Consider the following 113,945-nt stretch of genomic DNA (forward strand, 5'->3'; position numbering starts at 1 on the left):
AAAAGGTAACTGCCATCAAGATAGATCCTTATATCAATATTGATGCAGGTACCATGAGTCCTTTCCAGCACGGTGAAGTTTATGTGCTGAAAGACGGTGGTGAAGTAGATCTCGATCTGGGCAACTACGAACGGTATCTTGACACTGAACTGACATGGGACCATAACCTGACTACCGGTAAGATATACCAGTCTGTTATTGAAAAGGAGAGAAGGGGTGAATATCTTGGTAAGACAGTGCAGATCATTCCTCATATTACCAATGAAATAAAGGCCCGTATCCGCAGGGTTGCAGCCAAAAGTGGTGCTGATATCTGTCTGATTGAAGTCGGCGGGACGGTGGGTGACATTGAAAGTATGCCGTTCCTTGAAGCGGTGAGGCAGATGCACAGGGAGGAAGCCGAGGATGACATTATTTTCCTTCATGTAACCCTGGTTCCCATTGATGCCCAGGGAGACCAGAAAACAAAACCCACACAACACTCGGTCAAAGATCTGCGCCAGCTTGGTCTATCTCCGGATGTGATTGTCGCGCGATGTAAAAATCCTCTGCATGAAAGTACCCGTGCTAAAGTGTCCCTCTTCTGTGATGTTCCAAAGGAAGCCGTAGTAAGTGCCCATGATTCAAATGATATTTATGATGTCCCACTCCTGCTGGAAGAACAGGGACTTACAGGGTACATGATGCAAAGACTCGATCTGGTCACAACACAGCAAGACCATTCCTGGGAAGATATGGTCAAAAGAATGAATTCTGCGACCGGGGATGTCAGGCTTGCAATTGTTGGAAAATATACCAATCTTGAGGATTCCTATCTAAGTATAAGGGAATCCCTTAAACATGCAGCAATTGAAGTTGGATGCAAGGTAAGGACCGACTGGGTAAGTTCGGAATCCTTTGATGAAGACCCCGCGGCAATCAATACACTTCAGCAGTATGATGGTGTGCTTGTTCCTGGTGGTTTCGGGGAACGGGGTGTAGAAGGCAAGATCCAGGCGGTAAAGTTTGCCCGGGAAAATGATATTCCTTTCCTGGGGCTGTGTCTTGGTATGCAATTGTGTGTTATTGAGTTTGCACGGAATGTAGCGGGTATGGAAAATGCCAACAGTGCCGAATTCGATGAAAACACTCCTTATCCGGTAATTGACCTTTTGCCGGAACAGGAGAATATAGTAAATATGGGTGCCACAATGAGGCTTGGGGATTATGAGGCCATTCTCACAAAGGGTTCACTGGCAGAAAAAATCTATGGAACCGATACCATAGTCGAGCGCCATCGTCACCGGTATGAGGTAAATCCCAACTTTGTAGATAGGCTGGAAGAGAAGGGAATGGTATTTTCAGGGAAGAATCGCAATCGTATGGAAATAGCCGAAATACCTTCCCATAGTTTCTTTTTTGCTTCCCAGTTCCATCCTGAATTTCGCTCAAGACCCGGCAGGCCCTCTCCTCCTTTCAGGGCCTTTGTGGAAGCAATGTTTAAGAGAAAATAATTAACTCATATCTGCGGGTTCTGCTTTCATGTATTCCCTGAGGACAGTTGTTGCATAACTTCCCTTGGGCAGACAGAACTCCAGTGTAACTTTTTTCTTCCCTTCATTTAATTCGTCGTCAGCAATTGTGTAAGCCGGTTTGACATTCAACAGTATTTCCCTGCGCCTGCCCTTTGAGGTGATACGAGGAATCTCGGGAATATGGAAATCGTTCTGTTCAAAACCTGTCTGATGGAGTATTTCTTTTTCTATATTGCCCGGTGAGCTGTCCGTAAATTCGGTGGATGTGCCGACCAGCGGGGCCGTCACAAAAGCCCTGCCCCTGCGAATCAGATTATTTATTCCTTTTACCTTGGAGGATGTTACAGTTTCAAGCCGGGAGGTATCTGGCAGTCCCTGCTTATTCTTGAAGCACACAATATCACCTTCGACTGCTTCATTGAGGGGCAGTTTTCCCCGGATCCGTCTGCAGATTATCCGATTATAGATATATGACTGGCAGGCATGGACAAACATATTCCGCATGTTGGAACTCAATTCGCCGAATGCTCCGGCAAAGTCATCCGGATTATTCACAAGATAGTGCATCATTGCCCTTTCGTAGCGCAACTGAACCGGATATTCTTTCAGGCTTTCGATATAGTTGCGCTCCTTATAGAAACGGTCGCGTACAAGCTTTGTTTTCTCGTGCTCATCTGGAAAACTCAAACCAATATAATCTATTGCAGCTTTTTCAATATCTCCCCTTACTATTGATTCGCCCACAAGATGGGTGATGGGACGACGTGAGCCAAATCTCTGAATCCCGAAAAAGTTGGGTACTCCATCAAGTTTATTTATTGTGGAAGTGATATTCAGGAGTCTGTTATCAAGTTTTTCCTGTGGCAGGTCGATATCCCGGACAATGATTTTGAATTTATTTCCCACGAGGTCTCCCAAACCCACATCTTTGTTGGAGCGGCCCAGGACTTTCAGATCCACATCCTTAAGTTTTATTCTTTCAACGTCTTCTGTTTCAAGATCGTATATACTTATACGCTGGATGGTAAGTGCCCTTTTGTCCTTGGTACCGGCAAAACCAAACCTTTTGGAACTTATTCCCAGAATTCGGGACATATCCCTTATCAGGTGGTGGGTTTCCCAGTTTTTTTTCGTAAGTTCAAGAATCAGGTATTTTCCTTCCTTGCCTTCCTCCCTACCCGTGACTTCCTCAACAACAAAATCTTCACTAATTTGTTTTAACTTTCCGCCGATACCTTCTGTTTCCGTTACATAAAGGTCGATACCGGTTTGTTTTTCTATATCAGGCACTTGCATGGATAATCCTCATCTTGCGGCAATATCTATTACTGTTACATTTGTATTCCTGGTGTATGTCCAGCCGTTTTCTGTGGGAGCAGTTTCCACCGGCAGGCTTCCTGCATACATGCCTGCGGTCGGATCAAGAAGTAACCAGCAACCGTATTTATCGGTTGCATAATATACGGGCACGCACCCATAGTATTGCTCTATGGCCCCTGAGATACGATCGATGTCTTCATCTGTTCCGATGTAAACTGCCGCATAGGCATGTGTATCGGTCAGGTATATCCGGGATGTGCCCCCGATTGCTTCCACCAGGGAAGCCATTGTGATGGCGTAATCATCACAGTCTCCTGCCCCGATTTCCAGGGTCTCACCCGGGCCGACCCAGTAATCCGATCCCCGGGGATCGCTGATATAATCCACATCTTCTATCAAATTATCATACAGGGCACATACCTGGTGAATATTGTATTTGCCGGGGTACTCTTTTGCTGCTTTTGCAGCTTTGCTTCTGACCTGTGGGTCGGATGAATTGACAAGGGAGTTTATCTTATCGAAAAGATATGCCGGGTTGTAACTATATTGTGGATTTACTTCTGTAGCAGCAGCTCGGGTTTCGATTTCAATTGCGTCAAAATACTGCATCCCGTAATCGTGCCATTTACCTGATTCGGAAATTGCCATTATCTTTATGAAAGGCTCTGGTTTTATTGTCGTTTTGTCGGGTACGTCAAAACAGGCATATCCCAGTTCTTTTTCTTCTTTTGGGGGTATCAGGTATCCGCTTTCAAAATCGTATATGCCGTTTCCACTTGCCGGCCGGATGCCGTATCCATATACGTAAATTTCATTATTTCCCGTATTTGTGATGGTCATTGTGAGCATACCGGTATTTTTCCGGAAGGGTTCACCATAACTGTAAGCACTTGATATGCTGTAGCCGGGGGGCAGTATCTGACTTTGGGTGGGTTTATCGTCATATTCTGGATCAAGAACGTGTACTTGTGGGTATGTCAGGGTTTGGGTATCGGGTTCATAGGCAGTTTCCATACTTCTGTCATTGGAGATGGGAATGCTTTCTTGCAGAAGTTCCGGATTCTGGCCGCCGATATAGATCAGTATGCCAATCAGGGCTATCAGTAAAATGAAACCCTTTGTCCTCATTGTACCATCCTTTAAAGCAACTTCAGGGAACCGGTGATACGTTCTATGTCTTCATTTGTTGCGGGCCCTATGCCAAGAGCAGTGACAGTGCCCGGTTTAATCTCGGTCAGGCCGGCATCCTGTATCAGGGCGGTGGGAAGGTTCTGTGCCCGGGCGATTTCCCTTAACTCATAAAGGTCCCTTTCGGCAGGCACTTTGAGTACTACTTTTTTCTGTCCTTCAGCTTTCCATTTTGAATATATTTTGGAATCTGCCTTCTCGGATGCTGATACTGCAGCATGGGCCACCTGTACCGCAAGTTTGCCCTTTGATAGTTTCAGGTCCTGTCGGATCACAATACATTGTTTGCAGGTAAACATTTTAATGTCCTCTTTAGGAAATCAGGTCAGAGCCTTTCCATAAGGTGGTCTATTATCTTCTCTGCCGGATTTATCCCCCATGTTCTATAAATACCTGCCCCGGAAGGAGTTGCATTTACTTCCAGCACCATGTTACCGTCTTTTCCTTCGATCAGGTCAACTCCTGCATATTCGGCCCCTATTTTTTCACATGTGCGGATACACAGTTCTTCCTGTTCTTTTTCCAGCATACATTTTTCAGTATTTCCACCCTGGCTAAGATTGTTTAACCATCCCTTTTCCGCTTTCCTGTAGATAGCTCCGATTACTTCATCCCCCACAACAAAAGCACGTATGTCCCTGCCGGGATTTGCTATATATTTCTGGATGTATAACATCCCCCTTTCATTCATCATCCTGCTTACAAATCCCCTTACCGGTGTATCATCCATATTTCCATCTGGATAGATTATCTGTCCGTTCTTGATCCTGTATATTCCCATTCCTTTATACCCGAATACAGGCTTGATAATGGCGTCTTCAAATGATGCCAGGGTATTCATGGCACTTTCTGTATCCTGGACGCCTTTTGTGGGAGGTACCGGTATATTTGCTTCTGCCAGAAGGTATGTAGCATGATATTTGTTTGCAGCATTCTGGATTGATGCCGGTGAATTGATAACAGGTATCCCACAGCTTTCCAACTGGCGTAAAATATCAAACCTGAAAATGACTCCATCTCCATTGCCTCCGCCGGCATCCCTTGCAACGATGGCATCAAGGTCCTGCAGGTTTATGTCACCTGCGTGATAGGTTATGTTTGTCCCGATGGTCACTTCTGCATCGGCAAGATTAATCGGTATGGGGGTAATGCGGTTGTTGGATGTGGCTTCTATTAGAGATTTTGTGGTCCAGTCTTCAGGATCGGTAATGAGTATTCCTATGTTTTTCATCTGGATTTAATGTAATCCTGATCGGATAATTATGTTTTTGTCCCATGATTGGAAATATTAGTAAAAAATGGCATATCTTTAATCAGACATGCCCGATATCAGTATTTCCTGAAATTTCCGTGTTTGTGGTGCACAGGTCCTCTGTGCTTAATTTATGGACATCATCGTTGCCCGTCAACCGGGCAAAATCCTTCATTTCCTCCGTTGAAACTCTCAGGAAATGCTCCAGTTTTTTGGCGGAATATTCGATCTTCAGTCTCTTTCGAAGCTCCGGATTCTGGGTGGTAACCCCCACCGGACACTGTCCGGTGTCACACAAACGGTATTGCTGGCATGCACATGCCATCAGGGCTGCAGTGCCTATCGCTATGGCATCGGCTCCCATTGCAAGTGCCTTTGCAAAATCAGAGGAAACCCTCAGGCCACCTGTGATAACCAGTGAGATGTCCTTTATGTTCCTGTCATCCAGAAATTTCCTGGCCCTGTACAGGGCGAATAGGGTAGGCATTGACGTTGCCTGTTTGACAAACTTTTTTGCAGCTGCGGTTGCTCCGGGTCGCCCGTCGATTGTAATAAAATCAGGGTCTGCATGGATTGCAACCTCAAGATCTGCTTCAATATTGCCTGCCGCTATCTTGATACCGATTGGTTTGCCCCCGGATTTTTCCCTGAGCCAGGAAACCTTGTTCTTGAGATCATCCTTGTTCTTAATGTCCTCGTAGCGGGACGGAGATATAACATCCACCCCCTGTGGAAATCCCCTTGCCTTTGCAATCTCAGGAGTTACTTTCTCAGCCGGCAATTGTCCTCCCATTCCGGGTTTTACTGACTGGCCTATCTTTATTTCTATGGCATCCACTTTTTGCAGGTTCTCATCAGTGACACTGTACCTGTTGGGTACGTATTCGAATATGTATTTGTGTGCCTTTTCAAAAGATTCCTGCAAAATTCCGCCTTCTCCCGAGCACATGGCAGTTCCCAAAGCAGCACTTCCGGTTGCCAGGGAGATCTTAACCTCCCGTGAGAGTGCTCCGTATGACATATGGGTAATGTAAAGAGGTGTGTCTATCATTAGGGGTCGTTTTGCTTTTGGACCGATTGTTGTACCTGTGGTAACTGCCTCGTCATGGTTTAAAGGAAAATTTGCAAGTTGTGCACCTTTTATTAGTATATCATCCCAGGAGACCACGTCCATTTTTGTTCTCATGGGTTCGATTACGGATTCACCTGTGACGGATATTTGATGAATATCTGACATATGGCTTTCCAGTTCGTCGGATTCCCTTTTCCACTCCCCCAGATATCCACCCAGCTCCTTATCGAGGGTGGTTATTGACATTCTGCTTTTTGTACCACAGTAGGGACAGGTTACAACTTCATCTACATGGGTCTCAGCCTTCTCCTCTTTTACGGGTTTTAAGTGAGTCTTATTCGCTTTACAGATAGGACATTCCCAGTCATCAGGGAAATCCTCAGGTTTCGTATCCGGCCTGATATCGGTAAGTGAATTTCCTCTATCGTCGTCGTACTCAAAAACATTACAGATCTCACATCGGTATTTGGACATTGTATCACAGTTTGGTATCTCACTTTTGTTTTCCGGGAGGGATTCGCGGAGATATGCAGGTGCAATGTGGACATATATAAAATTACAATATATTTTCCCTGACGTAATGCACGGAATATGTATGCTCAAAAAAAGATATTATGGAAGGATTACTTCCCAAGCTGTTCCTTCTCGGATCCTCTGGTACAGTAATAGCCGTTAGTAAGTCCCATCTCCTCTGTTACCGGACATCCTCCGCAAATACAGCCACTCTCTTCATTAATGCAGCCACTCTTTCCGATTGTTGAAAAGCAATATCCTCCCTTTTCCCCGCATTCGACCCATGAGGGACAGCTAGGGCATATGCACATGGACATTACCATTTCTTTCTTTTGTTCCATTTCCTCAAGACTCATTTCTTCTGCCATTTATTTCACTCCCTGTTATATTTTATAATAATAGATGTATGATCTATGTCTCTTATTTATCTAACCGTTGCCTCTGAAAAATGTATAACAAATTAAATTATCATACCCCACTTTCATCGAATTGGTCATATATTTTGTTCATCTGATCACTATTTGTGACTACCACTAATTCGTCTTCCTTCTCAATTTTGGGATCTTTTCCTGCCAGAATAAAATTTGACTCTCTGTAGAGGCCCACAAATGCGCTTTCTGAGGGGAGGGGGAGTTCTGAAAGATGCTTTCCAGCAGTTTTATCACCTACGATAATACTGATGAAACGTACATTGGAACGTACAAGATTACTTAGTTCCATTGTATCCACGCCTCTTAGCACATCCGATATTATCATGGAAGAAGTGTTCGAAGGATTAATGATATGCCGGAATCCCAGTTTCCTTGCCACTGCCATGAACTGCTCTTCATTTGTTTTGACAATTATTTTGGCATTATTGGAACTTCTGGCTATCAAGCCTATCAGGATATTGTTCTGGTCGTTATCTGTACAGGCGACAACTGCATCAGCTTCCTCGATTTCTGCTTTCTCAAGTATCTCGGGCTTGGTTCCTTCGGCATTGATGATTGTACAATCAAATGACTCTGCAAGTTCTTTGGCATGTTCAGCATTCCTTTCTATCAAGATGATTTCGTATCCCTGGTCTATCAGGTTCTTGGCTAGATGTTGTCCCAGTGCCCCACCGCCTACTATTATGACTCTCATTCATATTACTCCTTATCTTGCTCTCTGTATCCAGGTTCTTGGCATAAACAATATTAGTATTGGTATGATTTCAATCCTTCCAAGAAGCATGTCAAAACACAGTACAAGTTTAAGGACTGAAGGCATCGTTGCATCTGTCACCCCTGCAGAAAGACCGACTGTACCAAGTGCACTTGAAACCTCAAATATGGCATTTTCGGTACCAATGCCATGAAGCATTAGGATATATGTTGAAACAATAACGATGACCACATAAAGGGCCACGAAAACGGTTATCTGGTACAGTTCATCATTTTCTATAACGCGGTCTCTGATCCTGAATGGTGTTACCGTTTCTTTGGGCAGAAAGAAGCGCAGGAATACAAACCGGATAAGCCCCGCAAGCACAATCAGCCTGAATATCTTGATTCCGCCAGCTGTGGAACCTATGCTTCCTCCTATCCACATAAGACCGCTTAGGACTGCCTTTGATGAATCGGGCAAAACCGACATGTCAAGGGTTGAAAAACCTGCTGTTGTAAGGGCAGATATGACCTGAAAGGCGATTTCAGTAGTCCCCAGCTGTATTCCAGGGTCTTGCAAAATAGAAAAAGCGAAGATAAGAGTCCCTATACCCGCAATGATGAAAAAAGACCTGAGTTCAAGGTTTTCTGCTATTTTTTTGGGATTTTTGAGGGCCTCTGGGTACAGTTCAAAATTGATTGCTCCCATTATACATGCTATGGCGATAGTCAGTGGAACAAGAATATGCCCGAATTCCCCGACACTGCCTGGTCTTGTGGAAAAGCCACCTGTTGAGACACTACTCAGGCCGTGTGCTGTCGCGTCAAACAGGGACATACCACTCAGCAGGAGAATGGCTATTGCAATAACCGTTATTACCACATAGATTTTCCCAAGCAGGCGTGTGGTTGAAACCACGGTTGGTTTTATCGTTTTTTCACCGGAATATGCTTTGTATATCCTGAAAGCAGAGGCTCCGGGGTTGACAAATATCGAGAGGGCGATCAGTATGATGCCTATACCACCTACCCATTGGGACCATGCCCGGCTAAACAGGAAAACAGGTCCTGCATCAGTGGGGGCCACACTGAGCCCTGTGGTGGTGGTTGCGGAAACGCTTTCAAAGAATGCATCAATAAAAGGCATACCTGTTGTAAGGGACATTGGTATGGATGAAACGAAAGATATAAGCGGGAATGCGAGGGCTGCAAGTACAATGGCATCCTTTGTTTCCAGTTCATAGTCCGGGAGTGCCTTATAGATTGCAAACCCCAACATTCCTGTTATGATCGCCGTGAGTGCATAATAGCAGGCAGATGAAGAATCACCCAGCAGTAATGCCGCTCCCACTGGCACGGTTAAGACTAAGGCAAATATCATCAACAGGGAACCTATATATTTGACTACAGCATAGGCGTTGATTGGGGATACCAACTCATACATAGCATATAATATGAAGTTAAGTTTATATTTGTATTCTACTTTAGGCTGCTTTTGGATTTCTAATCACAATATTTTGTTGCAATCGAATCATCCGTTGTCCTCTATACTCTCCCCCACAATACCGTTCTGTTCCATCCAGCATGCAGTTAGGTCGGCCGCCCTTTCCACAGCATCCACTATTACGCTGTCAGCAGTTGCGATAACTCCAAGGTGGCCTGCCTGTTTGAGGTCGAAATCCACATTTTTTGATGTCGTGACGGCTGTTTTGAACAGGTATTTCGCTGCTCTCTTACGGATGAATTGTGCAAGTTTGCCACTGTTGCTCATCTGGCTGTCAAGAAGGATTGTTGCAGAATTCACTCCCAGTACCGAGAGTGTGGTCAGCATCTCATCAACAGCCTGATAGGTTGTAGCTGTATTGGTGTGGTTCTTGAAAATCCCCCGGGTGTCACGCAGGAATCCATCGTCTGCAAACCATACTGTCTCGTTCTGGATTACACTTTCCATGGTTATCAGTACATTGTATCCGTCTATGAAGATATCATACCCCTTCAGTCGTGAGCATGTGAGCCTTCTATTACTGCGTCTGGCTGCGGTCTCCGGGTCAAATACAAGCCTTGTAAGGATGTGCCTGTCTTCCTCTGCCAGACGGTAATGGTTGCTGACAAACCTGATTACACCTTTTCTCCTGTATCCCCTATAGAGAAGATACCTTATGTCGGCTGCAGGTTCTTTTAGTTTATTTTTGAATCTTTCTACTGATGTGATACCTGCGGCAGTCATACCTGAAAATCTCTTCCGATAAGTTTTATACATGTCGGCAACCACCCTTTAATGGTGATTTTTTGGAAATACTCTGGCTTGATCAGGATGACGTGAAATCCTTGCTGGATATGCCTTCAGCCCTGGAGGCAGTGGAAATGGCTTTTGCCCAGCACGGAAGGAATAAGGTACAGATGCCACCTAAATCTTATCTTTATTTTACCGAACATAATGGTGATCTACGCACAATGCCTGCTTTTCTGGAGGAAGAGGATGTTGCAGGTGTCAAGGTCGTAAATGTCCATCCTGAAAACCGTAAAGTAGGCCTGCCTACTGTAATGGCGACGGTTATACTCAATTCCACATCCACCGGTGCACCTCTTGCCATGATGGATGGTACATACCTCACAGATATACGCACCGGGGCTGCAGGAGGTGTGGCAGCCCGCTATCTTGCACGTGAAAACAGCAGTGTCGTGGGGATGGTGGGAGCGGGCAATCAGGCCAGGACACAATTAGAGGCTATATCGAACGTTTTCGATCTTGAACAGGTATATGTATTCGATCTGGATACTTCAAGAGCGGAGGATTTCAAAGAAGGAATGGAATCAGTTGCATGCTGTGACATAACAGTAGTTGATAGTATCCAGAAAGCCTGCGATGCAGACATCCTGATAACCACTACTCCTTCAAGAAAGCCGATAATCAAAGCACAATGGTTACCGGAGGGGCTGCACATCAATGCTATCGGGGCTGACGCCAGGGGCAAGGAAGAGCTGGATCCCAACATTCTCCAGAAAGCAAGGGTTGTGGTCGATGATATGGCACAGGCCACCCATTCCGGGGAAGTGAATGTCCCTCTTTCTGAGGGTTACATCCGACAGGAAGATATCTTCGCCCAACTGGGTCAGATAGTTGCCGGTCTGCATGAGGGTCGTGAATCGGACAGTCAGGTCACGGTTTTCGATTCAACTGGACTTGCGATACAGGATATTGTGACCGCCAATCTGGTTTATAAAAAGGCAAAAAATAAAGGTATAGGTTCGAAGGCAAAATTGTTCTGATTATTCCTGGTAAGGGCAGATGGCCACTCAACTTCTGCCCCTTATGGTCTTAAATCCGCCGACCCTTTCCTCACATATTTGGCGATGTCGTTCTTCTTCCTGTGCGATTCTTTCCATTTGTTTGGTGAACTCGTTACTCTTTTCTTTTCTGCCGAAAAATTCCTGCAGAACATTCTGGTTTATAGATGCTATTTTTTTATAATCACTGTGGGCAAGGATTTCGTATTTTCTTATTTTTTGGAACATTTCCGGACCATCCATACCTTCAAAATCAAAATGTTTAATAGGCACTCCCAGGGGAGGTTCTTTCGGTATGGCTATATCGGCTATTTCCATCCAATATTCCACAATCAATCTATGCCTTTCTGAGTCATTGGATAGTATTTGTAGGGCCTCACTTTCCGCTCCTTCCAGTTCAAGTTCTGATTCCCAGAGTATGAGCTGTTCCAGCTGGGATTCCATCCAATACATCTTCTTTAATTTTGACTGAAGCATCTTTTCACTGAAATATTCTGACATTTTATCACCTATTGAATTAACAATATGGTTTTCGTAGAATTCAGGTCTCTATTTGAAATATATTATATAATATATAAAAACTTCGTGATACTATTTTTCCTGAAATTGTTTACAATTACAGAACGTTATTATTATTTTCTGTTTTCAATTAACTCGGGATAGCTATAAATAATACTCCGGGAGTACTGGAGGAATACCGGTGTATATTAATGAAAGCGGTTTGTTTACTCAGCAGTGGATTGGATTCTGTCGCATCCCTTGCGATAGCGTCTGGAAAATATGATGTACAGCTTGGTCTTACCTTTGATTATGGACAGCTGGCTGCGGATGCAGAGATTGGCCTTTCCCGGCAGATATGTGACTATTACGGCATTCAACACCGTGTCATTTCGCTGGACTGGATGAAGGATATTACTACAACGTCCCTGGTAAACCGTCAGGGAGATGTACCGGATATGGCCGAGGCAGACCTCGGGAATGCTAAAGTTACTTCTGAATCTGCCGCAAAAGTCTGGGTTCCCAACAGGAATGGATTGATGGCAAATGTTGCTGCCGCCTTTGCCGAAGCCATGGGTTGTGACTATATTATTGCCGGTTTCAATGCCGAGGAAGCTGCCACTTTCCCGGACAATTCCCCGGAATTCGTGGACTGTATCAACAGGGCCCTTTCTTACTCCACTCTCAATGGAGTACGACTGATATCTCCTGTGCTTGAAATGGATAAGGTGTCCATTGTAAAGGAAGCAGTGCGGGCAAGGGCTCCGTTGGTTTTAAGCTGGAGCTGCTACCAGGGAGAAGAAAAACCCTGTGGATTATGTGAAAGCTGTGTCAGGCGGGCACGGGCTTTCCGGGAAGCAGGCATCAAGGATCCGGCAGTGGAGGATATATAATGGGAATTGAAGCGCATATAATGGATGAGACTTATAATTATGACGGCAGCCAGATATCCTCTCTCTGGGCCTACCAGGTGTTCGGGATACAGGCAGATTCTGTGGTAGCATTCCGGGGACAATGTGATGTGCAAATAGCACACATGATAGACCTTGAGGACAGAAGGGAAAACGAATCCATTGTATCTGCGGACATGCTTCATTTCATCATTGAGCATTTTGATTCTACCGACCTGAAATTAATCTACAGCAGGCAGCGGCTTTTCACAGCTCTTGTTGCTGAAACTCTTTCCTCTATGGGAATCATGACTAACAGGGAGGGGGATGATCTTTTTGCCAACGGGAAAAAACTGACGGTATCCATTGCAAGCACCTCTGCGGTCTCACAGAAGATACATTTTGGCATCAACGTATGCCATGATTTTTATGGGAATCTGGAAGAATGTGGTATTGCTGCAGAAAAAGCCCGGCACTTGCTGGAAGCTATCACAGACAGGTACATCAAAGAGATGGAGGATGTCGAAGGAGATCTTCGAAAATCCCGACCCCTGGATGTGGTTTAAGTGGAAAGAAAGCCCGTGTCCGAGATATTCTGTGCGGTACAGGGGGAGGGTCCTTATGTAGGGGTGCGGCAGGCCTTTGTCAGATTTGTTGGGTGTAATCTGGATTGCTCTTACTGTGATACTCCTCTGGATGAGCCGGATTATTGTCTTTTTGAAAAAGTGCCGGGAAGCGGTGAATTTGAAAAACTCTCACCCCTGCTTTGCACTTCAGATATCGAAGATAGTATCAGGTCATTTGCTAATCTTCACTCGGTATCCCTGACAGGCGGGGAGCCTCTTTTACATGCAGAATTCATCAGGGATCTGGATCTGCCTGCACCTGTTTATCTTGAAACTAACATGACCCTGCCGGAAAAGGCAGCGATTGTGAAGGACTCGGTGGATTATGTGGCCGGAGATGTGAAATTACCCGAAGAATTTGAAGGGAGTAATTTTGATGAACACATCGAACACACATACCAGTGTTTCCGCACCCTTCGCAGCACTCAGCACAGGGATTGTTTCTGTAAAATTGTAGTAACTTCTTCAACTAAACCGGCTGATGTGATGGATATTGTAGAGCAGATCTCCGATTACATAAGCTGTGTGATACTGCAGCCGGTCACACAGCACAAAAAGGCTACAAATATACAGACAATACTTTCCCTGCAGGAAAATTTACTCAAAAGCAAAAACACTCTAATAATCCCGCAGACTCACAAACTGTGGGGGTGCCTATAATGACAAAAATGAAACTTGGAGTAGAGGAATATATTGACAGTGCCCATCATCTGCCCGGGCATGAAAGTTGTGGTATAGTTCATGGTCATACCTATAAGGTGGAAGTTGTCCTTGAAGGAGAAAAAAAGCCATCCGGTATGGTCATTGATTTCTATGACGTAAAACAGACCGTTCGGTCTACTTTGAAAGAATATGATCATTGCATGCTCAATGATATAATGGAGTATCCAAGTTCGGAAAATCTCTGTGAACATATCTATAACAGGCTATCTCAGCAGCTGGATTTCCCTCTCTCTGTGAAGGTCTGGGAAGGACACGGCAAGTGGTGCCAGTTAAGCGGAATCAACTGACTGAGATTCCAAAACCTATATCTAGATGTGACTCAATAGCAACATAAGATTTGTCTAGAGTGGAGGAAATATTTTGGCCACAGAGAGCGGAAAGGACCCTGAAGAATGTCTGCCGGAAGAAGACCGGGACTCGATAAAGAGACTTATTGCCCAGCATCCCTGCTATAACAAGGATGCACAACATAAATTTGGAAGGATTCATCTGTCGGTGGCTCCTAAATGCAATATTAAATGTAAATACTGTGAACGTAAATATGATTGCGTAAATGAAAGTCGACCCGGGGTTACAAGTGAAGTTTTAACTCCACAACAGGCCCTTGAAAAAACACAAAAGGTATTGAAAGAATATCCCTTCATTAAAGTTGTGGGTATCGCCGGTCCGGGTGATCCTCTTGCAAATGATGAAACCTTTGAGACTTTCAAACTTATAAAACAACATTTCCCGGATGTCACTCTCTGCCTGAGTACTAATGGTCTGGCTCTGCCTGCCAGGATACAGGATGTCCTGGATTCCGGTGTTTCCACATTAACTGTTACTTTGAATGCCATTGACCCTGAAATAGGGGCAAAAATTGTAGATCATGTAAATTATAACGGTAAAACCTACCGGGGTGTTGAAGGAGCCAGCATTCTTCTTGAAAACCAGCTTGAAGGTATTCGCAAGGCCGTGGAAGCAGGACTGGTTGTCAAGATAAACACGGTGCTTGTTCCGGGTATCAATGAGGACCATATTATCGAGATTGCACAGAAACTCAATGACATGGGTGTGTATATCATGAACGTTATGCCTCTTATCTGTCAGGCTGATTTTGCTGACTGGACTGCTCCTACTCCACAACAACGCAAAGCTGTACAGGATTCCTGCGAACCATATGTTCAACAAATGCGCCACTGTCGCCAGTGTCGGTCCGATGCTTATGGTCTTCTGGGCAAAGACCTTTCTCAAATGAGCGAACAACGTCGCAATATGGTTAAAGTCGATGCTCTTAAAAAGGCCGAATCCGCCAAAACGAAAACTTCTGGTGACACGCCAGAATAAATGTGGAGACTTTCAATTGGATGTACATACCCTTGCCCAGAAACTGCATGATTTTGAGGGTGTATCCCGCAAAGCACCTATCGCAGACATTGCACGTATGTTCGATGACGTGAGGGAAAGTTATGGGGGTACTGTCGTTGATATGGGTGATGACGCTGCAATAATTGATATTGGTGGCGATGAAGTCATCCTGTTTGCTGCTGATGGGATATGGGGCAGGATCACAGAAGCAAGTCCGTGGTGGACGGGTTATACTTCTGTTGTTGTAAATATTAACGATATATCTGCTATGGGGGCACAGCCGCTTGCCATGGTAAATGTGATGTCTTCTTCTCACAAGGATGTATGTGACGGTATGCTGCAGGGTATGAAAGACGGGGTGAGAAAATTTGGTGTGCCTATGGTCGGAGGCCATCTGCATCCTGACACACCGTACAATTCACTATCAGTGTCCATTATAGGGATCGCAAAGAAGGATTGTGTAATCCGCAGTGACACCGCCTGTGTGGGTGATACAGTTATTGTCGGCTATGATATGGATGGCCGGGTGGGGAAGAATTCCCCTTATAGCTGGGATACGACTTCTTTCAAGGATTCTGAAACCGTTCGCTCCCGGTTCATGATAATGCAAAATATCGGCGAAAAACATCTTGTAACTGCCGGCAAGGACATCAGTAATCCGGGTACAATAGGTACCCTGGGAATGCTTTGTGAGACAAGTATGGTGGGTGCAGAGGTGAATCTGGAGCAGATACCCAAACCCCCCGATGTTGCCCTGGACCAGTGGCTGATGATTTATCCCGCAACCGGTTACATTGTGACTGCAAAAACGGAAAATGTCGATGAATGCCTGAATGCATTCGAAGAAGTGGGTATCACTGCTGCAGTCATCGGGAAAATTGATGATAGTTGTTGTGTGAAAGTAACCGATGGCGAAGATTCAGCAGATGTTTTTGATTTCAGTAAAGATTTAATAACGGGGATAAAAGAGTAATTTCATTCGGATCCCACGTAGGCTTTCAATTCATCAAAAAGATACTGTTCTGCTGCCTGGACGGCTTCAAGTTCTCCTCTGAGTACTATAACTCCTCTCTCATCACATTCAACAATGTTTACACCGATCTTTCTCTCAAGGGGTTCAAGATCAAATTCTTCAACAAGATCATAGACCAGGTATGAAGGAGTACCCGGAGGGATTACGAGGTCATACAGGCCTTCGATTTCAGCTCCCATCTCATCTTCCTTTTTCTCCTTGCTCAGTTTAAGGTCTTCGAGGGTCAGTTTTTTTACCATAAGTTCACCCGTAACGTATATCTTGAGGCTAAATTGGTTTTTCTGGTATTATAATTTGTCCATGGTTACAGAAGGAATTCGATTTTAGAAAGTTTGATATACTTCAAGATTTATTGTTATTGGTGGGAATATATAATGCGACTTATTAATATGGGGTTAAAGGGAGAACAGGTACGTCTGGACTTTTTTGGCTGTAACCTTAAATGTCCCTATTGTATTCATATCAGGCAACCCTTTGAGGAATACAGTATAGACGAAGTTGCTGATTTTGTCAGCAATTCAGCTGTAAAGAAGGTTTTTATCGGAGGAGCCGAACCCACTCTCCAGAAGGAGTTAATCCCATTGATTGAGCGGTTGCATTCAATGGGTATGGAGATTATTCTAAAGTCGGATGGCATGAAACCCGAAGTACTGGAGCAATCTCTTCGGTTTGTAAAAGGGTTTGTTCTGGAATTGAAGGCACCACTTGAAGATACGGCTGCAATTGAGGAACTTACGGGGCTTTCCTCCAAAAGGGTAGAACAATATGTTGCAAACCTCAAAACATCGATAGATATTGCTAAAACCAGATGGTTGCGACTCTGGGTTCGTGTAATTCCCGGTTATGTTACTGAAGAATCCGTGAAGAGGATGTTGCCTGTTATGGAAGGAGCTTGTGAGGTACTTCTTTATCAATTCTTAAGCAATCCCGATTTTGATCTTCCTTTTGCAGGATACACCTCGCCTGTGCCTGCATGGGAGGATATGGAAAGCCTTGCCAATATTGTTGTAGAAAAGGTGCCCCGTGTAATAATTGTGGGAGAAAAAGGGCGTAAGATAATTGTTAAGGAGTAATTTTTACAATCAGGTAATGAGCAAGGTATCGTAAAAAAAGCAGATTGGTGGTATGGTGGTGGTACGATATGAAAGCTGCTTTTCAGCCTTGCTCATTACAAATTGCTCTATGATATGAAGGTATTTAAATATTTTTCTTATATGTGAATGATTATATCTTATTTATTTGTTTTTTATGCGGTTCAAATTCAGATAATTTTCTTAGACCAAAACATTTATCCATGTCTGCCGGTATGTAATTAATCGATTGACATGCAGGAATACAAATTAAAACGTGGTCATTCCCCTGATATTGAACGTATCTATGAAGCGCTTGAGGAATGTTTCCCTTCCGATATATCAAGGCAAGGAGATAAATTAGTTACTTCATACGGTGTTATGAAGGAACTTTCTGTGTGGCTGAACGGCAAAAAACTTGCAGTTGACACGAATTCTGAAGCTGAAGGCGTCTCTGATGAGGTCATTCTTGATACCAACAAGAGGTTTCGCGATTTTCTCTATAAGGCTACTGGTTACACTGCCAAGGAACGAGTTAAGAACGCCAAAAAGGCAGTTTCCAAATAATAGGATCATACGTGTTTGTCAATCGCGACTTTCTCAAGGATCTCAAGACTTTTGAGATTCCCACATGCCTGCGTGTCTGTGCAGGCACCGATGGTTCTGTAACCTTCCTGCTGGAGATTATGACACGCCACGAAGTTGAGGTAATTACCGAGGATCAACATCTAGTTAAAGCCGATGAGGAAATGGCCAGGCTTTTGGATGTGGATGTTGGCGAAGAAGTGAATCATCGCACCGTGCGATTGGTGGCGGATGGTGTCCCTTATGTTCATGCGGTTTCCCTCTCTCCGATTGGCCGTATGCCAGAAGAGGTTCGCAGGGATATGATGCGTGCCGATATACCCATTGGTAAGATTCTGCGTAATTACGGCATGGAAACCCGCAGGGACTTTGACACTATACAGATGGAGACTGACGGTTCTCTTTTTGGCAGTCGTGAATATCTCTCAAGGACCTATCGTATTGTGCATCACAATGATGCGCTCATGTGGATCAAAGAACGCTTCCCTGCAGATGGTCGCTGGTTGCTCTGAACCGAATCCGGAAAACCGAAAACTTATTATGGTATCACTCCTATTGAGGGGTCGCAGTCAAGAAAAGCGTGCCTCGGTGGCTTAGGGGTGTAGTGCGTCCTTGGTAAGGACGAGGTCGCGGGTTCGAATCCCGCCCGAGGCTTTCTATTTTCAGACCAATATTCATTTTGACATATTGTCCACTGAGATTTTTATGGATATATCAAATTCATAATATACTTCTACATGATAATCTTTTTTTGAGCATGCTCAATTATATATCCATTGTCTCCCAAGCTTTTAGACGTACATAATTTGTGGGAGGTGAATGGAAATGGTAAAATGTGGAGTTTGTGGTGGTGATGCACCAAGACAACCAAATGTCACAGAAGATGGGAAATGTGACCTTTGTGGAAAGAAGTTTGTTCTTGAAGAAGAAAAGAAGCAGAAGGACTGAATGGGATATAAGTTCTTGGACTTATATTTTTAAGAATAAACCCACATGAATCAGGGAAAGCAAGAATGCCAAAAAGGATTGAGGGTTAAGTTTACTTCCCTGATTCATTGCTCATTTACTTAGATCTCATTTCATCAAATCCTTTTTCACCCGGATAAGCAAGTTGAATATGTATGACTTTTTGGTTTCACTCTTATAAAGAATCAGATTGATTCATTTGGTGACTGTGATGTTATATTTTGTTAGATCAAAGTGTTGCGGAGGGATAGTTGCATTCTTTAATCTATCTCTTACTTCATTGTATATCGATTCGGCTTTATTACTTAGAAATAAGTTTTGGAATATTTCAAAACCATCGTCCTCTTTTGGATTGAGCAGACCTGTATAATTGAATTTGTCAAAGAGGTAGTTTATAAGACCTTCCAGATTCTTCAGCGTCCTTCAGGATACAAGGAAACCTCTGCCCCACTGCTCTATCAGGTCAAGTTCCCTGAAAACTCTGGCAATAACACGATTCCTGATCCTTGATACACTCTGCTTGACATCTAGAAGATGGGATAATTAGCTGAATGTTAATTTGATGCAAAATACCACAAAAAATATAGTTGATAATGGTTGCATATTATTGATTGCTATGTCTGATGAGGATCTGAAGAAAAGAAAAGAGGAATGGCTTGCCAAAGTCAGAAAAGAAGGTAAACTCAACCGCAACCCAACTGAAGATCACAGCACCGGGCTAAAAACACTTCAGAATAACATCCGCAGAAGAATACTATCTCTTTTACTGGAATCCCCCATGAGTTTAGAGAATTTGCAAAATGAAATGGAACTGAACAAAATGGAGGCCAAGTTCCATATAGGAATGTTAGAAAATGCCCTTTACGTTGAGAAAGAGGAAAGGAACGGAATAATCGTATATTGTGCTTCTCCCCGGGCAGAAGCATATATGGAAAATGTAAAAAGTGGAGGACATAAATGACTATTTCTATGGATGACAAAGAGTCGAACTGGGAAAAGGATTTCTCAAACTTAAAGGATACCATCATGCAGGATGGTGCTATCGATAATAAAACTAAAAAACTGCTGGCTCTTGCAAGTGCTGTGGCGGTGGGATGTGATGAATGTGTATCCCATCACAAAAAATTTGCTCGCAATGCAGGTTTAAAAGATTCCGAAATCGAAGAAGCAATTTTAGTAGCATCACTGATTCGTATGGGATCAGGACTGCGACATGTTGACTAAAAAGGAAAAATAAATTAAGACTATTTTATACAGAAAGGTATTCTAAAGAGGGGGGACTTATAGTTCCCCTAATGCATTTATCGGATTTTTGGGAGCTCTAAATGGAAAACTAGTATGAGTGAAAATCATATATTATTGCCCTGATCTTCCACTCGAAAACATCTCAAATTTGTAATTTATGAAGGAATTTGTTGTAATAATTCTACATAATACAATCTTCAGCAAACATTCTCGCCTAAGTGCCTTCCCCTTTACAGGCATACCCATGTTTTCCATACTCTACTATCATCTACGATGCGTAGCATCGTATGTACGTATACATCTAGCAACTGTAAAAAGATTAGGAAATAATCGCAGGACAAAAATTGATTATGGGTCATTTGGCCTGCAGGTACTTTGAGAAACAAGGACGTCACTATTCTTAAATCATATAATATCAAGTATATTCATGAGATAATACTCAACGATGTAACGCAGCATTCATTTACGTTAAAGTTGATGATTCTACCATTAGAAATTCGGGAATTTGCAAAGAATTCTAATTCAAAAATTGCCAGGTGCAGAATATTCCAATTAAATATCAATCAGGATGTATCATGCAAAAGAGTAAATTGATTCCTGTTCTTGTAATTGTCTTTCTGTCCCTCTCCTTTATGGGTTGCACAGAAGGAGTAAACACAACCGGGCAAATTCCAGAGGATCAAACATTGGTAGATGATGCTTCAACACCGGATTCACCGGAAACTGATGCCAAAGTGTACAATGCAACCCTGAAGAAAACTGCGATACTGGATATTGATAATGGTTATTCCCTGAAGGTACTGGAGATAAACCGAAAGGACGGCTATTCTACCTTATCTTTTAGGAAAGATGGCTATGAATATGGTACTAAAAAGATATTTACCGGCCGCAGTTATGATGTATGGGACCCTGAGGATCAGTTCATAATTTATTCAATCGAACTTGACAGTATATACGGTAACAGTTTTGTCATCGACTTATCATACACTTTGAAACCGGAAATATATCTGTATGTGGATTTTCCTGGCCCGGACAGTGAACGGAAACCAACGGTCAGAATTGAAAAAGATTCAATCACCAGGAATTATGTATGGGAATACGACGACAGGCAATTCCAGCTCCAGGCCAGATATGACAAAGAAGCTTATGAATTATATTCGCAGAGAACCCGTTATCGTGATTGGGTGCATTTTGTAAATGACCCTTATGATGATGCATTCATATCCCAGATTACATTGCAAATGGAAAATCTGGCAGAAGAAGCAGGTTATGGCCGGGAGGAGATTCCTTACATAACCATGCTTTTTGTCCAGTCCCTTCCTTATGTCAGTGACAGTGTTTCTGCAGGGTATGATGAATATCCCAGATTCCCTTTTGAAACAATGTACCACGGAGGCGGGGATTGTGAAGATTCATCTATCCTGCTTGCAGCACTTTTGTATGACATGGGATATGGCGTGTCGCTGATTGAATTGCCCGGCCACATGGCTGTGGGGGTAAAGGGCAGCGATGACCTTCCCGGAAGCTATTATGATTATTCGGGAACGAAATATTTCTACCTTGAAACAACAGATTCAGGCTGGGAAGTGGGCCGGATTCCCACCGTATACAGGAATACCGAGGTCCGGATAATTCCTATTACTGACGGCTATCCAGAAATTGTAATTGACTTTGCAGGCAGCGGAAGACATGATTCCCGGTTTTCCTATATTGATCTTGATATCGAGGTAGAGAATGTCGGTTCTGAAAAAGCTAAAGATGTTATTATTTATACTGGCCTCGAAGCCACGCAGGAAGGTATGGTCTGGGATCAGGTTGCAAGTGACCAGATCTCCGAAATTGATGTGGATGAAGCAGTCTCTTATAAGATTTCGAACCTGAAGGTTCCTGTGGGAGAGACTTATCGGATTGGAATCCGGGTTGTGGGATCAAATACCGGCGCTGAATATGTCTACAGTGACTGGCATGTTTCCTGAAATAGTGATGTGCCTACTGTGGTACAAAAAAGATGTTCTAATGAAAGCATTGGATGTTTGGAAATCAGTAAAATATTATGGTGGGCCTAACCGGATTCGAACCGGTGATCGCTCGGTTATGAGCCGAGCGCTCTAACCAGACTAAGCTATAGGCCCATAAAAAATGATGAAAGGAGCGCCGCCAACAGGGCTCGAACCTGTGACATTCTGGTTAACAGCCAGACACTCTACCAACTGAGTTATGGCGGCACTTTGCATGCGACTTGTCGCGAGCGCTTCTAATGCATTAATCTGATTTAAACTTTTTGTCTGGCGCCGGCAAAAAGGGGGTACATCAGAGGATTTTACAGGTAACCCCCATACTTACCATAGATTGGAATGGATGCACCACAGTATTCACATTTGTTGTCCTCTGTCAGATGACTTTCTTCCACATCAAAAACACCCCTGCCTATAATCATATTGCCACAGGAAGGACAGAACGTATGCTCATATTTAGAGGACAAAACATTGCCCAGATATACATATTCCAGTCCTTCCTCAGTTGCGATTTCATGGGCCAGGTCGAGAGTCTCAATAGGAGTTGGAGAAACATTCTGGAGTTTATAGTATGGATGAAAACGTGTGAAATGAACCGGTGTTTCTTTACCCAGGTTTTCCACTACCCATCTGGAAACATCCCTCAATTCATCACTTGAATCATTGAATGTAGGAATTACCAGATACACCACCTCTACATGCATTCCCAGTTCACGGGCCAATTTGGCTGAATCGAGAACGGGTTGCAAATGTGCAGAAGAAAGTTCATGATAGAACTTTTCTGTAAATGCCTTGATATCGACCCTGAAAGCATCCAGGTAAGGAGATATATGCTTCAATGCCTCCGGTGTGATATAGCCATTTGTCACATAAACCGTAGCAAGGCCTGCTTCTTTAGCAAGTTTTGCACTGTCATAGGTATATTCATACCATATAGTAGGCTCATTATAGGTCCAGGCAATACTTTTGCAACCTGCTGCAAGGGCTCTATCGATTGCCTGCTCAGGGGTGATCTCCACCGATTGTGCTTCATCCAGGTTGACCTGCGAAATGGTCCAGTTCTGGCAATGTTTACAGCGGAAATTACAGCCAATAGTCCCGAGTGAATAGGAGTAAGTGCCCGGATAGAAATGGAATAAGGGTTTCTTTTCAATCGGATCAACAGCTTCACTTGAAACCGTATTATAAATCAGGCTATACAGCTTTCCTTCCTTATTCTGTCGCACCTTGCAAAAACCGGTTTTGCCTTCTGCTATGCGACACCTGTGATTACATAAATTGCAACGTACCTTTTTATCCTCAAGTTGTTCATAGAACATAGCTTCTTTTAACAAACTTATACCCCTCTTTAACTGGGTATTTTGAATGATAAAAAACTATCTGCCAATAGATTAGAATGTTCCAACCTTTGCATCAACTGTTGCCTTGTGAAGATAAAAATCGATTCTGCTACCTGATGGGTTCAAATCGAAGATTACATAATCGTCTCCTTGATCAACATTGTAATCCCCGGAATAAGCAAGATCGGCATTTTTAGCAGAGTCGTTGAGATATTTAGCCCATGCTGAAGGATAACTGGTATTCATAGAAATTGTAAGGTTGGTAAGTGATTCATTTTTAGTTGGAGTAAACTCTTCTACCCAATCATCACCTGTAAGTTTAACCTCTTCAATACCGTTGCTGGTAATCACTACCCTATCCCCGGCAATTTCCATTAAAGTCAAATCAACTAATAGGGTTCCAGATTGGTTTTTTATTGAAATGGACGGATCCAGTTTCATAAGAGATCTTTCCCTTTGCGAAACGATTACAGCCCCGTTTTCATAGGCAAAGCTTTGGTCAACGTAATAACCATTATTTGAAGCATAACCAATAGTGCCAAGATCATATGAGCCAAGTGATATGAAAGAGCCTGTAGAATTTATTCCCGTAATATCCATATTGTAAATACCATCATTCACCGAAATTATGCCACTTGATTTGGTGGGGCCCACAATGGGAATATCTCCTCCTCCCATCTTAATGGGTATGCTTAAAGAAACAGTACTATTTTCATCAATGGAACTGGCAAGTGAAAGCATATCAGCCCGGGCCTTTAACTGGGAAATGTCATCATAGACATCATCCATATGGGCTTTTTCAGCATCTGCTTTCCATTCAGGTATGTAATGAGCGTTAAAGACAGCCAGCACCGTCACAAAAAGACCCAGCAAAAGGACAAATGAAACTACTGTTGACACTGCAGATTCGGATTCGAATAACTGTTTTACTGAGTTCATATAGTTCCATTGCTCCTGCTTACATGTAAACCTGTTTTCAGATGAATTGTGTAAATGTGATATAAGCTATCAATACCAGGAACAGTGAATGTTTCACGCCCGCTAAAACGCTGCCTGATCCCATCTTCCCGGCAACCAGCCCGGAACACACGCCCTGTATAAGACAAGCATGGAAGAAAAGCAATATATAAGCTTCCATGTCAAATTGAATATTCATAGGCATGCCTGCCACTGCATCTCCTGCAGAAGAGGGTACTGCCGGAAGGAAATAGGCAGCAAGCACATAAACGATGAAAAGAAACACCAGAAATGCGATATATACTATGAATACATATACTGTCATTTCAGCTGAACGTTCTTTTTTGAGCTGGTTCTGCATCTCGGCTTCTGATGCAGCGATGTTGAGTACACTGATAACATCGCTTGTTGATTCGCTGGCCCGTATGATAAAAGTAATAATTCGACTGTTAAATTCAGTCCTGACCCTGTATTCAAACTTTTTGAGAACTTCCTCAAGATTGCCACCCCAGGAAAGATGGGAAGCCATTCTTTTGATTTCTGTATTCAATACACCGATTTTTGAACGTGAAACCAGGGATATTGCGCTGGAGAGGTTAATTCCTGCTTCATTGATACTTGCAAGTTTTTTTAAGAACTCGGGCATTTCACTTTCAACTTTTGAAACCCATCTTCTCTTTGATTCATAAAATACAATAAAAGGAACACTTATGATGAAAAATGAAAACACAATGTAATCATCGATTGCAGCAGCTGCTTCTACATTAATATAACCTAAACTGATACTTGAAAAATCGAGTGATGACAATATGGTCAGGTTTTCCCGTATACCATATGAAATGCAAATCAGACCTGCAGGAATACTTAATATAAGAGAATAATGAGGTTTACTGGTCAACCACTTAAAAGGATTGCTAACCTTTTCAATAATATTATATATCCTGTAATTCCAGGAAATTTTCTTCAACATTTTTTCATCGATAGTTGAATATTCATTAATCCTGACATTGTCAAATTCATTGAGAATTTGCTGTGAAGTTTGAATGCTTCTCCCTTCTAGATTATCCGATATTGTGGATAAGAAAACTATGAATAAAAGTGTGCCTATCGGTATTAGGACATAAACTAAAGTGTACAGTACGTCTAATGAATTCGATCCCATAAAGCCCAATACGATAAGTATTGTTATGAGAAAAACAGGACCCACTACGAATACTGTAATATAAACTTCCGCAAGTATTGCGAGCGTTTCAAGGAAAGTCTTTTGCTCCCTGCTTGCAAGAATACGATATTGTTCACTTTTATTTTTGAGATATGAAGTAACATCTCCGCCACTTGAAATAATTGAGAGCATACCATCCAGGAAATTCTTATATTTTTCAGAGGGAGAATTGTCATTTGCATTTTTCAGTGCTGTGAGCATGTCATAGCCAAAGTATTCCATATCCCTGACTATATATCCAAATTCATCTGCAGCTACTCCATAAATATGCCTCTGCTGGCTTAAGGATTTAAATATATCAAAAAGGCTCATCCCCCCGCCTTTGCTCAATGCGTACAGGTATGCTACAGCATGGGTTAGCGATTGGTCAAGGTAAGCCTTGCGAGTACTTGCCCAGAGAAGGGGGAGTTTCATCTGGATATTAAAGAGAATCGTGGAAAATAACAGGGCCATAATCAAGGATGCTAGAATAGCAATTAGTCGCATATCATCGATGATGGATATATCAAGAATCTTGAAAAGACGCGATGCAATAAAATAAAATATAATACCTGTGACGAAAAAAGAAAGTAGTGAATAGAAATATCCAGTTGAGATATACTGATCTGCAGGAATAGCAAAACGTGCACTTTTCAGGGAATGATCTAATTTATGATACTCATTTTTTTTTTGGAATGAATGTTTGCCGAATAACCTGTATGCAATATCCTGAAAAGGTATCATCAAAAATCACCTTTCTTGCTGCAACAGGTCTATAAGAGTATCATTTTCAATTGCATCCAGTACGATTTCAGGAGACGTTGCATAGGTTTTCACCAGTAGTGAAATACTGATATAATCTCTGATATCATGATCCAGAAGATATTCAAGGATCATATGTCGATTGTGCGTTTCTTCCTGCAATTTTTTGGGAGACCAACCTTTCTTCTGCACGATGAGTTTTAATACATTGGATTGGCCATTGTGGTAAAATTCATCTTTGGTAGAATCCCACTGGTATAATTCATTGATTCTTATATCTCCACTCTTTGGATCAATTCCTGTAAATTCAACCAGGTTATCCAGTCTGCGTACCCTTTTATCATCCAGGTATACCTGTCTTTGTATACAGAGGATGTCAAGAGATTGGAGCATTACATGAGGTACATTGATAGGTTCATTTTCAAGTCTGTTAACCACTGTTTGTACATCACCTGCATGCATCGTGGAATAGGTTGTATGCCCGGTTGAAAGGGCCTGGAAAAGTGTAAGGGCTTCCTTGCCTCTGACTTCTCCTACAATCAGGTTTTCTGGTCTCTGGCGGAGAGCAGATTTGAGAAGGTCGTACATTGAAACTTCTCCCGCTCCACTTCTGCTTATAGAATCCCTGGTAACACCTGCTATCCAGTTGTCATGGTACATCATTATTTCTCTGGTATCCTCGATGGAAACTATTTTGGAAAGCGGTGGTATGAACAATGAGATCGCGTTGAGCATTGTGGTTTTACCCGAAGCCGTTCCTCCTGCAAAAATGGCACTGAAACCGTTTTCAATTGCCAGCCAGAAGTATACCATCATTTCCAGATTGCAAGTTCCGAAATTGATAAGATCTACAGGAGTAATCGGGTCTCCCCTGAACTTACGTACATTAAAAGAACTACCCCTGGTTGTGATTTCCTTGCCCAGGGTAGCCTGCAGTCTCGATCCATCGTTAAGAGTGGCATCAACAAGCGGTTCACTTACTGAGATATGTTTCCCCGATCGCTGGCAGAGGGTGATCACAAAAGAGTTAAGTTTGTCTTCAGTGTACGAAATATTTGTTTCAATATTCAGATATTTTCGGTGGTAAAGATATATGGGAATATCTACCCCATCACATGAAATATCTTCAATATCAGAATCCATCATGAGAGGATTAATTTTTCCAAATCCCAGAAAATTACGTCTCAGGTAATAAAGAATTCTGTATTTAGAAGCAACATCCAGTGGAATATGGTAACGTTTGAAAAGAGAAAGTGCCTTTGAAACAAGGATAATATCCCTATCTGAATCGGCACAAGTTGTTTCATCGATTGTGAGAATGTCTTTCAGATCGCTATAGGTGCGCTCCAGAATATCTTTCTCATACACAGAAAGCGAAGGTTCCACAACCTCATAACGGTATATACCCAGTCTTTTGAGAATACTTACGAATACATAGGGTTCATCAACCCAATAGCGTTCAATTTCCTCATATCTTTCTGGAATCTCAAAATCTACCAGATCACCATGGATATCAGGCTCATAAGCAGGTAGTGTTTCAGGGTGGCCTTTCCAAAACTGTAATTTATCAAGAAAAGACCTGTTATATAGGCATGCCTGATTATAATCTTCTATCCCATGCGCCAAATCTTTCATACCATTCTCCTTGAAAGAATAAAGTATAACTCAGGTTACTATAGGGAGAATAATATATATATAAATTTTCACAAAAATAATGGTCAGTATTCTCTACTGACCATATAATCGGCAATTTCAACCAGTGTTTCTTTTGCCGGAGAATCTTCGAGCAAATTAAGTTTGTTCTTACCATCCTCAAGATAGCTATCAGCCATTTCCCTGACATAGGCAAGGGTTCCTGATTCTTCCAGTTTTGCGACTGCACTGTCGATTTCATCCTGGGTTGCATCCACTTTACCAAAGCATTCCAGTTCAACGCCATTATTCAGGGCATGAAGTGCAATAAGGGTCTTTTTACCTTCTCTCAGATCACTACCTCTTGATTTACCCAGTATTTCCTCCGGAGTAACCAGGTCGATCACATCATCATGTATCTGAAAACTTATACCTGTAAGGCGGCCGAATTCATACATTGCATCAGCAACTTCATCGGATGCCCCTCCAAGGATGGCACCCACCTTGGCAGCAGCACCATAAAGCACAGAAGTTTTGTTTTCTATCATTTCCAGATATTCAGCCACATCCACAATATCCCTTTTTTCGAAATCAACATCCAGCCATTGTCCTTCACAGATTTCGGTACAGGTACGGGACAATAAAGCCACACACTTGAGTAATTTTTGTGGATCGGCATCCATTTTTGAAATGATTTCAAAGGCACGGGAATAAAGGGTATCACCGGCCAGAATTGCGCCTGCAGTACCCCATTTTACATGAAGTGCCGGCATTCCGCGGCGAATATCATCCCTGTCCATAATGTCGTCGTGTATAAGTGTGAAATTATGGATCAGTTCAAGGGCAACGGCAGCAGGAAGCACGGAATCAGAATCACCACCTACTGCTTCAGCGGAAAGCATGAGGACTGCCGGACGAAGTCTTTTCCCTCCAGCATCCGGAAGGTACCGTGTTGCACGGTACAATTCCTCCGGATGGTCGATGGGCAGGAATTCCTGTATAGATTCATCGACCAGGGTACTGCGTTTTTTTAATTCATCAATTAAATCCATATTATCCCAACCAATTATAATTGAAGGTTTAGTCTTCAATATATAATTCTTCTCCGTTTCTCAATAGATGAAGTGTGTGACCGAGTTCATAGCCTGCATCTTCAGCCATTTCAATATAGGCGCTGTGCATATCGATGTTGCCGTGTGCAGGAATTACATTTTCAGGGTTGACGAGTCTTATTAATTCCCAGTGGTCTTCACGGTATGCATGTCCGGAAACATGGACATTGTCATACAGACGTGCTCCTTTCATTTTGAGTTTTGTCTCAAGAGCATACCTGTTTGCCTGTGTCATCGGGGTAGGGATCGTGTTTGCTGAGAAAATTACCTTATCTCCGGATTCTATCTTATAGGCAGTATCACCATTGGCAACCCGGGAAAGAATTGCACCTGGTTCACCCTGGTGGCCTGTAACGATTGGGAGGTATTTGTCCTTACCTTTCTCCATGATCTTCTTGAATGCCCTGTCAATATCTTTCCGGTTACCGTATATTTCTGTTTTCTTCGGAAGTTCGATGTATCCCAGTTCACGGGCAGTATTCACGTACCTGTCCATAGAGCGTCCAAGCAGGATCGGGGTCCTCTTCATTTCTGTCGCAAACTGCATTATGGAATTCAGACGGGCAATATGGGATGCAAAAGTGGTTATTATCATTCCAACATCGGATTCTTCAGTTCCAAGCAATACATCACGAACCATATCATGGGCTATTCTTTCGGAAGGGGTTTTACCTGCACGTGTCGCATTTGTACTTTCGGCGATCATGGCCACAACACCTTCCTTGCCAAGTTCCCTTAACCTGTCAAATGCCGGAGGTTCTCCGAGGGTGGGTGTACGATCGAGTTTAAAATCGCATGCATACAAGATGGCACCCCTGGGAGTGTGGACTGCAACAAATACCGCATCTATGATACTGTGCTGGGTCCTTATCATTTCGATTGATACATCATCATTAACCTGATATGTCCCTCCGGCCTTTACGGATATTATCCTGTTCTTCACACCAAATTTGCGTTCAGAATCAATTTGATGTTGTATCAGGGCAGAGGTGTACGGCGTTCCGATTATTGGAGCTGCATATCTGTGTGCCAGTTTTGAGATAGCACCGATGTGATCAAGGTGGCCGTGTGTACAAACAATTGCACATACATTCCCGTCAATCTCTTTCATTATTGTGTCGTCAGGGATAGCACCCATCTCAATTAACTCAAGAGAATGCATTTTATCAATTTCTACATCTTCATGGATTTGCACCCTATCAAGACGTAGTCCCATGTCAATTATGATGATCTTGTCATCAACTCTTATGGCAGTCATGTTACGGCCCATCTCATTGTAACCGCCTACTGCAACAATCCCTAGTTCTGTCATATATAGTCCTCTTTAATGATTTTCAAATTCTTAATTTAATGATCTTGATCTTGTAATAATCTCAAAGTAATTTAGAATGTAATTCAATATCGCGGATGTCAAAGCCGCGCTGGTCCAGGTATTCGAGGGTCTCACCCTGAAGCACCACGGACGATGATGTCCGCAGGCTTTCAATATCAGGACAGCCACAGAGGAACATTGCAACTTTCAGTTCCTCAAACATTAATTCAAGACGTTGTTTTACAGAATCTCCTTTTTTAAGGGCCGGAGCTACGAAAGGCAGGGCTGCACTGGCCAGGTTTGCTCCAAGTGCAAGGGATTTGGCAATGTCAAGTCCAGTACGTACACCACCTGTAGCTATGAGGGGAAGGGATACACGACATTCAATCAGGGAAGGGATAGTCGGAATCCCGAAATCCCAGAAAAGTTCTCCTAGATGGCCGGAAATACGATCTCCTCTCTGTTTGGCACGATAAACTTCCACACCGGCCCAGCTGGTCCCGCCGGCGCCGCCTACATCTATAGCCGCTACTCCAGCTTCTTTCAAAAGCAGGGCATCTTCCCGGGAAATACCTGCCCCGGTTTCTTTTACTATAATTGGTACATCGATTGAACATATTTCTTCGATTGCGTCAATACATCCGGTGGCGTCCCTGTCACCTTCGGGTTGAATTGCTTCCTGAAGGAAATTCAGGTGTACAGCGAGGGCATCAGCGTCAAGCATTTCAACAAGTTTTTCTGCACCTTCTATACCGTATTCCTTGACCTGGGCCGCTCCAATGTTACCATAAACAAAAGCATTGGGAGCCTTGTCCCTTACTACGCTGAATGATTCTTCCTGAATCGGATCTTCTATGGCAGCTCTCTGGCTTCCTACGCCGATTCCAATACCGGTTTCTTCGGCGGCTTCTGCAAGTGCTGCGTTTACCGGTGTAGTATCGGGGTGGCCGCCTGTAATAGAGGCTATCATGAAAGGTGCATCCAGTTTTTTTCCCAGAAAACTTGTGGAAATGTCCACTGAATCCATGTCCATTTCCGGAAGTGCACGGTGGACAAGTTTCACGTCCTCAAATCCTGGTCCGGTTTTTCTGGATTCAACCTGTTGCTGGGCACAAAGTTGCATATGTTCTAGTTTTCTGCTGGAAGTACTCATAAAAATCCCAATTATTCAAGCCTTGTCTTTAATTGCAGTACCTATCATTTCCCCTCTCAGAAAACTCATTACATTGCCGCCCGCATTGGCATTGAAGATGTAAGAAGGTACTTTTGTTTGCCTGGACATCTCAAGCATCTCTTTTACCTTGCCCAGCATTCCGCCGGTTACATCGGTATTCTCCGAACCTCCAATATGCCTACTGGCAACTTCAAAATTATCCGGAGTAATTAGTGGAATGGGATGGCCATGTTCATCAAGTACACCATCTTCTGCACTTCCCACGCCTATCCTGTATGCATTGAGTTTTGAAGCAAGATAAGGAACGATCTGGTCCCCGGAGATTACTGAAGAACCTTTTATCTTGTCCATCACAACATCTCCATGAAGTACCGGTGTGATTCCTTTTTCAAGCATTATTTGCAGTGCAGGGAGGAATGATTCGGATATGCGCCCGTTCTTTGCTACAAAACATCCCATAGGATGTACTCCTACTGCATTAACATTCCTTTGTGCAAGGGCATTTACAAACGATTCATTTAACGAGGCGACCGATCGGTGGGTGGCCGCAGAGCCTTCCGCGGAAAATTTGTCTGCAAGGGCGTACCTTTGTGCCTGGGGATGGCCGAATGAACCGGCGCCGTGTACGATAATAAGGCGACCTTCAAAGAAAGAAATTTCACGGGCTATTCGTATTATAGCTTTTTCTTTGGCTACTCCTTCATCACTGCTCTTGTCCGTGATGACACTACCGCCGATTTTCAATACGGTAATATCGCTAGTTTTCTCATTCATTATCAAAATCCACCCTTACACCTGAATCAGTAACTCCTGTTATGATTGGAATTCCGCCGGCATTTTTGATCTCTCTGGAAATGGCATCAATATTCTCATTATCTGCAAGGGCAAGCATACATCCACCGCCTCCTGCTCCGGTAATCTTGGCACCAAACGCACCGGCTGCTCTGCTTGAGTGGATAAGTCTGGAAAGTTCATCACAACCCACACCGATTGCTTCAAGCAAACCCTGATTTACATCCATAAGCTCCCCGAGTGCCCTGTAATCCTCATTTTCCAGAAGACCTTCTCCTCTCAAAGACGTTTTTCCTATAGTAGAAAGAATGGGGGTGATAATTTCCGGATATATACTTTTAAGAGATGCGACTTTCGCTACAAGTTGTCCTGTGGAGGAAAATACATTGGTGTTACCTATTATCAGGTTACATAGAGGATTTTTCAGATGTCGCCGCTTAGGTACTTCAATGGTTCCTCCCATTGTAGAAACATAGGTGTCCGTAGCACTTGCAGCTCCCTGTATTTCTTTTTCAATCGAGTGTCCAAAGGATGCTATGGATTCTTTATCCATTCCAAGTTTTAAAAGGTTGTTAAAAGCACAAATCGTTGCCACAACCACCGCAGCAGAGGAGCCAAGCCCCGAGCCAACGGGGATATCCGATTCAATGGATATTGATACTCCTCTACATGGTGATTTTTTTCTTATTTTTTCCACCACGGCAGATACATAGGGATGAATTTCATAATCAATACCTGTAGTTCCAAGGGATGACTTGATCACAATATTTTCTGAATATTCAATATTCACCCTGGTACGCATATTTACAGCACAGCAAATAGCCGACTCATTATAAACGACAGCGTGTTCCCCAAAAAGGTACACCTTTGCCGGTGCTGAACAGGTTATCATATGAATTCTTTTTCCCTTTACTGGATCATTTCACAATTATGGCTGCATATCCAACAACTGCTGAATAATCCCCGGTCATATCTCCGCTTGTAGCATATTTCAATAATTCTGCAGTCTTTGCTCCCATATATTCTGCTGCAGTATACATTGCTACAATGGGCCCATATCCACACGCAGTTGCGGAAAGTTCTTCACGTCTGCGGTTAAATTCCCCAACATCCATATTTACCAGTGCATCTATCAGATACATATCTGTCTCTTTTGCGGTTTCATGTGGCTGGTAATGGGTGAAGTCACTTGATGCTATAAACACCACTTTCTTCCCGGTTTTCTCCGCAGCTTTTGCAACTTCCAAACCGACTTCCCGGGCAGTATCTATATCCTGCAAACCCATGCAGATTGGCAATATCTTGAAAGAATTGCCAAAACGATACTGCAGGAAAGGCAACTGGACCTCGATTGAATGTTCGTACATATGGGCAACTTCATCCATGTCGATTATTGATCCTGCAAGCATTTCTCCCATTTTTTCATCGGCTTGGACATCTCCCAGGGGAGTGGACCAGCTTTGAGTTGATAGTGCCACTGCAGATCCATAGCCCGTATGATTGGGACCGAATATTACATAGGTGTCTGCCTTTGGCAACTTAGCATAGGCATAAGCCGCCACCGGGCCTGAAAACATGTATCCTGCATGAGGAACAACTATACCATATGCATCTTCGCTGACCAATTCCAAATCCTTGAAACAATGGCTCAGCTCTTTCTTAAGGGGTTTGATACCCAGAGGATAGAACTGGCCTGCTACTGTTGGCTGTCTCATAATAATACCCCTCTTATGGTTAGGAGGGAATAATTATATAAGTAATATGGATGGGAGCAAGTTACTCCCGGAATTAACCGGGAGATTTACAGACCTGCTTCGAAATCTTCCATGGTATAATTGAATGGAATGTCCTTTTCTTTTGAGATTTCCCTTGCAAGAAGCCAGTATATGAGGGAAAGTGCTTTACGTCCCTTATTGTTTGTCGGAATTACCATATCAACATTTGATATCATGTTATTGGTATCACAAAGTCCTATAACGGGAATTCCGATGTTGACAGCTTCTTTGATTACCTGGGCATCCCCTGCAGGATCGGTAACCATTATTGCATCGGGCTCGAAGAATCCTTCAATTGAAGGATTGGTTAAGGTACCCGGGATAAAACGTCCTACCATTGACTTTGCTCCAATTGCTTTGGAGAACATTTTGGCAGGGAACTGGCCGTACTGCCTTGCGGATACGACCAGTATTTTTGCAGGATCGTATTTTGAAAGGAAGTGAGAGACCTGTCTTATTCTGCTATCTGTAGCCTGTATATCCAGAACATAAAGCCCATCTGTACGCACACGATATACGAATTTCATCATATCCTGTGTCTTCTGCTGGGTACCGATGTGTACTCCGGATGCAAGATACTCGTCTATCGGAACAAGGGAAGTTGAATCTGGTGCAGGACCTTCCGGATCAGCTGCTTCTGTTGTTTCCTCTTTTGTATTTTCGACATTTGGAGTCTCTGTTTCTACAGGAGCCTCCTCCACCTTTTGTTCAACCTGTTCATCTAATGTTTCTTCAATAACCTGATCTTCTTCCATAAAGTTCACCTCATGATGAAATATCTCTCTTTACTGTAATAGGGATGACACCCATTTCAAATTCAAACTTAGCGATTTGTAAGGAATCATTGCTGTCGATATCAATCAGCACAGGAGCTTCCATTGAAATCTGTAGGGACCTGGCTCCAATGATCCTCGCACGTTCATACTTTGTAAATTTCTCATTGCTCAATTAATCACCCTGGCAGAAGTTACAATAGGATGGATGACGTGGAATTTACTGGATCTAGAAAAGTCCATTTATCAATATTAATCGGAATATATAGGGTATTCGGAGTCCCTCCGAATGTGGTTTGCTAACTATTCATACACTTACCAATTCCTTTAGTATAAAGGGATGGGACCGCTGAGATTCGAACTCAGGTACCGGCGTCCCGAACGCCGAAGGATGGTCCAGCCTACCCTACGGTCCCTTACTGGTATGGTGCAACTACATCGACAAGTTCAACGTGTGCAAGGATCATGCGTCTGCAACAGTACCGGGTGATACCCAGATCATCAAGTACTGCAGCAGATGCTTCTCCTTGATCAACTCGCCTTTTGTAATCTTCCCAGCTATTTGCAATTACCTTGCCACATGTGAAACAGCGAACTGGTAACATTTATGCTTTCACCTGTAAGATTTCTGGTATCTGGCACGAGCGCCAGGTCCGCCAAATTTCTTGGATTCTTTCTGTCTGAAGTCATTTACCAGGAGACTGCGGTCATATGCCATGTATGCATCACGAAGAGCGGTGTCATTTGTCCACTCTACAATACCTCTTGCAATAGCGGTACGCACTGCATTTGCCTGGCCAATAATTCCGCCTCCGCTTACTGTTACATCGATATCAATACCGGATACGGCATCTTCAGCAAGCATGAGGGGCTCCATGATTTTAAGTTTTACAAACTCCGGTTCTAAAACTTCCAGAGGTTTCTTGTTAACACGGGTTTTGCCAACGCCCTTACTAACAGTTGCGCGAGCAATGGCTGTTTTCTTCTTCCCTGAAGTATTACAAACTTTGTTGGTCATTTATGATTCTCCTTAGAATTTTGAACCCATTTTTCTGCTCAATTCCCCGATGGTAATATATTTTGCAGTACTCAGGCGGTCGATATCTGTTTCTTCTACAACCTCTAATTCAGCCTTTCCAAACTCTTCAGGTATGCCAATATAAACCCTGAGGCGTGCAAAAGCGTCTTTTCCACGTGCTCTTTTGTATGGGAGCATTCCCCTGATAGATCTTTTAAGTATCCTATCTGCCCTTTTGGGGAAAAATGGGCCAAATTCATGGCTTCCAAGTGACCTTTTGTGCTCGTAATCTTCGTAGGTAGCTATTTTTGCTCCAGAGATTATAGCTTTCTCGGCGTTGACTATGGATATGGTTTCACCAGCAAGAAGTCTATGTGCAATCTTGCTTGCAAGCCTTCCCATAATAAGTCCATCTGCATCGATAACTGTCATTATAGAACACCTGCCTTTAGATCAAGATCCTGATACCGGAGCCTGCCGGTTTTTCGTTCATAATCTCTTCAATAGTGACACATCTGCCGCCATTTTCTGCGATTTTTTCCTTTGCAGATGCACTGAAACCAAGCGCTGCAACAGCCACGGAGCGTTTCAAAATGCCGGCACCAAGTACCTTTCCCGGAACAAGAACAATTTCACCCTCGTTTGCGTTCCTGTTGAGTTTACTCAGGTTTACCTCGGCATAGTTTTTCCTTGGTTTCTCCAATCTTCTGGCTATATCTCTCCAGATCGGAGCATCTTCCTGACGTGCCTGTTCCTTAAGGCTGACAATCAGGGAAGGAACCCGTGGATCTGATTTCCTTTCAATTTTGTTTTGTGTTTTTTTACTCATAATGTCCCTCTGCAAGAATATCTCTCACTCACGCACAATTTGCGTTCGAACATGGTGAATAGATAGGGAGTGTGGGGTGTAATTAAATTACTAATAGATAAAGATTGTGCATTAGTCAACCGTTAATTGAAACATTTTGCAGGACCTTTTCATAGAATTTGTCCACATCACAACCAAGTTCTCTTCCGATAATAAGGGCAGCAACTTCAACATCCACCATGCCTGAAAGATTCTCATGCCGATTATTCACAAGTGATACAACCTGTTTTAGGTCCATATTACTGCACGATGCGATGTATTCCAGAATCTGATCAACAAGGGTTACCTGGTGCAGGATATCTTTTGAAGGGATGAACCCTCTCGGGATATCAATTGTCGATGGATCAAAAGCAGGGTGCAATTGTTCATCTTCCATATAAAGTAGATGAGAATTTAAAGCAATATCCAGTATTCTGGATGCCTGTTCGGGTGTCATCCATTTAAGGTCGAAGGAGAGAGAAAATTCAAAATCCTGTGGAAGCATTGGACTTCCTTCATTCCTTTTGAAGGGAGCTGCTGCCACACACTTCAATTCATCCATCAGGAGCCACGTCTTAATTCATCAACAATTGTATCAGCAATTCTTCCACATTCGGTTCTGCCGGGTCCATCAATATGATTGATACGAAGAGTAAGGACATCCCCTTCAAGAATTGCCCTTACCAGAAAAACATCACCTTTGAAAGGGACCCTGCTATATTCACCATCCAGGTAACTGTATTTCAGTGAGATACGGAAATCCACCATCCCTTCAGGTTCAATTGTGCCAACAACAGAATCAGCATTACGATAATTCAATGGTGAAAAATCAATACCATTCATGACGATTTCAACTTTGAGTTCACGTTTTGCCTGTATTCGGTAACCTCTTCTTGTAACAGATTCGGTAACAAACATACCGAACCTGCCATCCGTATTAGCCATCACTTTAACAAGATAGGGCAAATCTGCATAATAGCGGTTCTTTTGTTCAAACTGAACTTCCCTGCGCGGGAACCGGTGGTAAATCCTTTTCTTCATCATGGGTTTGGATCAATTCTATTTTATTTATAGAGACACCAGTTTGGCATCTATAATACCATCAACATGGCGAATTTGTTCCAGGATATCCTCGGATACTTCGGAATCTACATTCAATGCCATAATGGTCTTCCCACATATTTGGACACGGCCTACCTGCATTCCAGAAATATTGATCTCGTTATCACCCAGTATCATGCAGCAGGGGCCGATTACATTGGGCCTGTTGATGTGGTTGGAAACAATCATGTAACCGGATGGTGCAAGATCTACCCGCTGGCCGTCTATCATGATAATCCTTAAGTCATCCTCTACAACCGTACCGGTAATACTCTTGGAAATTGAATCCTTGCTGAGTTTGATCGTTACGCTGGATGAATATTCTTCTACTCTTTCGGATTTACTTTCTATGACTTCAATATCCCGGGATTTAGCAATTGAAGGAGCATTTACATAATTCACAGCAGCACCCATTATGGTTTTAAGTACACCTTTAAGGGCCGCAAGTGTGAGATGTCGGGTATCCTTGCCGGCAACATCTCCCTTATATGCAATTTCCACTTTTTCATAATTTCCATCCATAAGCTGGGATACTGCACTTCCCAGGGTCTCCGCAAGTTCAAGATATGGATGGATTGTGGACATTATTTCCGGTTTTATAGAGGGGATATTGATCGTACTGCGGGCAGGTCCGCCATTTAATACAGATATTACCTCTTCTGCTACGGATACAGCCACATTGACCTGTGCCTCTTCGGTCGATGCACCAAGATGAGGGGTGACAACAGCATTGTTCAATCCAACAAAAGAACAGTTTTCAGGTGGTTCATGTGTAAAGACATCTATAGCAGCACCTGCGATCTTATCATTTTTTAGAGCCTCTCCAAGTGCATCTTCATTGATAATTCCGCCACGTGCACAATTAATGACCCTTGCAGTAGGCTTCATCAGGTCAAATTCTTCAGTATCGAGAATATTGCGGGTTTCCTTAGTCAGTGGTGTGTGTACGGTAATGAAATCGGCACGTTTTGCAATTTCTTTTACAGATGCCAGTTCCACACCCAGTTCTTTTGCCCTGTCCTCGTTTACAAACGGGTCATAGGCAAGGATGTTCATTTCAAGCCCCTGTGCTCTTTTGGCTACTTCAGCACCTATCCTGCCCAAGCCTATCACTCCAAGGGTCTTCCCATTTACTTCAACACCTAAAAATTTCTTACGTTCCCACTTACCTGCTTTAAGTGAAGCAGTTGCCTGCGGAATGTTGCGTGCCATTGAAAGCATCATTGCAATTGTATGTTCCGCAGCTGAAAGCATGTTGCCTTCCGGTGCATTCACTACAATGATTCCCTTCTCTGTAGCTGCAGGAATGTCTATATTATCCACTCCAACCCCTGCACGCCCCACTATCTGGAGTTTATCCGCGGCTTTTATTACTCTGGCAGTAACCTGGGTTCCGCTGCGTATGACCAGGGCGTCAAACTCTCCGATTTTCTCAACAAGCTCATCTTCGGAAAGGCCGGTTGAAACCTCCACATCGAAATGTTCTTCAAGTTTTGCCACTCCTTCCTCTGATAACGAATCACTGACTAGTACCTTCATTTTAATATTCTCCATGTGATAACAATGATATAATACACCGATATAACGGATAGCCTCCGGTGAACACAGACTTTAGATTGAACCACCCATATAAATATATCTAACCATCATAAACAGTTTATTTTTTGGGCTCTTTAGAGTTTCCCAGTATATTGCGTGTCATGCATGACAGCCATTTATAGTGAAGCAAAGTATGTACCAGAACGGCAACTGCCAGTATAATAGAAACCTATTATGTACTATAGTCCAGGTTGCTTTTGTAGGGGCCAGATATGCCTGATAACGACCTTGTGGTACTCCTGAAGGAATAAAATGATACATATAAAAGCCTGTAAAAGACAGCGATCAAAATAAGAAGGAGGATGAAAAGGTCAACTGAATAGTTCAAATTTGACCTTTTCACACTTGCAACCTTCTAATAATTATTTAATGTACAGTCCACACTTGCATGCACCACGGGTCTCGACATCGCGGGAACGGCGGGCACAAGGACAGATTATCTTCTTATCTTTTTCTTTATCTCCTGTTCTTTTCTGGCAGAAGCAGTACCATTCGCCATAATTACGCTTGTTGTTAGCTATATTTTTCACTGCTGTGGTGATAACATCATAGTCCGAATTAAGTTTGTACCCGGTAGTTTCAGCGTTTTTCTTGGAACGTTCATAAAATTCCATCTCAAGCTCATCTTCGAATTTCATTATATCACTCCTTGTATTCTTTGTTTAATATAAATAAAAAGATTTGGGCACAATCAGGACCGTGCAATTTCACCCAGTTTTATTCCCAGTTGCCTGCAACCCTCTAAATCATCTTTTTCAGGCCTGAATTTCACTTTTAAGGGATCTTCCACAAATTCCATTTTGGTATTCTTGAGAGCCTCTTCCATCTGTCTGATTGCACCTCCGCCCCAGCCATAGGATCCGAAAAATGATACCTTTTTGTCTTTGGGGCGCAAGCCTTTCAGGTAAGTCAGGAAACCACCCATTGTGAAGAACATCCCATTGTGCATTGTGGGAGACCCAAGGGCAAAGACCCGGCATTCCATTAATTCCTTGATGAGCATGCTCCAGTCATTTTTGCGCAGATGGAACAAGACAACGTCAGTGCCTGATGCCCGCACTCCTTCAGCAATTGCTTTTGCCATCATCTCTGTGCTGCCCCACATTGAATCATAGATCACAATCACCTTTTGGTTCCCTTTCCCCGATGCCCATTTTGCGTAGGCATCGATTATCCGTTGCGGATCGTTGCGCCATATAACACCATGAGAAGGGGCGATCATGTCAATCTGTAATCCTAGTTTCCCGATAGTTTCAAGATGTTTGAGTATTCGGGATGCAAAGGGTGTCAGTATATTGGCAAAATATATGGCGGCATCTTCCATCACATCTTCTACCTGGTCATCGAACCTCTTTGAGGTGGCAATATGCTGGCCAAATGCATCATTGGAAAAGAGGATATTATCCTCTTTGAGGTAAGTCTGCATGCTGTCTGGCCAGTGAAGCATGACTGCTTCAATAAACATCAGGGTCCTTTTGCCGATGTTTAATTCGTCCCCTGTTTTCACGGTCTCAAAATTCCAGCCACTACACCCGGATTCGGCATAATATTCATTAAGTCCGGTTTTGCCCCTTTCGGTGGCAAATATTTTGGCGTTTTGGGCAACTTCCAGAATCCGTGGCAGGGCACTGGAATGGTCCATCTCCACATGATTGGCCACAATATAATCTATCTTTGAGGGATCCACGATCCTGCTGATCCTTTCGATCATCTCGTCTGCAAAAGATGCTTTAACAGTGTCGATGAGGGTGATCTTTTCATCTACTATAAGGTAAGCATTATATGTGCCACCGCGGGGAGTTTCATAACCGTGGAAATCACGCAGGTTCCAGTCGATTACACCAACCCAGTAAACCCCTTTTGCAATTTCAAGTGGCTCTTCTGGAGTATCCACAAAATTCACCTGCCAGGTTTATGTCTGCATCCTGAAACCGGTGGCTTCATCCAGTAAACCATCAATGAGTTCATAGTGGCCACGCTCAAATTTGGCTATTTTGCTGAAAAATTCCTGTTCTGCCTTTTCGGTGGCTTTCTTCTCGAGTTCAAGATAGAAATATTCACTCTTTCTTTCAAAACGCAGTGCTCCAAGCATAATACCAATCTCTTCCAGATTGTTTTCTGTGAATTCCACGTTCAAAGATCCACGGAAATCAGGGATACTGGATTCAGGTATTTCGACTTCTTTTCCCTCGAGGAATTTGTGAAGGTACTGGGCATGGTGTTTTTCTTCCTCGGCCAGGAACTCGTAGGTTTTCTTTGCACCGGGATTGCCGGTAAGATTTGCTCTTTCAAGATAGAAGTCATGCCCCTGGTCCTCCAGGGCAATTGCCATTTCCACTGCTTCTTCAACCGTACTAATGTTCTCGAGTTCTACATCTACATCTTTGAGTATATCTTGCAATTTATTCAACTCCCACAATGAGTAGCTATTATATTTGACAACGTGAGTAATTAAAACTTATCTATGTGCGTTTTATCCCTGACTGCCACACGAGAAGGTTTTTCAGGAGATTCTGCAGGGTATCCCATGGGAATTACGGATGCCACATCAAAACCATCCGGAATGCCAAACATGTCCATTATTTTTTTGCCATGGAATGTAAGGGTGACTCCCGCCAGTCCTTCAGCAGTTGCAGCAAGCAGCATATTTTCTATGCAGGCATATGTTGAGCCTACCGCCTCATCCCCGAATTTCTTGTCATAACAGACCACGACAATAACGGACGCGGTCTCGATGGCCTTCTGCTGCTCTGGAGCTTTTTTTCTCATATCAGCAAGACGAGCCCTTAGTTTTTCATCTTTGACAATTATAAACTCCCAGGGTTCGCTGTTAAAGGCGTTCGGTGCCTGGGTGCCTGCATAAAGTATTTTGTCCAGTGTATCGGCAGGGACCTCGCGGGAAAGAAACTGCCGGGTGCTGGTGCGTTTCTCTATTGCTTCAAGAACTTCCATTAAATACCCCCATTATAATGACTGCAAACAACCTCTGTTTTTAAATGTAAATAACTTTTCCTGAAAGGCTCCTTTGCACTCTTTTTATTGATTCTACTAAAACAAAATGAAGAAATGAGTTTAGAAACATTGTTTTTTTGAGTAAAAGAAGTCATATTGCATGCTTATTGATAAAACACATTGCTGCGAAGTTGTTGAAACATATGAAATATAATATCCGGCAATTGCTGAATATTTAGTAGTAATACCTGAAGATTTGCCTGAACAATATAATCATAATCATATAGATATTATATAGGCAGGCATAGATGACCCAAAAACGCAATGCTGCTAATATGGCGAGTGTATTTTGATAAATCTGCTTTTTTTGACTCCCCTATTATAGATTCGTACTTATGGTACTAATCAGCGGTTCTTAGGAATATATAACCATTCGTGATGTAGATTAATGTGAAGTGGTAAGGGGTATGGTGGTGGTACCCGAACAGCTTCACTTGCCAGGGGAAGGAAGTGAGAGCGTTTGTTGTTGAAGGTGTTGACCTCCCGATGTCTATCGGGACTGTTAATTCCTTCCCTTGAAGCAAGTGGGCTGTTCCGGTTAACTGCATCCCTTTTGACCGCTATGAAATGAAAATAAGATCAGATCTCAACGGAGGTAAAAAGGAATGCAATGGAAGATAAGTGTGTTCTTGCTTGTAGCAATGTTATGCCTGGCCTTCACAGGCGCAGCTGCAGCAGAGGACAACGTTAAGTGCTGCTGGGAGAAACCCTGTGGCACAGAAGTAGAACAGTGTGATCAGGAGACTACATTTGTACTTAATGAACCTGACACTGAGAATGTAAATATAATCGTTAACGGCGGACAATGGTATTATGTAGATATGAATGATGACGGTTTAGTAAGTTCTGGTGATGTGAGACTTACAGGCTGGCATGATGAATATGGACCAAACACCAAAGTTCTGCCCGGTGACGATGACAACCTGCTTGGTGCGGATGAATTGGATGAACAGGACATAATCACATACTGGGACATCAATGACAATGGAATGTATGACCTCTATGACCCAGCGTATGTAGATGTCGACAACGATGGTCTTGTTTCTGTGGGTGATATCAGGCTGACTGATGTTCCACCAGTTGATGTATATTCCCTTGAAAACGCCGATCTCGGTGAACTTGTCATGGAAGCCGGTTCTGTAAACGATGCTAACAACCAGAGATGGAGTGTTGTTACCAGCGCTAACGATGCAGGACAGCAGGACAAGGGCATGACTCTTGCACACATCGGTAGCGGCTATCTAGAAGACCTTGTCGGCTATGTAGATGTTGATGCTTCCGGTGACTGGACCTGTCCAGACAAACTTTATATCAACCAGCCAGGAGACTGCTGGTTCGATGAAACCGTAACAATCGGTGACATTAGACTCTACATCCCAGCATATGATGAGCACAGCCCATCCTACAACCCAGATGAATGCATACCCGAATGTGGTACCAAGGTTGTACAGGGCGAGCATGACACAACATATGCATTGAAGGTCAACATTGGTGCAGATCTTGCAGCAGACCCAGATTATGCAATGAACCAGATCTATGTTGATATGGACGACAATGGAAAGGTATCATTCGGTGATATCAGACTTTCCAACATATCCACAACTTATCCACCAAACACAAAGGTTGGACCAAGCAACCAGGCAGACCTGGATAATGGACTTGAGGATTTGTCAAGTCAGGATATCTCTTACACAGACATTGACGGCCTTCCAGGATACAGTCTCGGAGATCCACTTTACCTCGACCTTGATGGAAGTAATGACGTAACTGCCGGCGACCTCAGGCTCAGTGACGTACCTGTCTTTGAGCAGGATGGATACATGCCAGGCGAAATTGGAGAGGCTTACACTCTTGTTGAAGCAGGTGCTCTCTCAGGAGATGAGGATGTCGGAACTGCACTTGCAGTCGCAGGATCCTTCGATGACATGGCTGGATACGTGGATTCTGACTGTACCGGAACCTGGACCTGTCCAGACAAACTCTATCTGCAGCAGCTCTTCGATGAGCGTGGAGACCTGTGCAATGTAGAGGATGTAGATTATTCCCCTGAGGAATACTACGACTGGTTCGTAACCGCAGGTGACGACAGGCTGTATGTACCAGTAAATGACCCACTCAGTCCATTCAACGGAACGGAGGAATGGCCAGAATGTGGTACCAAGGTAACCCTTTGCAATGTCGATATTGAGTATGCACTTAAGAACATCATGATTGATGTTGGTTTCATCGACAGGGACAAGGATGGAGAGTTTGACCAAACAACTCCCGAAATGTCTGATGCAGCATACCTTGACATGGACAGGAATGGACATGTATCAGTCGGCGATATCAGGCTGAACAACTTCACAATCAGTGGAGAACTCTTTGAAGCAAACACAAAGGTTGCAGAGCATGACGAGGACCTGAGGTTCGAGAAGCCTCTGAAACCACAGGGTAATGATCAGCTTGATGACCAAAATGATCCAAACTATGTCGGTGACACACTCACTGTTGATTACATGGGTACAACCCTGGTGTTCAACACAACTGATCAGCATGTCGGCTGGTTCGACACTGACTGCAGCGGAAGCTGGACCTGTGTTGATGCACTGTATCTGCAGGACCTTGTTGAAATTCCAGGTGGCTATGATGTTTCAGCAGGCATCGATGGAGATTCCGAAGACCTTGCTGTAACCCACATGGACTTCAGGCTATACATCCCACCAGACATGATCTGTGAAGAGGATAATGGAGACACTGGCAACGGTGACACACCACAGTACAACCAGTTTGATGCCAACGAGGATGGAGTAATCTCAGGAACTGAACTGTCTAATGCAATTGATGCATACTATGATGGAGCAATCAATGGCAGTGAACTTTCAGAAATAATTGATTACTACTACCTTGGAGGAGCAGGCTATCTCTGAAAAAGGTTTGTTGAGAGGTAAGTCCCCTCTCAACTTACATCTATTTCAGGGGGGTATATGATGAAAAATATGTTGAAAACAATAGGAATCGTAGCTCTATTGCTATTAGTGGCAATACCTTTGATATCCTCTGCTGCTGCAGAAAATGTCAGCAGGGACCTTTCATCACAGACGGTGGCACCTGGTGATACAATCACTGTGAGTCTTGATGTGAATGATCCCGATGATCGTATTATCATAGATGATATGGTTCCAGCGGGATGGTCCATTACAGATGCTGGTACCGGGGACATCTCAGAGACAGATCATATCAAATGGGTTGATTTCGGTGATGTAGCCAGTACAACCTACACCTATGATGTTCAGGTACCAATGAGTGCCAGTGGCACTTACAACTTTGATGGTAACTACATCCTTACCGGTGGCGTGGCTGAAGCATCCATTCTTGGAGAATCAGAGGTTACAGTCACTGCAGAAGGTAATGGAGACGCAATGGATGTCAGCAGGGACCTTTCTTCACAGACAGTGGCACCCGGTGACACAATCACCGTGAGCCTTGACGTGAACAACCCTGACGATCGTATCATCGTAGATGATATGGTTCCAGCGGGATGGTCCATCACAGATGCTGGTACGGGGGACATCTCAGAGACAGATCACATCAAATGGGTTGAATTTGATGGTAGTGTAGCCAGTACAACCTACACCTATGATGTTCAGGTACCAATGAGTGCCAGTGGCACTTACAACTTTGATGGTACCTACATCCTTACCAGCGGCGCAGCTGAAGCATCCATTCTTGGAGAATCAGAGGTTACAGTCACTGCAGAAGGTAATGGAGACGCAATGGATGTCAGCAGGGACCTTTCTTCACAGACAGTGGCACCCGGTGATACAATCACCGTGAGCCTTGACGTGAACAACCCTGATGATCGTATCATCGTGGATGAACTGGTGCCATCAGGCTTGACACTCACTGATGCCGGCACAGGAGATACTTCAGAAGCTGGCCACCTCAAATGGGTTGAATTTGATGGTAGTGTAGCCAGTACAACCTACACATATGATGTACAGGTACCAATGAGCGCTACTGATGGTACTGTCTACAATTTCGATGGTACTTATATCCTTACCAGCGGTCAAACGGAAACAACCATCACAGGTGAAATGCAGGCAACTGTAGAAGTAGAAGATGAGGTATCTGCAACCAGGGATATCATCCCCGAACCTGCAGAAGTCGGACCATGCGATGAGTTCAACGTCAGCATCGAAGTGATGAACGACGGTGTAGGTTCTCAGGTTGTTGAGACAATCCCTGAAGGATTCGAATATGTCAGTTCCACATTGGGTGTACCCAACAGTATTGTGGATGGAAATGAAGTAACGTTCATCCTTGACGGTGAAACAAGCTTCGAATACACTGTACGCGCCTCCAACGAGGAAGGCACACATGCCTTTGACGGTGTAGTAGAAGATACCGAGATGAATGAATATCCAGTTGGTGGGGAAACCACAATCGATGTGGTCCTTCCAGAAGGAATTGCAATCCAGCCAGGCTGGAACTTCATGTCAGTACCATCTGAACTGAACAACAGCAGTGTTGGCTATGTCCTTGCAGATGTCAACTATGATGCACTGATATACTACAATGCATCCGCAGGCACCTGGGACACTGTCACTGACTTCGAACCACTAAAGGGATACTGGATCAAGAGTGCCGAGAACTGCACTCAGGTCATTGCCGAAGACATGCTCGAACCTGAAGTTCCAGCAGTGCCCGCCACAATGACAGTCTACGAAGGCTGGAATGCTATTGGCTACACTGATTCAATGGACATACTGTCTGCTGAACTGGTACTCGGCTCGATCGATGAGTCCTACACAACCGTGAAGGGACCATACAACCCTGCCACAATGTCTTATGAGCAGGTTGGCCACAACGGTGAAACCGGAGTGATCTCTGGAATCCATGTAGGAACAGACGTCTACGACATGGGCCCATACGAGGGACACTGGGTCTACGTGACCGAGGAAGCCACCCTTAGCGGGTTCTGATGTGAGGGAAAGACAAAAGTAAAAATTTGAGGTGGGTTTGCGAACTCACCTTTTTTTATTTAAATAATCTTGCATATAATAACTCAAGGTGATTAAATGATCAAAAAGGGGAGCTTTACCAGATACACAATAATCTTACAGGTATTCGTATTATTATTCGCAATAGCAACGATACCGGCATGCAGTGCTTCGCAAGGAGAAATTCCTTCATTGCCTCTTCTAGTAGAGGGAGAAGTAAGCCAGGGAGATAATGCAGCACCTGCCGGAACGGAAGTTACAGCAGTACTTGATGGCAATCAGGTTGGTTCAACCACCCTGCAATCAGACGGAATTATTAGCAAAGAAAATCAGCTTGCAATAACCTGTGAACCCGATGACTACAAGAATCTGAAGTTCTATGTAGACGGTACGGAATCAGATATGTATAACACAGCTGAAATGGCTGATTCCCAACCAGGTGACGTTATTGAACTCAGCCTTAAAACAGCATCTACAGGAAGTGAAGACACAGGGTCCTCAGATGGATCCAGTGGTGGAATGGCAAGTTCATCAACTTCAACCGATGGTGTGGATCAGGCAGCAACAAGTGAAAGCACAGGTGATGAGAGCGAGTTAGACGCTACTGCTTCTGCTGGAACCAGTTCTTCTGAGGAAACTGCAGGGGAAGATGTACCCGCACCTGAATCACAGACCACTTCCATGACAGGAATCGGTGTGATGGCAATAGTACTGGTATCACTTCTGGGAATAATTGCCTTCTTGATATACAAAAAAGAGGATTAAAATAAAGAGGTATACCCAGATATAAGAGCTCCTCTTATTATCGAAAAAGGCCGATCCTTAATGATCGGCCTAATCTCAATCAAGCGATGTGATACCATGCAATGTACTGGAACCGGGCGTGTGCTGATAATAATACTACAAGTATTCATGTTACTTACAGTATCAACAATGTCAGTAGCAGTAGCTGAAGAAAGCCCACAAATGCCATCTTTACCATTAGTTATCAAAGGAAATGTAACAATTGATGGTTCACAGGCAGATCCTGGTACAAGCATTACAGCAAAAATAAATGACCAGATAATAGGAAGCGTTCAAACCAGTAATGCAGGGGTTTATGGTGATCTTTCGGGAAACAGCCTGATTGTGACAGCTGAGCCAGAGGATTTCAAAAATATAGCAATTTATGTGAATGGAAATGAAGCGGAGTATGATGGGGATAAACTTGTAAATGCAAACCCTGGGGATACTATTGAACTGGATCTTACTGTAAAGAAAGACAGTATGGAAACATTTCAGGATAACTCTATGTTTCAATTTGTCTTGCTGGGGTTAATAATTATAATAGCTGTATTTGTAGCGCTCAGGTACCGGTCAAAATGAATATATGGGGAGTCTGAAATGCTCAGCCTTTACTTTGTGGGGTTTATTGAGATTTATTTGTCCCCTTTGAAAGAGTAAATGGTGGAGGTGGTGGCCATTAAACGAAGAAGCAGAATCGATATTTCGGCTGAGATATTAGACGCAGCAATGAGTGGGGCAAACAAAACCCAGATCGTGTATAATGCAAATTTAAACTTCAGTATTGCAAAAAAATATCTGGAAATGCTGGAAAAAAAAGAATTGATACGTAAGGAAGGAGACCGCTATGTTACTACTGAAAAAGGAAAAACCTTCCACGATCTCGCAATGATACTGAAACTTTGAAACTGCATTAAAATCATAAAAACAAAATTAAAAACAATAATTAGAAACAATGTTTCTAATTTTAATTACGATGGATTTTATTAGTCAGACATGTGTTAGTTAAAAAACCCAGTTACAGACATATAATAAATCCATTAAATATATAATATTTTAGATAGAAATAGATATATAATAATACTTATTATAATTATGAGCATGACACAACCCACTCCCCCAAACTGCACGAAACAACAAAGTTCCCTTACTTTTAGAGAATTAGTGTATGCTTTGACTCCCTATTCAATCAGCAAATTTATGGTGGCAAGGAAATGCGGATTGAACAGGCAAAAAACAATACCCAAAAACCCGAACGTTGCTGTTTATCCCCCATCAATGGACATAAACAGGGTTGTTGAAAAAGAGTTGGATAAATGTGTGTCATTCCTTCCTTATTGTGCAAAACCCCTGGGTGAAAATTGCTGCCCTTTGAATACTCCTTCTGATGGCAGGAAAAGTCAGGATTGCCTTAAATTAAATGGCAAAAAATGTAATATTCCATGTTCTCTGGGAAAAATGATTGATGTCCTAAAGGAGCATGAATTTACAAGTGACAGGATATTCATTATTGATAGTGATTCGAACCTTTTTCCTTGGCTTAAACAAAAGAAAGAAGAAGGATACAGATATTTCATGCCGGGTGTTGGCTGTCCCTATGGAGTTAACTATGCACTGGATCATGTGGAAAAAGATCTGGGTTTTACAGGATGTGTTATCTTTATTGAGGACTATGACCCCTCCGATCCCAAAAACGGTGTCTGTAGGAATCCTTCGGATTATTTGAATATGGAATACGGCGATAAAGGAAAAAAGACACAAATACCGGATAATGCTATAAAATTAATGAGCCAAATTTTTGATGGTTCGGTTTTTACCAAAGTATAATTAATTGTTCATTGAACACTTTTGAACCTGACTTGTCTTCCAATCTGCCTACTTTTGCGTGCAATTTTTTGTTTAGAAACAAAGTATACGAATAGTTAGAAACTTAGTTTACTACATAAGTATAAACCATCCACTTCATAGTTTTAATCATCCTATAATAACGGTGGTATGAATGGAGTGGATACGATGAATCAAATGAAGATAGCGCTGGCTATATGCGCAGCACTAATGTTAATTATTACAATTCCCGCAGCCTCGGCTATAACGGTTGATGGGGATAAAAGTACGGATGAATGGAACGATAACTGGAGCTATGGTCAGATTAATGGTACTGGCTATGACATTTATAACACAGGTGACAGGCTGGAAATAAGACAGGGTGCATTCGGTCAAGATACCACTACATGGTATGAAGAAGACCCTAAGAATGATTCAGGAACCAGTCATAATGAATCAATGGCCCAGCTTGGAGACTCAAGTGGATACGATATTAAGCAGATTTATGGTCACTACGATGTAGTCAATGATACTCTCTATGGTATGAGTACAGTTTATGGAATCCCTGGAGATCTTGACGGTGATGGCAGCATAAGCACAGATTGTGACAATTATGGTGACTGTGTTGGAGATGTGGGTCCGGCAGGTACAGGTATGGGTGATCTTGAAACATGGAAGATCAGAATTAGTCAGGATGGAAACCCCACTGTAACACTCAGAATTAAGAACAATAACTGGACAGTAGATGAAGGGCCACTTGGTTATGATGATGTAGAAGCTGCATTTAGTCCAACAGAAGATGGCGTCTATGAAATTTCAATAAGTGGAGTTAGTGAAATATGGGATGTTGGTCCCTGCCAACCAGATCTGAAAGTGGAAGTATATGCAGGTGGTCTGGATGACGGTCCGGGGGAAGACACTGCAACTGCATTTATTCGTCTTCCATGCCCTGACATCATGATCGAGAAATCAACCAATGGTGAAGATGCCGATATTCCTACAGGTCCGTTTATATCTGTCGGGGATGAAGTTACATGGACATATAATGTAACAAACACTGGGGATGTACCTCTCAACAATATTGTTGTAACCGATGATCAGGGAGTTGTAGTAGATTGCCCTAAAACAACACTCAATGTCAGTGAATCAATGATATGTACTGCTGTGGGTACTGCAGAAGAAGGTCAGTATGCCAACATCGGCAATGTCACAGGTGAATTTGGTATAATTGTGGTAAATGACAGTGATCCAAGCCACTACTTCGGTGTGAATTCCTCAATCGATATTGAGAAAGCAACCAATGGAGTAGATGCCGATGATCCAACCGGACCTTACGTTACTGTTGGTGGAGATGTTGTATGGACTTACAATGTCACAAACACCGGTAATGTGAATCTGACTGACATCGTTGTTCAGGATAACATGGGTGTAACTCCAGCATACATAAGTGGAGATACAAACAGTGACAATATACTCCAAACAGATGAAGTCTGGATGTACAATGCCACAGGTGTGGCAGAAGAAGGTCAGTATGCCAATCTCGGTAATGTTACAGGAACTGATCCAACTGATGCCGAGGTTACCGATGAAGATCCAAGCCACTACTTCGGTGTGAATTCCTCAATCGATATTGAGAAAGCAACCAATGGAGTAGATGCTGATGATCCAACCGGACCTTACGTTACTGTTGGTGGAGATGTTGTATGGACTTACAATGTCACAAACACCGGTAATGTGAATCTGACTGACATCCTGGTTCAGGATAACATGGGTGTAACTCCAGCATACATAAGTGGAGATACAAACAGTGACAATATACTCCAAACAGATGAAGTCTGGATGTACAATGCAACAGGTGTGGCAGAAGAAGGTCAGTATGCCAATCTCGGTAATGTTACAGGAACTGATCCAACTGATGCAGAGGTTACCGATGAAGATCCAAGCCACTACTTCGGTGTGAATTCCTCAATCGATATTGAGAAAGCAACCAATGGAGTAGATGCCGATGACCCAACCGGACCTTACGTTACTGTTGGTGGAGATATTGTATGGACTTACAATGTCACAAATACCGGTAATGTGAATCTGACTGACATCCTGGTTCAGGATAACGTTACTGGAACTATCGATAATCTAGTCGATAATGGAAATGGTGACTCTATACTGGAACCTGGTGAAGTCTGGATGTACAATGCAACAGGTGTGGCAGAAGAAGGTCAGTATGCCAATCTCGGTAATGTTACAGGAACTGATCCAACTGATGCCGAGGTTACCGATGAAGATCCAAGCCACTACTTCGGTGTGAATTCCTCAATCGATATTGAGAAAGCAACCAATGGAGAAGATGCCGATGATCCAACCGGACCAACCATTGAGGAAGGCAACACTGTAAACTGGGAATACGTTGTTACCAACAACGGTAATGTGAATCTTACCGATATTAACGTAACAGATGACCAGGGTGAGATTCCGGTATTCCAGAGCAGTAATCTCAATGGAGACGATATTCTCGAACCTGGTGAAGTATGGACATACACTGCCAGCGGTACAGCTGGAATTGGCCAATACGCCAATGTTGGTAACGTTACAGGAGAACACAATGGATATACTGTCACAGATGAGGATCCCAGCCACTACTTCGGTGAAGAACCACCCCGGTCAACTCTGGGTAACTATGTCTGGGAAGATCTGGACAAGGATGGTATCCAGGATGAAACTGACACTGGAATTGCTGATGTAACTGTCAATCTCTACACAGAAGGTGGGGTGCTTGTAGACAGTACAACCACAAATGAAACAGGGTACTACCTATTCACAGGCCTTGTTGCAGGAGATTACTTCGTCGAGTTCTTGCTGCCGGATGATTATGAATTCAGTCCTGCTGACCAGGGAACTGACGACGCAGTAGATAGTGATGCCAATGTAGCAACCGGAAGGACTGTAACAACTTCACTGTTTGCAGGTGAAGTCGACCTGACATGGGACGCTGGAATGTATCTGCCTATTTCAATCGACATCGAAAAGTCGACAAATGGCCAAGATGCAGATGATCCACAAGGCCCTAAGGTTGAAGTTGGATCAACAGTTGAATGGGAATACGTTGTTACAAATACTGGAGGCGCTAACCTGACCAACATCAATGTAACTGATGATCAGGGTGTGATTCCTGTATTCCAGAGTAGTGATCTCAACAATGACACTATTCTGGAACCTGGAGAAACGTGGACTTATACAGCCAATGGAACTGCAGAAGTTGGCCAGTATGTAAACAATGCAACTGCAACAGGTGAATATGAGGGAGAAACCGTAGAAGATATTGATCCAAGCCACTACTACGGAGAGGAGAAAGATGTGCCTACAGCGCATCCGTTGCTAACAGTGGCCCTCATAGGAATGGGGATAGTATTGTTCCTGAGGAGAAAAGACGAGTGAGAATGGATTTGTAAAAATCCATTCTTTATTTTTTTATTGGCAACTTATGGATATTGATAATTTAAAAATAATTCCATTTTAAGGTGAAATCACTACAATGTTATTATTTTGCAATAACATATGGGTTTAAACTTCTTTTTACCTCTAGCAAAAACAAGTATTTATTTTTAGAAACTGTGTTTTGCTGATAACTTAATCACCAATGTAAAAACCTGCTGGAAATAAGCTAGATTCCAAAATACCTTTAATATGGCAGAAATACTAGAGTTAATTCTAACTAATAAAGAGATAATTAATATTGACACGAATTGTTTGAATTATCTCTTTGAAGCTCCTTTTAACGTCCAACTTCTTGTTTAGAAACAAAGTATACGGATCGTTAGAAACTAAGTTTACTATAGAACTATAAATCATCCACTTCATAGTTTATACTATCCTACTATAATATGGTGGTATAAATGGAGTGGATACGATGAAGCAAATGAGAATAGTGCTGGCTATGTGCGCAGCATTGATGTTAATGATAGCAATTCCCGCAGCATCGGCTATAACGGTGGATGGGGAAAAAAGTACGGATGAATGGAACGATAACTGGAGTTATGGTCAGGTTAATGGTACTGGCTATGACATTTATGACGTAGGGGACAGGCTGGAAATAAGACAGGGTGCATTCGGTCAAGATACCACTACATGGTATGAAGAAGACCCTAAGAATGATTCAGGCCCCAGTCACGATGAAACAATGGCTCAGCTTGGAGACTCAAGTGGCTACGATATAAAGCAGATCTATGGTCACTACGATGTAGCCAATGATACTCTCTACGGTATGAGCACGGTTTATGGAATCCCCGGGGATCTTGACGGTGATGGCAACATAGGCACAGACTGTAGTGAGTATGGTGACTGTGTTGGAGATGATGGCCCGGCAGGTACAGGAATGGGCGATCTTGAAACATGGAAGATCAGGATAAGTCAGGATGGAAACCCCACTGTCACACTCAGAATTCAGAATAATAACTGGACAGTTGAGGAGGGGCCACTTGGTTATGATGATGTAGAAGCTGTATTTAGTCCAACAGAAGATGGCGTCTATGAAATTTCAATAAATGGAGTTAGTGAAATATGGGATGTTGGTCCCTGTCAACCAGATCTGAAAGTGGAAGTATTTGCTGGTGGTCTGGATGACGGTCCCGGAGAAGACACTGCAACCGCATTTATACGTCTTCCATGTCCTGACATCATGATCAAGAAATATGTATCACCGGATAACTCAACCTGGTACGATGCACAAACACAGGCATCAGGACCTATACTTGAAAATGCAAGTGATGTTTACTGGAGATACAATGTGACCAATATAGGGGACGAACCACTCGTCGATGTGAATGTTACAGACAACAAGGAAGGCTTTATCTGTGATATCGGCGATCTGGCAGTATCTGAAACAGAGGTCTGCTACTACAGTGGTACTGTTCCAGACACATGTGTACCTTACTCAAATGTGGGTACTACCAATGGAATCGGATTGGTATCCGGTGTTCAGGTGGATGATAGTGACCCGGCTCACTACAATTGTGAAGAAAAACCTCCAAATGGTGTACCTACTATGACACCGATAGGTCTGGTTGCCCTTATTGGTATGCTTGGATTTGTCGCGCTGAGACGCCGTGACTAATCCTTTTCTTTTTTCTTTTTTTGACACTAAGTATAAATAACGTAAAGGCATTCTTTTTACGGGGAATTCTGGGGGAATAAAATATAAGCCACAAAAATGATTCCAAATTACTGAAATATAAAATAAAAGAACTTGCGGATAATAGGGTAGCAAGGTTTGTCGCTTTATACCTGTTTTATATAGGACTTTTCACAGGCATGTATCTTTTCTTTAAGGAAGACCTGGGTTTTTTGAGGAACCTGACCGCAGAAGTGTTCTCCTTTAGTATGAGCCTTCTGGGCGTCACAAATTCGGTTAATGAAAATGTACTATATTTTACCAGTGGAATAACGGCAATGAAAGTCGTGGATGAATGTACCGGCATATATGAGGTGCTTGTCTATTCTGGCTGTGTGCTGGCATATTCCACAACTTATCAGAAAAAACTTATGGGAATAGCTTTTGGTGTGCCAGCAATACTTGGTATAAACATGGTGCGTTTGGTATGTCTTGGCTTTGTAGGTCTCTGGTTTCCTGAAATATTTGATTATGTCCATTATTACTTCTGGCAGGTCACGTTGATTATAATTATAGTACTGGTTGTTCTGATATGGATAGAGAAAGTAGTGAAAAGATGAGGATTTCGGTATTTATAGGTAAATTCCTTTTATACCTGACAATTTTGTTCATCCTGGGGATACCGGCGATCAGGGCATATCTTGCCTCCCCGAGCCATGCATTTAACGCATTTGATTTTATCACATTCTATCTGCCTCTGAACCTGGTACCTTTTATTGCACTTATCATGGCTACCCCGATAGATAATAAAAGAAGGCTGAAACTTATCTTTGGGGGGTCATTTTTGATCCTCTTATTCACTCTGGTGGTCATAGTACTGCAATTCAATTTCGTCTCTGTAGCCGGAGAATTGTTCTACATTTATGCTATCGGCAGGACAGCGTTTCCCTTTTTGTTGTGGTTTGCATTTGTATACAAGGATTTGAACTTTGAATTATGAACAAACTGCACTTAAAGGAAAGGTAAATTGAGATAAAAAAGTAATTTTCTGTAATCATTCTCAGAAACATTTTTATTCAAATGCCGACATTAAGAGGATGGCTCGATGATTAATTATATATGATAGTTACGGTAACATATTGCATTCATATTTACGAGGAAGTGTTATGGAGAATATAAAGATCGCAATTGCAGGGATTGGCAACTGCGCTAGCTCTCTCATTCAGGGTCTGGATTACTACAGGGATAAAACCGAGACAGATGCTATCGGTCTAATGCATTGGACCATTGGAGGTTACGAACCCTCCGATATTGAGGTTGTAGCTGCGTTTGATATTGATAAAAGAAAAGTAGGGAAAGACATATCAGAGGCCATCTTTGCAGAACCAAATTGCACTGCTGTATTCTGTCCGGACATTCCTGAAAAAGGCATAAAAGTTACAATGGGCAGCATCCTTGATGGTGTTTCTGGACACATGACGGATTATGAAGATAAATATAAATTCATAATCAGCGATGAAAGCGAGTCCACCAAAGAGGATATCGTGCAGGTTCTAAAAGATTCCGGTGCTGAAATGCTCTTGAATTTCATGCCTGTAGGGTCAGAAAAAGCTGCATGTTTTTATGCAGACTGTGCTCTGGAAGCAGGAGTGGGTTTCATTAACAATATGCCGGTTTTCATTGCAAGTAATCCTGAATGGGCTAAAAAGTTCGAAGAGAAAAACCTGCCGATAATTGGTGATGATATAAAGGCCCAGCTCGGAGCCACTATCACTCACAGGACACTGGCAGACCTTTTCAGCAAACGTGGTGTCAAACTGGAAAAAACCTATCAGCTAAACACCGGTGGGAATACCGATTTCCTTAACATGCTTAATCGCAGCAGGTTGTCTTCCAAGAAAACATCCAAAACAGAGGCTGTACAATCTGTACTCAAAGACCGTCTGGATGATGAAAATATCCATGTCGGTCCAAGTGACTATGTGCCTTGGCAAAAGGACAACAAAATTTGTTTCCTGAGAATGGAAGGAAAACTTTTCGGCGATGTTCCCATGAATATCGAACTACGTCTTTCAGTTGAGGATTCTCCTAATTCTGCAGGTGTTGTAATTGATGCCATACGCTGTTGCAAACTAGCACTTGAAAGAGACACCGGAGGAATTCTCTATTCCCCTGCATCTTATTTCATGAAACATCCACCGAAACAATACAACGATGACGAAGCCTTCCTCATGACAAATGATTTCATTGAAGGCAACAGGGATAACTGAAACGCAAGATGCCTTATAATATAAGGAAAATATTTGGTGTGGATTTTAGCGGATCTAAAAAAGCCTGCAATAAGATATGGGTAAGTGAAGGAAGCATTTACGATAACTTCCTCAAAATCCACACCTGTCATCCTGCTCACTTTTTTTCTGAAAGCCATGATACTCAGAGTTGTATTACTGCTCTTTATAGCATGATCGCCAGGGAAAAATATGCTATTTTTGGAATGGATTTTCCTTTTGCACTCCCATCTTCCCTAACAGAAGAAAACAACTGGAAGGAGTTCATAATCAATTTCCCTCTTAAGCATGCCTCTGCAGAAAGTTTCAGGGATTACTATCGCCAGAAAACAGATGGAAAAGAATTCAAACGTAAAAAGGAAAATGAAAAAGGTGCACCATTTGCTGCATACAATCTCTGGCTATACAAACAGACTTATTATGGTATCTCAAGAATAATTAATCCACTTATAAGGAATAACCTTGCCTGTATTCTCCCTATACAAACTCCGAATCCTGAAAAACCCTGGGTAGTTGAGATATGTCCGGCCTGCACCCTGAAAGAAAAGGGTTTATATGTGCCGTATAAAGGAAAAAAGAGTGATAGGGAAGCTAACAGGAAACTTATTGTGGATAAGTTAGAAGAATTTAATATTATGCTTGATAATGAAATAAAAGATATATGTATTTTAAATACTCAAGGTGATGCTCTGGACAGTATTCTGGCAGCGTATGCCGTATTCAGGAATATGCAGATCCTGGAAGAAAAAAACCCGGATGAAATTGAAAAAAGAGAAGGTGATGTTTATTATTAATCCTCTTTTCCTTCTATATTCAACAGCTCATAAATATCATCAGGTTTTGTCAATATGTACATGTTTTCCATTTCAGCCAGTTTTTCTGAATTGGTAACATCAATGTCCCGCATCTTCAACTTCATTTTTCTTCCACTGGGTGCATAGGTGGTAACATCACCACGTACCTGATCAACAGGCAGGACATAAATTGGTGTTTGCCCTTTTGCGGTCTGGGCCACAACATTTGTTACAAGGGTATCGGCAATACCGTGTGCTATCTTGGCAACAGAATTGGCTGTGGCTGGTGCGATAATCAAAGCATCATAATGACCAACCTGCAATGGGCCGGCAATAAAAGGTGAGTTAGGGCCCGCATCTGTTTTGAAGTTAGGGAAATCTTTCTGTATGTCATCCCACATTCGATACCATTTCATTACAGTTTCCCCTTCTCTTGAAAGAAATACCATAAACTCAATATCGGTTTTTTTCTTTATGTCTACCATTATGTCATACGTCTCTTTTATAAGGTCACCTGAGCCTGTAATACCCCATGCGATTCTTTTCATAACATTCCTCCTGGGATTCAATAACCTGTAAATAGCTCATACTTAACTTTAGATTTATCCACATTCATTTGATATAGTATTTCCTTAACAGCCTCTACCATAGGTGGAGGACCACATATATAGAATGTCCTTTCCCTGTAATCCGGAATCTCCCGCAATATCATGCTTTCACAGACACGTTCTCTGCAACCTTCCCACTCCTCGGAAGCCCGGGTGAGGGTATGTACGACTTTCAGGTTAGGATTGCGCTTTTGCATAGTATCCAGCTCATCGCGAAAGGCAATATCCTGTTCTGTTTTATTGCTGGATATCATAACAATATTCGTATCCATACCTTTGTCTGTACAGTAACGTGAGATACTAATCATGGGTGTGATCCCGATTCCTCCGCTAATAAGCGCAATTTTGTCATATTCTCCTGAATAGGTCATTTTCCCGAAGGGACCTTCAATCCCTGCCGTATCACCGGCTTGAAGTGAAAGTAAAGCATCGGAAAACTCATGGCCTGTGAGTTTCTTGGTAAATTCAATGATATCCTTGTTGGTCGGACTGCTGGAGATAGTAAATGGTTTGCGTACCTTTTTTTCTCCTATTTCCAGTTCCACGAAAATATACTGGCCCGCCAGGTAATCAAAACCATCAGGTCGGGGAAATAGAAAACTTACCACATCTTCGGTCCTGGGAATGGTTTTCAGAAGCGTTGCATCAAATTGCAATTTATGATCTCCTTTTATTGCTCCAGTTTCTTCATCTGCAGGGCTGTCAGGATAAGTTTTTTCATTGTACGGCGCAGACTGCGCAATCCTTCTTCGTCCTCATCTATACCTTCTGCTCCTTTGTCCTTGGACCACAGGGTGCCGCCAAGGTTTGACCCGAATGAACCACCACCAACAGGGATCATTTCATTGATCACATAGAAGTTTAGTATAGTCTGGAGGGATGGCTCCTGTCCACCCATTCGATCACCTCCATCTGCCAGTGCAGCCCCTACCTTATTGTGGAATGCCTTCGGGTCTGCCGCTACAACTGCCCTGCACCTGTCCATTATGGTTTTGGTCTGTGCACTGAGGTTTCCCTGATACACCGGTGTCCCTATTACCCAAGCATCCGCCCACTACATTTTCTCATACAGGTCAGAAATGTCATCTTTGTGGATGCATCCCTTCTTGGTTCTTATACAATGATCACAATGGATACAGAATTTCAATTCTTTCCCGCTTGCAGAAAAATACTCCACTTCAGCATTGTATTTTTCCTTTGCATAATCCAATGCATATTGCACGGCACGAGCAGTTGCCTTTTTGCGAGGACTGCCCGAAATTCCAAGTATTTTCACAATGTCCTTGTCGGACATCAATTCACACTCCTTTCACTCAAGTACAATGGCATCAGCCGGACAGGCATCCACACAAAGCTCACATTCTATACAGTCGTCAGGCCGTGAAACTACTGATTTTGTATCCCCGTTGGAATCTTCTTTCAGATCAAAAACGTCTGTGGGGCATACCTCGGCACATTCACCGCTTCCTATACATTTATCTTTGTCTACAACTGGTGGCATATTCTTCCTCCTTACATTTTCCTTCTAAACAAATAAATTGTTAATAATGCAATCAAGCCAACAAAACTTCCAAATCCTGGTGTTCCTTCAGACTCTACCTCACCGTTTATTCCGCCTTTAACGGACTCCATCTCTACAATCGGAACATCGTACTCTCCTCCAAACAGTTCATCTATAAGTGACTGGGGAGCAGACCTGTAGAGCAATTTCGTATCCACAATGATGGGATCTACTGCACCTTCTGGTACCGTAAAATTATGAACTTCAACGGCAGTTGATTCAGGAGCAATCCTGTTATCAGATATCACATCTGTAATTTCCCATAATTTTAGAGTAGGATTGCCGTCAGCATCGGAATATACGGCCCAGTAAATAATTCCATTTTCGATATTGCCATCCTTATCCAGATTTCCTGTACTGTAAATTTCGCGTCCTTGGCTGTCTTTTATATCCACCTGGGTCCACATTTGTCTGGCTTCAGTAAGTCCTGTAGGCAGATTATGGCCTGCCCCGGAATTCGTAATTGACACTTTAATGGCAACTTCTTCACCCGGTTGTGCATTATCAGGAAGGCTTACTTCAAGTGTTGCCGCTTCCTGAAGTCTTTCAATTGCCATTTCCCTATGTTCGTCCTCTTCCAGTATCCCTGTAACAAAAACATTGGCTCCTGCGAAGTTGTGCACCGATATATGGTCTCTTTTGGGTGCACCTGATCCCGCACGTCCGGGATTTGCCTCAAATTCAGTGATTCCTGGTGTCATATGGCAATCTTGGCATTGGACTTCTTCTTCTTCAGCATAGGGGCCTTCACTCCATGCCTGATAAGTGTCATCCAGCACTACACCGGATGCTGGGTGGGTAATCTGGTGACACATTCCGCAATACTCTGATTTTGTATAGAATTCACTGTACTGTGATTCATGGTAAGTAGATTCTGAATCATCGAAGGGGCCATATTTGGTCTCAGAAGGAGTCACCGCATAACCTCCGTTGCCTATTTCAGAGGATTCCTTTACACTGTGGCAAAAATCACAGCCTACTCCTTCATCAGCCTCTTCACTTATATTAGGGTTATCTATAGGAGGGACCTGCCCTGAAACCACACTGACAGGTATGTGACAACGTGTACAGAAAACGTCAAGAGAGCCATTTGACTCTTCACTTGCAAGCTTTAGTTCTTCCTGGTAAAATGGGTCATCGAAAGCATGGTAATGCATACTGCCTTCCCACTGGCTTGTCGTGATGGCATGGCATCTGTTGCAGGTAGAATATGAAGTGAAATCTTCATGCGATAATGTGCCTGCTTCAGTGGGAGAAGCACCAGCTACAACCCCTGCACAGGCAAATAAGAATGTCAAAAGGATAAATATGGATATAATTTTCACTACATACCCCTCCTGAAAATCCCCCGTCAATATTAATCAGAAGGAGGCTTATATGCCTCCTTGCTGCTTTACTCCTGCAGTAACTTAAGTGCTTCCCTACATGCTGCAACTGCAGGTGCACCTGAAGTGATAGAGATCACTTCCATTGTTTCCATGATTTCCTCTGCTGTGGCGCCATTTTTCAGAGCGCTCTTCATCTGGGAGACTGTACAGGCCTCACATTGTTTGGAGGCAACGACTGCCAGTGCCATCAGTATCTTGTACTTGGCAGGCATAGCCCCATCTGACAACAGTTTGTCGTGACATCTCCTGTATTTCTTAACGAAGTTGGGATCTATTTCCTTCAGGGTATGGAGAATGTTTGGGGCAAACCCCATCTTATCCTCGATATCCTTTACTACTTTCTCATGTTCTGTCATCTTTAGTACCTCCTATGTGGAATCAATCAAAGGCATCTTCCATCGTGTTATCAAAACAGTAGTTGCACATAAAGTGAGGAAGGCCTTTATGAAGGCGTTTGACCTCGGGCGGTTTACCCACTGAAACCTGCAATTTTACTTCCTTGGAGTGATCCATACATAGCCCTTTCCCGCACACAATACATAATGCAGCGGCTTCTACATCTTTTCCTGTTTCAGAACAGTCATAACATTTCATCATGAAATTCACCTCAGAAATTTTCCTTCAAAGCCTCATGACATGGTTTGCAAAGTATTTTCAGGAGAGGTTGCATGTCTTTTAATTCGCAGGCATCTCCCATGCACTTAAGCCGCACTTCATATTCACCTTCCAATATGGGAACCTTCTCCCTTACAAGGTGGTCCATACAGACACCTCTGCCACATACGATGCAAATACCAACGGTGTCGGTAGTTTTATTTTCTTTTTCACATTCAAAACATTTCATTATTGATTCACTCCCGTATTGCTCCAAAAATCTACATAAACAGTATGGTCACTCCATGAGTTCCATATCTTCCCCGCAGCAAATAAGTACTCCGCCGCCAACTTCAGTGACTTCAACTTCGTTGCCACAGATATTACAAATGTATTTTTCACCTACTTTCTGAACTCCCATAGATTTAACTCCTTGTATTTATTTGCATAATAAAAGAGGAGAGATGATTATTTATGCATATCGGTGATGGGGGGAAAGATAGCAGCCTGTATCATATGCGTGCCATTCGAAGTAAGCTTGGAAGATTATTGGTATAAAAGCAAACAGGAAAATGCCGTTCAAAATCAATAAGGTTTTAATATATGTATGCAATCCTCAATAGCGTCAAAATATTGAATAATAGGAGGATTCAAATGTCATTTGGAATAGAGTTCGTACCAGGAGACCCAGTTCTCAAAATCGCCCACTATGCAAAGCTTGCTGAACAACAGGGATTTGACAATGTTTGGGTTACAGATCACTACAACAATCGTGATGTTTATACCACCCTTGCAGTGTTGGCTATAAACACCAACAGCATAAAACTCGGAACAGGTGTGACAAACCCATACACCAGAAATGCAGCCATTACTGCATCCAGCATTGGTTCAATCAACGAAATTTCCGGTGGCCGTGCAATCCTCGGTCTTGGACCCGGAGACAAAGCAACCTTTGATGCAATGGGGATCCCATGGGACAAACCATTGACCACAACCAAGGAATCCATTGAAGCCCTTCGTGGCTTTTTGGGCGGTGAAAAGGTTGAGATGGACGGTGACATGATCAAATTCGGCGGCGCCAAAATGGCATTCAAGACCGGCAATGTGCCTATTTACATGGGTGCACAGGGCCCTAAGATGCTCGAACTTGCAGGTCAGGTAGCAGACGGTGTACTGATCAATGCATCCCACCCTAGAGACTTTGAAGTCGCAATGGAAAAAATAAAGGCAGGCGCTGATAAAGCAGGCCGCAGCATGGACGAGATAGATGTGGCAGCTTATGCATGTTTCTCTATCGACAAAGATGCAGCAAAAGCCAAGAACGCTGCAAAAGTAGTTGTTGCTTTCATCGTTGCAGGTTCTCCCGACATGGTGCTTGAACGCCACGGAATCGACCCTGCATCCAAGAAGGATATAGGCGCTGCAATTTCCAAGGGAGACTTCGGAGCACTTATGGGTGACCTTGTAACTGATGAAATGATGGACGCTTTCTGTATCTGCGGAACCCCTGAAGACTGCAAGCAAAGGATCAATGACCTGAAGGACATTGGTGTTACCCAGATTGTTGCCGGCTCACCACTTGGACCTAACAAAGAAAAAGCAATTAAACTCATCGGTAAGGAGATTATCGGAGGAAACTGATGGTTCATCCGAAGATACTAGAGGTCATTGATTATGACGTCTGTACCGCTTGTGGGGCATGTGTTTCGGCATGCCCTGCCGGTGCCATCGTCATGAACAAAAGGGCCGAAGTAAGAGACCCGGACAATTTGGAGCTATACACCAAAGGTGCTGCCCCAAATGTCTGTGAAGGTTGCTATACGTGTGGGCGCATCTGTCCTGTAGTGGATGGGTATGTCGAGGACGAATTCGCAAATGTCAGGAGTTTCTTTGGTGCAAAAAGTAACATCGAAGGACAGGACGGTGGTGTAACAACTGCAATTGCAAGCAAACTGCTTGAATTGGGAGAAGTGGACTGCTTTGTGGGAATCACCCGCAATGACAACTGGGAAACCGAACTGGAAGTCTTCACCGATCCAGAACAAATCAAGAGAGCCAAAGGTACCAAATATACATATGATTCCGTACTTTCTGCCCTGAAGGACCCCTTCGAACAATATGATAAAATCGGTGTAATCGGCGTACCCTGCCAGGCTCACGGTGCACGTCTGATCTCTGAAAATGTCAATGACAAGATCGTGGTTATTATAGGGCTTCTTTGTATGGAAAGTTTCTATCATGATGTAATGTCTGAAAAAATCATAAAAGAGATAATGGAACTCAATCCTGAAGATGTTGTAAAATTCGACTTCGCAAAGGGTAAATTCTGGGCATATACAAAGGATGGCGAAAGTCACAGTGTCAAGATTCCACAAGTTGGCCCGCATGCAAGGAATCCCTGCCACCATTGCTGTGATTACACATCAGTTTCAGCAGATATATCAATAGGTTCTGTGGGTGCACCGGACGGATGGAACAGTGTCATGATCCGTACAGACGAGGGTGAAAAATACTTCAAGATGGCCGAAGATGAGCTTGAGATAATGGAAGATCCAAAACCTGGAATTGACCTTGTCAAGAAACTGGCAACCATGAAACACAACAACAATTCACAACATTATCTTGAAGTTTGCGAGAAGTTTAGCTTCGATGAATGTGGCATCAGATGAAACTATGCATCTTAAAAGGGCATTCTATATCGGGCGCTTCCAGCCATTCCATAAAGGCCATTATTCGGTCATAAAAACGATTGGAAAGGATATTGATGAACTCGTAATAGGTGTCGGAAGCGCTCAAAGAAGCCACGAAACACCGAACCCCTTTACTGCCGGTGAACGCATAATGATGATTCGCCATTCTCTTGCAGATACGGATATCAAACATTATGCAGTTCCCATCGATGATATCCAGCAAAACGCAGTTTGGGTTTCCTATGTCACAGCACGGACTCCTCCTTTTGACATAGTCTATTCCAACAATCCTCTAATCCTCGAGCTTTTCGAAGAAGCAGGCATAGAAACAAAGCAACCTCCCATGTATCATCGGGACAAGTATTCAGGCACCCTAATCCGTGAAAAGATGATTGCCGGTGAAAAGTGGGAGCAACTAGTCCCTGAATCTGTTACAGAAGTTATTGAAGAGATTGATGGTGTCAGGAGATTAAAACATGTCTCCGGCAGCGATCAAACTTTCTGACAAACTCCTGTCCTTAATTTTTTATAGTACCTCCGTTGAATATTATACAGTGTAAGAATATACAGGGGGCATCTAATGACTGAGAAAGCACCGGTATTTTGTGAAAAATATTGTATTGTATGCAGGGGAGCAAGAGCTGGAAACCCTATTTGTAAGGCAATCCAGAATCTTGAACTCAAGATATTTGGTAAGGAAGGTTGCATATGGGGAAAAGCAAGGACCAGATACTACGGCGTAACACCTGATGAGGAAATACCTCCGGAAAAGAAAAAGTGATCAGAATATTTCCCCGCTCCAATCAAAAGCACCGGGTTTGAATTTATCAAGGGGCGGATGTCCTGGGGATATGCTATCGATTATCTCTCTTACATCCTCCGCAACTTCACTCATACTTCGACCTGTGGTATCAACTTCAAATACCATTTCACAGTTCTCAACTGATTCTACAAGTATAACATCGAGACATTCTGCTTCTATATTCTCATCAACTTTTGCAGGTTTATATCCCCTTTTCTCAAGTCTTTTTTTGAGTTCACCGGGAGCCGTACGTAACACGATGGAAATATCTGCAATCAGATGGGCCATGTGGCTGTCAATGATTACAGGATTTTCAAATTCTTCTATGGGTGACAGTCGCTTTTGTACCACATCAAGGTCAGTAACTACACAGTCCCGTTGCTTATCTTCTTCTATGAAAAGATTCTCGGATTTTATGAGTTCGTTCAGATGAACTACCCGATACCCAAATTCATTCTCAAGCAGTCCGGATACAGATGTTTTCCCGCATCCCGGAGTGCCGGTTAAAGCAATAAACATATGTCCCGAATACAATTGCCTCTATTATTAAGGATTAATCCTCCTGGATGGTCAGGGCCAGAAAATTTTCAATAATTTTCAAACCATTATTCATCAGGACAGATTCAGGATGGAACTGGATGCCATAGATTGGATATTCTTTATGCTTAATCGCCATTATTGAGCCATCTTCTGTATGGGCAATGGGTTCCAGGGGTGGGGCAAGTTCTTTAATTTCCAGTGAATGGTATCTTCCTCCTTCAAAAGGATTGGTAAATCCCGAAAAAAGAAGTGAATCATTGTGAATGATTGATGAAGCCTTACCGTGGACTGGGCCGTTTGTACATCTGCCCGTACTACCTCCGTAAGCCCGATTTATGGCCTGATGGCCAAGGCAAACTCCCAGTATAGGAGTGTTCGGGCCGTATTCCTTAATAATTTGGAGGCAGTTGCCGATATCCTCAGGTCTTTCAGGAATGCCCGGACCGGGTGATATGACAATGGCGTCTGGTTTTATATTCCTGACATCTTCCATTTCCACTGTATTTTGAACAACTACGGTTTCAACACCCAATATGGAAAAGGCATCCACAAGATTCCATACAAAGGAATCCCGGTTGTTTACAAACAGTACTTTCATATCATTCACCTCTTACTGCTTTGAGCATGGCAGCCATTTTGCGCTCGGTTTCCTCATATTCTTTCGAAGGTACCGAATCTGCAACTATACCGGCACCTGCCTGTATCATTACATGCCCCTCTCTCATAACAACCGTACGTATTGCAATTGCGAAGTCTGCATCCCCGTTCCAAGAAAAGTAACCGATTCCTCCTCCGTAGACGCCCCTGCCGACTCCTTCAAGTTGTCTTATGATTTCCATTGCCCGTATTTTGGGCGCACCGGAAAGGGTTCCTGCAGGAAGAAGTGCCTTGATGGCATCGAACTGGTCACATTCTGGTCTTAACTTACCTTCCACCGTGCTTTCGATATGCTGTACATGAGAATAACGTACCACTTTCATAAAATCGGATACTTTTACAGAGCCACCTTCACAAACCATGCGTACATCGTTGCGGGACAGATCAACAAGCATCACATGTTCTGCCCTTTCTTTTTCGTCATGAAGCATTATTTCGGCATACCTGCAATCCTCAGTTTCATTTTCACCCCTGGGGCATGTCCCTGCGATAGGATTGGTGATCACTCGCCCATTATCCACAGTCATCAGGGTTTCAGGACTTGCACCCACCACGGCCATATCCTTAAACGAAAGCAGATACATGTAAGGACTCGGATTAATAGAGCGTAGTTTTCTGTAAAGGTAAAGAGGACTATTGTGGTAGGGTAGCTCATAGCGCCGCGAAAGGACTACCTGGAAAATATCACCGTCCAGAATATGTTCCTTTGCCTTGCTTACTGCATCTTCATATTCTGCCCGATCCATTGTGCAGGAAATATCCTCATTCTTCGCACTTCCCGCTGATTCATTTTCCTTGATCAATGATGATCGGTTAAGTACTACCTGCATGCTGCGGGTTTCTTCAAGTACATCATCATAGACCTGTGCTGCATTTGAAGAACTTGCAAGTGGAGTTTTTACATAATAAATTCTATTTTCCAGATGATCAAAAACAAAGGTACTTGTAGTGAACATAAATTGCATGTCCGGCTCCTTTGCCCCTGCTGGAATATCCTGTTTTAACCAGCAGTCATAGATAATGTCATATCCCGCATATCCCATTGCACCTCCCAGGAAAGTCTGCCTGTCAAATCTATTTGCATTTAGAAGAGGCAGTGACTCATCGGCCACAAATACTTTCCTGAGGGCATCTAACACTTCATATCCTGTTTTTATGATTCCTTCAAAATGACAGGATTTGGATTTAAGAGAATCGCAGACATCCCCCACTCTTTTTTCCATCAGATCTGTCAGGGCCGATTCATGTGACATTGTCAGACAAACACGTCTGCCCTTTACGGAAAGTAAGGCAAGGGGATCTGCACCTACAAAAGAAAAACGTGCGTGCCGGCTCTCTTTTTCCACAGATTCCAGAATATATGAGTAATCAAAATGATTCTCCAGAAGAGTATATAGGTCAAGGGGGGAAAGGGAAGTTTTCACCTCGGCTACCAGCTGTACAAGGGCAGAACTATCCTCCTTATTTACAAGTGAAATGAACTCATCCCTTCCAATATCAAATTCCATCAATTACTACACCTCACAGCTCTTATAAAATCACAAACTTGACTGAAATCTTTTTTACCTTTCACTTCAACTCCGGAGGAAACATCTACTCCATAAGGGGAGACGATATTCACACATTCACCCACATTTTGTGGATTTAGGCCTCCTGCCACAATCAATGGAACAGGGATTTTTTTTGCCACTTCGCCGCTTATTTTCCAGTCATGGGTCAAGCCACTGCCTCCTCCGCTGCTACAGGCAGTATCCAGAATTATGGAATCAATCAGGTTACTTTCTGCAAGTTCATTGATGATTTTAATCGTTTCCGGGACTTTTGTTTCATCAGAAATCGAAAATTTCTGTATTATCCGGACATTCATTGCCCGCAGTGCAGTGAGTAATCCCATGTCAGCAGTTGAATGTACCTGCACCATGTCCGGTCTTGCATTGCTTACAAGTTTCCTGGCATGTGTGATCGACTCTGGCATTATTACCATAACCGTAGTGACAAAAGGAGGGGTGGAGTTTATCAGCTCAGTGCTTAATTCCATATCCAGGTTGCGAGGTGTATTCACCGGCACTTCTGTTATAAAGCCTACCGCATCAGCACCACATTTTACTGCAATACCTATATCATCCACAGACTTCATTCCGCAGACTTTCACCCTTATTGCAGGTTGCATTTGATCCCCTGGAGTTTGTGAAATGGGCAAGTTCTTCGAGCTTTTCAAGAGCTTTGCCATTGTCTATTACCTTTTCAGCAATTCTTGCGGCTTCATTGAGAGACGATGCCTTATCTGCAACATAGATAGCAGCGGCAGCGTTAGCCACCACTATATCCCTTTTGGGTCCCTTTTCACCCTGCAGTATATAACGTATGTCCGTTGCATTTTCTTCTGGAGTCCCGCCTACAATATCAGGTGCAGATACCCTTTTAAAACCAAGATCTTCAGGTTTAATCTCGTAGGTAGTTATTACTCCGTCCTTTAGTTCTGCTACATAGGTTTCCGAGAGGGTGGATATTTCATCCATCCCGTCACCATGGACCACCAGTACTCTTTCTTTGCCAAGTTTCCTGAGGACCTGCGCAAAGGGTTTGCAGAGGGCTTTATCGTATACACCAACTACCTGCCTGGAAGCAAGTGTCGGATTTGAGAGAGGGCCTAGGAGATTAAAGATTGACCGGAATCCAAGTTCTTTCCTGATTGGAGCAACCCTCTTCATGGCAGGATGGAAATATGGGGCAAAGAGAAAACCGATTCCTACGGACTCCATACATTTTTTCACTTCTGCCGGAGAACAGTTCAGGTCAACACCGAGAGATTCAAGCACATCGGCACTTCCCGAAAGAGACGTCACTGCACGATTCCCATGTTTAGCGATTGGTACACCGGCAGCTGCAGCTATAATGGCTGCGGATGTGGAAATGTTGATTGTGTTATGGCGGTCTCCCCCCGTCCCAACAATATCTACAAGTGGTCCGGCAATTGCAGGTTTTATTATGACAGCTTCATCAAGCATTCCTTCTACAAAACCACTTATTTCTTCCACTCTTTCCCCTTTGACGCTCAAAGCTCCAAGAAAAGCTCCTATCTGGGCATCCGTTGCCTCATGTAGGATATATTTCAGAGTTTTCTTTGCTTCAGTAGCAGTCAGGTCTTCTCCGTTTACTATTTTTTGCAGGCACCGTTGCATATAATCACCAAACATCAATGTACTAAGTTGTACAATTATGTACAGGTATTTCATAGTATAAAAATATGCCTCTCATAATGCAACACCCAAAATAAAAATACAATAAAACGAATAATACACAGAGGAGCAATTAAGTGAGAGATTACAATTCTGAATTGTCCATAAAGGCAGGGATGGGCCCCGGCACATTGGTCCATGTTGGGGATAAAAAGGTGAAAGAACCTATACTGACATTGATAGAGTACAATGAAGAATATCTGGAAGTACATGTCAATCAGGACATCGACATAATTAAAAATCTGGAATTTGCAGAAGACAGGAAAATATGGATCAATGTAGATGGTCTGCACCAAACAGAATTAATTGAAAGTCTTGGAGAGGTATTTGGGGTTCACCCCCTTGTGCTGGAAGATATCCTGAATACCACCCAGCGGCCCAAAACCGAATCCTATGAAGATTATATCTATGTTACAATTCGAACTCTGTTTTACGAACGTCTGGAAAATGCAGTCGACTCAGACCAGATAAGCATAATACTGGGAAATAATTTCATTCTCTCATTTCAGGAAATGAGGACTGATTTATTCAAGAAGATCAGCCAGAGAATGGAAAGACCTGCAGGCAACATTCGCAAAAAGGGAGTAGATTATCTTACCTATTCCCTCATAGACTCTATTGTGGATAATTATTACCTGCTTCTGGAAGATATCGGAGAAGAAATTGAGAGGCTGGAAGATGAATTGATAAAAGAGCCAGATCCTGCCACCTTACAAAGCATCCATGAGCTAAAAAGGGAAATGATCATTTTACGCAGGTCCCTCTGGCCACTCAGGGAAACAATTGCATCTCTGCAACGTGATGAATCCGGTTTAATCAAGGAAAGTACTGGCATATATTTGCGTGACCTTTATGACCACTCTATACAGGTAATCGAAGCCGTGGAAACTTACAGGGAAATGTTATCCGGCATGCTGGACCTTTATATTTCAACGGTCAGTAACCGGATGAATGAAGTGATGAAATTACTGACAATCATTGCTACCATCTTTATCCCTCTTACTTTTATTGCAGGTATTTACGGAATGAACTTCGATTACATGCCCGAATTGAAATGGGAATGGGGTTATCCTGCAGTTATGATTTTTATGACCACAATATCTGTGATTATGCTGTATTATTTCAAAAAAAAGACCTGGCTGTAAAATTTTTGGAAAATCTGGGTATAACTATGAACGTCAAATAACATTAAATAGAACATATAGGAATATATATCAAATAAAAAACATTGGAAATATTTTATTGCTTGTGTAGAAGGGGTATTTCACATAAAGTGGGAAAACATAAATCTTGAAACCAAACTGATATTTCTGATTACAGTCGGAACTATAATTGTTTTACTGGGTGCCACGCTGGCTATCACTTCCACTGTTACGGATCAGGAAAGGGAACTTGCATACGACAAATCGGTCAAGACTGCAGAAACTTATGCCAGTCAGTTCAATACGGATATGCAATCAAGTATGTCCATTGCGCGTACCCTTGTAAGCAGCATGGAAAAATACGATACAAGGAATCGGACTGAAGCCAATGCTATGCTGGAACAAATACTGCGGGACCATCCAGATTTGATAGGTACCTACGTCTGTTTTGAACCAAATGCCTTCGACGGAATGGATGCAACATATATAAACACAACCGGCCACGATGAAACCGGACGCTTTATTCCGTACTGGAATACAATTGGGGGCGAGGTGAAACTCGATCCACTTATAGATTACCAGACTTCCTCCTACTACCAGTTGCCCAAAAGACTGAAAAGAGATGTAGTTACCGAACCCTACCTGTATGAAGGGGCACTGATTGTCAGTTTAGTCTCACCAATAATGAAAAAAGGAAACTTTCAGGGAATTGGTGGAGTGGACATATCTTTGAATTATATTGATAGTATTGTCAGTGATATAGAAATATTCAATACCGGTTATGCTGCCGTGGTGAGCAGGACAGGAATCCTGATGTCCCATCCCACCGAAAAGGAATGGATTGGCCACAAATCATTGAACTCGTTTGACATACCAAACATACAGAAATTGAAAGTCGACATATATAATGGAAGAAGCGGCCATATCGAGACCCTTGACCCGATTACCGGAAAAGAAGTAATTATGTTCTATGAACCTGTAGAGACAGGCAAATTCTCATTTGTGCTGGTTGTCCCTAAAGAAGAAATGCTTGCAGGAATAACTACACTCCAAAAACAACTTGCAGGTATTTCCTTTGTAGCAATCTGTTTCATGGGAGGAGGGGCATTATTAATAGCCCGCTCCATAACAAAGCCAATAAAACGAATAGTTGGCAATTTCAATAAGATATCGGATGAAGCAATCGAAGGGAAACTGGATACACGGGCAAATACCGATGTAGACATTGATTTCCGGAAAATTCCGGAAGGGTTAAACAGCATACTTGATGCCCTTGAAGAATCAAATGCTTCGATCCAGGAAATGAAGACAGTTATAGACAGCAGCCCGGCTATTGTTTTCAAATGGAAAGCTACACCCAGCTGGCCGGTAGAGCTTGTATCCAATAACATCAATTTGCTGGGATATTCAGCAGAAGAATTTAATTCAGGGTATCTATGGTATGGTGACATTGTACACCCGGAAGATCTCGGTAGAGTTCAGAAAAATCTGGATAAACAGATGGCAGAAGGACAGAATGATTTCACACAGGAGTACAGGATAATCACCAAATCCGGGCAGGTCAGGTGGGTTGATGAAAGAACACTCATTAAGAGAGACACAAAAGGTAACATAAAATATCTGCAGGGAATCGTTCTTGACATCACTGAAAAGAAGGAAGCTGAAAAAGCAATTATGGAAGCAAAAATGATGGCAGAAGTGGCAAACCATACCAAAAGCCAGTTTCTGGCGAATATGAGCCATGAATTGCGCACACCATTAAATTCTATAATAGGTTTTTCAGATGTGCTGCTGGAGGAGGCTTTCGGGAAACTAAATGAAAAGCAAAAGAAATATGCTCATAACATAAACACTAGTGGGCAGCATCTTCTTGAAATCATCAATGATATACTGGACCTTTCCAAAATTGAAGCTGGAAAAATGGAATTAAAACCTGAACAATTCGGACTCGAAGAAATAATTTCCGAATTGAAAAATACACTGGAACCCCTTGTCAAAAAGAAACAACTAATTTTGGATGTAGATACCAATCTGGAATATCCTGTTTATGCGGACAAGCTGAAGATCAAACAGGTGCTATATAATTTACTTAGCAATGCAATCAAGTTTACACCTGAAAAAGGAAAGATTACAATTGATATTGATTACGGAGGTGAAGAAATTACTATTAGTGTGTCTGATAGTGGGATTGGTGTTTCTCCAGAAGAACAGGACAAACTTTTCAAACCTTTCAGACAACTTGATTCTGATTCCAACCGGCAATATCAGGGCACGGGTCTGGGATTGGCTCTGGTAAGGAATATTATAGAGATGCACGGTGGTCAGATATGGGTTGAAAGTGAAGCCGGAAAGGGAAGCACCTTCAAGTTTACCCTTCCCCGGCAAAATGACATTTAAGCGGCTAAACCTATACCCGTAGCAACTATCAACAGCCCACCCAGTATTATAAACTGGCCATCTGCCATTAGGTCACACAGTGAATTGTTTCCTGCAATCCTCCCAAAGAAAATAACATAGCAGAGTGCATAAATAACTCCTGCTGTTAGCACTAACAAAGATGCAATACCCAACTGTTGTATACCGGTATTTATCATGAAATAACCTGCTATAAGTGTCAGGCAGATTAATAGTATGCGGGTTTTTTCTGCACCAAGCAGCACTGGTATGGTGTCAATTCCTGAAATACTGTCACCTTCGATATCTCTCATATCAAAAATTACAGTATTGACAAATACCAAGGAGAAAAAGTAAATAAACGTTACAAATACCAGATCTCCCATTGCTTGTCCATATACCAATGAAGGAAGAAAGGCAGGAGTTGATGCCCATGCAGTTGCGATAACCAGATTTTTTACAGATGGGATTTCCTTAAGCCTACGATAACGAAAACCTGAAGGAAGCCATGCAAAACTGTAAAGCAAGCCACTGATAAGAGGTATAGCAGTGACAAGAAGAGCTTTTAATCCGTAGGGATAAGCAAGCATGAAAGCAAAAATATAAGCAAGAATTGAAGATAGGAACAAGAACTTTTCATATTTCTTGGTAAACGAATAACGTTCCGAGTGATTTATGGAATCTTCATCTTCGTCTGCTTTACGATCAATATTATAGACAGAATATGTGACAAGGAACATTATAGCCATCGTCTGCCAGGAGAGGACAAGACCCTGTAACTGACAGGCCATATATGCCATTACAGCTCCGGCTATCGAAAGATAAACCGAACTGTAGGTCAGGAAATCAAGAATTCTTTTGACAACTGTACTATCTAGATTCACTCTGTATGCAAGAGACTTATATTCACCCATGCATGCAATGTTTATGATAGGGGTAAACGTTAGTTGCGGTTCTTAATATTAATCGATCTGGTTAATCTTAGTCATAATAATATATGTATAGTTTTCATCTTATATTGTATCTCATAGGTCAAAGTTCATCCGGGAGATTTACATAATGTAGACTTCCGGAGGTTCCTTCAAAAACGACAGGTGTGTAAAAAACATGCTAAAAGAAGATCCCAGAATTTTGATAATCGATGACGAACCCGACATAATCGAATTGCTGGAAATTTTTCTTGAAAACTTCAAGACAATGTCATCCCTTTCTCCATTAGAGGGACTTGAGATCGCAAAAACTGAACATCCTGATCTAATTATACTTGACGTTATGATGCCTCAGATGAATGGTTATGAGTTATGCAGGGAGATTAAGCAGAATTCCTCTACACAAAACATTCCGGTTTTTATGTACTCAGCTCTTTCTGATAGTTCTGATATTAAAAAAGGACTACAGGCCGGTGCAGATGAGTACCTGAAGAAACCAATCCATCCCTGTGAACTTGAAACAAAGGTGCAGGAGACTCTGCTAAAAAAAAAAGTATTTGAATGCAGGGGTCCTACCAACAAGCCTGTACTACAAAGTTAATACAGTTAGATCAAATCCAATTCCACTGCGTCCTGCACATAGTACTCAAACATTTTTTCACCCCATTTGATGGCAGTTTCATCATAACTGAAAAGGTCTGTTGTAGTATCATATGTAACTCCATCACTCTTGTACAAACCAAGAGAAAGACATTTATCAGTGACAGTAAACCCTAGATTTATATCATTATCGACCATGAATACCTGAAAATTGGGCAATTTCTGAAGTTGGTGAATTTCCTCAATGTATGGTTGTTGTCTTAATTCCTCAACTACACTTTTTGTGACTATTAATTTTACAGGGATGCCTTCCTGAATCCTGTCTCCAAGTATATCAGCATGTCCGGAACTCATAATCGCAGTTATTCCATATATATGGCATGCTTTTTTGATCATATCCAGAAAGTGGTGGTACACATTAAAAATTTCCACATTAGTATCACTGATGATCTCCGAATTATAAAGACTACCTATGGACTCGAGTAAGGGTTGTGGTATAGCCTCCATGTAATGGGACTGCCAGAATTCTTTATGTTCCAATACAGTACCCATGGTCATGACAGAATCTGCAATTTTGGAGGCTACAATTTTTCCTAGGGGTGTTAGCCTGTATTCATGTTCCACACTTTCGATCAACTTTTTCGATTCAAGAATCCTTATCTTTGGAAGCAGGGCCTGTGAAGTACTTCCTGTCACTTCACGTAGTCTTGCCAGTGTGTTATTGTCTTCATAGAGCGACAAAAGCATCTGTGCCTGCAATCTTGACCTATAAATAGCCTGCACGTCCTTTTGTACATCCTCATATATGTCCAGTATATCCATCCGATCTCACTCTCTTAGGAAGAAAGTGGTATTTAATCTATTTAATAATTTCATATTAGATAATTTTGGATATTGCAGCCGCTTTTCATGGACAAATCCAAAAAAAAAGAAAATGGCAAACCAAAAGCGGTCTTTGTATATCCACATTCAATTTTTTTCCAGACCCAGAATAGAATATATTGTACCAATATCCAGGTACTCTTCCATTAACTGTGCCAATTCTTCATAGGGGTCGTCTTCGAGGTCTTCTTCATTGTACTTTATTCCCTTTTTCTCCAGGAGATAGGAAACAAAGGCTTTCCTTATGTTGGCATTGGAAAATAAACCATGAAGATAGGTTCCCACTACCATTCCGCTTTCATCTACGCAACCGTCGTCTCCAAATACAGGAGCAGTTGAACCAGTATCTCCCATGTGAATTTCATAACCACCGATGGTTTCACCTTTTATTGAATCAAAAAGGGGACTTGCCATGTTTACTTTCTTTGTCACCTGAACGGTTTTTTTCTTATATGCATCAAATATGGTATGGATATCCAGCAGCCCCAGTCCTTCATAAGTCGCATCTGCTTCACCCTCAATCGCTGCATCTTCTATTTGTTTACCCAGCATCTGGTAGCCACCACAAATTCCCAGGATAGGTACCTTCCCGGACAGGGATTGGATCTTTTCAGCCATGCCGCTATCAAGCAAATCCTGTAAATCACTTATGGTGTTTTTAGTACCCGGAATAATCACAGCATCAGGCGTGCCTAATTTATCATCCATATCCACATAGCGTATATTTACAATGCGCTCCAGGGGTTCAAAATCTGTAAAATTGGAGATTCTGGGAAGCCGGATCACAGCCACATCGACATCATACATTCCTGATGGAGATGACTTATCCCCGATGGATACCGAATCTTCGGAAGGAATTCCGAGTTTTGAATATGGCATGACTCCCAGTACAGGAATGCCGGTTATCTGTTCCAGCTCTTCTACACCAGCCTGAAGGATGGTGGGATCCCCTCTGAATTTATTAATTATCATTCCCTTGACATTTTGCCTGACATCTTCAGGCAGAAGCTGGATAGTACCATAAAGACTTGCAAAGACTCCTCCTCTTTCGATATCGCCGACAAGTATTATTGGCGCATTAGTAATCCTTGCAGTACCCATGTTTACAATATCCCTTTCATAAAGATTTATTTCAGCTGCTCCGCCTGCACCTTCCATTACGATTACTTCATAATCTTTTCCCAGTGTTTCAAGTGCCTGGCGAAGTACGCCATGAGTTTCCTCTATTGAATCGTAGTAGGAACCTGCACTTTTGTCGGCATAAGGTTTGCCCATAAGTATTACCTGTGAAACCCTGTCACCTTTTGGTTTCAGAAGCACGGGGTTCATCTCAGCTGTGGGTTCAACACCTGCAGCCATGGCCTGTATTGCCTGTGCGATTCCTATTTCCTTGCCATCCGTTGTAATCCACGAATTCAAGCTCATGTTCTGTGCCTTAAACGGGGCAACCCTGTATTTGCGGGAAAATATCCTGCAAAGTCCGGTGACTATCGCACTCTTGCCTACATGCGACGCTGTACCCAGAACAAGTACACTTTTGGGAATACCTTCTCCTTCCATTTACAACAACCTTTTATGTAGCTAGTGATATTGTATAGGTACAATATCCAATCAATTCCAATAAACTTTACTTGGGAGAACAATGTCTGAGCTACTACAAATAAGCGGCGGGCCTACTAAACCCGAAATAATAGCTGTATCATTATCTAAACTTGACTTGAGTGAAGGATGCACCTTTTATGATATAGGATGTGGTACAGGTGCAGTTTCCATTGCTGCTTCAAAGATGGCAAGGAATATAAAATTCACTGCCATTGATGCACGCCAGGAAGCCATTGAAGTTGCAGAAAAGAATTTCGAAAATTTCGGACTCGGTTGTGTAAGGCTCATACACGGTGAATCATCGGAAATTCTTGAACAACTCCCTCCCGAAGAAAGAATTGATTGTGCCTTTGTAGGCGGTACAAAGAATATCGATGCTATTCTCAAATCTCTGGTAAAACATAAAGCAGAAAGCATCATCGTCAATGCAGTAAGGATTGAAACTGTGGTTTCTGTAATGAACCAGATGAAAGAACTTGGAATTTTTGACACTATTATTAATATATCAATATCAAGAGGATATCCAATTACCGGGGAAACCATGTTTAAACCAGAAAATCCCGTGTATATGATATCCGGAAAATACAGTAACATTCAAGGTGATAAAAAATGTTGATAGGAGTAGGACTTGGACCGGGTGAGCCGGATCTTCTTACGCTTAAGGCTGTAAATGCACTTAAGGACAGTGACAAGGTATATGTGCCCGGCAAAATGGCAGAAGAACTGGTTAAACCATATACTGATTCGGAAATACTGGATTTCCCGATGTTGCGTGATTATGATGTGCTAAACGAAATATGGAAAAAGAATGCTGACATCATTGCCAATGAAGCAAGGAATGGAACCGTCGTATTCGGTCTGATAGGGGATCCTAACTTTTTCTCAACATTTACACATTTAAAGAGAGTCATGCATAAATACTACCCCGATGTTGAAACCGCAACAATACCTGGTATCAGCTCAATTACTTCTTTTGCCTCACGTACCGATTCAGAAATTGATTCATCTTTTGAAGTATCTGATGGCTCTGACAAAAAATCAAAGATTGTACTCAAAGCAAAACATACACAGGACATTATCCGTAACCTTACAGAAGAAGGATATGATAATTTTATATTTGCCGAAAGGCTGTTCCTGGACCGGGAAAGGATTATAAAAGGCAAAGAGAATATTCCTGAGAAAGGTAATTATTTCAGTATTATCTATGCTGAAAAGGGAGAGAAATAACATGGATGACAAAATTGCTTTTGTCGGAGCCGGTCCGGGAAATGCCAAATTGATCACTGTGCTTGGCAAGGAAAAACTGGAGGAAGCCGATCTTGTGGTATATGCCGGTTCACTGGTAAACCCCGAAGTGCTTGAATATTCAAACGGGAAAAAGATAGACAGCTATGGAATGACTCTTGAAGAAACTACCAAAGTGATGGTTGATGCACTTAATGAAGGCAAGAAAGTTGTCCGGCTGCACAGTGGAGATCCATCCCTTTATGGTTCTATCATCGAACAGATGGAAGAATTGAAAAAATACGATATTGAAGTTGAAAGGGTGCCGGGAGTATCCTCCGTATTTGCTGTTGCTTCAGCTCTTAACACCCAGCTGACATTAAACGGTGTTTCCGATTCCCTTATTATAACCCGGCCTGCGGGCAAGACATTGGGAGATGACCAGATTCCTGCCCTTTCCAGACACGGCCAGACCATGGCTATCTTTTTGGGCACCCAGAAGATTGAACAGATCATGGAAAAACTGGAATGTCCTTCAGACACTCCGGTTGCTGTAATTTACCATGCATCCTGGGATGATGAACAGGTAATCTACGGAAATGTGGAAACAATTGCCCAAAAGGTCAAAGAAGCAGGAATCCAGCGCTCTGCCATGATTATTATCGGAGGTGTGGTGGATCCGAAAAATTACAGGAGGTCACACCTATACGGAGTACACCAGCCACCGCTGTAATAACCTTCAATCGCAATATGGATGTGGCTCGCAAGATCACAGAACATGTGGGAGCAGACCTGCTTATCTATAGCAAAAACATATTTAAGGAAGCCTTTGAAAAATATGACCGGATAATTGCTGTTTTTGCTACAGGTATAGTTGTCCGGGATATTGCTCCTCTCATTAAAGATAAGTGGACCGATCCGGCGGTTGTGGTGGTGGATTCGAATCTCAATTTTGCAATCCCTGTCCTGGGTGGACACCACGGAGGCAATGAACTGGTCCGAAAGATTGCTGAAATTGGTGCGACACCCGTAATAACAACAGCAACTGAAGTCCACAATCGCAACTCTGTTGAAGGTATTGCCAAAAAAATGGGGTGCGACATAGTGAACAAGGAATCCACAAAGGATGTGAATTGTGCACTGCTGGATCAGGATGTCGAGGTTTTGAAAATAAAGGGGCCAAAAATTGTGATCGTGGATAGTGATGTGTCCGTACTTAAAATGGAACAGGAAGATACATGATTATAGGAATCGGTGCCCGCAGGGGGATCCACGAGGAAGAAGTCCTCGAAGCCATCGCACAGGCACTGGAAACAACAAATACCAGAAAGGAAGATATAGAAGCGCTGGCCTCAGCGGAACTTAAAAAAGATGAACAGGGGCTTAAAAACGCAGCCGAAATTATAGGCGTGCCCATTCACTTCCTGCCCCACTCCAAACTTAATGAAATTGATGTGCCTTCTAAATCCAGGGCATCAAGATTTGGTCTTAAAGGTGTGGCAGAACCCTGTGCACTTGCACTTTCTACTAACCAGAATCTGATAATGAAAAAGAAAGTATATGGAAGGATTACAATTGCAATCGCAGACTAATAAAAAAGGAAAACTCTATGTAATCGGGATTGGACCCGGTTCGGTGGAACAACTTACCATTGCATCCAGGGATGCTATCCTGAATTCTGATTATATAATCGGCAATGGTACATACCTGGACCAGGTCAAGGAACTTCTCAATGGCCAGGAAATCATCAGGAGTCATATGGGAAAGGAAGTTGAACGTGCCAAAAAGGCAGTGGAACTTGCAGCTGACAATGTTGTCTCAATGGTAAGCGGTGGAGATGCCAATGTATATGGCATGGCCGGCCTTGTGCTGGAAGTTGCTGAACATCATGAACTTGATGTGGATATTGAAGTCCTGCCCGGCGTTACTGCTATTACGGCAGGAGCAAGTGTACTGGGTGCACCCATTGTCAATGATTTTGCAGTGATAAGCCTCAGTGACCTGTTAACTCCATGGGAACGTATCGAAAAGAGACTCAGGGCTGCTTCAGAGGCGGATTTTATCATATCCCTCTACAATCCGAAGAGCAGGCAACGCAACTCCAATTTCAGGAGAGCTATTGAAATCATACAGGAAACAAGGGAAGGCTCATCTCCTGTGGGACTTGTGAAGAATGCATTGCGCGGAGATTCCCAGGAAATGAAGGTAACGACCCTTGGCAAGGTGCTGGATTATGACGACTGGGTGGATATGAGGACTATGATATTGATCACAACCCCTGAATCCCGCATATGGGGCAAAAAAGGCATGGAAAAGATAATAACTCCCAGGGGGTATCAGAGAAAATATGACTACTGAAGAAAAAAACGGTCAGGAACTTGAGAACCTTGTGGAAATCACAATGGAAGCAGAACCTGAACTCGTAGAAATGTGCAGGGATATGGGCGCCCAGACAGAAGAAGCAAAAGCCATTTACATGACCAGCAGGCGTATTGCTAGCAAACTGGTTGGAGATGATTCTCCTCAGGGACGTGTCAGGCAGAGGTGCATGATATCCACAGGCGACCCTGAAGTTGCCGAAATAATGCGCTTCAAGAATGATCCAATTAAGGCAGGGGTAGAAGCTATCAAAAAAGGTGCTCCCATTTTTGTTGATATCAATATGGTCAAAGCCGGTGTTACTAAAAAGGGCCATGATTGCCCGGTAATTTGCGTCCTTGATGAAGACAAAGATGCACAAATCGCTCACAAATATGGCATTACAAGAACAGCAGCCGGGTTTTTGAATTGTCGTGACAGGCTTGAAGGAGCAATCGTAGCCATAGGAAACGCTCCTTCAGCTGCATTTGCAGTATGCCGCATGATCGACCATGGGATAAAACCTGCTCTTGTGATTGGAACACCTGTAGGATTTGTCAATTCCGCTGAATCCAAGGAAGAGGTTCGCAAACGGGACATTCCTTCAATAACCTGTGTAGGTACACGGGGTGGGACACCTATAGCTGTAGCCTGTGTCAATGAAATTGTGGCGATCAAAAGAGATGAAGAAACCTGTGACTGATCAGAAGGTCACAAAAGGGTTGATGCTGAGCATCCAGATACCTGCGATAATCAGCACTAACCCTGCTCCTTTTTTTATATAATTCTGATATTTTGCAACATTGCCAAAATTGCCCGTAAAATGGGCGGAGTAGGCAACCAATAGCATCGGTATCGCAAATCCCAGGGAATAAACGGAAAGCATTGCTGCCCCGTAATATATATTCCCTTCAACAGCTATCCTGGTGAGCACTGCGCCGAGAATCGGGCCGATACAGGGAAGCCACACAACACCCAGGGAAAGGCCCAGGAGCAACCCCCCGCTTACTCCCCGATTTGCGCTGGCAGGCACAGATATTTTTGAAAAGATATTGAATATTTCCACATTGCTGACCATAATGATACCAAAACCAATAATGACAGCAGCAGCCAGGATGTTCAGGTAGGCCAGGTAGTCGCGCAGCGCATAACCAAACGCAGATGTCACAATTCCCATCAATACAAAGGATATGCACAACCCTACAACAATGGCAAGGGGTCTGAAACGACCCCTGTCTGTGGATGAGGCGAATAGGGCGGGTAGCAGGGGGAAAACGCAGGGTGAAGCAATGCTAACAATACCTGCGACAAAGATTGCAATGGGAGTAATATTATCAGTGACCACTTGTATCCTGTCCTTATATCATGATGTATTATTCTGTCTGTAGGCGATAGCATTGTCCAGTGCCTGCCTGAGGATGTTACCATCCGTCAGTCCCACATAACGCGTGGATCCCCTGTCAAAGGAAACATTGCCATCAGGGCCCATGAACAGATACCTGTCATCTTTGATTCCTGCAATGACACTCATGTCGGGTATTGAATATACTCCGAAGAACGAAGCTGCATCACGCTCTTCATTAATATTGACCATGATCACAGAGGCCTCACCCTCATAATCATCTGCAATGATATCCAGAATAATATCCTGGTCTCTACAGGGAGCACATGTCGGTGAACCGAACTTGATTAGCACAGGTTCCTCTTCCAATAACGTGTTCAGCTGCTCGATATCTTTAATGTTTGATTCCTGTACAATAGTTTCCTGTTGCTGGTTAACTTCAGGAGTTGTGCAGCCAGCAGCCATAAATGCCAGTAGCATCACAATCAGCACAAATCCATATATAATTCTGTTACCCGCTATCATACATTAAAAGAGTGTTATATTAAAATATAAGTATTATGCATGGTATGCCCAAATTTACACAAAACCGTGGTGTAAAAAAATCAGGCACTTTTAAGTTTCCACTTCAACAGTACCCCTTCCTCCATCTTTTCAGCACTTATAAGAGAACATGCGGGGATGTCGGCTTCATCAAACCCATCACCGTCAATAAGAGTAGGAGCGGTTGAACCTCCTATTATGAGATTTCCGATAAAAGAATATATTTCATCCACAAGCCCGTTTTTTATAAGTCCCCAGTTAAGGCCAGCACCACCTTCAACCATAAGTCGGTGTATGCCCATTTCATCAAGTATGGATAACAATTCAGAAAGATCCACCTGATCTCCGCCAACCATTATGACCATGGCATTTTCTCTAAGTGATTCGACCCTGTCAAAAGCTGCACTTTCGGAAACTGCAATTATTCTTTTGCCAGCACCCTTCATGAATATGTCAGCATCTGTTGGAATACGTGCCTTGCTATCTACCACTATTCGTACGGGATTTTCATCAAGTCCTTTTTCAAGCCTTTCAGACCGCCTTCCATCGGACTTGACAGTGAGGCTGGGATCATCAGCAAGAACCGTTCCAATTCCTACCATTACTGCATCAGAACTTGCTCGCAATTCGTCCATTCTTTCAAAATCCACATCCCCTGATATCCTTACCTGACGTCGCTGTCGGGTGGATATTTTCCCGTCAATGGACATTGCAGCATTTATAAATGTAAAGGGAGTGGGCATGAAAATCCCTTCAGCTTCAATTATAAGATCAGCTATTGATCAGTGCTTTCATGAGATAACGGTCCCTCAGCAGGCCAATGAATACACCGTTTGCATCCACCACAGGAACCTGATCGACCCTGTTTCTTTTCATTTTAAGAGCACATTCACTAACACTCATATTACTGGACGCCTTGACCAGATCGGTGACCATCACTTCTTTTACAGGCACATCCGGAACTTTTATTCTGGATACACTATAATATATGCTGAGAGTATCGCGCATGGATTCCCATGTCCATTCATCATCGTCAGAACCAGCAGACATATCCGACATTTCAAGGGAATCCTCTATGACACTTGCACTGATTATATCACGATCAGATATTATACCTACCAGATCAAGTTCTGAATTAAGAACCGGAACTGCTTTTATATGTGCAAGTTCCATGTTCCTGGCGACTAAGGGCAAAGGTGTTTCACACCATACCGGGCCAATACCTCTTCTGCCCAGATATTTACTTATTGGATCATCGAGTTGCAGAGAGGCCATACTTGCAACAATATCGGCAACTGTTATCATACCTTCAAGTTTGCCGTCATCATCCACAACCGGCAACCTTCTGAAGCCATAATCAATTAGGTATTGCGCAGCTTTTTTGATATTATCTTCCGGTTTTACCTTTATGGGATCCCGTGTCATAAGCAAAGCAATCTGTTCTTCTTCAGGATTGCTCAGAAGATTACTTCTACTTACGATACCAACCACTCGATTATCTTTGATCACCGGCACACCGGATACCTTTTTATCTTTCAGGATACTCAGCACCTCATCTCGTGAACCGGGCAGAGTGGCTGCGGCGACATTAGTCACCATGATGTCCTTAATAAGGGTTTTTTCTGGCATTTTTAAATAACCTCAATAAAATCTTTTATTGATTTTTATTCCTTTCCATTTCCCCTTACTACCATAACGGGGACATGTGAGTTGCGGGTGACCTTTTCTGCAACGCTTCCAAGAAGGAACCTGTCAAGTCCACTTTTACCGTGGGTACCCATAACTATAAGGTCAACTCCATTGTTTTCAGCAAAATCAATTATCTCATGACCCGGATGGCCTTCAAGCAATTTTGATTCTATTTCAATATCCTTTCCGGTGTCAGATATCACTTTATCGGTTATTTCCTTCCCTTCCTTTTCAAGAAGTTCATACATCATTTCCCATCCGCCATCCATGGGAATGGAATCAAATGATGCGGTATCCACGACATATGTCACGTATACTCTGGCACCACTGAGTTTTGCCAGCTCAATTCCATAAGAGACCGCTTTTTTGTTCTCTGTGGAACCATCGGTAGCGATCAGTATTTTTTTGTAGATTTCACTTGCCATGTTTGATCTCTCGAATAAATGAATAGATTAATGGATTATTGATAAAATATCGTCTGGCCTTGCCCGACGAACAAGACCACTTAATACATCCTGTATTCCTTTAAGATTATTTGACGTTCCATCCAATACCATCAGGTTTGCCTTATACCCTTCCCGAAGAGGGCCTTTTCCCTCCAACTCCAATATTGATGCCCCATTAAGTGTGCACATTTTAAATACTTGTCTATCCTCAAGTCCAAATACCTTTGAAAGGAACTCCATCTCAGAGAACATATTTACAGAATTCAGCATAACATTGTCAGTACCTATGCCCACATTTATGCCGGATTTCAACATTTCAGCAACAGGTGCCATTCCTACCCCTGTAAGGAAATTGGATCTGGGGCAGACAACCACCGGAATAGATGCATCGGCAACGTTTTTGAGGTCTGACTGCACTGCCTGTGTCAGATGGACAAGCATATCCGGCTGCAGTGATAGGGCATCTTTAATATCGTGACGGGATTTTTCACCGGCATGTATACAAAAAGGGCGTCTGGATTTGTGACAGGTATCTGCAATCTGTTCCAGTAGATTCAAATCGATATCATGTGCACCGCTCATACCTATACCATCGGCCTGGGAAAGGAGTAAGGAAATTCCCTCCTGCATAGGCATACTGAGCTCCCTGCTGTCGGGTCTTGCAAATATTCTGGAATCAATATCCGTATCTTTTAATGCATCCTTCAGTGCCAGCACACCTCTGTTTCCCCCTTCCCGGAAATCTGCAAAACCGGTGGTCCCAGTGGCAAGCATATCCCTGATGGAAAATTTCATGTATTCTACAAGTTCCCTGTCAGAAGTTTTTGCAAGGATGCGGTGTTTTAAGCCATCCGGTGGCCTGACCAGACTGTTCAGGTCTCTTTGTATCACAAAATCCTCAGCCGGGCCTATACAGGGGTCTTTACAAACCGAGTCTCCTATATGGGTGTGACAGTTGGTAAAACAGGGAGCAATAATATTTTCAGAAGATGTCGGCTCCTCACACACTTCATGTATGATGCCATCCCGGACACATACATAACCTTTCACCAAAGACAGATCATCCCCATAGAGGATGTTGCCATAAATAATCTGTTCACGTGCCATTGAAGACATAATCCTGTATTCATATGTATTAATAATTAAAAAATTAACGCTGGATATATCCTGTTTAAATTTTGCAGTTACATCCTTTTTTCCTGAGGGCTTCTTTTTGCTCATCAATGGATGTTATAAGAGTGTCCTGCCTGGATTCCCCTGTCGCAAAGGTAGGTTCAAGGGGACTGTGGTGGTTATACCCCCGCTTCTGCATTTCGCTAACAAGGTTTTCATGGCGCAGGTACAGGGCGTGTAATTTACCTTTCCAGCGAAGAGTTTCAGGATGATTGGAATAAGCCTTTTTATTTTTAGTGATAATGGACCAGAGAGCGTGCAATTCCCTGTGTTCTCCAAGCAGATGCTGTCTGCAAAGCTCGGATGGTGGCAAATCCCATATTCTCATGTAATATAGATTAATTTATTCTTATTTGAAATTAACAATATGTGATTCAGGCATCCAAAACAAAAAATATATTTAACAATGATGTAACCTACTCAATCTTCAATTACAATCATTAATTCATATCAGGTTAGATACGATGAAAATCAGCAAACCAAGAGGAACAAGGGATTTCCTTCCTGAGAATACGCGATTGAGACGTTTTGTTGAAAACAGGATGAGAGACGTAGTTTCCAGATGGGGATACAGCGAAATAATCACTCCTACCTTCGAAAATCTCGAACTATTCACCCTCAAGTCCGGAGAAGGAGTTACAGGTGAGATTTACAATTTTTCCGATAAGGGTGACAGGGAACTTGCCCTGCGTCCGGAACTCACCGCACCTGTCATGCGGATGTATGTGAATGAAATGCAGGCAACACCCCGTCCGTTAAAACTCTTCTATTTTGAGAATTGTTTCCGCTATGAGAGGCCCCAAAAGGGACGTTTCAGGGAATTCTGGCAATTTGGAGTTGAGACCATTGGCAGCAGCCGTCCTGATGCTGATGCCGAAGTAATAGCTCTTGCAGAAGAAATGATCGAATCTGTAGGGATCAAGGGGGACCTGCGTGTAGGGCATCTGGGGATTATCCGTCATATACTTGAAGAACTCGAACCGGAGCAACAAACAAAGATCATGAGGCTTGTGGATAAAAAGGACGATACCGGGCTTGATGATTATCTTGAACAAATCAATGCATCAATAGAGCTTCGCAACGAGCTGTTTGAACTTGTTAGCATCACCGGAGATGATGCAATAGAAAAAGCAAGGCAAATTGTGGGGGATATTGAAGAACTCCAAATTTTTGAAGAACTGACACAAATCCTGGATGCCTATAATGTGGAATATTCCGTTGACTTTGGTATTGCCAGGGGTCTTGACTATTACACAGGCATGGTTTTTGAGATATATGCCCGCAATCTAGGAGCCCAGAACCAGATTTGTGGAGGTGGCTCCTACCAGTTGATACAGCTTTTCGGGGGAGGAGATGTCCCTTCAACCGGATTTGGACTTGGTTTTGATCGTATAATGGAGATATGCGAACTGGAACCTGGGCAAAAAAGGGAAGTTGTGCTTGTGGCAACAGATGACACCCGTCTGGATGCAATAGGGATTGTGCGCGAATTACGTAGGGAAGTGCCTGTCTATCTCGATATAATGAAACGAAACTTCAAGGGCCAGCTTTCCCACGCCAATAACATCGGTGCCAAGTATGTGGTGATAGTGGGCAAAAGGGAAATGGAGGCTGGCAAGGTTACCCTGAAGGATATGGAATCCGGCGAACAACACCAATTGACCGTTGAAGAGGCCAGGGAACATATTCTCAAAAGTGGATTGTAATGGCTATCGTAGATTCCATGCATACAGCCGTAATGGCACAAAATATATAACCAATGTGCCTTTAATTAGCACCACTTCGCCACTACAGGGAATCTCCCAACGTTCATACCTGTAACTTTATCGCCACTTTAAATTCAAATCAAAATAATAAGGAGTAATCATAATGGCAAAAATGCACACTCGCAGAAAAGGCCAGGCAGGGTCCACAAAACCCATTCGTACAGAAGTACCCGCATGGTCTTTGCAGGATGCAGAAGAGATCGAAAAGGTGGTTCTTGACTTGTGGAAGCAAGGCAACCCCACCAGTGTCATCGGAATGAAGTTGAGAGATAACTATGGAGTTCCTGATGTCAAACTCGCTACAGGAAAGAAGCTCACTGCTATCCTGAAAGAAAGTGAAGTAGCACCTGGTGTTCCTGAGGACCTGTACAATCTTATCGTAAAAGCTATTGGTTTGAGAAAACATGTTGCAGCCAATAACAAAGATGTACATAACAAGCGTCCTCTTCAGCTTACCGAATCCAAAATTCGCAGACTGGTTAAATATTATAAGGCAAACAAAGTCCTCCCCGCCGAATGGAAATATAAACCAGAAACCGCAGAAATGCTTATTACTAAGTAAACGGGAAGTTGCATAATTTCCCAACTTTTTTTAATTTAGTTCTTTTTTTCCTGCTGTATGTCTTCGTTCAATTGCCATTTATTTAAGGCAATGTGAAGACAATCATGATACAAATCAATAGAAGTATAAATGTGTGCTGCATAATGAATCCTTTAATATCAAAATCACTCCATGTATAATTAGCATATGTGGACTGGCAGGTGAAAGTTTTTGGAAAAATTGCGACCCATTGCAAAAATGGCATCTGAAAAAATCAGTGAATACTCACGTGTAAGACTCATATCCCATAATGATGCAGACGGGATTACCGCAGCAGCTGTAATGTGCCATGCCCTGCTGAGGGAAGACATAGTTTTCCATGCAAGTATTGTAAGCCGGCTAGATGAAAATGTTGTGGAAACAGTTAACAACAGCACTGATAATGGTGATCTCGTACTTTTCTGTGACATGGGGAGCGGCCAGCCTGAATTGATTGAAAAAGTCAAAAATGACATCATTATAATAGACCACCATGCACCCGTGGGTGACACAACGGCACACGTAATGGTAAACCCTCATCTTGCAGACATTGATGGTGCTTACTATATGTGCGCCTCAACAACTGCTTATGTTGTTGCAACAGAACTAAATCCCGAAAATAAAGAGCTTGCAGGACTTGCAATTGCAGGTGCCATAGGGGATAAACAACTTTTTGACAGGGAGAATGGCCTGATCCTGAAAGAAGGAATTGAAAGCGGCTCTGTTTCCATAAGGAAAGGATTAAAGATCGGAGATGGTGACTTGGCAGAAGTGCTGGAAAGAACACCTGAACCCTACCTTGACATAACAGGTGAAAAAGAAAAGATCGAAAACTTCCTTAATATCCTGGGTATCAGTGGCCCTATCGAAGAACTTGATGAAAACCAGATGAAAAAACTTACTTCCGCTGTGGCACTTAAACTGACAAAAAAAGCCAGTCCTGAAGCGGTTGATGCCAGCATCGGTGAAGTCTGCATTCTCAACCACGAGACCATACCTAATGTATACGATATGGTAACCCTCCTCAATTGCTGTGGCAAACTTGAACGTGGAGGTCTTGCCCTTACTGCCTGCCTGAGGGATGAAAAGGCTGCAGAAGAAGGCTGGAAGATTGCGGAACAATACCAGCAAGTTTTGATGGCACAAATCAAAAAGGCAGAGAAGAAGATCCAAAAACGGCACCATCTCAGGTTTATTCAGGGAGAAGACATGGAAGCCACCGGCATGATCGCAGGTGTTGTCATCAGGTACATACACCCTGATCTGCCCTTCATTGCCCTGAACAAAGTTGATGATATTGTTAAAATTTCAGGAAGAGGAACCCGCAAACTTGTAGAAGGCGGACTGGATCTTGCAGTTGCCTTAAGAGAGGCAGCCTCCGGAGTAGGAGGTAGCGGAGGGGGACATAACATAGCATCCGGTGCGGCCATACCGCCGGGAAGTGAAGAAGAGTTCCTGGAAGCCCTGGATTCCATTATCGCAAAACAGATGGGATACAATGCAGATGAAAATTAAAAGCACACTTAACCTGCCTGTCGGTCAAAGGGGCAAAATAATTATTGAATCATTAAGACCGGACAATCTAGCGAATATGGAAAGTAAAACCCTCTCCGATGAAAATTCCATAACTTTGAGGACAGAAAAACTTTCTTCTCTGATATCTGTTATGGACGATCTTCTTATGAATGCCAAAATTGCCGAAGACCTGGATCTCAATGGGACAAAAAATGATTAATTCATTCGAAGATTTAGAGGAGGAAATAAATTCATGTACTGCGTGCCAGCTCCATGAATCCGCAACCCACAAAGTAATAATGAAGGGTGGGCAAAATCCAAAAGTACTTTTCATAGGTGAAGCCCCCGGCAAGAATGAGGATGCAAGCGGAATACCTTTCTGTGGCAGGGCCGGCAAAATCCTGGATGGTATGATAGAAGATATGGATATTCAGCAGAAAGATTGGGCTGTGATCAATACAGTCAAATGCAGACCTCCTGATAACCGCAGGCCCCGTAAAGGAGAACTTGCCGCATGCCGGGCTTTTTTTGAAAGGCAAATCGAAATGCTTGATCCTGATGTGATTATTCTGCTCGGAAATACTGCTGAGGAAGCTTTTTTGGGAAACAGGCAACTTCAGTGGGGAGAATGCAGGGAAATAGACGGCATAAATGTGGTGAAATTCTATCATCCTGCAGCCCTCATATATACCAAAAGTCGCCAGCCTGAACAGCAAGAGTTTATAGAAAAAAACAGTGCATTATGGTAAATCCATTCGTTCTTCCAATATGGTGGTTTGTGCCATCAGGTAAAACTTATAATAATTAATAACAATAACTGAGTCGCTGTAAGGACTTCACTAATCATTATTTAATCATTTCGAGGAAATATAATGGATCTGGAATTCAGGTTAAAAGCTGCCTTCAAAACTAGCGGGGACCCCGCACCCGCCGTAGATGCTATTCAGGAGTTTCTTGAGGAAGAAGCCCCAAAGGTACTCGCCAAGGGAGCACCAGAAGGGGAAGAAGCAAAAATTAAGAGCTGGAATGTAAGGGATAACCGGATAGACATTGAGATAGTCTCCGGCAGGTATGTCCGATCCCATGATGCAATTATAAGGCTGCGTAAACCTCTTGCTGGCAAAATTGGAAAGGAATACCATCTGGGCATCCGGGGTATTGATGTTGATGAGTTTGTCATAAAAATGGCTTCCGAAAAATCAGTCGGAGATCTGAAGATACCGCATGTCAGTTCAATGGATTATGACGGAGAATACATCACACTCAATCTGGATGTCGGACAGGCAGAACTTGAAAACCGTGTTCCTGACAGGATACTGACCCTTATGGAGGACAAGATAAGGGAAAAGGTCTATGGCGGCAAGACCGAACACTGGAACCTTCTATGGCAGAGTGAAAAAAAGGCACACCCATTTGAGAAGGACCCAACGCAGGAAATGTTAGAAAAAGGGTGGATCAAAAGAGGGGCCAGCAGAGGGCAGTGGATTCACGGGCCACAGTCCACGAAGTTGTTCCGCACTTTTGAAAAGATAGTTCTTGAAGAACTTCTTGAACCTCTCGGATATCAGGAAATGATCTTCCCGAAACTTGTTCCCTGGGATGTATGGAAGAAATCCGGGCATGCCAAAGGCGTCTATCCGGAAATATATTATGTATGCCCCCCGAAAACCCGCGATCCGGAATACTGGGAAGAGGTCGCTGATCACTACAAGGTTACAAAAGAAGTACCTACTGAACTAATAAAGGAAAAGATAGGTGATCCTATAGGTGGCCTGTGCTATGCCCAGTGTCCCCCCTTCTGGATGTATTTACAGGGTGAAACCATACCTACAGAATCATTCCCCCTGAAAGTCTTTGACCGCTCCGGGACATCCCACAGGTATGAAAGTGGTGGCATCCACGGCATGGAACGTGTTGATGAGTTTCATCGTATCGAGATTGTCTGGCTGGGTACAAAGGAACAGGTAGTCAAAGCCTCAGAAGAGCTCCACGAACGCTATATGCATATCTTCAATGAAATCCTCGATCTTGAATGGAGAAAAGCCTGGGTCACACCATGGTTCATGGCACAGGAGGGACTTGCAGGTGTATCGGATGAGCAAAGTGCCGGTACTACAGATTATGAAGCGCCCCTGCCGTACAGGGGAGATGATGGCGAATGGCTTGAGTTCCAGAACGTGAGTGTCAACGGGGATAAATATCCTTCCGGTTTTAATGTGAAAAGTCAGTCAGGAGATGAACTCTGGTCCGGATGTTCGGGTGTTGGACTGGAAAGATGGACCTCAGCTTTCCTTGCGCAGAAAGGCCTGGATCCGGAAAACTGGCCGGAAGAATTCCGCAAGCGTTTTGGAGAAATGCCTGAAGGAATAAAGTTCTTCTAAAATGGATAACCGATTTGTTTATATATGGACATGTCTAGTATAGAGGGCCACTAATAGCCTATACTATAGAATTTATTAATTACATTGATCATCTACAGAGAAATATCACACTAACACTGGAGGAAATTTATTGGCAAGAAAAGTACAGAGAAAACTGGATAAATGGAAGAACAAAACCTGGTATAACATTGAGACTCCTGAATTTATTGGCAGGACCGTTATTGGGACAACCACTACTGATGAAAGTGAAAAACTGGTTGGAAGGACGATCGAAACCACTGTAGGAGACATTACCAATGATTTCTCAAAACAGAACATCAAACTACGTCTGGCTATCGACAGCGTAACCGGTGACACTGCAAACACTGCTTTCATTGGTCACGAGATCACTACAGATTACCTTCGCTCCATTGTAAAACGCCAGACATCCCGTATAGACAACAACCTTGAGGTAACAACCAAGGACGGACGTAAGCTCCGCATCAAGCCCATTGCATTTACTGTAAAGAGGGCAAGAAGCAGCCAGATAAGAGCAATCCGGGAAATTATGGCAAAAATCGTCCTTGAAAGAGCTGCAGAACTTGACTTTGAACACATTGTCGAGGAAATCGTAACCGGTAAACTTGCAGCCAATATTTACAGGAATGCAAAAACTATCTATCCAATCAGAAGGGTAGAAATACGCAAGACAGAAGTTCTTCCTGTAAAGGCTAATGCTTCCGCAGCAGCCTGAAATTAAAAATAAAAAAGTAGCCTTTCACTTATGAGTGAAATAGGCTACTACTCTCTTTTCTTTTACATCATCTATCCTGCAGAACCCAAAGCGCTCAAACTGCACAACTTTATCAATTTCATCTGCAATCTGTAATTCTCCTATTCCTGTGAATACACCTTCAGGAGAAAGGACATCTACATGCAGATTATCTTCTGCTACCCACTGGACAATAGGAGGGCGTTTTTCCCTGACCTCATCCATTGAATCACCAATATGTTTTGCCCGGAGAGGCTGGGTCGATACAATTTCAATGTTATATAGATCCTTGAGTCTTAAGAGGGATCCGGGGGATAGTTCCTTTGCATCCTCACCACTAATATAAACAATATTATCCACATCTATACTCCTGTTTCCCATATTTTCCACGGGATGCAGAGGTGGGGTGGCAACAGTGTGTTCCCCGTCTATAATCTCAACTTTTTGAGGGTTGGGGACAAAGAAGAAACGCTTTGCCTGTGAGTCAATAAGTTTACGGTTTTCAGAATAAAGGGAATCCATGCTGATACTCACATCGGTTTCCCCCACACCCATGTCTACCATAAATTTACGCAGGGCCTGTGGTTTGATGCCACGTCTGCGAATTGCCCTTATTGTTGGAAGCCGTGGGTCATCCCAGCCGGTGTATTCGCCTTCTTCTATAGATTTCCTGAGTGCACTGGTGCTGAATTTACCGAATTCATGCATTTTAATGCGACCCCAGTGTGTGGTCTTTGGATATTCCCAGCCAAGGTAATCATAGATATACTTCTGACGCTTTTCACTGTCCATCAAATCTTTGCCCCGGATGATATGGGTCATGCCAAGTTCATGGTCCTCGATGGCTCCCTCAAAATCAAGAAGCGGCCATACTACGTATTTATCACCCACTTCCGGGCGGGGATGTGTAGCTTTTACTATCCTGAAAGCACCAAAATCCCTTAGTGCAGGGTCCTTATGGTCGATCTCTGTCTTGATACGCAATACAGCGGATTTTTCTTCGTAATCGCCCTCAATCATCTTATGCCAGTATTCCAGATTTTCCGCAGGGTCCCTGTCACGATCAGGACATGGGCTACATGAATCTTTATACTTCTTGAAATCAGCCCCCTCACAGAAACAGACATAAGCGTGCCCCATTTCGATAAGCTTGCGGGCATACTCATAGTAAAGATTTATTCTGTCTGATGCCTTTACCACCCTGTCCGGTTTGATACCAAGCCACTGACAGTCATCAAGGTACCATTCATAGGCTTCAAGAAGGGGGCGCTTGGTCTGGGGATCAGTATCATCAAAACGTATTATGAAATCCCCGCCATACATTTTGACATATTCGGAGTTGATTATCATCCCCCTTGCACTGCCCAGGGTAGCGGGCCCGTTGGGATTGGGAGCAAAACGCATAACAACCTTTTCCCCTTCTGCAACATCAAGGGGTTTGAGGCCTTTATCGGGCTCTTTCTTTGTATTTAGTTCTTCAATAAGTTCAGGTGCGACTTCCTCAAGTCTCTGCTGCCATACATCCGGGTTGCCTTCTGCAACCTGGTCTATGATTTTCTGTACTTGCGCCGTGACGTCTTTGGCTTTAGGACGCAGGTGGGGACACTGTCCCATCACCCGACCCATGACAGCTCCAACCTGGGGAGGTTGTCCGTATTTTACAGCATTCTGCAATGCAAATTTTTCAATCGTTTTTATATCTTCATCCTTTAATGTCATCTGGCTGACCTCTATAAAGTAAAAAAGTGATTCAACATACAATTAAATAGAATTTCTTATCTGCTGGATATGAGATGCTTTTGTAATGATGGCTGATATTTGCCCGTCAAAATCCTCAAGGAATTTTTCGGTATTCTCACCTGCAACTGCTCCGTGTGATGAAGGCTTTATGAGATGTTCCTGTTCAAGTACCCTCAATGAATATCTCACTTTATGGGTTGGCATCCCCGTTTCATCCGAAAGTTTAAGGATACCAATCGGCCCTTCCTCAATAACCTTCCTGAGGACGATAAGGTGTCTTTCAGTTAATTCAAGTTCCCTGTAAATTTGATCAAAAAGCATTATGATACCTCATTGGATAATGTGCCTATGCCCTCAATGGTTACGTCTACGGAATCACCGGAATTAAGTTCACCCACTCCCTGAGGGGTACCTGTGGCAATTACGTCCCCCTTTTCAAGGGTCATGACGGAGGATATGAATTCTATCAGATAATCAACATCGAATATCAATCTGGAAGTTGATGAATTTTGTCTGGTCATGCCATTAACACTGCACTTAATGTTTGATTCACAGGCATCGAAATCTGCCGCAGGAGTTATGAAAGGACCAATCGGGGAAAAAGTATCAAAACCCTTTGCTCTGGTCCACTGTCCATCCTTTTGCTGGAGATCACGGGCTGTTACATCATTAAAACATGTGTATCCTTTGATGACACTTTGTGCACTTTCAGCATGAATGCCATGGCATTGCTGTCCTATGACAACAGCAAGTTCTGCTTCATAATCAACACGATTGCTGCAGGAAGGATAGATAATTTTTGCATCATGCCCAATTACAGAAGATGGGGGTTTCATGAAAATAATTGGTTCATCCGGGATGTCCATATCCAGTTCTTTGGCGTGATCAATATAATTCAGCCCCACACAGATAATTTTGGAAGGACTTGAAGGTGGGAGTATATCAAGTGAATTAAGATCGTAAACATCTCCCTCGGCAGATGTTACCCTTTCATCCTGTACATTTCCCTCAAAACTCTCTGTACCGTGTTTGAATTTTCCGATCATGTTATCCACTTGTTAATAATAAGGAGATGCATTGTCCTAGCAGACAAATTATGAAGATATGGTATAAATATAAATCCTTTTTCTTATCAATTCCGGCAAATGAGCGCCGGTTTGCCAGAGTATGACCAATCGGGAAAACTTATTTGACTGTTTGGAAAGAATACTTTATTGGGGAGTGGATATGAACGATCTTTACTGCATAGAAGAAAAAAATCATGTACTTAGGTATGTGAATAACATCCCGATTTCGGGTAGATACAGGACCGAATTGGTACGATGGATCAATACCTACCTTGATGAAGAATCTGTCGAAAAACACCTTTCAAGCGCAAACGATGCGTTTGATCTGTCGGTAAAACAGGCGGCTGAAAGGGATCTTGAACTAACCATCCTTTTTGCCAAAAAAGAAGATAGGACAAATTCAGGAATAATTTTCCTGGAAGGGGAATTGCTGTTTCTGTTTAACCTGCTCTATGAAAAAGTGAAGGCACAAAAACCTGCTGCCTGATAATTAAAAATGGCATTTGCAACCTGAAGAATCACGTTCATAATGTCCGAATTCAGATCCTTCAAGTTCACTGCCATTGAATACAGGGCCGTCCCTGCAGACACGCAGGCCTTCGGGATCCATACTGCAGGCTCCGCATACTCCTATGCCGCATTTGAAATACCGGTGCAGGCTGAACTCTGTCTTTACATGAACATCGCGCGTTTTCAAAATTTCAAAGACCTTATACATCATAATTTCCGGGCCACACACATATATCCTGTCGTAATCAGAGGTATCTGTTTCTGCCAGCTGGTCGGTCACAAAACCGCTCCGGCCTTCAGAACCGTCATCAGTGGTAATATCCACCCTTCCACAGGCAAAGCGTTCCCTGAACAAAATTTCATCACAGCATCTGGAACCCAGGATTGTGTGGCCTTCAATTCCTCTTGCCTTTATAATATCTGCAAGGGGTGCAATCGGTGCGGCACCGACCCCTCCTGCAATGAAAAGCACTTTTTCATCCTTTTCTGGGGGAGTAAAACCTCTGCCAAAAGGACCCCTGAGCCCCATATGGTCACCTATTCCAAGTTCGAACATACGGGAGGTGGCATCCCCTACTTTCTGGACGGTAATGGAATTCTTGCCGGACAAGGTCATAGGGACCTCATCGGTGCCGTGTACCCATACCATTACAAATTGGCCGGGGATGGCTGTCTCAAAATGTGTGTCAAAGAAAAAAGTACGCACATTGGGTGACTCTTCGATAATTTCGGTTATTTTTGAATGAATGGGACGCATCAGATCATCTCATGTGACAGGCCTGCTATATCTTCAGTTTTTGAATAGCCATACTTTTGCAGGTATGCATCAATACCTTTGTTTATTGTTTCAAAAATTTGCGTATCGTCATGTACAGCGGATCCGATCTCAACAGCGCTTGCCCCGGCAAGTATCATTTCAATTGCATCTTGAGGACAGGTAATACCTCCCACACCAATTACAGGTACATCAAGCGCTTTATACAGGTCATAAACACATTTTACAGCCACCGGTTTTACTGCAGGACCGGATAGTCCTCCAAAACGGTTGCCGAGTATCGGATACCCGGAATGGATATCAATGGCCATACCCCGCACTGTATTGATAGCAACGACTGCCGATGCCCCTGCTGTTTCTGCTGCCCGGCCAATGGAAGTAATATCCGTAACATTGGGTGTGAGTTTCACCCATACAGGTACATCCACAGCATCAACTACCGAAGCCGTGATTTCATGTACCAGATCAGGATCAGTTCCCACCGAGGCCCCATAACCTTCAGCATGGGGACAGCTTACATTAAGTTCAAAACAATCAGGTTTTGAGGAAAGTAACCCTCTCGCAACTTCAGTGAATTCTGCAGAGTCCCCGCCGAATATGCTGGCAATTAACGGTGCATCCGTTTTGCTTTTCGCAATTCCGATTTCCTCACAGAAACCCGAGTAGGAAGGATTGGGAAGCCCCATCGCGTTAATATATCCACATTCCAGCTCCACCATGGAAGGATTATTATGGCCTTTCTTGGGAACCGGGCCAATTGATTTGGTTACCAATGCACCAGCACCGTTGCGTCCCATTCTTGCAAGGGCTGCTCCTGTGGTTCCCATTATACCTGAAGCCAGAATTGTAGGATTTTTGAGTTCTATACCTGCTATATTCATGAATGATCAATTATTTTTTGGGACAACTGGGAGATGGCTTCTTTTACCAGTTCTTTTCCGCCCATAGCAACAAGTTTCTGACCCAGCTCTTTAGCATGTTCACGATAATTATCCACGGGGATAATCTCGTCCAGACGGATGTCCCGCTTCCCGTCAAGGGATAATATCTCGGCACGTATGTGTATCTTGTTACCATTGTCCACAAATTCTGCAAATGAACCGACCGGTACAATACATCCGCCTTCCACATCCCTGATCACCAGTCTCTCTACCTCTGTAGCGATACGGGATTCAGCATGATCGATCTGGGAGCAAAGTAATTCCGCTTCCCCGCCTGCCAGGGTAACCACGGCAATGGTTCCCTGGTTGGCCGAGGGACAGAAATTATCGGCGTCCAGTCTGTGACATTCGATGTCCCATCCCATGCGTTGTAGACCCGCTTCTGCCAGTATAATTGCGTCATACATACCGGATTCAAGTTTTTTAAGGCGGGTATTTATGTTCCCACGCAGGTCCTGGATATCCAGATCCGGGCGGTAGCGCAAAAACTGGGCCCGCCTGCGCATGGATGTTGTCCCTACAATCGCCCCTTCAGGCAATTCGTCAAGGGTTGAACCATCGTTTGTGAGAAGTACGTCATGAGGAGAATCACGTTCGATCACTGCTGCGATGGAAAGTTCTGCCGGTCTTTCAGTGGGTAGGTCTTTCATCGAATGGACTGCAATATCGATCTCCCCGGAAAGCATCCGGTCATCCAGTTCCCTCACAAAGGCACCAACGCCCTCTACCTCGTGGAGCGGGCGGTCTGTGAAGGTATCACCGCTTGTTTTTATGATCTTGCGGGTGGTGGGGAAACCGCGGCTATCCAGAAGACCCCCAACGGTCTTTGCCTGTGCAAGAGCCAGATCGCTTCCCCTTGTACCAATTATCAAATCAACACATCCTATTACAGGCAGGATTCATAAGCTTCAAAGGTCGCTTCCAGATCATCTTCGGTATGTGCCAGAGAGAGGAAATTCGTCTCAAACTGGGAAGGGGGTATAAAAATTCCCTGATCCAGCATTTTATGGAAGAAATTAAAATAGCCTTCCTTGTCACATTTGAGTACATCCTGATAATTCGTTGGCATATCTCCAAAGAAGATCTTGAACATGGAACCGATACCTGAAACACTGTAATCCAGTCCTTTGTCAGTGACCATATCGGAAAGTCTGCTGCGTACATTCTGCCCCATCGTATTGAGTTTTTCATGAGCATTTTCCTTCTCAAGCACATCAAGCACTGCATTTCCTGCAGCAACAGATGCCGGGTGACCACTAAAAGTCCCTGCCTGGTATACCGAACCGGAAGGTGCTATCATTTCGATGATATCTTTCCTGCCTCCGAAAACCCCTATGGGCATTCCTCCACCGATAATTTTGCCCAGCGTTGTCAGGTCAGGTGTCACACCATAATATTCCTGTGCACCGCCCATTGCAAGTCTGAAGCCGGTTATTACTTCATCGAATATGAGCAGGGTATCATATTCCTTTGTAAGTTTCCTGATCTCTTCCAGATAACCTTCCTGTGGCAATACCGGTCCGACATTACCCATTACCGGTTCCATGATGACAGCTGCTATATCATCGCTTGATTCAAGCAGGTCTGTCATGGCTTCGATATTATTATAGGGTGCCTGAAGAGTATGTTTGGTAAAATCCTGTGGTACACCCAGAGAGTCGGGTTTACCTAATGTGGAAGCACCTGAGCCGGCTTTGACAAGTACTGAATCGTGAGCACCGTGGAAACCGCCTTCTATTTTGACGAATTTGTTTTTTCCTGTATAACCACGTGCTGCCCGCAGGGCACTCATTGTAGCCTCCGTACCTGTGGATACAAAACGAAGCATATCGATTCCAGGATATGCGGCTGCAATCCTTTCGGCCAGTTTGAACTCGGACTCAGTGGGGGTCCCATAGAGCCATCCCTTTTCAAGTTGATCACTTATTGCTTTCTTGACCACGGGATTTGCATGACCCAGCATATTTGGGCCGTAACCGAGGCAGTAATCTATGTACTCATTACCGTCAATATCTGTAATACGGCATCCGGAAGCTTTCTCGGTGTAGAAAGGATAGGGTTTGATTGCTCGTACCGGACTGCTAACACCACCAGGGAGATATTCCCTGGCCTTTTCAAACATTGCTTTTGATTTTTCCAGATTGACCATGTAATCACACCAATAAATTTCATTCATTCATTCATTCAGTAATTGTGCCATTTCCTTGGCAAAGTAAGTAATTATCATGTCGGCTCCAGCCCTTTTTATTGACATCAGGGATTCGTACATGACTTTTTTCTCATCCAGCCAGCCCTGCTGGGCAGCTGCCTTGAGCATGGAATATTCCCCGCTGACATTGTAAGCCGCAGTTGGCATACCAAACTCCTGTTTTATCCGGTAGATAATATCAAGGTATGGAAGAGCCGGTTTTACCATAACGATGTCGGCACCTTCCATGATGTCCAGTTCTACTTCCCGCAGGGCCTCATCCGAATTTGCAGGGTCCATCTGGTATGTCGAGCGATCCCCGAAACAATAACATGAATCAGCAGCATCCCTGAAGGGGCCGTAAAATGCGGAACAGTATTTTGCAGCATAGGACATAATTGGCACATCACTGAAATTTCCCTGATCCAGGGATTGCCTGATTGCATCCACCATGCCGTCCATCATACCCGAAGGTGCCACCATATCTGCTCCCGCCCTGGCATGGCTTGCCGCGATCTCGCCCAGAATGGGTAGAGTCTCATCATTTATCACATCATGGGTTTCATTATCAATAATGCCGCAATGGCCATGGGATGTGTATTCACACATGCAAACATCTGTAATCACAACCATGTCACCACCAAGTTCCTCCTTGATAGCCCGCGTTGCCTGCTGGACAATATCTTCATCCCCACAAGCACTGCTTCCCTTTTCATCCTTGTCCGAAGGAATACCGAAAAGCATCAAAGAACTGATGCCCAGGTCCGCCACATTCCTGGCCTCATTGACAACTTCGGAAAGGGGTAACCTCAGAACACCTTCCATGGATGGTACTTCAACTATGGATTCTGCAGTTTCGTCAACAAACATAGGGTATATGAGGTCATCAACCCCTAGGGAAGTTTCACGTATAAGATTACCTATTTTTCCGTTCCTGAGCCTGCGCATTCGAATATTTGGGTACATTGGTATCACAAGTCCTTATTTGCAATTTTCCTTTTCTTTTTTAGCATAGGGTTTGATGTTAAAAAGCTTGCAGGCCGAATCAAGGAAAGCCTCATCATTGTATTCAGCTGCATTGCGCAGCACCTTGGTAGGTTCTGCCAGAACCTTATTTGCTATGGCCCTTGTCAGGTCATCCAGGACCTTGCATTCCACATCCCCAATTGTGTGATAAGCTCCCAACCTGTTCACAGCCCTATCCATCTCATGTTTTCGCAGAGTATATATCTGGCTGTAAAGTTCGGACAAAAGAGCGTCTGCTTTCTGTCTTTTGTACTGGTTAATGAGCATTTTGTATTCTTCATCAATTATAGTTTCAACTTTCTTTGCCTCTTCCATTCTCATCTGTAGATTGCGCTCATTAATAACCCGAAGATTATCGATGTTACGCAGGATAACTTTTGGAAGGCTTTCAACTTCGGGATCTATGTCCCGGGGACTGGCGATATCTATCAGCAGAAGATTATCGCTCCTGTTCATAAGGGATCTTTCCACTGTTGCTTTCTTCAGGACATAATGGGGAGCAGATGTAGCACTGATTATGACATCGGCCTGCTGTGTATAGCGATCAAGACTCACGAAATCCACGGCCTCCCCTCCCAGCTCATCTGCAAGTACTTTTGCCTTTTCATATGTGCGGTTTGCCAGATACACAACATTCATGTCCCTGTGCGATAATGCCCGGGTCACAAGAGTGCCCATCTCGCCGGTTCCAATTACAAGTATATTACGTCCTTGAAGGCCTTTTAACATTTCATCGGCAAGATCCACTGCAGCAGATGCAATCGATACGGAACCCCGATTGATGTTGGTTTCAGTACGAGCCCTTTTACCTACCTGGATAGCCTTGCTAAAAGCGGTCTCCAGGATTTTGCCCATGGTGCCTGCATTTTTGGAGATGGTGAACAAATCCTTTATCTGTCCCAGGATCTGATCTTCTCCTATGATCATGGATTCAAGGCCACAGGAGAGCTTTAAAAGATGATATAAGGATTCTTCATGGTCATAAAATTCGACAATTCGGGAAGAAACCCCCATGCTTTTTGCAAAATGGAAAAGGACACTGCTTCCCCTGGGGGATACCACATACATTTCCAGTCGGTTGCATGTCTTAAGGACTGCACATTCGTACACGAGCTCATGGGAACTTAGCTGGGAAAGTATATCCTCGATTTCACCCTGCCAGGCATCTTCCATTTCCTCCACTGTTGCCTTTGCATGGGAAATAACCATGCTAGATATTTCAGTCAATGTTATCCTCCGTTATTCGAGCAATGATCCAGCTGTTCTTTTGAATCGTCATCTGCGCTATTCTCAATCTGCTCCAACATTATATCGTATGCTATATTATACGCTTTTTCATAGGAATCTTCAAAAGCATCCCATATTCTGTCATCTTCAAGCACATCCCACAGAATTTGTTTCCTGAGGGGCTGGCTAGCAATCCGTTCTTTCAGATTAGTGCGTAATTCATCCTGCAGATGTGCCATATCTGCGTAATTAGGAGTGATAGTATGCTCGACTTTTATGCGCGTATATCTGGAAAGGGCGGGACTGTGCCCCAAAGTAGATATTCCAACAGTTACCGGCCCTCTTTGTATCACTGACGGGACTATAACATCCCCTTTGGAATCCACGGAATTTACAAATATATCCATGCCGGAAGCAATCCGGCTAATCTTCATATTCAGTTTTTGGTCACTTGTGGCCGGGATTACGATAAATGCCCCTTTAAGGTATTCATGAATTGTATCAGAAGACATTGCACTGATATCTGCCTGCACTATATCTATTACTTCAGAGGTATAAAGGGAAAGGATTTTTTCAGAAAAATCTTCACTTATAACGATTACTTCTCCATATTTATAAAAAAGTGATGCTTTGCGCTGGCCGACGTGTCCTCCTCCGAAAATCACGATTTTCCGGGAAGACAAATCAAGGAAAAGTGGCATATATCGGCGATCAGACATTATTGGTACCTCACATATTACAGTTACAGCCTTACACCTGTTTTCTTGAACTCATGCTCACTGAACAAAAGACGATAGTCATATATCCCGGTTGCATCTGCAATTTTCCCGGCAATTGTTTCACAGTCTTTTTTACTGTAAGAATGGACCATTGTAAAAAGATTGTATGGCCAATCAGGATATCTGGGTCGCTCGTAACAATGAGTTACTTCGCTAAAATTGGACATCACTTTGCCTACATCTTCCACCTGTTCATCCGGTACATTCCAGATACACATGGCGTTGGCAGTTATGCCGATGGTACGATGGCCAATTGATGCACCAAAACGACGTATGATTCCCTGGCTTTGCATTTCCTTTAGCCGATCTACAATTTCCTGTTCACTTAATCCCGTTTCTTCTGCGATTTTCTTGAATGGGGAATGGGTATATTCGATTCCGTGTTGTGTTACTTCCAGGATTTTACGGGAAAGAGGATCAAGCTTATCGGACATCGAATTTCACCCCTATCTTGAAAAGACGTTTTGTGGGTAAATCCAGTATAGGACATCCGGTTTCATCTACAATCTGCCTGATTATGGTGTCGAGGCGTTCACGATCTGCTGCAGATATGGTAAACCATATATTATACTCCGCCGGGCGCAAATAGTTGTGAGAGACTTCCGGATGTTTATTAATGATTTCTCCAATCTCATGGGTTTGTGAATAGGGGGCTTTCAGGGCTATGAGGGTACTTGTCCCCCCGATCTTGCGGGTATTTATTATAGGACCAATGCGCCTCACGGCTCCCCGATTATTGAGTCTCTGCAGTCTTTTTAGCAATTCCTCTTCAGGAATATCTATCCTTTCAGCCAGTACTTCATAGGGATTAACGGAAAGGGGAAATTCAAGCTGGATCTCATTCAATATCCTTTTGTCCATTTCATCAAGCCGGATCATGGGAACTCACATTTATTCTTGAGAATAGAATAGGTTACGAGATGTAATCATGGATTATAATGTTTTCTTTCATATTATCTGGAATATTTGCAATAATGGTATTTTATACGGCAATCCAGTCCTAAATTATAGATTCATAGGTGGAAACCATATTATATGCTCAAAACAGTGACAGAAGGCAATAAAGTACCGCATCTACTATAAAAAATAAAATGGGAATTTTCGCCCACTTAAAACCTGTTTTTATTTTTGGCGTGGATGATAGATACAATAAGGTTCTTCTTCCAGATAATCCCCGGTTGCTGCATATGCCCGGGCACGGCACCCACCGCAAACATTCTTGTATTCACATTTGCCGCATTTTCCCTTTAGGAGACTGAAATCCCTGAGTTCATTGAACAAAGTTGAATTGTTCCATATTTCTCCGAAAGATTGCTGTCTTATATTGCCGGCAATTGCAGGAAGGTAGCCGCAGGGCTGCACATCCCCGGTACTTGAAACAAAACAAAAGGCAGTCCCTCCCAGACACCCTCTGCTCACAGCATCAAAGCCATGGGTTTTGATTGAAACTTCCACTCCTTCCTTTTCCGCACACTGGCGCATAATACGGAAATAATGGGGCGCACAGGTAGCTTTGAGTTCAAGGGAAGTATGCTTTTTCTGTTCATAGAACCAGTGCAGTATCCTTTCATACTCTGCCGGGGGTATCTCCTCATCTGCAAGGTTTTCCCCTCTGCCTGTAGGCACAAGCAGGAAAATATGGAGGGCTTCGGCTCCCAATGAAGTAGCCATTTTAAGGATACGTGGAATCTCTCCAAGATTTCTTTTGGTTATTGTAGTATTAATTTGAAAATCCATGCCTTCTGCTTTGAGGGCATCAATTCCCTCCATGGCTTTGTCAAAGGCACCTTTAACTCCCCTGAACCCATCATGGGTTGCAGAGTCTGCCCCATCAAGACTTATACTGACCCTCTTTATTCCTGCTTCTTTGAGTTTTCTTACAGTTTCCCTGTCAAGGAGGGTGCCGTTTGTAGCAAGTACCACCCTGAGGCCTTTATTTGTGCCATAACGGGCAAGTTCATATACATCAGGGCGAACAAGTGGTTCACCTCCACTGAGAATTAATATTGGGGAACCAAAGGAAGCGACCTGGTCAATGAATGTTTTTGCCTCGAATGTGTCCAGTTCACCAATAGCTTTTTCGTCGGTGGATGCACCTCTGCAATGCATGCATGAAAGGTTGCATCTGGATGTCAATTCCCAGGCAATTAATCTTGGAGGGTTGGGTTCTTCTGACATGGTCATATCACAGTCATTTTAATTTATTTAAATAATGGTATACTGATTGTACCATTAATCAAATATATAGAATTGTTTGTCAGGACCGCATGACACATATAAGAGATAGGTAATCTAGTTATTTGTAAATGGCTTGCGGTGTGAAATATGGATTCACTGAATACAGCATTTTTGATTGTTGTCATGGCAATAGTTTCATATACAATATTCCTGATTCGAAAACGTTCACAGCTTCTTCGTGAATTTGAAAGGTTAAATCCTGAATGAAGGGACATTGATGGATAAAAAACAAAAACAAATTCTTGCAGTTATTACAATACTTGCCTTTGCTATCCTGGGCCTATGGGGCATAGATACCGGCCAGACTTATTACATGGTATCAGAAATTAAGGAAAATATAGATGATTTTGGCGGGAATGATATCAACACAATGGGTGCTATCAGGCAAGGAACACTGGATGTAAAACCCGGTAATATAACTTTCATGCTTCAGGACATAGAGCAACCTGAAAAGTACATTGAAGTTGAATATACCGGTGACCTGCCACCCAATCTTGAAGAAGGTAAAGAACTGAGTATTGAAGGAAAAATAGATAAACAGGGCAATCTCAAAGCGGAAAAAATTGTCATGGGTTGCCCTTCCAAGTACTCCGAATAATCTATGGCCATCTCAGAGAGGTTAATCGATGGATATTGAAAAATGGGATGAATGCCGGAGTATAAACAAAGCACTAATTGACTTTGTGGAAGAAATTGACAACGACTCTAAAATGAAGAAGGTAGTTGCTCACATATGTCAATCCGGCGGGAAAAAAACACGTCCTGTGATCCTCCTGCTATCATCCCGGGTATGCGGCAGTGAAATTGAAAATACCCTTGATGCTGCCCTGGCAATTGAACTTATCCACTCCGCCTCCCTTATTCACGATGACCTGCTGGACAGGGGGGTGTTGAGAAGGGGATTTAAGACTGCCCATGAGGTATATGGTACCGCTGCAGCAATGCTTGCGGGAGATTACCTGATATCCAAGTCAATTGAACTAATATCTTCATATGGCAAAGAAACAGGCACGGAATTTGGAAGGGCAGGTATGGAAATGGCCGAAGGCGAGGCCATGGATGTGGATTTGCTGGAAAAAAACAGTAAAAATCGTATCGAGTACTTTAATTGTATAGAAAAGAAGACCGCTTCACTTTTTGCTGCCTCTGCAGCAATGGGGGCCTATGTTGCAGGAGCAGACGAGGATACAGCTTCTAAACTCAGGCACTTTGGAAATAAACTCGGAACTGCCTATCAAATCGTTGATGATATGTTGGAATACACCAGTAAAGTAAACAACAAGGAATCAATACACATATCCCCTTCGCTGGTAGATATATACAGGCAGGACATGGCGGATGCACAAGCAATAGAAAAAACCATGGAAGTGGTTGAACAACTTGTTTCTGAAGCACATGAAATAATCGATCAATTTCCGCCTTCACAATCTAGAAATAAATTACATGAGCTTACTAATTATGCCACAAAAGGTCTTTTCCCTGAAGTTGGAGCAAGGAAATGCTAAAAAGGTGAATTTATGAGAGTATATGAAAAACCCATGATAAAAATTGATGCAAATGTGGAAAATGATAAAGTTGTACTCACCAGTGAGGGTCCCCTCTCCACCATTGCAAAACCCATTCTGAAACGTATTAACCGAATTTTTCAGGAAGAAAAGCCCATTACATTTAATGGTGAAAAGATTATATTTTCGACATGGGTCCCTCCAATTCCCAGCAATGCATTCAACAGGATGATCAGTTCCCAGATTGCTGCCATCATGAAAAAACGTGTGCCTGACCAATTTTCAATAGCTATTACCGATAAATGTCCGAATAATTGTATCCACTGCGGAGCTGCGGGTTTCCTTACTGAGGAAGAATTAACTACCGACCAAATCAACAGTGCTATCGATCAATCCCTTGATCTTGGTGCCTACCTTATTTCTTTCGATGGTGGGGAAACAATGCTTCGAAAGGATCTTCCCGACATGGTGAGGGCAGTGGATAATGATAGGTGCATTGCAACCTGTTTCACTTCTGGTTTTGGCCTTACGCCTGACAGGGCTGCACGGTTGAAGGATGCGGGCATGTATGCCATGAGAATAAGCATAGACAGTCCATTCGAAAAGGAACATGACCGTATTCGTGGCAGGGATGGGGCATACAAAGACGCTATTGCGGGTATTAAGAATACCTTAGAAGCTGACATTATGGCAGATATGTTTGTAGTAGTGTCACCCGATAATATCGATGACCTTGAAGATTTCTATGGTCTTGCTGCAGACATGGGCATGCAGGAGATGTCCATCTATGAGATCGTTGCTGTGGGTCGCTGGCTTGAACATGAAGATGAAGTCATCACCCAAAAGGACGTGAAGAGCATGGAGCGTTTCCAAAAACGGATGAACAGTGGAGCAGAGGGGCCACGTGTTACTTCATTCCCTTATTTTATGGGGCCGGATATGTTTGGTTGCTTTGCCGGAAGGCGATGGATGCATGCCACACCTGCAGGTGAGGTCATACCCTGCGCCTACACGCCCCTTTCATTTGGAAATATAAAGGAAGAAAGGCTTTCATCCATATGGGACAATATGGGCAAACACCGGGCATATCGTTCCAATTCTGATTATTGCATGATGAGGAATCCTGAATTCAGACAAAAATACATCCATACGATACCCAAAGATGAAATATTACCATATAAAATAAGAAATGAATGAATTCTATATTATATTTCTAAAAGTAGCCGTGTTTTTCATGAATAATTATTATAATCGGCAGATTGCGAACCGGTAAGAACCGAATGGCTTATATGTAAAGTTGCTTATGGGTACCTGCTGTTAACTTGAACTCCCTACACGAATGATTAAACATTATAATTGTTCAATAGCAATCACCTGAAACCGAATAACTTATATGCGAGGTTGCTATAAGGGGCATAAAATCACGCTGCTTAATAAATCACAGACGCGATGAGGATTCACATGGCCAAGGACAAAATCTTATCCGAGATAAAAGAAGCAGAACAAAGTGCTGCCAAAAAGGTGGAAGCAGGCCTGAAGGAGAAGGAGGACAAAATCGCCAGTGCCCGTGCAGAAGCCAGAGAAATAATTAAAGAGGCAGAATTAGATGCAGAAAAATCTGCAAATAATGCACTTAAATCTGCACAGGAAGACCTCCAGAAAGAGCACGAAGAAATCGTCAGCAAAGGCAAAAAGGATGCAGAAAAGCTGATAAGCAACGCAGAATCTAATGTTGATAAAGCTGTTGCAACGCTAGTGGAGGAATTCGAGAGGGCGATCTATGCTTAAGCCAAAAAGTATGACCCGTGCTGTTATCGTCGGACATAAAGAAGTCATGGATGAAACAGTAGACACACTACACGATATCAATATCTTCCATATTGAAGAATATAATGAAGAAGATTCTACTTTCAAGATAGGGAAACCCTTTGAGAATGCAGGGGATGTTTCCAAAAAACTTGTTCAACTGAGGTCAATTTCTAGTTTCCTTGGTATCAAGCCAAAAGAAGTTCCAAAACAGGACACAAATATTCTGTGGGCTGAACTCGATGAAAAACTGGCTCGCCTGGAAAATGAACTTGATGAAAAGACTGAAGAAAAGAACAGTTATGAAACACGGTTAAAAGAACTGGATTCCCTCAAAAAAGAACTGGAACCTTTTGTTTCAATCCCAATTGACCTTAAAAATTACAGAGGTTACGAGAGTCTATCTGTGTTTGCAGGTACTGTAAAGGGAGATATTAGTTCTGAAATATCTGGAATTACTAATGATTATGAACTCGAATTTGATCCAAATACACTCACCATTGCTCTGTTTGTCAGGAAAGATAAAGAGGATCTCGTGGCGGAGATGTTGGCTGATTACGAGTTTCGTGAGATTCGTGTTCCCGATGTGGAAGGGGCACCTTCGGAGATAATTGCTGATATAGAAAGTGAAAGAAACACTATCAATGAGAAAATTACTTCACTTGAAAAGAGTATTTCTGACATAAAGGAACGTTATTCTGATTTCATACTTGCAAGTGATGAAATTCTATCCATTGAATCCCAGAAATCCGAAGCACCCCTGAGGATTGCCACATCAGAGCATACTTTTGTAATCGACGGATGGGTTCCATCCGATGAGTACAACAAAATGACCCGGACACTCGAATCTTCTACTAATGGAAGAGTATTTGTTTCCAAGCAGGAGATTACAGAAGAGGAAGAGGAGGAAGTGCCGGTAGAGTATAATAACGCAGGGATCACAAAACCTTTCGAAACAATAATGAACCTTTACGCAAGGCCCAAATACAAAGAAATTGATCCAACTGCATTGATATTTATCACTTTCCCACTGTTCTATGGAATGATACTTGGAGATATTGGTTACGCTCTAATTCTTCTGGGATTGGCATTTGGAGTTAAAAAATTGGTTAATTCCGATGCAATAAAACCCCTGATGAATATATTGATATACTGTCAGGTATCGACCTTGATCTTTGGTGTTCTTTATGGAGAGTTTCTGGGATTCCCTCTTGCAAGCCTGCATGGGGCACATGGAATTGAACCCGGTCTTATAGCCGGATTCGAAACTATAAACCTATTCCAATCTCCAATCGGTGGGGAAATGATTACATACCCAATACACAGAACACATCTGGTAATGACCCTTATCGTGCTTACGGCACTCATTGGTGTTGCTCACATAAACATGGGATATATCCTTGGTTTTATCAATGAGAAAAAGAAACACGGATTCAATGCAGCGATGCTTGAAAAGGGTAGCTGGATCGTGGTAGAGATTGGTATTGTGCTTGCAATTCTCGGATATGTAGGATACCTACCAATTGCTGTAGGTGCCGCAATATTCGTGATAGGTTTCATAATGCTGATTAAAGGAGAAGGTATTAAAGGTCCCATTGAGTTACCCAGTTTGTTGAGTAACTCCCTGTCATACACACGTTTGATAGCTGTGGGCCTTTCATCAATTTATATTGCATCCACTGTGAACCTTATCGCCTTTGAAATGATTTGGCCACAGGGAGGTATAGCAGCGGTATTTGCAATATTGGTATTCATATTCGGACATGCACTAAATACGGTCTTGAGCATAATCGCCCCCGGACTACATGCTTTGAGGCTTCAGTATGTCGAATTCTTTACTAAATTCTATGAAGGCGGGGGCAAAGAGTACAGCCCATTTGGATATATAAGAAAATACACGGAGGAATAATATAATGGTAGGAGAAGAAGCAATTACAATGATGGACCCAGCAGGACTTAAAGCAATTGGTGCAGGACTTGCAGTCGGACTTGCCGGACTTGGATCAGGACTTGCTGAAAAAGACATCGGTGCCGCTGCAGTAGGCGCAATGGCTGAAAACGAAGCCCTCTTCGGTAAAGGCCTTATTCTTACTGTAATTCCTGAGACCATCGTCATTTTCGGACTTGTTGTTGCACTGCTGATAAGCTAAGCGAAGTTTGAGAGCATTCAAAAATGCTCTTAAATTCTTTTTAAGGTGAGAGAGCATGGGACTCGAAACAGTAATCAAAGACATTATGGATGTTGCGCAGGCGAAAGTCTCTGAGATCGATGCAGAGGCAGATGCCGAAGCGTCCCGTATTCTAGAGGATGCAAAGCAATCCGCCAAAGAAATCAAAGGAAAACGTCTTGCCAAAGCGGAAGATGAGATTCAGCGTATGCGAAGGCAGGAACTATCCAGTGCAAATCTCGAAGTCAAAAGGACAATGCTCAATGCACGCAAAGAAGTGCTTGAAAAAGCCTATAACCAGGCATTCAATGAGATTGCAGGCTTATCTGCGGATAAGCAGGAAACCTTTCTCAAGAACATCATAGAAAGCCATGAATCAAAAGGCAGCCGTATCTATTCTAACAAGGAATCAGAAGATATGGTGAAAAAACTGTCCTCGATTGAGTATGCAGGCAACATCGATTGTGTTGGAGGTGTTGTTATAGAGAATGAGGATGGAAGTATAAGGCTTGATTATACCTATGAAGGGATTCTTGACAGCGTATACGAGCAGAACCTGAAACAGACCTCAGATATCTTATTCGGGTGATATCAAGATGAGGCTTTTCCAGAAACTCCGGAGAAAAGGTTCCTCTGCAGCAAGCAGTGGGAGCTCAAATTATGCTTATGTTACTGCACGTGTACGTGCAATGAAGAGCAATCTGCTTCCGAAAGAGACATATCCAAGACTTATAAATATGGATCTTGATGAAATTACACGTTTTATCGAAGAAACCCAATATAAGCAGGATGTGGATGAACTTGCGCGGAAATTTAAAGGAGTAGATCTCATCGAGCATGCATTGAACAGGAATCTTGCAGTCACATTCTCAAAGTTGATAGATATTTCCGAGGGTGAACTCAACTATCTCATTACGGAATATCTGAAAAATTATGACATCTGGGATATCAAAACTATTCTCAGAGGCAAGTATTACAATGCGCCTCTTGAAGAGATAAAGGATAATCTCGTTTCTGCAGGCCAATTCAAGTATAATTTCCTGTCAGAACTTGCTGAAAAAGAATCTTATGAGCATGTTATAGATGCACTCAGCAATACTGATTATTATCCAATTCTTAAGAATTATGACGGAACAAACCTTCCTGAAATTGAAAATCAACTTGACAAATTATATTACCAGAGGTTGTTCGATGCAATCGGTACACCTAAGTCAAGTGATCGTAAACTTTTCTCCAAGCTCATTCGTACTGAGATTGACATTAAGAACATTAAAACAATGTTCAGGATGAAGAAAGAAGGTGTCGAAGATGGTGAACTTGAAGATCTGGTTCTGGATGGTGGGCTCCGGCTTAGTCTGAAGGAAATAAACAAAATGGTTCCTTTGCCTTTTGCAGATTTTATAAATTCACTTGAAAAATACCCGTACTGGGAAGCTATGTCCGATCTGGTAAATCCTGATATGGAATCTCTTGTCGATCTGGAAACAAGCCTCACCAAGTACAGTATAAAGTCCGCTGCCAGTTTTTCACATGAATATCCCCTTTCAATCGTTCCGATCATGGATTATATGATCAGTAAAAAGAACGAAGTAAACAATCTGAGGATAATCATCAGAGGAAAGGCAGTTAACCTCGATGACGAGATAATCAGAAATCAATTGGTGATTTGATGGATCTGGCAGTTGTAGGTGATGGTCAATTCGTAACCGGTTTCAGATTAGCCGGTGTGCAAAAAGTGTATGAAATCAATGACGATAACAGCCTGGAGGAAAAGGTAAATGAAGTTCTCAACGATTCCTCCGTAGGTATCCTTGTAATGCACAATAATGATTTTGATAAACTACCGGAAACCTTGAGAGACACTTTAAGTGAATCCGTCGAACCAACATTGGTAACACTTGGCGGAACCGGCCAAAGTTCCAACTTACGGGATAAAATAAAACAAGCGGTAGGTGTAGATTTGTGGAAATGAATGGTGAAATTTATCGAGTGGCAGGACCTGTTGTCACAGTCACCGGTATCAAGCCGAAGATGTATGATGTGGTAAAAGTAGGTCATGAAGGACTGATGGGTGAAGTAATCCGTATAGAGGGTGAAAAAGCTACAGTTCAGGTATACGAAGACA

131 protein-coding genes, 4 tRNA genes and 1 pseudogene (2 of these 136 cut by a window edge) are annotated in these 113,945 nt (G+C 43.0%); 61 read left to right on the forward strand and 75 right to left on the reverse strand.

Translation table 11 applies throughout. The features are described from left to right. On the forward strand, positions 1-1,493 hold the 3' portion of the coding sequence (gene pyrG / locus BHR79_RS05870; protein WP_072561483.1) for a glutamine hydrolyzing CTP synthase. The gene continues 94 nt to the left of window position 1, outside the view; the window shows 1,493 of its 1,587 coding nt (coding positions 95-1,587); its start codon lies off the left edge, out of view; it ends in the stop codon at positions 1,491-1,493. On the opposite strand, the gene truD is transcribed toward pyrG, so the two are convergent. The 9 genes from truD to BHR79_RS05915 all read right to left on the reverse strand — a co-directional run bounded on the left by truD (position 1,494) and on the right by BHR79_RS05915 (position 10,246). Then, positions 1,494-2,810, reverse strand: a complete 1,317-nt coding sequence (truD, locus tag BHR79_RS05875; RefSeq protein WP_072561484.1) for a tRNA pseudouridine(13) synthase TruD — start codon at positions 2,808-2,810, stop codon at positions 1,494-1,496. It lies immediately after the preceding gene. Positions 2,811-2,819: 9 nt separating this feature from the next. Beyond that, positions 2,820-3,962 (reverse strand): transglutaminase-like domain-containing protein, encoded by a 1,143-nt coding sequence (locus tag BHR79_RS05880; RefSeq protein WP_072561485.1) that lies wholly within the window; start codon positions 3,960-3,962, stop codon positions 2,820-2,822. An 11-nt stretch (positions 3,963-3,973) separates the two neighbouring features. Next, a complete protein-coding gene (gene pth2 / locus BHR79_RS05885) occupies positions 3,974-4,321 on the reverse strand; it encodes a peptidyl-tRNA hydrolase Pth2 (RefSeq protein ID WP_072561486.1) in 348 nt (115 codons plus the stop codon). Between the two features lie 26 nt (positions 4,322-4,347). After that, entirely contained in the window at positions 4,348-5,253 is a 906-nt protein-coding gene (gene mptN, locus BHR79_RS05890) for a tetrahydromethanopterin:alpha-L-glutamate ligase (protein WP_072561487.1), read from the reverse strand. Between the two features lie 82 nt (positions 5,254-5,335). Then, positions 5,336-6,820 (reverse strand): glutamate synthase-related protein, encoded by a 1,485-nt coding sequence (locus BHR79_RS05895; protein WP_072561488.1) that lies wholly within the window; start codon positions 6,818-6,820, stop codon positions 5,336-5,338. Between the two features lie 149 nt (positions 6,821-6,969). Next, the gene (locus BHR79_RS05900; RefSeq protein ID WP_072561489.1) at positions 6,970-7,227 is read right to left on the reverse strand and encodes a DUF2769 domain-containing protein; all 258 of its coding nucleotides are present in this window, start codon (positions 7,225-7,227) and stop codon (positions 6,970-6,972) included. Positions 7,228-7,327: 100 nt separating this feature from the next. Beyond that, a complete protein-coding gene (locus tag BHR79_RS05905) occupies positions 7,328-7,984 on the reverse strand; it encodes a potassium channel family protein (protein ID WP_072561490.1) in 657 nt (218 codons plus the stop codon). A 12-nt stretch (positions 7,985-7,996) separates the two neighbouring features. Further along, on the reverse strand, positions 7,997-9,430 hold the full coding sequence (locus tag BHR79_RS05910; RefSeq protein ID WP_072561491.1) for a TrkH family potassium uptake protein: 1,434 nt from the start codon (positions 9,428-9,430) through the stop codon (positions 7,997-7,999). Positions 9,431-9,517: 87 nt separating this feature from the next. Then, the gene (locus tag BHR79_RS05915) at positions 9,518-10,246 is read right to left on the reverse strand and encodes a DUF434 domain-containing protein (RefSeq protein WP_234970476.1); all 729 of its coding nucleotides are present in this window, start codon (positions 10,244-10,246) and stop codon (positions 9,518-9,520) included. Positions 10,247-10,275: 29 nt separating this feature from the next. On the opposite strand from BHR79_RS05915, the gene ala reads away from it, so the two are divergent. Continuing rightward, positions 10,276-11,256, forward strand: a complete 981-nt coding sequence (ala, locus tag BHR79_RS05920) for an alanine dehydrogenase (RefSeq protein WP_072561492.1) — start codon at positions 10,276-10,278, stop codon at positions 11,254-11,256. A gap of 27 nt (positions 11,257-11,283) precedes the next feature. Here the strand turns inward: ala and BHR79_RS05925 are convergent, their stop codons facing one another. Then, positions 11,284-11,775 (reverse strand): hypothetical protein, encoded by a 492-nt coding sequence (locus BHR79_RS05925; RefSeq protein WP_072561493.1) that lies wholly within the window; start codon positions 11,773-11,775, stop codon positions 11,284-11,286. Positions 11,776-11,984: 209 nt separating this feature from the next. On the opposite strand from BHR79_RS05925, the gene queC reads away from it, so the two are divergent. From queC to BHR79_RS05955, 6 genes are all read left to right on the forward strand, one after another. Beyond that, the gene (queC, locus tag BHR79_RS05930; protein ID WP_072561494.1) at positions 11,985-12,665 is read left to right on the forward strand and encodes a 7-cyano-7-deazaguanine synthase QueC; all 681 of its coding nucleotides are present in this window, start codon (positions 11,985-11,987) and stop codon (positions 12,663-12,665) included. Then, positions 12,665-13,228: a DUF366 family protein gene (locus tag BHR79_RS05935; RefSeq protein ID WP_394328866.1), complete on the forward strand. Its 564-nt coding sequence runs from the start codon at positions 12,665-12,667 to the stop codon at positions 13,226-13,228. Before queC ends, BHR79_RS05935 begins: the two co-directional genes overlap by 1 nt. After that, positions 13,229-13,948 carry a 7-carboxy-7-deazaguanine synthase QueE gene (locus tag BHR79_RS05940; RefSeq protein WP_072561495.1) on the forward strand — a complete coding sequence of 240 codons (720 nt, stop codon included), beginning with the start codon at positions 13,229-13,231 and terminating at the stop codon, positions 13,946-13,948. It begins immediately after the preceding gene. Further along, complete coding sequence (gene queD / locus BHR79_RS05945) at positions 13,948-14,298, forward strand: 6-carboxytetrahydropterin synthase QueD (RefSeq protein ID WP_072561496.1); 351 nt, start codon at positions 13,948-13,950, stop codon at positions 14,296-14,298. Before BHR79_RS05940 ends, queD begins: the two co-directional genes overlap by 1 nt. Positions 14,299-14,371: 73 nt before the next feature. Further along, positions 14,372-15,337: a nitrogenase cofactor biosynthesis protein NifB gene (gene nifB / locus BHR79_RS05950; RefSeq protein WP_072561497.1), complete on the forward strand. Its 966-nt coding sequence runs from the start codon at positions 14,372-14,374 to the stop codon at positions 15,335-15,337. A gap of 16 nt (positions 15,338-15,353) precedes the next feature. After that, entirely contained in the window at positions 15,354-16,331 is a 978-nt protein-coding gene (locus BHR79_RS05955) for a methanogenesis marker 2 protein (RefSeq protein WP_072561498.1), read from the forward strand. Between the two features lie 2 nt (positions 16,332-16,333). Here the strand turns inward: BHR79_RS05955 and BHR79_RS05960 are convergent, their stop codons facing one another. Further along, positions 16,334-16,630: a hypothetical protein gene (locus BHR79_RS05960; RefSeq protein ID WP_072561499.1), complete on the reverse strand. Its 297-nt coding sequence runs from the start codon at positions 16,628-16,630 to the stop codon at positions 16,334-16,336. 135 nt (positions 16,631-16,765) lie between these two features. Between BHR79_RS05960 and BHR79_RS05965 the strand changes: the two genes are divergently transcribed. From BHR79_RS05965 to BHR79_RS10820, 5 genes are all read left to right on the forward strand, one after another. Continuing rightward, positions 16,766-17,464 carry a radical SAM protein gene (locus tag BHR79_RS05965; protein ID WP_072561500.1) on the forward strand — a complete coding sequence of 233 codons (699 nt, stop codon included), beginning with the start codon at positions 16,766-16,768 and terminating at the stop codon, positions 17,462-17,464. Between the two features lie 252 nt (positions 17,465-17,716). After that, the gene (locus tag BHR79_RS05970; protein WP_072561501.1) at positions 17,717-18,028 is read left to right on the forward strand and encodes a DUF5611 family protein; all 312 of its coding nucleotides are present in this window, start codon (positions 17,717-17,719) and stop codon (positions 18,026-18,028) included. An 11-nt stretch (positions 18,029-18,039) separates the two neighbouring features. Then, positions 18,040-18,558: a chorismate--pyruvate lyase family protein gene (locus tag BHR79_RS05975; RefSeq protein WP_072561502.1), complete on the forward strand. Its 519-nt coding sequence runs from the start codon at positions 18,040-18,042 to the stop codon at positions 18,556-18,558. Positions 18,559-18,628: 70 nt separating this feature from the next. Then, positions 18,629-18,700, forward strand: a tRNA-Thr gene (locus tag BHR79_RS05980). Between the two features lie 171 nt (positions 18,701-18,871). Further along, positions 18,872-18,994 (forward strand): hypothetical protein, encoded by a 123-nt coding sequence (locus BHR79_RS10820; protein ID WP_257790282.1) that lies wholly within the window; start codon positions 18,872-18,874, stop codon positions 18,992-18,994. 441 nt (positions 18,995-19,435) lie between these two features. Here BHR79_RS10820 and BHR79_RS10880 read toward each other — a convergent pair whose 3' ends face one another. After that, positions 19,436-19,516, reverse strand: coding sequence for a hypothetical protein (locus BHR79_RS10880; RefSeq protein ID WP_327037192.1), 81 nt, complete (start codon positions 19,514-19,516; stop codon positions 19,436-19,438). 112 nt (positions 19,517-19,628) lie between these two features. Here BHR79_RS10880 and BHR79_RS05990 point away from each other — a divergent pair, with 112 nt between their 5' ends. The 3 genes from BHR79_RS05990 (at position 19,629) to BHR79_RS06000 (ending at position 22,233) form a co-directional block, all read left to right on the forward strand. Next, positions 19,629-19,973, forward strand: a complete 345-nt coding sequence (locus BHR79_RS05990) for a winged helix-turn-helix domain-containing protein (protein WP_072562318.1) — start codon at positions 19,629-19,631, stop codon at positions 19,971-19,973. After that, entirely contained in the window at positions 19,970-20,236 is a 267-nt protein-coding gene (locus BHR79_RS05995; RefSeq protein ID WP_072561504.1) for a carboxymuconolactone decarboxylase family protein, read from the forward strand. Before BHR79_RS05990 ends, BHR79_RS05995 begins: the two co-directional genes overlap by 4 nt. A gap of 596 nt (positions 20,237-20,832) precedes the next feature. After that, positions 20,833-22,233: a hypothetical protein gene (locus BHR79_RS06000; protein ID WP_072561505.1), complete on the forward strand. Its 1,401-nt coding sequence runs from the start codon at positions 20,833-20,835 to the stop codon at positions 22,231-22,233. Between the two features lie 78 nt (positions 22,234-22,311). On the opposite strand, the gene BHR79_RS06005 is transcribed toward BHR79_RS06000, so the two are convergent. From BHR79_RS06005 to BHR79_RS06130, 26 genes are all read right to left on the reverse strand, one after another. Continuing rightward, positions 22,312-22,389, reverse strand: a tRNA-Ile gene (locus BHR79_RS06005). A 20-nt stretch (positions 22,390-22,409) separates the two neighbouring features. After that, positions 22,410-22,482, reverse strand: a tRNA-Asn gene (locus BHR79_RS06010). A gap of 95 nt (positions 22,483-22,577) precedes the next feature. After that, positions 22,578-23,606 carry an AmmeMemoRadiSam system radical SAM enzyme gene (gene amrS, locus BHR79_RS06015; RefSeq protein ID WP_072561506.1) on the reverse strand — a complete coding sequence of 343 codons (1,029 nt, stop codon included), beginning with the start codon at positions 23,604-23,606 and terminating at the stop codon, positions 22,578-22,580. Positions 23,607-23,663: 57 nt separating this feature from the next. Beyond that, a complete protein-coding gene (locus BHR79_RS06020) occupies positions 23,664-24,551 on the reverse strand; it encodes a DUF7289 family protein (protein ID WP_072561507.1) in 888 nt (295 codons plus the stop codon). 37 nt (positions 24,552-24,588) lie between these two features. After that, positions 24,589-26,514: a type II secretion system F family protein gene (locus tag BHR79_RS06025; RefSeq protein WP_072561508.1), complete on the reverse strand. Its 1,926-nt coding sequence runs from the start codon at positions 26,512-26,514 to the stop codon at positions 24,589-24,591. A gap of 6 nt (positions 26,515-26,520) precedes the next feature. After that, positions 26,521-28,167, reverse strand: coding sequence for a type II/IV secretion system ATPase subunit (locus tag BHR79_RS06030; protein ID WP_072561509.1), 1,647 nt, complete (start codon positions 28,165-28,167; stop codon positions 26,521-26,523). An 83-nt stretch (positions 28,168-28,250) separates the two neighbouring features. Continuing rightward, positions 28,251-29,216, reverse strand: coding sequence for a polyprenyl synthetase family protein (locus tag BHR79_RS06035; protein ID WP_072562319.1), 966 nt, complete (start codon positions 29,214-29,216; stop codon positions 28,251-28,253). Positions 29,217-29,244: 28 nt separating this feature from the next. Continuing rightward, complete coding sequence (locus BHR79_RS06040; RefSeq protein WP_072561510.1) at positions 29,245-30,588, reverse strand: RNase J family beta-CASP ribonuclease; 1,344 nt, start codon at positions 30,586-30,588, stop codon at positions 29,245-29,247. A 61-nt stretch (positions 30,589-30,649) separates the two neighbouring features. Then, positions 30,650-31,741, reverse strand: coding sequence for a type 2 isopentenyl-diphosphate Delta-isomerase (gene fni / locus BHR79_RS06045; RefSeq protein ID WP_072561511.1), 1,092 nt, complete (start codon positions 31,739-31,741; stop codon positions 30,650-30,652). Positions 31,742-31,756: 15 nt separating this feature from the next. After that, the gene (locus BHR79_RS06050; protein ID WP_072561512.1) at positions 31,757-32,536 is read right to left on the reverse strand and encodes an isopentenyl phosphate kinase; all 780 of its coding nucleotides are present in this window, start codon (positions 32,534-32,536) and stop codon (positions 31,757-31,759) included. Beyond that, positions 32,529-33,446, reverse strand: a complete 918-nt coding sequence (locus BHR79_RS06055; RefSeq protein ID WP_072561513.1) for a mevalonate kinase — start codon at positions 33,444-33,446, stop codon at positions 32,529-32,531. The genes BHR79_RS06050 and BHR79_RS06055 overlap by 8 nt, the downstream gene beginning before the upstream one ends. Positions 33,447-33,471: 25 nt before the next feature. Beyond that, the gene (locus BHR79_RS06060; RefSeq protein ID WP_072561514.1) at positions 33,472-34,275 is read right to left on the reverse strand and encodes an MEMO1 family protein; all 804 of its coding nucleotides are present in this window, start codon (positions 34,273-34,275) and stop codon (positions 33,472-33,474) included. 80 nt (positions 34,276-34,355) lie between these two features. Further along, the gene (gene rpsB, locus BHR79_RS06065) at positions 34,356-35,084 is read right to left on the reverse strand and encodes a 30S ribosomal protein S2 (RefSeq protein WP_072561515.1); all 729 of its coding nucleotides are present in this window, start codon (positions 35,082-35,084) and stop codon (positions 34,356-34,358) included. A 10-nt stretch (positions 35,085-35,094) separates the two neighbouring features. Beyond that, on the reverse strand, positions 35,095-35,277 hold the full coding sequence (locus BHR79_RS06070; RefSeq protein ID WP_072561516.1) for a DNA-directed RNA polymerase subunit K: 183 nt from the start codon (positions 35,275-35,277) through the stop codon (positions 35,095-35,097). Between the two features lie 166 nt (positions 35,278-35,443). Beyond that, a tRNA-Pro gene (locus BHR79_RS06075) sits at positions 35,444-35,518 on the reverse strand. Next, the gene (locus BHR79_RS06080; RefSeq protein ID WP_072561517.1) at positions 35,519-35,707 is read right to left on the reverse strand and encodes a DNA-directed RNA polymerase subunit N; all 189 of its coding nucleotides are present in this window, start codon (positions 35,705-35,707) and stop codon (positions 35,519-35,521) included. An 8-nt stretch (positions 35,708-35,715) separates the two neighbouring features. Further along, positions 35,716-36,120, reverse strand: coding sequence for a 30S ribosomal protein S9 (locus BHR79_RS06085; protein WP_072561518.1), 405 nt, complete (start codon positions 36,118-36,120; stop codon positions 35,716-35,718). A gap of 12 nt (positions 36,121-36,132) precedes the next feature. Continuing rightward, a complete protein-coding gene (locus BHR79_RS06090; protein ID WP_072561519.1) occupies positions 36,133-36,552 on the reverse strand; it encodes a 50S ribosomal protein L13 in 420 nt (139 codons plus the stop codon). Positions 36,553-36,568: 16 nt separating this feature from the next. Next, positions 36,569-36,949, reverse strand: a complete 381-nt coding sequence (locus tag BHR79_RS06095) for a 50S ribosomal protein L18e (protein WP_072561520.1) — start codon at positions 36,947-36,949, stop codon at positions 36,569-36,571. A 115-nt stretch (positions 36,950-37,064) separates the two neighbouring features. After that, complete coding sequence (locus BHR79_RS06100) at positions 37,065-37,529, reverse strand: DUF2240 family protein (RefSeq protein WP_072561521.1); 465 nt, start codon at positions 37,527-37,529, stop codon at positions 37,065-37,067. Beyond that, complete coding sequence (locus tag BHR79_RS06105) at positions 37,529-38,011, reverse strand: hypothetical protein (protein WP_072561522.1); 483 nt, start codon at positions 38,009-38,011, stop codon at positions 37,529-37,531. Before BHR79_RS06105 ends, BHR79_RS06100 begins: the two co-directional genes overlap by 1 nt. Before the next feature lie 24 nt (positions 38,012-38,035). Further along, positions 38,036-39,607, reverse strand: a complete 1,572-nt coding sequence (gene serA / locus BHR79_RS06110) for a phosphoglycerate dehydrogenase (RefSeq protein ID WP_072561523.1) — start codon at positions 39,605-39,607, stop codon at positions 38,036-38,038. A 422-nt stretch (positions 39,608-40,029) separates the two neighbouring features. After that, positions 40,030-40,305, reverse strand: a complete 276-nt coding sequence (locus BHR79_RS06115) for a ferredoxin-thioredoxin reductase catalytic domain-containing protein (RefSeq protein ID WP_072360932.1) — start codon at positions 40,303-40,305, stop codon at positions 40,030-40,032. Between the two features lie 53 nt (positions 40,306-40,358). Further along, complete coding sequence (locus BHR79_RS06120; RefSeq protein WP_072561524.1) at positions 40,359-41,561, reverse strand: FprA family A-type flavoprotein; 1,203 nt, start codon at positions 41,559-41,561, stop codon at positions 40,359-40,361. An 18-nt stretch (positions 41,562-41,579) separates the two neighbouring features. Beyond that, positions 41,580-42,068: a ferritin family protein gene (locus tag BHR79_RS06125; protein ID WP_072561525.1), complete on the reverse strand. Its 489-nt coding sequence runs from the start codon at positions 42,066-42,068 to the stop codon at positions 41,580-41,582. A 50-nt stretch (positions 42,069-42,118) separates the two neighbouring features. Continuing rightward, entirely contained in the window at positions 42,119-42,619 is a 501-nt protein-coding gene (locus BHR79_RS06130) for a nitroreductase family protein (protein WP_072561526.1), read from the reverse strand. A 665-nt stretch (positions 42,620-43,284) separates the two neighbouring features. Here BHR79_RS06130 and BHR79_RS06135 point away from each other — a divergent pair. The 12 genes from BHR79_RS06135 (at position 43,285) to BHR79_RS06190 (ending at position 58,454) form a co-directional block, all read left to right on the forward strand. Further along, on the forward strand, positions 43,285-45,588 hold the full coding sequence (locus BHR79_RS06135) for a hypothetical protein (RefSeq protein ID WP_072561527.1): 2,304 nt from the start codon (positions 43,285-43,287) through the stop codon (positions 45,586-45,588). A gap of 57 nt (positions 45,589-45,645) precedes the next feature. Next, positions 45,646-47,643 carry a COG1470 family protein gene (locus tag BHR79_RS06140; protein ID WP_072561528.1) on the forward strand — a complete coding sequence of 666 codons (1,998 nt, stop codon included), beginning with the start codon at positions 45,646-45,648 and terminating at the stop codon, positions 47,641-47,643. Between the two features lie 96 nt (positions 47,644-47,739). Next, positions 47,740-48,426 (forward strand): hypothetical protein, encoded by a 687-nt coding sequence (locus tag BHR79_RS06145; RefSeq protein ID WP_072561529.1) that lies wholly within the window; start codon positions 47,740-47,742, stop codon positions 48,424-48,426. 147 nt (positions 48,427-48,573) lie between these two features. Continuing rightward, positions 48,574-49,026, forward strand: coding sequence for a hypothetical protein (locus BHR79_RS06150; protein ID WP_143743598.1), 453 nt, complete (start codon positions 48,574-48,576; stop codon positions 49,024-49,026). Between the two features lie 90 nt (positions 49,027-49,116). Beyond that, complete coding sequence (locus tag BHR79_RS06155) at positions 49,117-49,350, forward strand: winged helix-turn-helix domain-containing protein (protein ID WP_233125738.1); 234 nt, start codon at positions 49,117-49,119, stop codon at positions 49,348-49,350. A gap of 195 nt (positions 49,351-49,545) precedes the next feature. Further along, on the forward strand, positions 49,546-50,271 hold the full coding sequence (locus tag BHR79_RS06160) for a hypothetical protein (protein WP_234970477.1): 726 nt from the start codon (positions 49,546-49,548) through the stop codon (positions 50,269-50,271). 186 nt (positions 50,272-50,457) lie between these two features. Further along, on the forward strand, positions 50,458-53,700 hold the full coding sequence (locus BHR79_RS06165) for a DUF7507 domain-containing protein (protein WP_072561532.1): 3,243 nt from the start codon (positions 50,458-50,460) through the stop codon (positions 53,698-53,700). A gap of 472 nt (positions 53,701-54,172) precedes the next feature. Next, entirely contained in the window at positions 54,173-55,375 is a 1,203-nt protein-coding gene (locus BHR79_RS06170; RefSeq protein WP_072561533.1) for a VPXXXP-CTERM sorting domain-containing protein, read from the forward strand. A 197-nt stretch (positions 55,376-55,572) separates the two neighbouring features. Beyond that, a complete protein-coding gene (artB, locus tag BHR79_RS06175; protein ID WP_234970446.1) occupies positions 55,573-55,992 on the forward strand; it encodes an archaeosortase B in 420 nt (139 codons plus the stop codon). Next, complete coding sequence (locus BHR79_RS06180) at positions 55,965-56,372, forward strand: hypothetical protein (protein ID WP_083433040.1); 408 nt, start codon at positions 55,965-55,967, stop codon at positions 56,370-56,372. The genes artB and BHR79_RS06180 overlap by 28 nt, the downstream gene beginning before the upstream one ends. A gap of 166 nt (positions 56,373-56,538) precedes the next feature. Then, on the forward strand, positions 56,539-57,642 hold the full coding sequence (locus BHR79_RS06185) for an inositol-3-phosphate synthase (RefSeq protein ID WP_072561536.1): 1,104 nt from the start codon (positions 56,539-56,541) through the stop codon (positions 57,640-57,642). 8 nt (positions 57,643-57,650) lie between these two features. Beyond that, positions 57,651-58,454: a hypothetical protein gene (locus tag BHR79_RS06190; protein ID WP_072561537.1), complete on the forward strand. Its 804-nt coding sequence runs from the start codon at positions 57,651-57,653 to the stop codon at positions 58,452-58,454. Here BHR79_RS06190 and afpA read toward each other — a convergent pair. From afpA to BHR79_RS06235, 9 genes and pseudogenes are all read right to left on the reverse strand, one after another. Continuing rightward, complete coding sequence (gene afpA, locus BHR79_RS06195; RefSeq protein ID WP_072561538.1) at positions 58,451-59,002, reverse strand: archaeoflavoprotein AfpA; 552 nt, start codon at positions 59,000-59,002, stop codon at positions 58,451-58,453. The genes BHR79_RS06190 and afpA overlap by 4 nt on opposite strands. Positions 59,003-59,019: 17 nt before the next feature. Beyond that, positions 59,020-59,718 (reverse strand): ferredoxin--NADP reductase, encoded by a 699-nt coding sequence (locus tag BHR79_RS06200; protein ID WP_072561539.1) that lies wholly within the window; start codon positions 59,716-59,718, stop codon positions 59,020-59,022. 14 nt (positions 59,719-59,732) lie between these two features. Next, positions 59,733-60,356, reverse strand: a pseudogene (locus BHR79_RS06205) (flavodoxin family protein). Positions 60,357-60,371: 15 nt separating this feature from the next. Next, entirely contained in the window at positions 60,372-60,563 is a 192-nt protein-coding gene (locus BHR79_RS06210; protein WP_072561540.1) for a 4Fe-4S dicluster domain-containing protein, read from the reverse strand. Positions 60,564-60,574: 11 nt separating this feature from the next. Beyond that, the gene (locus tag BHR79_RS06215) at positions 60,575-61,948 is read right to left on the reverse strand and encodes a multiheme c-type cytochrome (RefSeq protein ID WP_072561541.1); all 1,374 of its coding nucleotides are present in this window, start codon (positions 61,946-61,948) and stop codon (positions 60,575-60,577) included. A 68-nt stretch (positions 61,949-62,016) separates the two neighbouring features. Beyond that, entirely contained in the window at positions 62,017-62,367 is a 351-nt protein-coding gene (locus BHR79_RS06220; protein ID WP_072561542.1) for a carboxymuconolactone decarboxylase family protein, read from the reverse strand. 22 nt (positions 62,368-62,389) lie between these two features. Further along, positions 62,390-62,608 (reverse strand): DUF2180 family protein, encoded by a 219-nt coding sequence (locus tag BHR79_RS06225; RefSeq protein WP_072561543.1) that lies wholly within the window; start codon positions 62,606-62,608, stop codon positions 62,390-62,392. Positions 62,609-62,618: 10 nt separating this feature from the next. Beyond that, positions 62,619-62,855 carry a DUF2180 family protein gene (locus tag BHR79_RS06230; protein ID WP_072561544.1) on the reverse strand — a complete coding sequence of 79 codons (237 nt, stop codon included), beginning with the start codon at positions 62,853-62,855 and terminating at the stop codon, positions 62,619-62,621. A gap of 48 nt (positions 62,856-62,903) precedes the next feature. Continuing rightward, positions 62,904-63,026 (reverse strand): desulfoferrodoxin FeS4 iron-binding domain-containing protein, encoded by a 123-nt coding sequence (locus BHR79_RS06235; protein ID WP_072561545.1) that lies wholly within the window; start codon positions 63,024-63,026, stop codon positions 62,904-62,906. A gap of 233 nt (positions 63,027-63,259) precedes the next feature. Between BHR79_RS06235 and mer the strand changes: the two genes are divergently transcribed. The 4 genes from mer to BHR79_RS06255 all read left to right on the forward strand — a co-directional run bounded on the left by mer (position 63,260) and on the right by BHR79_RS06255 (position 66,076). After that, a complete protein-coding gene (mer, locus tag BHR79_RS06240) occupies positions 63,260-64,246 on the forward strand; it encodes a 5,10-methylenetetrahydromethanopterin reductase (RefSeq protein WP_072561546.1) in 987 nt (328 codons plus the stop codon). After that, positions 64,246-65,274, forward strand: a complete 1,029-nt coding sequence (fpoF, locus tag BHR79_RS06245; protein ID WP_072561547.1) for a F420H2 dehydrogenase subunit FpoF — start codon at positions 64,246-64,248, stop codon at positions 65,272-65,274. Before mer ends, fpoF begins: the two co-directional genes overlap by 1 nt. Before the next feature lie 4 nt (positions 65,275-65,278). Next, positions 65,279-65,800 (forward strand): nicotinamide-nucleotide adenylyltransferase, encoded by a 522-nt coding sequence (locus tag BHR79_RS06250; protein WP_072562320.1) that lies wholly within the window; start codon positions 65,279-65,281, stop codon positions 65,798-65,800. 75 nt (positions 65,801-65,875) lie between these two features. Then, positions 65,876-66,076, forward strand: a complete 201-nt coding sequence (locus BHR79_RS06255; protein ID WP_072561548.1) for a hypothetical protein — start codon at positions 65,876-65,878, stop codon at positions 66,074-66,076. Here the strand turns inward: BHR79_RS06255 and BHR79_RS06260 are convergent, their stop codons facing one another. The 5 genes from BHR79_RS06260 to trpD are packed head-to-tail and all read right to left on the reverse strand — an operon-like array spanning position 66,077 to position 70,530. Further along, a complete protein-coding gene (locus BHR79_RS06260; protein WP_072561549.1) occupies positions 66,077-66,616 on the reverse strand; it encodes an adenylate kinase family protein in 540 nt (179 codons plus the stop codon). Positions 66,617-66,650: 34 nt separating this feature from the next. Further along, positions 66,651-67,235 (reverse strand): anthranilate synthase component II, encoded by a 585-nt coding sequence (locus tag BHR79_RS06265; RefSeq protein ID WP_072561550.1) that lies wholly within the window; start codon positions 67,233-67,235, stop codon positions 66,651-66,653. 1 nt (position 67,236) lies between these two features. Continuing rightward, positions 67,237-68,802 (reverse strand): anthranilate synthase component I, encoded by a 1,566-nt coding sequence (gene trpE / locus BHR79_RS06270; protein ID WP_083433041.1) that lies wholly within the window; start codon positions 68,800-68,802, stop codon positions 67,237-67,239. Then, positions 68,802-69,464 carry a phosphoribosylanthranilate isomerase gene (locus tag BHR79_RS06275; protein ID WP_072561552.1) on the reverse strand — a complete coding sequence of 221 codons (663 nt, stop codon included), beginning with the start codon at positions 69,462-69,464 and terminating at the stop codon, positions 68,802-68,804. Before BHR79_RS06275 ends, trpE begins: the two co-directional genes overlap by 1 nt. Further along, on the reverse strand, positions 69,415-70,530 hold the full coding sequence (gene trpD / locus BHR79_RS06280) for an anthranilate phosphoribosyltransferase (protein WP_234970444.1): 1,116 nt from the start codon (positions 70,528-70,530) through the stop codon (positions 69,415-69,417). Before trpD ends, BHR79_RS06275 begins: the two co-directional genes overlap by 50 nt. A gap of 80 nt (positions 70,531-70,610) precedes the next feature. Here trpD and corA point away from each other — a divergent pair, with 80 nt between their 5' ends. Continuing rightward, positions 70,611-71,678 (forward strand): magnesium/cobalt transporter CorA, encoded by a 1,068-nt coding sequence (gene corA, locus BHR79_RS06285; RefSeq protein WP_083433043.1) that lies wholly within the window; start codon positions 70,611-70,613, stop codon positions 71,676-71,678. A gap of 183 nt (positions 71,679-71,861) precedes the next feature. Beyond that, positions 71,862-74,072, forward strand: a complete 2,211-nt coding sequence (locus BHR79_RS06290) for an ATP-binding protein (RefSeq protein ID WP_449288780.1) — start codon at positions 71,862-71,864, stop codon at positions 74,070-74,072. Here BHR79_RS06290 and BHR79_RS06295 read toward each other — a convergent pair. After that, the gene (locus BHR79_RS06295; protein ID WP_072561554.1) at positions 74,069-74,983 is read right to left on the reverse strand and encodes a UbiA family prenyltransferase; all 915 of its coding nucleotides are present in this window, start codon (positions 74,981-74,983) and stop codon (positions 74,069-74,071) included. The two genes, BHR79_RS06290 and BHR79_RS06295, sit on opposite strands and share 4 nt — an antisense overlap. Positions 74,984-75,176: 193 nt before the next feature. Here BHR79_RS06295 and BHR79_RS06300 point away from each other — a divergent pair, with 193 nt between their 5' ends. Continuing rightward, on the forward strand, positions 75,177-75,599 hold the full coding sequence (locus BHR79_RS06300) for a response regulator (RefSeq protein ID WP_072561555.1): 423 nt from the start codon (positions 75,177-75,179) through the stop codon (positions 75,597-75,599). Positions 75,600-75,604: 5 nt separating this feature from the next. Here the strand turns inward: BHR79_RS06300 and BHR79_RS06305 are convergent, their stop codons facing one another. Further along, positions 75,605-76,420 (reverse strand): helix-turn-helix transcriptional regulator, encoded by an 816-nt coding sequence (locus BHR79_RS06305; protein WP_072561556.1) that lies wholly within the window; start codon positions 76,418-76,420, stop codon positions 75,605-75,607. Between the two features lie 147 nt (positions 76,421-76,567). Then, a complete protein-coding gene (locus BHR79_RS06310; protein WP_072561557.1) occupies positions 76,568-78,040 on the reverse strand; it encodes a cobyric acid synthase in 1,473 nt (490 codons plus the stop codon). 82 nt (positions 78,041-78,122) lie between these two features. Here BHR79_RS06310 and cbiT point away from each other — a divergent pair, with 82 nt between their 5' ends. Genes cbiT through BHR79_RS06345 form a run of 7 tightly spaced genes read left to right on the forward strand, consistent with a single transcriptional unit; the run spans position 78,123 to position 82,367 of the window. Then, entirely contained in the window at positions 78,123-78,698 is a 576-nt protein-coding gene (gene cbiT / locus BHR79_RS06315; RefSeq protein WP_072561558.1) for a precorrin-6Y C5,15-methyltransferase (decarboxylating) subunit CbiT, read from the forward strand. Beyond that, a complete protein-coding gene (locus tag BHR79_RS06320) occupies positions 78,692-79,309 on the forward strand; it encodes a cobalt-factor II C(20)-methyltransferase (protein WP_072561559.1) in 618 nt (205 codons plus the stop codon). Before cbiT ends, BHR79_RS06320 begins: the two co-directional genes overlap by 7 nt. Position 79,310: 1 nt before the next feature. Next, on the forward strand, positions 79,311-80,039 hold the full coding sequence (locus BHR79_RS06325) for a cobalt-precorrin-4/precorrin-4 C(11)-methyltransferase (protein ID WP_072562323.1): 729 nt from the start codon (positions 79,311-79,313) through the stop codon (positions 80,037-80,039). Between the two features lie 17 nt (positions 80,040-80,056). Then, positions 80,057-80,548: a cobalamin biosynthesis protein CbiG gene (locus tag BHR79_RS06330; RefSeq protein ID WP_072561560.1), complete on the forward strand. Its 492-nt coding sequence runs from the start codon at positions 80,057-80,059 to the stop codon at positions 80,546-80,548. Further along, complete coding sequence (locus BHR79_RS06335; protein WP_072561561.1) at positions 80,545-80,898, forward strand: cobalamin biosynthesis protein; 354 nt, start codon at positions 80,545-80,547, stop codon at positions 80,896-80,898. Before BHR79_RS06330 ends, BHR79_RS06335 begins: the two co-directional genes overlap by 4 nt. Continuing rightward, on the forward strand, positions 80,867-81,664 hold the full coding sequence (cobJ, locus tag BHR79_RS06340) for a precorrin-3B C(17)-methyltransferase (RefSeq protein ID WP_072561562.1): 798 nt from the start codon (positions 80,867-80,869) through the stop codon (positions 81,662-81,664). The genes BHR79_RS06335 and cobJ overlap by 32 nt, the downstream gene beginning before the upstream one ends. Next, positions 81,654-82,367 carry a precorrin-8X methylmutase gene (locus tag BHR79_RS06345; RefSeq protein ID WP_072561563.1) on the forward strand — a complete coding sequence of 238 codons (714 nt, stop codon included), beginning with the start codon at positions 81,654-81,656 and terminating at the stop codon, positions 82,365-82,367. The genes cobJ and BHR79_RS06345 overlap by 11 nt, the downstream gene beginning before the upstream one ends. Here BHR79_RS06345 and BHR79_RS06350 read toward each other — a convergent pair whose 3' ends face one another. The 7 genes from BHR79_RS06350 to BHR79_RS06380 all read right to left on the reverse strand — a co-directional run bounded on the left by BHR79_RS06350 (position 82,368) and on the right by BHR79_RS06380 (position 87,185). After that, positions 82,368-83,009 (reverse strand): cytochrome c biogenesis CcdA family protein, encoded by a 642-nt coding sequence (locus BHR79_RS06350; protein WP_072561564.1) that lies wholly within the window; start codon positions 83,007-83,009, stop codon positions 82,368-82,370. It abuts the gene before it with no gap. Between the two features lie 18 nt (positions 83,010-83,027). Next, entirely contained in the window at positions 83,028-83,486 is a 459-nt protein-coding gene (locus tag BHR79_RS06355; RefSeq protein ID WP_169818159.1) for a thioredoxin family protein, read from the reverse strand. Between the two features lie 125 nt (positions 83,487-83,611). After that, positions 83,612-84,292, reverse strand: a complete 681-nt coding sequence (locus tag BHR79_RS06360; protein WP_072561566.1) for a 2,5-diamino-6-(ribosylamino)-4(3H)-pyrimidinone 5'-phosphate reductase — start codon at positions 84,290-84,292, stop codon at positions 83,612-83,614. Between the two features lie 28 nt (positions 84,293-84,320). After that, a complete protein-coding gene (locus tag BHR79_RS06365; RefSeq protein WP_072561567.1) occupies positions 84,321-85,178 on the reverse strand; it encodes a CBS domain-containing protein in 858 nt (285 codons plus the stop codon). A gap of 35 nt (positions 85,179-85,213) precedes the next feature. Further along, positions 85,214-85,663, reverse strand: coding sequence for a universal stress protein (locus BHR79_RS06370; protein WP_072561568.1), 450 nt, complete (start codon positions 85,661-85,663; stop codon positions 85,214-85,216). Positions 85,664-85,690: 27 nt separating this feature from the next. Continuing rightward, positions 85,691-86,800, reverse strand: coding sequence for an amidohydrolase family protein (locus BHR79_RS06375; RefSeq protein ID WP_083433122.1), 1,110 nt, complete (start codon positions 86,798-86,800; stop codon positions 85,691-85,693). A gap of 55 nt (positions 86,801-86,855) precedes the next feature. Next, complete coding sequence (locus tag BHR79_RS06380; RefSeq protein WP_072561569.1) at positions 86,856-87,185, reverse strand: pyrimidine dimer DNA glycosylase/endonuclease V; 330 nt, start codon at positions 87,183-87,185, stop codon at positions 86,856-86,858. A gap of 136 nt (positions 87,186-87,321) precedes the next feature. On the opposite strand from BHR79_RS06380, the gene hisS reads away from it, so the two are divergent. From hisS to BHR79_RS06415, 7 genes are all read left to right on the forward strand, one after another. Then, positions 87,322-88,563 carry a histidine--tRNA ligase gene (hisS, locus tag BHR79_RS06385; RefSeq protein ID WP_072561570.1) on the forward strand — a complete coding sequence of 414 codons (1,242 nt, stop codon included), beginning with the start codon at positions 87,322-87,324 and terminating at the stop codon, positions 88,561-88,563. Positions 88,564-88,726: 163 nt separating this feature from the next. Then, positions 88,727-89,185 carry a 30S ribosomal protein S15 gene (locus BHR79_RS06390; protein WP_072561571.1) on the forward strand — a complete coding sequence of 153 codons (459 nt, stop codon included), beginning with the start codon at positions 88,727-88,729 and terminating at the stop codon, positions 89,183-89,185. Between the two features lie 237 nt (positions 89,186-89,422). After that, the gene (locus BHR79_RS06395) at positions 89,423-90,718 is read left to right on the forward strand and encodes a DHH family phosphoesterase (protein ID WP_072562325.1); all 1,296 of its coding nucleotides are present in this window, start codon (positions 89,423-89,425) and stop codon (positions 90,716-90,718) included. Beyond that, positions 90,702-90,938, forward strand: a complete 237-nt coding sequence (locus BHR79_RS06400) for a KEOPS complex subunit Pcc1 (RefSeq protein WP_091829024.1) — start codon at positions 90,702-90,704, stop codon at positions 90,936-90,938. The genes BHR79_RS06395 and BHR79_RS06400 overlap by 17 nt, the downstream gene beginning before the upstream one ends. Continuing rightward, a complete protein-coding gene (locus BHR79_RS06405) occupies positions 90,931-91,467 on the forward strand; it encodes a uracil-DNA glycosylase (protein ID WP_072561572.1) in 537 nt (178 codons plus the stop codon). Before BHR79_RS06400 ends, BHR79_RS06405 begins: the two co-directional genes overlap by 8 nt. A 123-nt stretch (positions 91,468-91,590) precedes the next feature. Then, a complete protein-coding gene (locus BHR79_RS06410; protein WP_072561573.1) occupies positions 91,591-93,099 on the forward strand; it encodes a serine--tRNA ligase in 1,509 nt (502 codons plus the stop codon). 130 nt (positions 93,100-93,229) lie between these two features. Then, positions 93,230-93,832, forward strand: coding sequence for a 30S ribosomal protein S3ae (locus tag BHR79_RS06415; RefSeq protein ID WP_013037908.1), 603 nt, complete (start codon positions 93,230-93,232; stop codon positions 93,830-93,832). A 24-nt stretch (positions 93,833-93,856) separates the two neighbouring features. On the opposite strand, the gene BHR79_RS06420 is transcribed toward BHR79_RS06415, so the two are convergent. The 3 genes from BHR79_RS06420 to BHR79_RS06430 are packed head-to-tail and all read right to left on the reverse strand — an operon-like array spanning position 93,857 to position 96,636. Further along, the gene (locus BHR79_RS06420) at positions 93,857-95,569 is read right to left on the reverse strand and encodes a glutamate--tRNA ligase (RefSeq protein WP_072561574.1); all 1,713 of its coding nucleotides are present in this window, start codon (positions 95,567-95,569) and stop codon (positions 93,857-93,859) included. Positions 95,570-95,611: 42 nt separating this feature from the next. After that, complete coding sequence (locus BHR79_RS06425) at positions 95,612-95,911, reverse strand: hypothetical protein (protein ID WP_072561575.1); 300 nt, start codon at positions 95,909-95,911, stop codon at positions 95,612-95,614. Then, positions 95,911-96,636: a fumarylacetoacetate hydrolase family protein gene (locus tag BHR79_RS06430; protein ID WP_072561576.1), complete on the reverse strand. Its 726-nt coding sequence runs from the start codon at positions 96,634-96,636 to the stop codon at positions 95,911-95,913. Before BHR79_RS06430 ends, BHR79_RS06425 begins: the two co-directional genes overlap by 1 nt. A 181-nt stretch (positions 96,637-96,817) precedes the next feature. Between BHR79_RS06430 and BHR79_RS06435 the strand changes: the two genes are divergently transcribed. Further along, the gene (locus BHR79_RS06435) at positions 96,818-97,144 is read left to right on the forward strand and encodes a hypothetical protein (RefSeq protein ID WP_123130979.1); all 327 of its coding nucleotides are present in this window, start codon (positions 96,818-96,820) and stop codon (positions 97,142-97,144) included. Between the two features lie 3 nt (positions 97,145-97,147). Here the strand turns inward: BHR79_RS06435 and BHR79_RS06440 are convergent, their stop codons facing one another. The 10 genes from BHR79_RS06440 to ahbD form a co-directional block, all read right to left on the reverse strand. Next, positions 97,148-97,924, reverse strand: a complete 777-nt coding sequence (locus tag BHR79_RS06440) for a dihydroorotate dehydrogenase electron transfer subunit (protein ID WP_072561578.1) — start codon at positions 97,922-97,924, stop codon at positions 97,148-97,150. After that, the gene (locus tag BHR79_RS06445) at positions 97,924-98,823 is read right to left on the reverse strand and encodes a dihydroorotate dehydrogenase (protein ID WP_072561579.1); all 900 of its coding nucleotides are present in this window, start codon (positions 98,821-98,823) and stop codon (positions 97,924-97,926) included. Before BHR79_RS06445 ends, BHR79_RS06440 begins: the two co-directional genes overlap by 1 nt. Continuing rightward, positions 98,820-99,755 carry a hydroxymethylbilane synthase gene (gene hemC, locus BHR79_RS06450; RefSeq protein ID WP_072561580.1) on the reverse strand — a complete coding sequence of 312 codons (936 nt, stop codon included), beginning with the start codon at positions 99,753-99,755 and terminating at the stop codon, positions 98,820-98,822. The genes BHR79_RS06445 and hemC overlap by 4 nt, the downstream gene beginning before the upstream one ends. 14 nt (positions 99,756-99,769) lie before the next feature. Then, on the reverse strand, positions 99,770-101,032 hold the full coding sequence (gene hemL, locus BHR79_RS06455; RefSeq protein WP_072562327.1) for a glutamate-1-semialdehyde 2,1-aminomutase: 1,263 nt from the start codon (positions 101,030-101,032) through the stop codon (positions 99,770-99,772). Positions 101,033-101,059: 27 nt separating this feature from the next. Continuing rightward, positions 101,060-102,037, reverse strand: coding sequence for a porphobilinogen synthase (hemB, locus tag BHR79_RS06460; protein ID WP_072561581.1), 978 nt, complete (start codon positions 102,035-102,037; stop codon positions 101,060-101,062). Positions 102,038-102,052: 15 nt separating this feature from the next. Then, positions 102,053-103,324 carry a glutamyl-tRNA reductase gene (gene hemA / locus BHR79_RS06465; protein WP_072561582.1) on the reverse strand — a complete coding sequence of 424 codons (1,272 nt, stop codon included), beginning with the start codon at positions 103,322-103,324 and terminating at the stop codon, positions 102,053-102,055. A 2-nt stretch (positions 103,325-103,326) separates the two neighbouring features. After that, positions 103,327-104,043 carry a precorrin-2 dehydrogenase/sirohydrochlorin ferrochelatase family protein gene (locus BHR79_RS06470; protein WP_072561583.1) on the reverse strand — a complete coding sequence of 239 codons (717 nt, stop codon included), beginning with the start codon at positions 104,041-104,043 and terminating at the stop codon, positions 103,327-103,329. A 23-nt stretch (positions 104,044-104,066) separates the two neighbouring features. Further along, positions 104,067-104,537, reverse strand: coding sequence for a siroheme decarboxylase subunit beta (gene ahbB, locus BHR79_RS06475; protein WP_072561584.1), 471 nt, complete (start codon positions 104,535-104,537; stop codon positions 104,067-104,069). Next, positions 104,527-104,982, reverse strand: coding sequence for a siroheme decarboxylase subunit alpha (gene ahbA, locus BHR79_RS06480; RefSeq protein WP_072561585.1), 456 nt, complete (start codon positions 104,980-104,982; stop codon positions 104,527-104,529). The genes ahbB and ahbA overlap by 11 nt, the downstream gene beginning before the upstream one ends. A 243-nt stretch (positions 104,983-105,225) precedes the next feature. After that, positions 105,226-106,287, reverse strand: coding sequence for a heme b synthase (gene ahbD / locus BHR79_RS06485; protein ID WP_091829021.1), 1,062 nt, complete (start codon positions 106,285-106,287; stop codon positions 105,226-105,228). 141 nt (positions 106,288-106,428) lie between these two features. On the opposite strand from ahbD, the gene BHR79_RS06490 reads away from it, so the two are divergent. From BHR79_RS06490 to BHR79_RS06540, 11 genes are all read left to right on the forward strand, one after another. Beyond that, positions 106,429-106,548 (forward strand): CcmD family protein, encoded by a 120-nt coding sequence (locus BHR79_RS06490; RefSeq protein ID WP_072561586.1) that lies wholly within the window; start codon positions 106,429-106,431, stop codon positions 106,546-106,548. Positions 106,549-106,558: 10 nt separating this feature from the next. Then, positions 106,559-106,939, forward strand: coding sequence for a cytochrome c maturation protein CcmE domain-containing protein (locus BHR79_RS06495; RefSeq protein ID WP_072561587.1), 381 nt, complete (start codon positions 106,559-106,561; stop codon positions 106,937-106,939). A 28-nt stretch (positions 106,940-106,967) separates the two neighbouring features. Continuing rightward, positions 106,968-107,846 carry a polyprenyl synthetase family protein gene (locus BHR79_RS06500; protein WP_072561588.1) on the forward strand — a complete coding sequence of 293 codons (879 nt, stop codon included), beginning with the start codon at positions 106,968-106,970 and terminating at the stop codon, positions 107,844-107,846. A 12-nt stretch (positions 107,847-107,858) separates the two neighbouring features. After that, the gene (locus BHR79_RS06505) at positions 107,859-109,043 is read left to right on the forward strand and encodes a radical SAM protein (protein ID WP_072561589.1); all 1,185 of its coding nucleotides are present in this window, start codon (positions 107,859-107,861) and stop codon (positions 109,041-109,043) included. A 264-nt stretch (positions 109,044-109,307) separates the two neighbouring features. Then, positions 109,308-109,634, forward strand: a complete 327-nt coding sequence (gene ahaH, locus BHR79_RS06510; RefSeq protein ID WP_072561590.1) for an ATP synthase archaeal subunit H — start codon at positions 109,308-109,310, stop codon at positions 109,632-109,634. Beyond that, on the forward strand, positions 109,627-111,561 hold the full coding sequence (locus BHR79_RS06515) for a V-type ATP synthase subunit I (RefSeq protein WP_072561591.1): 1,935 nt from the start codon (positions 109,627-109,629) through the stop codon (positions 111,559-111,561). The genes ahaH and BHR79_RS06515 overlap by 8 nt, the downstream gene beginning before the upstream one ends. Positions 111,562-111,565: 4 nt before the next feature. Continuing rightward, on the forward strand, positions 111,566-111,802 hold the full coding sequence (locus BHR79_RS06520; RefSeq protein ID WP_072561592.1) for a V-type ATP synthase subunit K: 237 nt from the start codon (positions 111,566-111,568) through the stop codon (positions 111,800-111,802). A 55-nt stretch (positions 111,803-111,857) separates the two neighbouring features. Continuing rightward, a complete protein-coding gene (locus BHR79_RS06525) occupies positions 111,858-112,409 on the forward strand; it encodes a V-type ATP synthase subunit E (protein WP_072561593.1) in 552 nt (183 codons plus the stop codon). A 7-nt stretch (positions 112,410-112,416) separates the two neighbouring features. After that, positions 112,417-113,490, forward strand: a complete 1,074-nt coding sequence (locus tag BHR79_RS06530; RefSeq protein ID WP_072561594.1) for a V-type ATP synthase subunit C — start codon at positions 112,417-112,419, stop codon at positions 113,488-113,490. Next, entirely contained in the window at positions 113,490-113,792 is a 303-nt protein-coding gene (locus BHR79_RS06535; RefSeq protein WP_072561595.1) for a V-type ATP synthase subunit F, read from the forward strand. The genes BHR79_RS06530 and BHR79_RS06535 overlap by 1 nt, the downstream gene beginning before the upstream one ends. Beyond that, positions 113,783-113,945, forward strand: partial view of an ATP synthase subunit A gene (locus BHR79_RS06540; protein ID WP_072561596.1) — the 5' portion only. It continues 1,574 nt past the right edge of the window; only the first 163 of its 1,737 coding nucleotides appear in the window; the start codon lies at positions 113,783-113,785; its stop codon lies off the right edge, out of view. Before BHR79_RS06535 ends, BHR79_RS06540 begins: the two co-directional genes overlap by 10 nt.

The sequence above is a fragment of the Methanohalophilus halophilus genome (genome assembly GCF_001889405.1).
Classification (GTDB): Archaea; Halobacteriota; Methanosarcinia; order Methanosarcinales; family Methanosarcinaceae; genus Methanohalophilus; species Methanohalophilus halophilus.

What these genes read in the sequence shown, in the direction of transcription:
- BHR79_RS06395 (WP_072562325.1), top strand. Translation starts at nt 89,423, where the DNA reads ATGGCATCTGAAAAAATCAGTGAATACTCACGTGTAAGACTCATATCC.
- BHR79_RS06410 (WP_072561573.1), top strand. Translation starts at nt 91,591, where the DNA reads ATGGATCTGGAATTCAGGTTAAAAGCTGCCTTCAAAACTAGCGGGGAC.
- BHR79_RS06435 (WP_123130979.1), top strand. Translation starts at nt 96,818, where the DNA reads ATGAACGATCTTTACTGCATAGAAGAAAAAAATCATGTACTTAGGTAT.
- BHR79_RS06390 (WP_072561571.1), top strand. Translation starts at nt 88,727, where the DNA reads ATGGCAAAAATGCACACTCGCAGAAAAGGCCAGGCAGGGTCCACAAAA.
- BHR79_RS06335 (WP_072561561.1), top strand. Translation starts at nt 80,545, where the DNA reads ATGATTATAGGAATCGGTGCCCGCAGGGGGATCCACGAGGAAGAAGTC.
- BHR79_RS05990 (WP_072562318.1), top strand. Translation starts at nt 19,629, where the DNA reads ATGTCTGATGAGGATCTGAAGAAAAGAAAAGAGGAATGGCTTGCCAAA.
- BHR79_RS06300 (WP_072561555.1), top strand. Translation starts at nt 75,177, where the DNA reads ATGCTAAAAGAAGATCCCAGAATTTTGATAATCGATGACGAACCCGAC.
- BHR79_RS06090 (WP_072561519.1), bottom strand. Translation starts at nt 36,552, where the DNA reads ATGACAGTTATCGATGCAGATGGACTTATTATGGGAAGGCTTGCAAGC.
- BHR79_RS06040 (WP_072561510.1), bottom strand. Translation starts at nt 30,588, where the DNA reads ATGACAGAACTAGGGATTGTTGCAGTAGGCGGTTACAATGAGATGGGC.
- BHR79_RS06140 (WP_072561528.1), top strand. Translation starts at nt 45,646, where the DNA reads ATGATGAAAAATATGTTGAAAACAATAGGAATCGTAGCTCTATTGCTA.
- BHR79_RS05970 (WP_072561501.1), top strand. Translation starts at nt 17,717, where the DNA reads ATGCAGGAATACAAATTAAAACGTGGTCATTCCCCTGATATTGAACGT.
- pth2 (WP_072561486.1), bottom strand. Translation starts at nt 4,321, where the DNA reads ATGTTTACCTGCAAACAATGTATTGTGATCCGACAGGACCTGAAACTA.
- BHR79_RS06305 (WP_072561556.1), bottom strand. Translation starts at nt 76,420, where the DNA reads ATGGATATACTGGACATATATGAGGATGTACAAAAGGACGTGCAGGCT.
- mptN (WP_072561487.1), bottom strand. Translation starts at nt 5,253, where the DNA reads ATGAAAAACATAGGAATACTCATTACCGATCCTGAAGACTGGACCACA.
- BHR79_RS06445 (WP_072561579.1), bottom strand. Translation starts at nt 98,823, where the DNA reads ATGAATATAGCAGGTATAGAACTCAAAAATCCTACAATTCTGGCTTCA.
- artB (WP_234970446.1), top strand. Translation starts at nt 55,573, where the DNA reads ATGTATCTTTTCTTTAAGGAAGACCTGGGTTTTTTGAGGAACCTGACC.
- BHR79_RS06380 (WP_072561569.1), bottom strand. Translation starts at nt 87,185, where the DNA reads ATGAGAATATGGGATTTGCCACCATCCGAGCTTTGCAGACAGCATCTG.
- ahbD (WP_091829021.1), bottom strand. Translation starts at nt 106,287, where the DNA reads ATGACCATGTCAGAAGAACCCAACCCTCCAAGATTAATTGCCTGGGAA.
- BHR79_RS06035 (WP_072562319.1), bottom strand. Translation starts at nt 29,216, where the DNA reads ATGGATTTAATTGATGAATTAAAAAAACGCAGTACCCTGGTCGATGAA.
- BHR79_RS06295 (WP_072561554.1), bottom strand. Translation starts at nt 74,983, where the DNA reads ATGGGTGAATATAAGTCTCTTGCATACAGAGTGAATCTAGATAGTACA.
- BHR79_RS06080 (WP_072561517.1), bottom strand. Translation starts at nt 35,707, where the DNA reads ATGTTACCAGTTCGCTGTTTCACATGTGGCAAGGTAATTGCAAATAGC.
- truD (WP_072561484.1), bottom strand. Translation starts at nt 2,810, where the DNA reads ATGCAAGTGCCTGATATAGAAAAACAAACCGGTATCGACCTTTATGTA.
- BHR79_RS06050 (WP_072561512.1), bottom strand. Translation starts at nt 32,536, where the DNA reads ATGAATGAGAAAACTAGCGATATTACCGTATTGAAAATCGGCGGTAGT.
- BHR79_RS06500 (WP_072561588.1), top strand. Translation starts at nt 106,968, where the DNA reads ATGGATATTGAAAAATGGGATGAATGCCGGAGTATAAACAAAGCACTA.
- BHR79_RS06055 (WP_072561513.1), bottom strand. Translation starts at nt 33,446, where the DNA reads ATGATAACCTGTTCAGCACCGGCAAAGGTGTACCTTTTTGGGGAACAC.
- BHR79_RS05900 (WP_072561489.1), bottom strand. Translation starts at nt 7,227, where the DNA reads ATGGCAGAAGAAATGAGTCTTGAGGAAATGGAACAAAAGAAAGAAATG.
- BHR79_RS05910 (WP_072561491.1), bottom strand. Translation starts at nt 9,430, where the DNA reads ATGTATGAGTTGGTATCCCCAATCAACGCCTATGCTGTAGTCAAATAT.
- hisS (WP_072561570.1), top strand. Translation starts at nt 87,322, where the DNA reads ATGAAAATCAGCAAACCAAGAGGAACAAGGGATTTCCTTCCTGAGAAT.
- ahbA (WP_072561585.1), bottom strand. Translation starts at nt 104,982, where the DNA reads ATGATCCGGCTTGATGAAATGGACAAAAGGATATTGAATGAGATCCAG.
- BHR79_RS06495 (WP_072561587.1), top strand. Translation starts at nt 106,559, where the DNA reads ATGGATAAAAAACAAAAACAAATTCTTGCAGTTATTACAATACTTGCC.
- BHR79_RS10820 (WP_257790282.1), top strand. Translation starts at nt 18,872, where the DNA reads ATGGTAAAATGTGGAGTTTGTGGTGGTGATGCACCAAGACAACCAAAT.
- cbiT (WP_072561558.1), top strand. Translation starts at nt 78,123, where the DNA reads ATGTCTGAGCTACTACAAATAAGCGGCGGGCCTACTAAACCCGAAATA.
- BHR79_RS06515 (WP_072561591.1), top strand. Translation starts at nt 109,627, where the DNA reads ATGCTTAAGCCAAAAAGTATGACCCGTGCTGTTATCGTCGGACATAAA.
- BHR79_RS05880 (WP_072561485.1), bottom strand. Translation starts at nt 3,962, where the DNA reads ATGAGGACAAAGGGTTTCATTTTACTGATAGCCCTGATTGGCATACTG.
- BHR79_RS06135 (WP_072561527.1), top strand. Translation starts at nt 43,285, where the DNA reads ATGCAATGGAAGATAAGTGTGTTCTTGCTTGTAGCAATGTTATGCCTG.
- BHR79_RS05925 (WP_072561493.1), bottom strand. Translation starts at nt 11,775, where the DNA reads ATGTCAGAATATTTCAGTGAAAAGATGCTTCAGTCAAAATTAAAGAAG.
- ahbB (WP_072561584.1), bottom strand. Translation starts at nt 104,537, where the DNA reads ATGTCCGATAAGCTTGATCCTCTTTCCCGTAAAATCCTGGAAGTAACA.
- BHR79_RS05935 (WP_394328866.1), top strand. Translation starts at nt 12,665, where the DNA reads ATGGGAATTGAAGCGCATATAATGGATGAGACTTATAATTATGACGGC.
- BHR79_RS06210 (WP_072561540.1), bottom strand. Translation starts at nt 60,563, where the DNA reads ATGCCACCAGTTGTAGACAAAGATAAATGTATAGGAAGCGGTGAATGT.
- BHR79_RS06235 (WP_072561545.1), bottom strand. Translation starts at nt 63,026, where the DNA reads ATGGGAGTTCAGAAAGTAGGTGAAAAATACATTTGTAATATCTGTGGC.
- trpE (WP_083433041.1), bottom strand. Translation starts at nt 68,802, where the DNA reads ATGGAATTTGATATTGGAAGGGATGAGTTCATTTCACTTGTAAATAAG.
- BHR79_RS06230 (WP_072561544.1), bottom strand. Translation starts at nt 62,855, where the DNA reads ATGAAATGTTTTGAATGTGAAAAAGAAAATAAAACTACCGACACCGTT.
- BHR79_RS06250 (WP_072562320.1), top strand. Translation starts at nt 65,279, where the DNA reads ATGCATCTTAAAAGGGCATTCTATATCGGGCGCTTCCAGCCATTCCAT.
- BHR79_RS06220 (WP_072561542.1), bottom strand. Translation starts at nt 62,367, where the DNA reads ATGACAGAACATGAGAAAGTAGTAAAGGATATCGAGGATAAGATGGGG.
- BHR79_RS06150 (WP_143743598.1), top strand. Translation starts at nt 48,574, where the DNA reads ATGTTACTTACAGTATCAACAATGTCAGTAGCAGTAGCTGAAGAAAGC.
- BHR79_RS06505 (WP_072561589.1), top strand. Translation starts at nt 107,859, where the DNA reads ATGAGAGTATATGAAAAACCCATGATAAAAATTGATGCAAATGTGGAA.
- BHR79_RS06470 (WP_072561583.1), bottom strand. Translation starts at nt 104,043, where the DNA reads ATGTCTGATCGCCGATATATGCCACTTTTCCTTGATTTGTCTTCCCGG.
- BHR79_RS05960 (WP_072561499.1), bottom strand. Translation starts at nt 16,630, where the DNA reads ATGGTAAAAAAACTGACCCTCGAAGACCTTAAACTGAGCAAGGAGAAA.
- BHR79_RS06255 (WP_072561548.1), top strand. Translation starts at nt 65,876, where the DNA reads ATGACTGAGAAAGCACCGGTATTTTGTGAAAAATATTGTATTGTATGC.
- hemL (WP_072562327.1), bottom strand. Translation starts at nt 101,032, where the DNA reads ATGGTCAATCTGGAAAAATCAAAAGCAATGTTTGAAAAGGCCAGGGAA.
- BHR79_RS06225 (WP_072561543.1), bottom strand. Translation starts at nt 62,608, where the DNA reads ATGATGAAATGTTATGACTGTTCTGAAACAGGAAAAGATGTAGAAGCC.
- BHR79_RS06160 (WP_234970477.1), top strand. Translation starts at nt 49,546, where the DNA reads ATGACACAACCCACTCCCCCAAACTGCACGAAACAACAAAGTTCCCTT.
- BHR79_RS06405 (WP_072561572.1), top strand. Translation starts at nt 90,931, where the DNA reads ATGATTAATTCATTCGAAGATTTAGAGGAGGAAATAAATTCATGTACT.
- BHR79_RS06085 (WP_072561518.1), bottom strand. Translation starts at nt 36,120, where the DNA reads ATGACCAACAAAGTTTGTAATACTTCAGGGAAGAAGAAAACAGCCATT.
- fni (WP_072561511.1), bottom strand. Translation starts at nt 31,741, where the DNA reads ATGAGTACTTCCAGCAGAAAACTAGAACATATGCAACTTTGTGCCCAG.
- BHR79_RS06365 (WP_072561567.1), bottom strand. Translation starts at nt 85,178, where the DNA reads ATGCCAGAAAAAACCCTTATTAAGGACATCATGGTGACTAATGTCGCC.
- serA (WP_072561523.1), bottom strand. Translation starts at nt 39,607, where the DNA reads ATGAAGGTACTAGTCAGTGATTCGTTATCAGAGGAAGGAGTGGCAAAA.
- BHR79_RS06520 (WP_072561592.1), top strand. Translation starts at nt 111,566, where the DNA reads ATGGTAGGAGAAGAAGCAATTACAATGATGGACCCAGCAGGACTTAAA.
- BHR79_RS06030 (WP_072561509.1), bottom strand. Translation starts at nt 28,167, where the DNA reads ATGAAAGATTTGGCGCATGGGATAGAAGATTATAATCAGGCATGCCTA.
- BHR79_RS06490 (WP_072561586.1), top strand. Translation starts at nt 106,429, where the DNA reads ATGGATTCACTGAATACAGCATTTTTGATTGTTGTCATGGCAATAGTT.
- BHR79_RS05915 (WP_234970476.1), bottom strand. Translation starts at nt 10,246, where the DNA reads ATGTATAAAACTTATCGGAAGAGATTTTCAGGTATGACTGCCGCAGGT.
- BHR79_RS06310 (WP_072561557.1), bottom strand. Translation starts at nt 78,040, where the DNA reads ATGGAAGGAGAAGGTATTCCCAAAAGTGTACTTGTTCTGGGTACAGCG.
- BHR79_RS06115 (WP_072360932.1), bottom strand. Translation starts at nt 40,305, where the DNA reads ATGAAATTCGAAGATGAGCTTGAGATGGAATTTTATGAACGTTCCAAG.
- BHR79_RS06165 (WP_072561532.1), top strand. Translation starts at nt 50,458, where the DNA reads ATGAATCAAATGAAGATAGCGCTGGCTATATGCGCAGCACTAATGTTA.
- BHR79_RS06105 (WP_072561522.1), bottom strand. Translation starts at nt 38,011, where the DNA reads ATGATGAAGAAAAGGATTTACCACCGGTTCCCGCGCAGGGAAGTTCAG.
- queD (WP_072561496.1), top strand. Translation starts at nt 13,948, where the DNA reads ATGACAAAAATGAAACTTGGAGTAGAGGAATATATTGACAGTGCCCAT.
- BHR79_RS06320 (WP_072561559.1), top strand. Translation starts at nt 78,692, where the DNA reads ATGTTGATAGGAGTAGGACTTGGACCGGGTGAGCCGGATCTTCTTACG.
- mer (WP_072561546.1), top strand. Translation starts at nt 63,260, where the DNA reads ATGTCATTTGGAATAGAGTTCGTACCAGGAGACCCAGTTCTCAAAATC.
- BHR79_RS06130 (WP_072561526.1), bottom strand. Translation starts at nt 42,619, where the DNA reads ATGGAAGTTCTTGAAGCAATAGAGAAACGCACCAGCACCCGGCAGTTT.
- BHR79_RS06440 (WP_072561578.1), bottom strand. Translation starts at nt 97,924, where the DNA reads ATGCGTCCCATTCATTCAAAAATAACCGAAATTATCGAAGAGTCACCC.
- hemB (WP_072561581.1), bottom strand. Translation starts at nt 102,037, where the DNA reads ATGTACCCAAATATTCGAATGCGCAGGCTCAGGAACGGAAAAATAGGT.
- BHR79_RS06525 (WP_072561593.1), top strand. Translation starts at nt 111,858, where the DNA reads ATGGGACTCGAAACAGTAATCAAAGACATTATGGATGTTGCGCAGGCG.
- BHR79_RS06345 (WP_072561563.1), top strand. Translation starts at nt 81,654, where the DNA reads ATGACTACTGAAGAAAAAAACGGTCAGGAACTTGAGAACCTTGTGGAA.
- BHR79_RS06530 (WP_072561594.1), top strand. Translation starts at nt 112,417, where the DNA reads ATGAGGCTTTTCCAGAAACTCCGGAGAAAAGGTTCCTCTGCAGCAAGC.
- BHR79_RS06400 (WP_091829024.1), top strand. Translation starts at nt 90,702, where the DNA reads ATGCAGATGAAAATTAAAAGCACACTTAACCTGCCTGTCGGTCAAAGG.
- BHR79_RS06430 (WP_072561576.1), bottom strand. Translation starts at nt 96,636, where the DNA reads ATGATCGGAAAATTCAAACACGGTACAGAGAGTTTTGAGGGAAATGTA.
- BHR79_RS06330 (WP_072561560.1), top strand. Translation starts at nt 80,057, where the DNA reads ATGGATGTGGCTCGCAAGATCACAGAACATGTGGGAGCAGACCTGCTT.
- BHR79_RS06260 (WP_072561549.1), bottom strand. Translation starts at nt 66,616, where the DNA reads ATGTTTATTGCTTTAACCGGCACTCCGGGATGCGGGAAAACATCTGTA.
- BHR79_RS06025 (WP_072561508.1), bottom strand. Translation starts at nt 26,514, where the DNA reads ATGATACCTTTTCAGGATATTGCATACAGGTTATTCGGCAAACATTCA.
- BHR79_RS05905 (WP_072561490.1), bottom strand. Translation starts at nt 7,984, where the DNA reads ATGAGAGTCATAATAGTAGGCGGTGGGGCACTGGGACAACATCTAGCC.
- BHR79_RS06325 (WP_072562323.1), top strand. Translation starts at nt 79,311, where the DNA reads ATGGATGACAAAATTGCTTTTGTCGGAGCCGGTCCGGGAAATGCCAAA.
- BHR79_RS06180 (WP_083433040.1), top strand. Translation starts at nt 55,965, where the DNA reads ATGGATAGAGAAAGTAGTGAAAAGATGAGGATTTCGGTATTTATAGGT.
- BHR79_RS06020 (WP_072561507.1), bottom strand. Translation starts at nt 24,551, where the DNA reads ATGAACTCAGTAAAACAGTTATTCGAATCCGAATCTGCAGTGTCAACA.
- BHR79_RS05965 (WP_072561500.1), top strand. Translation starts at nt 16,766, where the DNA reads ATGCGACTTATTAATATGGGGTTAAAGGGAGAACAGGTACGTCTGGAC.
- trpD (WP_234970444.1), bottom strand. Translation starts at nt 70,530, where the DNA reads ATGAAATACCTGTACATAATTGTACAACTTAGTACATTGATGTTTGGT.
- fpoF (WP_072561547.1), top strand. Translation starts at nt 64,246, where the DNA reads ATGGTTCATCCGAAGATACTAGAGGTCATTGATTATGACGTCTGTACC.
- BHR79_RS06185 (WP_072561536.1), top strand. Translation starts at nt 56,539, where the DNA reads ATGGAGAATATAAAGATCGCAATTGCAGGGATTGGCAACTGCGCTAGC.
- BHR79_RS05995 (WP_072561504.1), top strand. Translation starts at nt 19,970, where the DNA reads ATGACTATTTCTATGGATGACAAAGAGTCGAACTGGGAAAAGGATTTC.
- BHR79_RS06375 (WP_083433122.1), bottom strand. Translation starts at nt 86,800, where the DNA reads ATGTCTTCAATGGCACGTGAACAGATTATTTATGGCAACATCCTCTAT.
- BHR79_RS06425 (WP_072561575.1), bottom strand. Translation starts at nt 95,911, where the DNA reads ATGCTTTTTGATCAAATTTACAGGGAACTTGAATTAACTGAAAGACAC.
- BHR79_RS06145 (WP_072561529.1), top strand. Translation starts at nt 47,740, where the DNA reads ATGATCAAAAAGGGGAGCTTTACCAGATACACAATAATCTTACAGGTA.
- rpsB (WP_072561515.1), bottom strand. Translation starts at nt 35,084, where the DNA reads ATGGAAGAAGATCAGGTTATTGAAGAAACATTAGATGAACAGGTTGAA.
- BHR79_RS06420 (WP_072561574.1), bottom strand. Translation starts at nt 95,569, where the DNA reads ATGACATTAAAGGATGAAGATATAAAAACGATTGAAAAATTTGCATTG.
- cobJ (WP_072561562.1), top strand. Translation starts at nt 80,867, where the DNA reads ATGGAAGGATTACAATTGCAATCGCAGACTAATAAAAAAGGAAAACTC.
- BHR79_RS06535 (WP_072561595.1), top strand. Translation starts at nt 113,490, where the DNA reads ATGGATCTGGCAGTTGTAGGTGATGGTCAATTCGTAACCGGTTTCAGA.
- BHR79_RS06000 (WP_072561505.1), top strand. Translation starts at nt 20,833, where the DNA reads ATGCAAAAGAGTAAATTGATTCCTGTTCTTGTAATTGTCTTTCTGTCC.
- BHR79_RS06190 (WP_072561537.1), top strand. Translation starts at nt 57,651, where the DNA reads ATGCCTTATAATATAAGGAAAATATTTGGTGTGGATTTTAGCGGATCT.
- BHR79_RS05895 (WP_072561488.1), bottom strand. Translation starts at nt 6,820, where the DNA reads ATGTCCAAATACCGATGTGAGATCTGTAATGTTTTTGAGTACGACGAC.
- BHR79_RS06275 (WP_072561552.1), bottom strand. Translation starts at nt 69,464, where the DNA reads ATGCAACCTGCAATAAGGGTGAAAGTCTGCGGAATGAAGTCTGTGGAT.
- afpA (WP_072561538.1), bottom strand. Translation starts at nt 59,002, where the DNA reads ATGAAAAGAATCGCATGGGGTATTACAGGCTCAGGTGACCTTATAAAA.
- BHR79_RS06170 (WP_072561533.1), top strand. Translation starts at nt 54,173, where the DNA reads ATGAAGCAAATGAGAATAGTGCTGGCTATGTGCGCAGCATTGATGTTA.
- BHR79_RS06265 (WP_072561550.1), bottom strand. Translation starts at nt 67,235, where the DNA reads ATGAAAGTACTGTTTGTAAACAACCGGGATTCCTTTGTATGGAATCTT.
- BHR79_RS06095 (WP_072561520.1), bottom strand. Translation starts at nt 36,949, where the DNA reads ATGAGTAAAAAAACACAAAACAAAATTGAAAGGAAATCAGATCCACGG.
- BHR79_RS06100 (WP_072561521.1), bottom strand. Translation starts at nt 37,529, where the DNA reads ATGGATGAATTGAAGTGTGTGGCAGCAGCTCCCTTCAAAAGGAATGAA.
- BHR79_RS06355 (WP_169818159.1), bottom strand. Translation starts at nt 83,486, where the DNA reads ATGCTACTGGCATTTATGGCTGCTGGCTGCACAACTCCTGAAGTTAAC.
- BHR79_RS06370 (WP_072561568.1), bottom strand. Translation starts at nt 85,663, where the DNA reads ATGGCAAGTGAAATCTACAAAAAAATACTGATCGCTACCGATGGTTCC.
- ahaH (WP_072561590.1), top strand. Translation starts at nt 109,308, where the DNA reads ATGGCCAAGGACAAAATCTTATCCGAGATAAAAGAAGCAGAACAAAGT.
- BHR79_RS06360 (WP_072561566.1), bottom strand. Translation starts at nt 84,292, where the DNA reads ATGCCCACTCCCTTTACATTTATAAATGCTGCAATGTCCATTGACGGG.
- queC (WP_072561494.1), top strand. Translation starts at nt 11,985, where the DNA reads ATGAAAGCGGTTTGTTTACTCAGCAGTGGATTGGATTCTGTCGCATCC.